At 36.4% G+C, this 115,343-nt stretch carries 134 protein-coding genes, 2 tRNA genes, 1 other RNA gene and 1 other annotated feature (2 of these 138 only partly in view); of the genes, 22 read left to right on the top strand and 115 right to left on the bottom strand.

Features of this window, described 5'->3' with window-relative positions; translation table 11 throughout:
* The 28 genes from rsmI to LKACC16343_RS04670 all read right to left on the bottom strand — a co-directional run.
* Positions 1 to 574 carry the 5' portion of a 16S rRNA (cytidine(1402)-2'-O)-methyltransferase gene (gene rsmI, locus LKACC16343_RS04805; protein WP_056954552.1) on the bottom strand. It extends 299 nt beyond the left edge of the window, so only the first 574 of its 873 coding nucleotides appear in the window; the start codon lies at positions 572 to 574; the stop codon falls past the left edge of the window.
* A gap of 18 nt (positions 575 to 592) precedes the next feature.
* Entirely contained in the window at positions 593 to 955 is a 363-nt protein-coding gene (locus LKACC16343_RS04800; protein ID WP_025085108.1) for a DNA replication initiation control protein YabA, read from the bottom strand.
* An 11-nt stretch (positions 956 to 966) separates the two neighbouring features.
* On the bottom strand, positions 967 to 1,920 hold the full coding sequence (locus tag LKACC16343_RS04795) for a DNA polymerase III subunit delta' (protein WP_056954549.1): 954 nt from the start codon (positions 1,918 to 1,920) through the stop codon (positions 967 to 969).
* Between the two features lie 2 nt (positions 1,921 to 1,922).
* Entirely contained in the window at positions 1,923 to 2,249 is a 327-nt protein-coding gene (locus tag LKACC16343_RS04790; RefSeq protein ID WP_056954547.1) for a cyclic-di-AMP receptor, read from the bottom strand.
* Between the two features lie 2 nt (positions 2,250 to 2,251).
* Positions 2,252 to 2,902 carry a dTMP kinase gene (gene tmk, locus LKACC16343_RS04785; protein WP_056954544.1) on the bottom strand — a complete coding sequence of 217 codons (651 nt, stop codon included), beginning with the start codon at positions 2,900 to 2,902 and terminating at the stop codon, positions 2,252 to 2,254.
* A 474-nt stretch (positions 2,903 to 3,376) separates the two neighbouring features.
* Positions 3,377 to 3,664 (bottom strand): YaaL family protein, encoded by a 288-nt coding sequence (locus LKACC16343_RS04780; protein ID WP_056954543.1) that lies wholly within the window; start codon positions 3,662 to 3,664, stop codon positions 3,377 to 3,379.
* A gap of 1 nt (position 3,665) precedes the next feature.
* On the bottom strand, positions 3,666 to 4,265 hold the full coding sequence (gene recR, locus LKACC16343_RS04775) for a recombination mediator RecR (RefSeq protein ID WP_056954542.1): 600 nt from the start codon (positions 4,263 to 4,265) through the stop codon (positions 3,666 to 3,668).
* A complete protein-coding gene (locus LKACC16343_RS04770; protein WP_025085114.1) occupies positions 4,265 to 4,573 on the bottom strand; it encodes a YbaB/EbfC family nucleoid-associated protein in 309 nt (102 codons plus the stop codon). Before LKACC16343_RS04770 ends, recR begins: the two co-directional genes overlap by 1 nt.
* 33 nt (positions 4,574 to 4,606) lie before the next feature.
* A complete protein-coding gene (gene dnaX / locus LKACC16343_RS04765; RefSeq protein WP_056954539.1) occupies positions 4,607 to 6,331 on the bottom strand; it encodes a DNA polymerase III subunit gamma/tau in 1,725 nt (574 codons plus the stop codon).
* A 126-nt stretch (positions 6,332 to 6,457) separates the two neighbouring features.
* Positions 6,458 to 6,558: signal recognition particle sRNA small type (gene ffs, locus LKACC16343_RS04760), an RNA gene on the bottom strand.
* A gap of 36 nt (positions 6,559 to 6,594) precedes the next feature.
* Positions 6,595 to 7,071: a nucleoside deaminase gene (locus LKACC16343_RS04755; RefSeq protein WP_056954537.1), complete on the bottom strand. Its 477-nt coding sequence runs from the start codon at positions 7,069 to 7,071 to the stop codon at positions 6,595 to 6,597.
* Position 7,072: 1 nt separating this feature from the next.
* The gene (locus LKACC16343_RS04750; protein ID WP_056954535.1) at positions 7,073 to 7,387 is read right to left on the bottom strand and encodes a hypothetical protein; all 315 of its coding nucleotides are present in this window, start codon (positions 7,385 to 7,387) and stop codon (positions 7,073 to 7,075) included.
* A gap of 44 nt (positions 7,388 to 7,431) precedes the next feature.
* On the bottom strand, positions 7,432 to 8,034 hold the full coding sequence (locus tag LKACC16343_RS04745) for a class I SAM-dependent methyltransferase (protein ID WP_056954533.1): 603 nt from the start codon (positions 8,032 to 8,034) through the stop codon (positions 7,432 to 7,434).
* 72 nt (positions 8,035 to 8,106) lie between these two features.
* On the bottom strand, positions 8,107 to 8,475 hold the full coding sequence (gene rplL, locus LKACC16343_RS04740) for a 50S ribosomal protein L7/L12 (RefSeq protein ID WP_054642519.1): 369 nt from the start codon (positions 8,473 to 8,475) through the stop codon (positions 8,107 to 8,109).
* Positions 8,476 to 8,513: 38 nt separating this feature from the next.
* Positions 8,514 to 9,020 carry a 50S ribosomal protein L10 gene (gene rplJ, locus LKACC16343_RS04735; RefSeq protein WP_054642518.1) on the bottom strand — a complete coding sequence of 169 codons (507 nt, stop codon included), beginning with the start codon at positions 9,018 to 9,020 and terminating at the stop codon, positions 8,514 to 8,516.
* Positions 9,021 to 9,068: 48 nt separating this feature from the next.
* Positions 9,069 to 9,188, bottom strand: a sequence feature (ribosomal protein L10 leader region).
* Positions 9,189 to 9,218: 30 nt separating this feature from the next.
* Positions 9,219 to 9,899, bottom strand: coding sequence for a 50S ribosomal protein L1 (gene rplA / locus LKACC16343_RS04730; RefSeq protein ID WP_025085248.1), 681 nt, complete (start codon positions 9,897 to 9,899; stop codon positions 9,219 to 9,221).
* A 103-nt stretch (positions 9,900 to 10,002) separates the two neighbouring features.
* Positions 10,003 to 10,425 carry a 50S ribosomal protein L11 gene (gene rplK, locus LKACC16343_RS04725; RefSeq protein ID WP_010018673.1) on the bottom strand — a complete coding sequence of 141 codons (423 nt, stop codon included), beginning with the start codon at positions 10,423 to 10,425 and terminating at the stop codon, positions 10,003 to 10,005.
* Between the two features lie 119 nt (positions 10,426 to 10,544).
* Positions 10,545 to 11,093 (bottom strand): transcription termination/antitermination protein NusG, encoded by a 549-nt coding sequence (nusG, locus tag LKACC16343_RS04720; protein ID WP_054642516.1) that lies wholly within the window; start codon positions 11,091 to 11,093, stop codon positions 10,545 to 10,547.
* Between the two features lie 94 nt (positions 11,094 to 11,187).
* Positions 11,188 to 11,373, bottom strand: a complete 186-nt coding sequence (gene secE, locus LKACC16343_RS04715) for a preprotein translocase subunit SecE (protein WP_025085250.1) — start codon at positions 11,371 to 11,373, stop codon at positions 11,188 to 11,190.
* Positions 11,374 to 11,387: 14 nt separating this feature from the next.
* Positions 11,388 to 11,537 carry a 50S ribosomal protein L33 gene (gene rpmG / locus LKACC16343_RS04710; protein WP_075887434.1) on the bottom strand — a complete coding sequence of 50 codons (150 nt, stop codon included), beginning with the start codon at positions 11,535 to 11,537 and terminating at the stop codon, positions 11,388 to 11,390.
* An 81-nt stretch (positions 11,538 to 11,618) separates the two neighbouring features.
* Entirely contained in the window at positions 11,619 to 12,182 is a 564-nt protein-coding gene (locus LKACC16343_RS04705) for a sigma-70 family RNA polymerase sigma factor (RefSeq protein WP_056954531.1), read from the bottom strand.
* A gap of 181 nt (positions 12,183 to 12,363) precedes the next feature.
* Positions 12,364 to 13,152, bottom strand: a complete 789-nt coding sequence (rlmB, locus tag LKACC16343_RS04700) for a 23S rRNA (guanosine(2251)-2'-O)-methyltransferase RlmB (protein WP_056954529.1) — start codon at positions 13,150 to 13,152, stop codon at positions 12,364 to 12,366.
* Positions 13,133 to 13,546, bottom strand: a complete 414-nt coding sequence (locus tag LKACC16343_RS04695) for a Mini-ribonuclease 3 (RefSeq protein WP_056954527.1) — start codon at positions 13,544 to 13,546, stop codon at positions 13,133 to 13,135. Before LKACC16343_RS04695 ends, rlmB begins: the two co-directional genes overlap by 20 nt.
* A complete protein-coding gene (gene cysS / locus LKACC16343_RS04690) occupies positions 13,539 to 14,942 on the bottom strand; it encodes a cysteine--tRNA ligase (RefSeq protein WP_056954525.1) in 1,404 nt (467 codons plus the stop codon). Before cysS ends, LKACC16343_RS04695 begins: the two co-directional genes overlap by 8 nt.
* Positions 14,943 to 15,035: 93 nt before the next feature.
* A complete protein-coding gene (gltX, locus tag LKACC16343_RS04685) occupies positions 15,036 to 16,532 on the bottom strand; it encodes a glutamate--tRNA ligase (RefSeq protein ID WP_056954523.1) in 1,497 nt (498 codons plus the stop codon).
* A complete protein-coding gene (locus tag LKACC16343_RS04680) occupies positions 16,513 to 17,796 on the bottom strand; it encodes a PIN/TRAM domain-containing protein (RefSeq protein WP_056954520.1) in 1,284 nt (427 codons plus the stop codon). Before LKACC16343_RS04680 ends, gltX begins: the two co-directional genes overlap by 20 nt.
* Positions 17,797 to 17,809: 13 nt before the next feature.
* Positions 17,810 to 19,183, bottom strand: a complete 1,374-nt coding sequence (radA, locus tag LKACC16343_RS04675; protein WP_056954686.1) for a DNA repair protein RadA — start codon at positions 19,181 to 19,183, stop codon at positions 17,810 to 17,812.
* Positions 19,184 to 19,202: 19 nt separating this feature from the next.
* Entirely contained in the window at positions 19,203 to 19,745 is a 543-nt protein-coding gene (locus LKACC16343_RS04670; protein ID WP_056954513.1) for a dCTP deaminase/dUTPase family protein, read from the bottom strand.
* A gap of 130 nt (positions 19,746 to 19,875) precedes the next feature.
* Between LKACC16343_RS04670 and LKACC16343_RS04665 the strand changes: the two genes are divergently transcribed.
* The 6 genes from LKACC16343_RS04665 (at position 19,876) to LKACC16343_RS04640 (ending at position 27,973) form a co-directional block, all read left to right on the top strand.
* A complete protein-coding gene (locus tag LKACC16343_RS04665) occupies positions 19,876 to 20,178 on the top strand; it encodes a GNAT family N-acetyltransferase (protein WP_056954508.1) in 303 nt (100 codons plus the stop codon).
* Entirely contained in the window at positions 20,178 to 20,867 is a 690-nt protein-coding gene (gene rpiA, locus LKACC16343_RS04660) for a ribose-5-phosphate isomerase RpiA (protein WP_056954504.1), read from the top strand. The genes LKACC16343_RS04665 and rpiA overlap by 1 nt, the downstream gene beginning before the upstream one ends.
* 18 nt (positions 20,868 to 20,885) lie before the next feature.
* Positions 20,886 to 22,229 (top strand): C1 family peptidase, encoded by a 1,344-nt coding sequence (locus LKACC16343_RS04655; RefSeq protein ID WP_056954499.1) that lies wholly within the window; start codon positions 20,886 to 20,888, stop codon positions 22,227 to 22,229.
* Between the two features lie 441 nt (positions 22,230 to 22,670).
* Entirely contained in the window at positions 22,671 to 25,094 is a 2,424-nt protein-coding gene (locus LKACC16343_RS04650) for a Xaa-Pro dipeptidyl-peptidase (RefSeq protein ID WP_056954495.1), read from the top strand.
* A 121-nt stretch (positions 25,095 to 25,215) separates the two neighbouring features.
* Complete coding sequence (locus LKACC16343_RS04645; protein WP_056954493.1) at positions 25,216 to 27,303, top strand: KUP/HAK/KT family potassium transporter; 2,088 nt, start codon at positions 25,216 to 25,218, stop codon at positions 27,301 to 27,303.
* A 382-nt stretch (positions 27,304 to 27,685) separates the two neighbouring features.
* On the top strand, positions 27,686 to 27,973 hold the full coding sequence (locus tag LKACC16343_RS04640; protein ID WP_056954492.1) for a hypothetical protein: 288 nt from the start codon (positions 27,686 to 27,688) through the stop codon (positions 27,971 to 27,973).
* A gap of 118 nt (positions 27,974 to 28,091) precedes the next feature.
* On the opposite strand, the gene LKACC16343_RS04635 is transcribed toward LKACC16343_RS04640, so the two are convergent.
* From LKACC16343_RS04635 to LKACC16343_RS04615, 5 genes are all read right to left on the bottom strand, one after another.
* Positions 28,092 to 28,889, bottom strand: a complete 798-nt coding sequence (locus tag LKACC16343_RS04635) for a Cof-type HAD-IIB family hydrolase (protein WP_056954491.1) — start codon at positions 28,887 to 28,889, stop codon at positions 28,092 to 28,094.
* A 64-nt stretch (positions 28,890 to 28,953) separates the two neighbouring features.
* Positions 28,954 to 29,811 (bottom strand): GRP family sugar transporter, encoded by an 858-nt coding sequence (locus LKACC16343_RS04630; protein WP_056954490.1) that lies wholly within the window; start codon positions 29,809 to 29,811, stop codon positions 28,954 to 28,956.
* A gap of 329 nt (positions 29,812 to 30,140) precedes the next feature.
* Positions 30,141 to 30,815, bottom strand: coding sequence for a 2,3-bisphosphoglycerate-dependent phosphoglycerate mutase (locus LKACC16343_RS04625; RefSeq protein WP_056954489.1), 675 nt, complete (start codon positions 30,813 to 30,815; stop codon positions 30,141 to 30,143).
* Between the two features lie 65 nt (positions 30,816 to 30,880).
* Positions 30,881 to 31,759, bottom strand: a complete 879-nt coding sequence (locus tag LKACC16343_RS04620; protein WP_056954487.1) for a cation diffusion facilitator family transporter — start codon at positions 31,757 to 31,759, stop codon at positions 30,881 to 30,883.
* Between the two features lie 122 nt (positions 31,760 to 31,881).
* Positions 31,882 to 32,094 (bottom strand): hypothetical protein, encoded by a 213-nt coding sequence (locus tag LKACC16343_RS04615; RefSeq protein WP_225868701.1) that lies wholly within the window; start codon positions 32,092 to 32,094, stop codon positions 31,882 to 31,884.
* Positions 32,095 to 32,299: 205 nt separating this feature from the next.
* On the opposite strand from LKACC16343_RS04615, the gene LKACC16343_RS04610 reads away from it, so the two are divergent.
* Positions 32,300 to 33,061 carry a DUF4352 domain-containing protein gene (locus LKACC16343_RS04610; protein ID WP_056954486.1) on the top strand — a complete coding sequence of 254 codons (762 nt, stop codon included), beginning with the start codon at positions 32,300 to 32,302 and terminating at the stop codon, positions 33,059 to 33,061.
* A 103-nt stretch (positions 33,062 to 33,164) separates the two neighbouring features.
* Here the strand turns inward: LKACC16343_RS04610 and LKACC16343_RS04605 are convergent, their stop codons facing one another.
* From LKACC16343_RS04605 to LKACC16343_RS04575, 7 genes are all read right to left on the bottom strand, one after another.
* Complete coding sequence (locus LKACC16343_RS04605; protein ID WP_056954485.1) at positions 33,165 to 33,908, bottom strand: CPBP family intramembrane glutamic endopeptidase; 744 nt, start codon at positions 33,906 to 33,908, stop codon at positions 33,165 to 33,167.
* 185 nt (positions 33,909 to 34,093) lie between these two features.
* Positions 34,094 to 34,630: a hypothetical protein gene (locus tag LKACC16343_RS04600; protein WP_056954484.1), complete on the bottom strand. Its 537-nt coding sequence runs from the start codon at positions 34,628 to 34,630 to the stop codon at positions 34,094 to 34,096.
* A 140-nt stretch (positions 34,631 to 34,770) separates the two neighbouring features.
* Positions 34,771 to 35,142 (bottom strand): DUF956 family protein, encoded by a 372-nt coding sequence (locus tag LKACC16343_RS04595; protein WP_054642494.1) that lies wholly within the window; start codon positions 35,140 to 35,142, stop codon positions 34,771 to 34,773.
* A 157-nt stretch (positions 35,143 to 35,299) separates the two neighbouring features.
* Positions 35,300 to 36,211, bottom strand: coding sequence for a PTS system mannose/fructose/sorbose family transporter subunit IID (locus LKACC16343_RS04590; RefSeq protein ID WP_054642493.1), 912 nt, complete (start codon positions 36,209 to 36,211; stop codon positions 35,300 to 35,302).
* Positions 36,212 to 36,230: 19 nt separating this feature from the next.
* Positions 36,231 to 37,049, bottom strand: coding sequence for a PTS mannose/fructose/sorbose transporter subunit IIC (locus LKACC16343_RS04585; RefSeq protein WP_056954483.1), 819 nt, complete (start codon positions 37,047 to 37,049; stop codon positions 36,231 to 36,233).
* 44 nt (positions 37,050 to 37,093) lie between these two features.
* Positions 37,094 to 38,068 (bottom strand): PTS sugar transporter subunit IIB, encoded by a 975-nt coding sequence (locus LKACC16343_RS04580; protein WP_056954482.1) that lies wholly within the window; start codon positions 38,066 to 38,068, stop codon positions 37,094 to 37,096.
* A gap of 662 nt (positions 38,069 to 38,730) precedes the next feature.
* Positions 38,731 to 39,075, bottom strand: coding sequence for a winged helix-turn-helix transcriptional regulator (locus LKACC16343_RS04575; protein WP_056954480.1), 345 nt, complete (start codon positions 39,073 to 39,075; stop codon positions 38,731 to 38,733).
* A 139-nt stretch (positions 39,076 to 39,214) separates the two neighbouring features.
* Between LKACC16343_RS04575 and LKACC16343_RS04570 the strand changes: the two genes are divergently transcribed.
* From LKACC16343_RS04570 to LKACC16343_RS04560, 3 genes are all read left to right on the top strand, one after another.
* Positions 39,215 to 40,237, top strand: a complete 1,023-nt coding sequence (locus LKACC16343_RS04570; RefSeq protein WP_056954479.1) for a zinc-binding alcohol dehydrogenase family protein — start codon at positions 39,215 to 39,217, stop codon at positions 40,235 to 40,237.
* Between the two features lie 100 nt (positions 40,238 to 40,337).
* Positions 40,338 to 41,276 (top strand): 2-dehydropantoate 2-reductase, encoded by a 939-nt coding sequence (locus tag LKACC16343_RS04565; protein ID WP_056954478.1) that lies wholly within the window; start codon positions 40,338 to 40,340, stop codon positions 41,274 to 41,276.
* A gap of 21 nt (positions 41,277 to 41,297) precedes the next feature.
* A complete protein-coding gene (locus LKACC16343_RS04560) occupies positions 41,298 to 42,335 on the top strand; it encodes a PTS sugar transporter subunit IIC (protein ID WP_056954477.1) in 1,038 nt (345 codons plus the stop codon).
* Positions 42,336 to 42,373: 38 nt separating this feature from the next.
* Here LKACC16343_RS04560 and nagE read toward each other — a convergent pair whose 3' ends face one another.
* Positions 42,374 to 44,362, bottom strand: coding sequence for an N-acetylglucosamine-specific PTS transporter subunit IIBC (gene nagE, locus LKACC16343_RS04555; RefSeq protein ID WP_056954476.1), 1,989 nt, complete (start codon positions 44,360 to 44,362; stop codon positions 42,374 to 42,376).
* A 381-nt stretch (positions 44,363 to 44,743) separates the two neighbouring features.
* Between nagE and LKACC16343_RS04550 the strand changes: the two genes are divergently transcribed.
* Positions 44,744 to 47,398 (top strand): HAD-IC family P-type ATPase, encoded by a 2,655-nt coding sequence (locus LKACC16343_RS04550; RefSeq protein WP_056954475.1) that lies wholly within the window; start codon positions 44,744 to 44,746, stop codon positions 47,396 to 47,398.
* A 48-nt stretch (positions 47,399 to 47,446) separates the two neighbouring features.
* Here the strand turns inward: LKACC16343_RS04550 and LKACC16343_RS04545 are convergent, their stop codons facing one another.
* Complete coding sequence (locus tag LKACC16343_RS04545) at positions 47,447 to 48,187, bottom strand: response regulator transcription factor (protein WP_056954474.1); 741 nt, start codon at positions 48,185 to 48,187, stop codon at positions 47,447 to 47,449.
* Positions 48,188 to 48,567: 380 nt separating this feature from the next.
* On the opposite strand from LKACC16343_RS04545, the gene LKACC16343_RS04540 reads away from it, so the two are divergent.
* From LKACC16343_RS04540 to pstB, 4 genes are all read left to right on the top strand, one after another.
* Entirely contained in the window at positions 48,568 to 49,476 is a 909-nt protein-coding gene (locus LKACC16343_RS04540) for a phosphate ABC transporter substrate-binding protein PstS family protein (protein ID WP_056954473.1), read from the top strand.
* Positions 49,477 to 49,547: 71 nt separating this feature from the next.
* Positions 49,548 to 50,465: a phosphate ABC transporter permease subunit PstC gene (pstC, locus tag LKACC16343_RS04535; protein WP_056954472.1), complete on the top strand. Its 918-nt coding sequence runs from the start codon at positions 49,548 to 49,550 to the stop codon at positions 50,463 to 50,465.
* Positions 50,466 to 51,353, top strand: coding sequence for a phosphate ABC transporter permease PstA (gene pstA, locus LKACC16343_RS04530; RefSeq protein WP_056954470.1), 888 nt, complete (start codon positions 50,466 to 50,468; stop codon positions 51,351 to 51,353). It begins immediately after the preceding gene.
* Between the two features lie 10 nt (positions 51,354 to 51,363).
* Complete coding sequence (gene pstB, locus LKACC16343_RS04525; RefSeq protein WP_056954469.1) at positions 51,364 to 52,158, top strand: phosphate ABC transporter ATP-binding protein PstB; 795 nt, start codon at positions 51,364 to 51,366, stop codon at positions 52,156 to 52,158.
* A 29-nt stretch (positions 52,159 to 52,187) separates the two neighbouring features.
* On the opposite strand, the gene LKACC16343_RS04520 is transcribed toward pstB, so the two are convergent.
* The 4 genes from LKACC16343_RS04520 to LKACC16343_RS04505 form a co-directional block, all read right to left on the bottom strand.
* Entirely contained in the window at positions 52,188 to 52,502 is a 315-nt protein-coding gene (locus LKACC16343_RS04520) for a hypothetical protein (RefSeq protein ID WP_056954468.1), read from the bottom strand.
* Between the two features lie 61 nt (positions 52,503 to 52,563).
* The gene (locus tag LKACC16343_RS04515; protein ID WP_056954467.1) at positions 52,564 to 52,767 is read right to left on the bottom strand and encodes a hypothetical protein; all 204 of its coding nucleotides are present in this window, start codon (positions 52,765 to 52,767) and stop codon (positions 52,564 to 52,566) included.
* Positions 52,767 to 54,527, bottom strand: a complete 1,761-nt coding sequence (spxB, locus tag LKACC16343_RS04510) for a pyruvate oxidase (RefSeq protein WP_056954466.1) — start codon at positions 54,525 to 54,527, stop codon at positions 52,767 to 52,769. Before spxB ends, LKACC16343_RS04515 begins: the two co-directional genes overlap by 1 nt.
* Positions 54,528 to 54,711: 184 nt before the next feature.
* Positions 54,712 to 54,960 carry a hypothetical protein gene (locus tag LKACC16343_RS04505; RefSeq protein ID WP_056954465.1) on the bottom strand — a complete coding sequence of 83 codons (249 nt, stop codon included), beginning with the start codon at positions 54,958 to 54,960 and terminating at the stop codon, positions 54,712 to 54,714.
* A 188-nt stretch (positions 54,961 to 55,148) separates the two neighbouring features.
* On the opposite strand from LKACC16343_RS04505, the gene LKACC16343_RS04500 reads away from it, so the two are divergent.
* The gene (locus LKACC16343_RS04500) at positions 55,149 to 55,805 is read left to right on the top strand and encodes a phosphatase PAP2 family protein (RefSeq protein WP_056954463.1); all 657 of its coding nucleotides are present in this window, start codon (positions 55,149 to 55,151) and stop codon (positions 55,803 to 55,805) included.
* A gap of 40 nt (positions 55,806 to 55,845) precedes the next feature.
* Here LKACC16343_RS04500 and phnW read toward each other — a convergent pair whose 3' ends face one another.
* The 6 genes from phnW to LKACC16343_RS04470 are packed head-to-tail and all read right to left on the bottom strand — an operon-like array spanning position 55,846 to position 61,193.
* Complete coding sequence (phnW, locus tag LKACC16343_RS04495; RefSeq protein ID WP_056954462.1) at positions 55,846 to 56,937, bottom strand: 2-aminoethylphosphonate--pyruvate transaminase; 1,092 nt, start codon at positions 56,935 to 56,937, stop codon at positions 55,846 to 55,848.
* On the bottom strand, positions 56,931 to 57,725 hold the full coding sequence (gene phnX / locus LKACC16343_RS04490) for a phosphonoacetaldehyde hydrolase (protein ID WP_056954461.1): 795 nt from the start codon (positions 57,723 to 57,725) through the stop codon (positions 56,931 to 56,933). Before phnX ends, phnW begins: the two co-directional genes overlap by 7 nt.
* A gap of 18 nt (positions 57,726 to 57,743) precedes the next feature.
* Positions 57,744 to 58,595, bottom strand: coding sequence for a PhnE/PtxC family ABC transporter permease (locus tag LKACC16343_RS04485; protein WP_056954460.1), 852 nt, complete (start codon positions 58,593 to 58,595; stop codon positions 57,744 to 57,746).
* Positions 58,592 to 59,383 (bottom strand): PhnE/PtxC family ABC transporter permease, encoded by a 792-nt coding sequence (locus tag LKACC16343_RS04480; protein ID WP_056954458.1) that lies wholly within the window; start codon positions 59,381 to 59,383, stop codon positions 58,592 to 58,594. Before LKACC16343_RS04480 ends, LKACC16343_RS04485 begins: the two co-directional genes overlap by 4 nt.
* Positions 59,383 to 60,138: a phosphonate ABC transporter ATP-binding protein gene (gene phnC, locus LKACC16343_RS04475; protein ID WP_056954457.1), complete on the bottom strand. Its 756-nt coding sequence runs from the start codon at positions 60,136 to 60,138 to the stop codon at positions 59,383 to 59,385. The genes LKACC16343_RS04480 and phnC overlap by 1 nt, the downstream gene beginning before the upstream one ends.
* Positions 60,139 to 60,149: 11 nt before the next feature.
* Complete coding sequence (locus LKACC16343_RS04470; protein ID WP_056954456.1) at positions 60,150 to 61,193, bottom strand: phosphate/phosphite/phosphonate ABC transporter substrate-binding protein; 1,044 nt, start codon at positions 61,191 to 61,193, stop codon at positions 60,150 to 60,152.
* 194 nt (positions 61,194 to 61,387) lie between these two features.
* Here LKACC16343_RS04470 and LKACC16343_RS04465 point away from each other — a divergent pair, with 194 nt between their 5' ends.
* Positions 61,388 to 62,257: an aldo/keto reductase gene (locus tag LKACC16343_RS04465; RefSeq protein ID WP_056954455.1), complete on the top strand. Its 870-nt coding sequence runs from the start codon at positions 61,388 to 61,390 to the stop codon at positions 62,255 to 62,257.
* A 40-nt stretch (positions 62,258 to 62,297) separates the two neighbouring features.
* On the opposite strand, the gene LKACC16343_RS04460 is transcribed toward LKACC16343_RS04465, so the two are convergent.
* The 9 genes from LKACC16343_RS04460 to rpmG (LKACC16343_RS04425) form a co-directional block, all read right to left on the bottom strand.
* Positions 62,298 to 63,074 carry a hypothetical protein gene (locus tag LKACC16343_RS04460; RefSeq protein ID WP_056954454.1) on the bottom strand — a complete coding sequence of 259 codons (777 nt, stop codon included), beginning with the start codon at positions 63,072 to 63,074 and terminating at the stop codon, positions 62,298 to 62,300.
* Positions 63,071 to 63,781, bottom strand: coding sequence for an ATP-binding cassette domain-containing protein (locus tag LKACC16343_RS04455; RefSeq protein ID WP_056954452.1), 711 nt, complete (start codon positions 63,779 to 63,781; stop codon positions 63,071 to 63,073). The genes LKACC16343_RS04460 and LKACC16343_RS04455 overlap by 4 nt, the downstream gene beginning before the upstream one ends.
* Positions 63,774 to 64,148, bottom strand: a complete 375-nt coding sequence (locus LKACC16343_RS04450) for a GntR family transcriptional regulator (RefSeq protein WP_056954451.1) — start codon at positions 64,146 to 64,148, stop codon at positions 63,774 to 63,776. The genes LKACC16343_RS04455 and LKACC16343_RS04450 overlap by 8 nt, the downstream gene beginning before the upstream one ends.
* 121 nt (positions 64,149 to 64,269) lie before the next feature.
* Positions 64,270 to 65,436, bottom strand: a complete 1,167-nt coding sequence (locus tag LKACC16343_RS04445) for a cation:proton antiporter (RefSeq protein ID WP_056954450.1) — start codon at positions 65,434 to 65,436, stop codon at positions 64,270 to 64,272.
* Between the two features lie 254 nt (positions 65,437 to 65,690).
* A complete protein-coding gene (locus tag LKACC16343_RS04440) occupies positions 65,691 to 67,076 on the bottom strand; it encodes a flavocytochrome c (protein WP_056954449.1) in 1,386 nt (461 codons plus the stop codon).
* A 1-nt stretch (position 67,077) separates the two neighbouring features.
* Positions 67,078 to 68,463 carry a class II fumarate hydratase gene (locus LKACC16343_RS04435; protein WP_056954447.1) on the bottom strand — a complete coding sequence of 462 codons (1,386 nt, stop codon included), beginning with the start codon at positions 68,461 to 68,463 and terminating at the stop codon, positions 67,078 to 67,080.
* Between the two features lie 138 nt (positions 68,464 to 68,601).
* Complete coding sequence (locus LKACC16343_RS14285) at positions 68,602 to 68,706, bottom strand: putative metal homeostasis protein (protein WP_158106809.1); 105 nt, start codon at positions 68,704 to 68,706, stop codon at positions 68,602 to 68,604.
* A gap of 9 nt (positions 68,707 to 68,715) precedes the next feature.
* On the bottom strand, positions 68,716 to 68,985 hold the full coding sequence (gene rpsN, locus LKACC16343_RS04430; protein ID WP_056954446.1) for a 30S ribosomal protein S14: 270 nt from the start codon (positions 68,983 to 68,985) through the stop codon (positions 68,716 to 68,718).
* Positions 68,985 to 69,134, bottom strand: a complete 150-nt coding sequence (gene rpmG, locus LKACC16343_RS04425; protein WP_054642465.1) for a 50S ribosomal protein L33 — start codon at positions 69,132 to 69,134, stop codon at positions 68,985 to 68,987. Before rpmG (LKACC16343_RS04425) ends, rpsN begins: the two co-directional genes overlap by 1 nt.
* 196 nt (positions 69,135 to 69,330) lie before the next feature.
* Here rpmG (LKACC16343_RS04425) and LKACC16343_RS04420 point away from each other — a divergent pair, with 196 nt between their 5' ends.
* Both LKACC16343_RS04420 and LKACC16343_RS04415 read left to right on the top strand, forming a co-directional pair.
* Positions 69,331 to 70,020 carry a MarR family winged helix-turn-helix transcriptional regulator gene (locus LKACC16343_RS04420; RefSeq protein WP_056954444.1) on the top strand — a complete coding sequence of 230 codons (690 nt, stop codon included), beginning with the start codon at positions 69,331 to 69,333 and terminating at the stop codon, positions 70,018 to 70,020.
* Between the two features lie 18 nt (positions 70,021 to 70,038).
* A complete protein-coding gene (locus LKACC16343_RS04415) occupies positions 70,039 to 71,802 on the top strand; it encodes an ABC transporter ATP-binding protein (protein ID WP_087721263.1) in 1,764 nt (587 codons plus the stop codon).
* 24 nt (positions 71,803 to 71,826) lie between these two features.
* On the opposite strand, the gene LKACC16343_RS04410 is transcribed toward LKACC16343_RS04415, so the two are convergent.
* The 5 genes from LKACC16343_RS04410 to LKACC16343_RS04390 all read right to left on the bottom strand — a co-directional run bounded on the left by LKACC16343_RS04410 (position 71,827) and on the right by LKACC16343_RS04390 (position 75,294).
* The gene (locus LKACC16343_RS04410; protein ID WP_056954443.1) at positions 71,827 to 72,177 is read right to left on the bottom strand and encodes a DUF1516 family protein; all 351 of its coding nucleotides are present in this window, start codon (positions 72,175 to 72,177) and stop codon (positions 71,827 to 71,829) included.
* A 38-nt stretch (positions 72,178 to 72,215) separates the two neighbouring features.
* Complete coding sequence (locus LKACC16343_RS04405) at positions 72,216 to 73,010, bottom strand: SDR family NAD(P)-dependent oxidoreductase (RefSeq protein ID WP_056954441.1); 795 nt, start codon at positions 73,008 to 73,010, stop codon at positions 72,216 to 72,218.
* Positions 73,011 to 73,212: 202 nt separating this feature from the next.
* On the bottom strand, positions 73,213 to 73,716 hold the full coding sequence (locus LKACC16343_RS04400) for a macro domain-containing protein (RefSeq protein WP_056954439.1): 504 nt from the start codon (positions 73,714 to 73,716) through the stop codon (positions 73,213 to 73,215).
* A gap of 6 nt (positions 73,717 to 73,722) precedes the next feature.
* A complete protein-coding gene (locus tag LKACC16343_RS04395; protein WP_056954437.1) occupies positions 73,723 to 74,550 on the bottom strand; it encodes a Cof-type HAD-IIB family hydrolase in 828 nt (275 codons plus the stop codon).
* Positions 74,551 to 74,559: 9 nt separating this feature from the next.
* Positions 74,560 to 75,294, bottom strand: a complete 735-nt coding sequence (locus LKACC16343_RS04390; protein WP_056954436.1) for a DeoR/GlpR family DNA-binding transcription regulator — start codon at positions 75,292 to 75,294, stop codon at positions 74,560 to 74,562.
* A 186-nt stretch (positions 75,295 to 75,480) separates the two neighbouring features.
* Here LKACC16343_RS04390 and LKACC16343_RS04385 point away from each other — a divergent pair, with 186 nt between their 5' ends.
* Positions 75,481 to 76,584, top strand: a complete 1,104-nt coding sequence (locus LKACC16343_RS04385) for a YdcF family protein (RefSeq protein WP_056954434.1) — start codon at positions 75,481 to 75,483, stop codon at positions 76,582 to 76,584.
* Positions 76,585 to 76,647: 63 nt separating this feature from the next.
* On the opposite strand, the gene LKACC16343_RS14500 is transcribed toward LKACC16343_RS04385, so the two are convergent.
* The 40 genes from LKACC16343_RS14500 to rpsJ all read right to left on the bottom strand — a co-directional run bounded on the left by LKACC16343_RS14500 (position 76,648) and on the right by rpsJ (position 98,537).
* Positions 76,648 to 76,779: a hypothetical protein gene (locus tag LKACC16343_RS14500; protein WP_256970553.1), complete on the bottom strand. Its 132-nt coding sequence runs from the start codon at positions 76,777 to 76,779 to the stop codon at positions 76,648 to 76,650.
* Positions 76,780 to 76,863: 84 nt separating this feature from the next.
* Entirely contained in the window at positions 76,864 to 77,364 is a 501-nt protein-coding gene (locus LKACC16343_RS04380) for a GNAT family N-acetyltransferase (RefSeq protein WP_056954433.1), read from the bottom strand.
* A gap of 14 nt (positions 77,365 to 77,378) precedes the next feature.
* A complete protein-coding gene (locus LKACC16343_RS04375) occupies positions 77,379 to 78,005 on the bottom strand; it encodes an RpiB/LacA/LacB family sugar-phosphate isomerase (RefSeq protein WP_056954432.1) in 627 nt (208 codons plus the stop codon).
* 18 nt (positions 78,006 to 78,023) lie between these two features.
* On the bottom strand, positions 78,024 to 78,752 hold the full coding sequence (locus LKACC16343_RS04370) for a GntR family transcriptional regulator (RefSeq protein ID WP_056954430.1): 729 nt from the start codon (positions 78,750 to 78,752) through the stop codon (positions 78,024 to 78,026).
* 84 nt (positions 78,753 to 78,836) lie between these two features.
* Positions 78,837 to 80,270, bottom strand: coding sequence for a 6-phospho-beta-glucosidase (locus LKACC16343_RS04365; protein ID WP_056954429.1), 1,434 nt, complete (start codon positions 80,268 to 80,270; stop codon positions 78,837 to 78,839).
* Positions 80,271 to 80,442: 172 nt separating this feature from the next.
* Positions 80,443 to 80,835: a 30S ribosomal protein S9 gene (rpsI, locus tag LKACC16343_RS04360; RefSeq protein WP_025084437.1), complete on the bottom strand. Its 393-nt coding sequence runs from the start codon at positions 80,833 to 80,835 to the stop codon at positions 80,443 to 80,445.
* A 13-nt stretch (positions 80,836 to 80,848) separates the two neighbouring features.
* Positions 80,849 to 81,292 (bottom strand): 50S ribosomal protein L13, encoded by a 444-nt coding sequence (rplM, locus tag LKACC16343_RS04355; RefSeq protein ID WP_025084436.1) that lies wholly within the window; start codon positions 81,290 to 81,292, stop codon positions 80,849 to 80,851.
* Positions 81,293 to 81,422: 130 nt separating this feature from the next.
* Entirely contained in the window at positions 81,423 to 82,169 is a 747-nt protein-coding gene (gene truA / locus LKACC16343_RS04350) for a tRNA pseudouridine(38-40) synthase TruA (protein WP_054642455.1), read from the bottom strand.
* Between the two features lie 3 nt (positions 82,170 to 82,172).
* Positions 82,173 to 82,970 carry an energy-coupling factor transporter transmembrane component T family protein gene (locus tag LKACC16343_RS04345; protein WP_056954427.1) on the bottom strand — a complete coding sequence of 266 codons (798 nt, stop codon included), beginning with the start codon at positions 82,968 to 82,970 and terminating at the stop codon, positions 82,173 to 82,175.
* Positions 82,971 to 83,825 (bottom strand): energy-coupling factor ABC transporter ATP-binding protein, encoded by an 855-nt coding sequence (locus LKACC16343_RS04340; RefSeq protein WP_056954426.1) that lies wholly within the window; start codon positions 83,823 to 83,825, stop codon positions 82,971 to 82,973. It abuts the gene before it with no gap.
* The gene (locus LKACC16343_RS04335) at positions 83,801 to 84,634 is read right to left on the bottom strand and encodes an energy-coupling factor transporter ATPase (RefSeq protein WP_056954425.1); all 834 of its coding nucleotides are present in this window, start codon (positions 84,632 to 84,634) and stop codon (positions 83,801 to 83,803) included. The genes LKACC16343_RS04340 and LKACC16343_RS04335 overlap by 25 nt, the downstream gene beginning before the upstream one ends.
* 206 nt (positions 84,635 to 84,840) lie before the next feature.
* Positions 84,841 to 85,221: a 50S ribosomal protein L17 gene (gene rplQ / locus LKACC16343_RS04330; RefSeq protein ID WP_025084431.1), complete on the bottom strand. Its 381-nt coding sequence runs from the start codon at positions 85,219 to 85,221 to the stop codon at positions 84,841 to 84,843.
* Between the two features lie 30 nt (positions 85,222 to 85,251).
* On the bottom strand, positions 85,252 to 86,190 hold the full coding sequence (locus tag LKACC16343_RS04325; protein ID WP_054642452.1) for a DNA-directed RNA polymerase subunit alpha: 939 nt from the start codon (positions 86,188 to 86,190) through the stop codon (positions 85,252 to 85,254).
* Between the two features lie 63 nt (positions 86,191 to 86,253).
* Positions 86,254 to 86,640 carry a 30S ribosomal protein S11 gene (rpsK, locus tag LKACC16343_RS04320; RefSeq protein WP_025084429.1) on the bottom strand — a complete coding sequence of 129 codons (387 nt, stop codon included), beginning with the start codon at positions 86,638 to 86,640 and terminating at the stop codon, positions 86,254 to 86,256.
* 24 nt (positions 86,641 to 86,664) lie between these two features.
* On the bottom strand, positions 86,665 to 87,030 hold the full coding sequence (rpsM, locus tag LKACC16343_RS04315) for a 30S ribosomal protein S13 (protein ID WP_056954424.1): 366 nt from the start codon (positions 87,028 to 87,030) through the stop codon (positions 86,665 to 86,667).
* A 25-nt stretch (positions 87,031 to 87,055) separates the two neighbouring features.
* Positions 87,056 to 87,172: a 50S ribosomal protein L36 gene (rpmJ, locus tag LKACC16343_RS04310; protein ID WP_010018546.1), complete on the bottom strand. Its 117-nt coding sequence runs from the start codon at positions 87,170 to 87,172 to the stop codon at positions 87,056 to 87,058.
* 32 nt (positions 87,173 to 87,204) lie between these two features.
* Positions 87,205 to 87,423: a translation initiation factor IF-1 gene (gene infA, locus LKACC16343_RS04305; protein WP_025084427.1), complete on the bottom strand. Its 219-nt coding sequence runs from the start codon at positions 87,421 to 87,423 to the stop codon at positions 87,205 to 87,207.
* A 94-nt stretch (positions 87,424 to 87,517) separates the two neighbouring features.
* Complete coding sequence (locus LKACC16343_RS04300; RefSeq protein ID WP_025084426.1) at positions 87,518 to 88,171, bottom strand: adenylate kinase; 654 nt, start codon at positions 88,169 to 88,171, stop codon at positions 87,518 to 87,520.
* Positions 88,172 to 88,189: 18 nt separating this feature from the next.
* Positions 88,190 to 89,482, bottom strand: coding sequence for a preprotein translocase subunit SecY (gene secY / locus LKACC16343_RS04295; protein WP_025084425.1), 1,293 nt, complete (start codon positions 89,480 to 89,482; stop codon positions 88,190 to 88,192).
* Positions 89,482 to 89,922: a 50S ribosomal protein L15 gene (rplO, locus tag LKACC16343_RS04290; RefSeq protein ID WP_025084424.1), complete on the bottom strand. Its 441-nt coding sequence runs from the start codon at positions 89,920 to 89,922 to the stop codon at positions 89,482 to 89,484. Before rplO ends, secY begins: the two co-directional genes overlap by 1 nt.
* A gap of 30 nt (positions 89,923 to 89,952) precedes the next feature.
* Positions 89,953 to 90,138, bottom strand: coding sequence for a 50S ribosomal protein L30 (rpmD, locus tag LKACC16343_RS04285; RefSeq protein ID WP_025084423.1), 186 nt, complete (start codon positions 90,136 to 90,138; stop codon positions 89,953 to 89,955).
* 17 nt (positions 90,139 to 90,155) lie between these two features.
* On the bottom strand, positions 90,156 to 90,656 hold the full coding sequence (gene rpsE, locus LKACC16343_RS04280; RefSeq protein WP_054642450.1) for a 30S ribosomal protein S5: 501 nt from the start codon (positions 90,654 to 90,656) through the stop codon (positions 90,156 to 90,158).
* 18 nt (positions 90,657 to 90,674) lie between these two features.
* Positions 90,675 to 91,040, bottom strand: a complete 366-nt coding sequence (rplR, locus tag LKACC16343_RS04275) for a 50S ribosomal protein L18 (RefSeq protein WP_034543770.1) — start codon at positions 91,038 to 91,040, stop codon at positions 90,675 to 90,677.
* Between the two features lie 16 nt (positions 91,041 to 91,056).
* Positions 91,057 to 91,587 carry a 50S ribosomal protein L6 gene (gene rplF, locus LKACC16343_RS04270; RefSeq protein ID WP_056954422.1) on the bottom strand — a complete coding sequence of 177 codons (531 nt, stop codon included), beginning with the start codon at positions 91,585 to 91,587 and terminating at the stop codon, positions 91,057 to 91,059.
* 30 nt (positions 91,588 to 91,617) lie between these two features.
* Positions 91,618 to 92,016, bottom strand: coding sequence for a 30S ribosomal protein S8 (gene rpsH / locus LKACC16343_RS04265; RefSeq protein WP_054642448.1), 399 nt, complete (start codon positions 92,014 to 92,016; stop codon positions 91,618 to 91,620).
* A 29-nt stretch (positions 92,017 to 92,045) separates the two neighbouring features.
* Positions 92,046 to 92,231 carry a type Z 30S ribosomal protein S14 gene (locus LKACC16343_RS04260; RefSeq protein WP_010018530.1) on the bottom strand — a complete coding sequence of 62 codons (186 nt, stop codon included), beginning with the start codon at positions 92,229 to 92,231 and terminating at the stop codon, positions 92,046 to 92,048.
* A gap of 17 nt (positions 92,232 to 92,248) precedes the next feature.
* Entirely contained in the window at positions 92,249 to 92,791 is a 543-nt protein-coding gene (gene rplE / locus LKACC16343_RS04255; protein ID WP_025084419.1) for a 50S ribosomal protein L5, read from the bottom strand.
* Positions 92,792 to 92,807: 16 nt separating this feature from the next.
* Positions 92,808 to 93,050, bottom strand: coding sequence for a 50S ribosomal protein L24 (gene rplX, locus LKACC16343_RS04250; protein ID WP_056954421.1), 243 nt, complete (start codon positions 93,048 to 93,050; stop codon positions 92,808 to 92,810).
* 32 nt (positions 93,051 to 93,082) lie between these two features.
* Positions 93,083 to 93,451: a 50S ribosomal protein L14 gene (gene rplN, locus LKACC16343_RS04245; RefSeq protein ID WP_025084417.1), complete on the bottom strand. Its 369-nt coding sequence runs from the start codon at positions 93,449 to 93,451 to the stop codon at positions 93,083 to 93,085.
* Positions 93,452 to 93,480: 29 nt separating this feature from the next.
* Entirely contained in the window at positions 93,481 to 93,753 is a 273-nt protein-coding gene (gene rpsQ, locus LKACC16343_RS04240; protein WP_025084416.1) for a 30S ribosomal protein S17, read from the bottom strand.
* 22 nt (positions 93,754 to 93,775) lie between these two features.
* Entirely contained in the window at positions 93,776 to 93,970 is a 195-nt protein-coding gene (gene rpmC / locus LKACC16343_RS04235) for a 50S ribosomal protein L29 (protein WP_010018524.1), read from the bottom strand.
* Positions 93,960 to 94,391: a 50S ribosomal protein L16 gene (gene rplP, locus LKACC16343_RS04230; protein ID WP_025084415.1), complete on the bottom strand. Its 432-nt coding sequence runs from the start codon at positions 94,389 to 94,391 to the stop codon at positions 93,960 to 93,962. Before rplP ends, rpmC begins: the two co-directional genes overlap by 11 nt.
* A 3-nt stretch (positions 94,392 to 94,394) precedes the next feature.
* A complete protein-coding gene (gene rpsC, locus LKACC16343_RS04225; protein ID WP_056954420.1) occupies positions 94,395 to 95,069 on the bottom strand; it encodes a 30S ribosomal protein S3 in 675 nt (224 codons plus the stop codon).
* Positions 95,070 to 95,086: 17 nt separating this feature from the next.
* A complete protein-coding gene (gene rplV, locus LKACC16343_RS04220; protein ID WP_010018520.1) occupies positions 95,087 to 95,440 on the bottom strand; it encodes a 50S ribosomal protein L22 in 354 nt (117 codons plus the stop codon).
* 17 nt (positions 95,441 to 95,457) lie between these two features.
* Positions 95,458 to 95,745 (bottom strand): 30S ribosomal protein S19, encoded by a 288-nt coding sequence (gene rpsS / locus LKACC16343_RS04215; RefSeq protein WP_025084413.1) that lies wholly within the window; start codon positions 95,743 to 95,745, stop codon positions 95,458 to 95,460.
* Positions 95,746 to 95,779: 34 nt separating this feature from the next.
* On the bottom strand, positions 95,780 to 96,613 hold the full coding sequence (gene rplB, locus LKACC16343_RS04210) for a 50S ribosomal protein L2 (protein ID WP_056954419.1): 834 nt from the start codon (positions 96,611 to 96,613) through the stop codon (positions 95,780 to 95,782).
* A 16-nt stretch (positions 96,614 to 96,629) separates the two neighbouring features.
* Positions 96,630 to 96,920: a 50S ribosomal protein L23 gene (rplW, locus tag LKACC16343_RS04205; protein ID WP_025084411.1), complete on the bottom strand. Its 291-nt coding sequence runs from the start codon at positions 96,918 to 96,920 to the stop codon at positions 96,630 to 96,632.
* Positions 96,920 to 97,543 (bottom strand): 50S ribosomal protein L4, encoded by a 624-nt coding sequence (rplD, locus tag LKACC16343_RS04200; RefSeq protein WP_025084410.1) that lies wholly within the window; start codon positions 97,541 to 97,543, stop codon positions 96,920 to 96,922. The genes rplW and rplD overlap by 1 nt, the downstream gene beginning before the upstream one ends.
* Positions 97,544 to 97,561: 18 nt before the next feature.
* Positions 97,562 to 98,197 (bottom strand): 50S ribosomal protein L3, encoded by a 636-nt coding sequence (gene rplC, locus LKACC16343_RS04195; RefSeq protein ID WP_056954418.1) that lies wholly within the window; start codon positions 98,195 to 98,197, stop codon positions 97,562 to 97,564.
* Between the two features lie 31 nt (positions 98,198 to 98,228).
* Entirely contained in the window at positions 98,229 to 98,537 is a 309-nt protein-coding gene (rpsJ, locus tag LKACC16343_RS04190) for a 30S ribosomal protein S10 (RefSeq protein ID WP_025084408.1), read from the bottom strand.
* 284 nt (positions 98,538 to 98,821) lie between these two features.
* On the opposite strand from rpsJ, the gene LKACC16343_RS04185 reads away from it, so the two are divergent.
* A complete protein-coding gene (locus LKACC16343_RS04185; RefSeq protein WP_056954417.1) occupies positions 98,822 to 100,021 on the top strand; it encodes a CPBP family intramembrane glutamic endopeptidase in 1,200 nt (399 codons plus the stop codon).
* 64 nt (positions 100,022 to 100,085) lie between these two features.
* Here LKACC16343_RS04185 and fusA read toward each other — a convergent pair whose 3' ends face one another.
* From fusA to rpsL, 3 genes are read right to left on the bottom strand one after another with little or no spacing between them, the layout of a single operon-like run.
* Positions 100,086 to 102,185, bottom strand: a complete 2,100-nt coding sequence (gene fusA, locus LKACC16343_RS04180; protein ID WP_056954416.1) for an elongation factor G — start codon at positions 102,183 to 102,185, stop codon at positions 100,086 to 100,088.
* Between the two features lie 47 nt (positions 102,186 to 102,232).
* A complete protein-coding gene (gene rpsG, locus LKACC16343_RS04175) occupies positions 102,233 to 102,700 on the bottom strand; it encodes a 30S ribosomal protein S7 (protein WP_010018510.1) in 468 nt (155 codons plus the stop codon).
* A gap of 50 nt (positions 102,701 to 102,750) precedes the next feature.
* Positions 102,751 to 103,164: a 30S ribosomal protein S12 gene (gene rpsL / locus LKACC16343_RS04170; protein ID WP_025084405.1), complete on the bottom strand. Its 414-nt coding sequence runs from the start codon at positions 103,162 to 103,164 to the stop codon at positions 102,751 to 102,753.
* 230 nt (positions 103,165 to 103,394) lie between these two features.
* Here rpsL and LKACC16343_RS04165 point away from each other — a divergent pair, with 230 nt between their 5' ends.
* Positions 103,395 to 104,057 carry a prepilin peptidase gene (locus LKACC16343_RS04165; protein WP_056954414.1) on the top strand — a complete coding sequence of 221 codons (663 nt, stop codon included), beginning with the start codon at positions 103,395 to 103,397 and terminating at the stop codon, positions 104,055 to 104,057.
* Here the strand turns inward: LKACC16343_RS04165 and LKACC16343_RS04160 are convergent.
* The 6 genes from LKACC16343_RS04160 to LKACC16343_RS04135 form a co-directional block, all read right to left on the bottom strand.
* Entirely contained in the window at positions 104,047 to 104,865 is an 819-nt protein-coding gene (locus tag LKACC16343_RS04160) for an alpha/beta hydrolase (RefSeq protein ID WP_056954413.1), read from the bottom strand. The genes LKACC16343_RS04165 and LKACC16343_RS04160 overlap by 11 nt on opposite strands.
* Positions 104,866 to 104,948: 83 nt before the next feature.
* Complete coding sequence (rpoC, locus tag LKACC16343_RS04155) at positions 104,949 to 108,614, bottom strand: DNA-directed RNA polymerase subunit beta' (protein WP_056954412.1); 3,666 nt, start codon at positions 108,612 to 108,614, stop codon at positions 104,949 to 104,951.
* A gap of 24 nt (positions 108,615 to 108,638) precedes the next feature.
* The gene (gene rpoB, locus LKACC16343_RS04150; protein ID WP_056954411.1) at positions 108,639 to 112,244 is read right to left on the bottom strand and encodes a DNA-directed RNA polymerase subunit beta; all 3,606 of its coding nucleotides are present in this window, start codon (positions 112,242 to 112,244) and stop codon (positions 108,639 to 108,641) included.
* A 248-nt stretch (positions 112,245 to 112,492) separates the two neighbouring features.
* The gene (locus LKACC16343_RS04145; protein ID WP_056954410.1) at positions 112,493 to 114,979 is read right to left on the bottom strand and encodes an ATP-dependent Clp protease ATP-binding subunit; all 2,487 of its coding nucleotides are present in this window, start codon (positions 114,977 to 114,979) and stop codon (positions 112,493 to 112,495) included.
* Between the two features lie 243 nt (positions 114,980 to 115,222).
* Positions 115,223 to 115,296: transfer RNA gene (locus LKACC16343_RS04140), tRNA-Pro, on the bottom strand.
* An 11-nt stretch (positions 115,297 to 115,307) separates the two neighbouring features.
* Positions 115,308 to 115,343: transfer RNA gene (locus LKACC16343_RS04135), tRNA-Gly, on the bottom strand (it continues 36 nt past the right edge of the window).

The following is a 115,343-nucleotide window of genomic DNA, read 5'->3' as shown; positions in this document are numbered from 1 at the left end:
GGCGCTCTGGACCAAATTTAGCAATCAAATCTTGGATTGTCTTCTTTACTCGATATGGTGACTCATAAACAATCGTTGTTTCACTACGATTAGCTAAATCTACTAAAGCTTCAGTTCTTTCTCTTCCTTTACGAGGCAAAAAGCCAAAGAAATAAAATGGCTGTGGTTCTATACCAGAAGCTATTAGCGCCGTTATTGAAGCTGTCGCACCTGGTAGTGGGACTACCGGAATTTCTTCCTTAATGGCAGCTTTAACTAGTTCCTTGCCCGGATCACTGATTGATGGAGCTCCAGCATCACTAACTTGAGCAATTTTGAGACCAGAATTCATTTTTTCAATTAATTCAGGAATTCTTTGAGCAGTATTATGCTCATGAAAACTTATTAATTCTGTCGGTATTTCAAAATGATTTAATAAATTTTTAGTATTACGCGTATCCTCAGCTGCTACTAAATCTGCTTCCTTTAAAGTGTTAACAGCTCGAAAAGTCATGTCTTCTAAATTACCAATGGGCGTTGGCACTAAAAAAAGGCAGCCCTTCGAATTATCAACAAAACTCCTTTGTTCCTTCATTCAAATAGCTCCCCTTACTTAAATCTTTTTAACTTTTTTATTCTTTTTCCAGTTAGTTCCGTACAAAACATTCATGCAGAAAAGACATTCCTCGTCATTATCGCGGTGTGAACCGTAATATTGTTGGCAAACATGGAATCCTTTGCGATATAGCTTTTCCAAATTCAATCGCGAACCAGATAACGTGTTACCATTAAAATCCTTTTCCTCGTAGCCAACCTTTTCTAAATGTTTGCGAAGATTTTGGTTTTCCAACTTAATCTCTTCGTTTTTTTCCAAAGTATCGGATAGTTCCTCTTTTAGCAAAGAAACCTTTTTACTTATATCATTTAGTTGATTTGTGATTGTTTCAAATTCATCATATAAATCTTTCTCTGCCATGATTTCACCTACTAATCCACAAATTTTAATGACAAATCTTCTAAAATTGCTTGAAACGATACATTACTTTTCCACATCTGTTCGGCTGTGAATAAGTCATCAGACATCTTTACAATTTTTTTGATCCCTTTATTTGAGAGTAAATCTTGCGTCGTTAATGTTGATTTTTCTAAATTGTACCTAATTGATAATATATCACTAAACATTTGATTCAACATGTCGAAAACCAAATGTTGCTGATTTTTATTCTCTACTAAAGGCATGATATCAGTCTGAATGTCGATAAAACTATTTATTTTTTGTTTATTGATTTCTTTTAACCAATTCGTAATTGCGGTTAATAACGATTGGTACTTATCAGCTGTAATACTTTCCAAATATTTAATATCGGTGACTTTCAAGGCATTTTCAGCTTGTTCTTTTTTGAATCCTTCGTTGATTAAACTTTCGATTTCTTCTTCATTACTCTTATTCGACAAATGAAAAATCTGTACACGTGATTGAATCGTTGGTAAAAGTTGTTTTGCAGAATCAGCCAATAAAATAATCATCAGATTACCTTCTGGTTCTTCAATTGTTTTTAACAAGTTATTACTAGCTGCGTTCGTCATCTTCTCAGCTTCATCGATAATCAAGATTCGTCTTTTTCCTTGTGTCGCCGTCATATTAGCTTCTTTTTTAAAGAATTTAATATCATCGACACCAATACTCTGCTTCTCAGTTTCCACTTCCAAAACATCGGGGTTATCCCCAAGGGCAATTGTACGACATTTTTGACAAGTCTGATCAGGGGCGCCATCTTGAAGATTCTCACAGAATTGACTCTGGGCTAACCAAATAGCCATCTGCTGTCTAACTTTGGAAGAAGCACTATCGATTAAATACGCATGTGACAACATATTAGAAGAAATAATTTTTTGAAATTCTTGAACAACTTTAGGCTGCTCAGTTTGTAAACTCTCCATTTTTAGAATCTCACAAATTTATCAACTGGCAAAATGAAGCAAGTAGCACCGCCAACTTGTACTTCAATAGGCTCGGACAAACTCGAAGCTGCTTCTGGCATTAAAAATGTTGGTGTAACGTATTGAGAACGTGTGTGACAATTCTTCTTGATAATTGCTAAGACATCATCAACCTTCTCTTCTTCAACACCAATAATAAAGGTACAATTACCAGCTTTCAAGAAACCACCAGTAGATGGTAATTGGGTAGCTCTAAAGCCGCCCTTAACAAGCTTTTCTTGTAGTTGTTGACTATCTTTGTCTTGAATGATGGCTAAAATTAATTTCATTGTTATTCTCCTTTAGTAAAAATATTAGGAAATCTTTGCACAATAATTTCAACAGCATCCTGAACCACTTTATCAGGTGCTTGGGCTGCATCAACAGTCTTGATACGTTCAGTATTATCTTTGACAATCTCTTTGTAAGAATCATAGACACGCTCGTGGAAACTCATAGCAGCCTTCTCCAAACGATCCATTTGTCCGGCATGATCTTTCTTGATTCGAGCTAATCCTACATCGGGAGTCACGTCAAAGTAAATTGTTAAATCTGGTAAGTGCCCTTCAATCGCAAAATTGTTAATATCAGCGACTTCTTTAGTACCGATTTGACGGCCTCCGCCTTGATAAGCAATTGAACTGTCAACAAATCTATCACTCAACATAATTTTACCCTCAGATAAGGTTGGTAAAATTACATCGATTAAATGTTGACGTCTAGCTGCTGCATATAATAGTGCTTCTGTTCTGGCATCCATCTCTTCATCATGAATATCCAAAATGATTTTTCTGATTTTTTCAGAAATTTGACTACCACCGGGTTCCCTAGATAAGACAATCTCCTTATCGGTTTTGGCCTGCAATAGTGGCATAATTTTTTTCAGAGCTGTCGTCTTACCAGCCCCATCTGGTCCTTCAAACGAAATAAATATTCCTGACATATAATCTCTCCTAGATGATTACTACTATTTTACTTGAAATTGGAAATAAATGAAACTTCCTAAGATATTATTCTAAGAGATTAAGTATGACGTCCTCCACAACAAGCTCGATTGGTCTGGACCGAATCCTATTCTATTTAATCATCTGTTTTTCTAATATTTAAAGTAAAAAAATAACAGTATCTATTCAGAAACTCCATACGTATATTTTATACGCACTAACGGAATTCTAAATAAATACTGTTTTTTATTTTAAGTTAACTAAAACACTATCTAGTCTGGAGGAAAAATTGGAAATACCTTCAGCCATGAGATCATTGTTAATGGCTTTGCCATTTACAATGAGGCCGATCTTGGAGATCCATTATTTTACACAAAGTGTAAAATAATTAGCTTCAAGTCGCGCCCATGGCGTTCCAAGGTATTCCCAATTTTTATGGAAGACGGAAATTAAGCACAATCCGCCTTAACTAATTACCAGTGTTTTTCAGCACGACTAGGTTGCTTCAAAAATGTATCCTCGTCTCCGAAAATAATATTTGTTGTAGCCTTAGCTTTAGCTTTTCTTCTTCTTGCTTCTAGATACAAGAATTGATACTTCAACTGATCAAGTTTTAACCTGATTCTTGTCGTATCATCGATATCAACCGAATTGTTCATCATTCTTTGTGTATTACCAATTCTTTGTTGAATCTGATGAATATTATCTAAGAGGCGATCATCTTCCATTTTCTGGACAGATATTTTTTTTCTACCAAACATGTTAAATCTCCCTGCGACCTAGAACCGCACTCTTCAAAGTCATTTCATCCGCGTATTCAATATCAGATCCAACAGCTAATCCATGTGCTAATCTAGTTACTTTTATTCCTGCTGGCTTAACTAATTTGGCTAAATATTGAGCAGTTGCTTCTCCTTCTGGCGTCGCATTAGTTGCAATAATTAATTCTTTAACATTCTGATTAGTCTTTAAGCGATTCAGCAACAACTTAATATTCAAATCTTCTGGGCCAACTCCATCGACTGGCGATAAGACCCCTCCTAGAACGTGATACAAGCCATTATAACCATTCATATCATCCAAAGACATAATATCTTTAGCTTGTTCAACGACTAAAATAACTGACTGATCACGACTCTTATCACTACATATATTACAAATATCCTCAGTAGTAATATTTCCACAAATTTTACAACTCTTCAAATCTGTCTTTGCGGAAATTAAATTATCAGCAAACTCTTGCACTTGGTCTTTGTCCATTCCAAGTGTAAAGAATGCCATTCTGGTTGCAGTTTTGCGACCAATTCCTGGTAACATCATATAACTATCAATTAATTTTGATATTGGTTCTGGATATTTCATTACATCAACCCGTTTGTGTATTTACCTAATTTAGCTTCTTTATCATTATCAACGGCTTCGAAGGCATTATTCAAAGCATCGATCAACATATCTTGCAAAGTGTCTGGATCATCTGGATCAATGATCTTTTCACTGATTGTCATATCAGCAATCTTCTTATCACCAGTTACTTTAACTGTGACAAAATCATCAACTGACTTACCTGTATATTCTGTTTTGTTAAGTTCTTCAGTTGTTGCTTGAACTTCTTTTTGCATCTTTTGGGCTTGGCGCATAATGTTGGCCATGTTGCCACCCATTCCACCCATATTTGGCATACCTTTACTCATAAATAATTCCTCCTAGTCATTTTTTATATCAACTATATCGTCACCAAATAATTTTACAGCTTCATCAACGGTGGGATCAGTTTTCTTTTTTGGTTCTTGCTTTGATTCTACATTGCCTTGATTGTTTAAATCAATATTATTATTAATATATTCTTTGCGAATCTTTGGCCAATCAGCTTTAGGAACTAAAACAATTTGAGAATCCTTCTTCATCAAACGACTAACATTGTTTTCTAATTCCTTTAAAAACTCTGAATCATCTTGAGCCTGTTCAAACCACATCTCATAATCAAAAGCTACTACAACACCTTCTGACGATGCAGCCACAGGTTCTGCGACTTTCATCATAGCACGTTGAGTTATGGAAAGCATACTCATTAGGTCAGGCCAAATTTCTTTAGCAGCCATTAGATCTTTTTTAGTTGCACTACCCAAAACTTTATAGATAGCTGTCTTGTTCAAACGAGCATTCGTATTAGCCCGACGACGAGTTTTCTTAGGTTCTGCTTTCTTGACCACAGTCCCTGTCGAAAGGTCTTTTACTTCATTTTGTAAATGTGAAACTTCATCTCTCAACTTATCTAATTCAGCACTGCCAACCTGATTATCATTAGTCTCACTGGTTGCTGCCGGCGCTGCACTCTGTTGAGCAATTTTTGGTTCACTGATTTTAACGGTCAAAATTTCCATATAAATATCAGTTTGATTCGAGTTTTTCAAATTCTTTTGCGTTGCACTGACTTGATCAACAATATAAAACAGACGTGAATTATCAAATTTATCTGAGATAGCCAATAATTCATCGGTCATTACTGACTTATCCATCTTACTAGACAAATCCGAATCAGAATTATACAAAATAAGATTTCGACAAACGCGAATAATCATTTCTGTAAAACGTAACGCTGAACGTCCACTAGCTAAAATCTGATACAAATTAGTTAAAGCTTCGGCTGGATTATTTTCAGCGATAGCTGTCATATAGGAAACAATCTGTTCATTACTCAAAGCACCCGTTACTTCTTGGGCGTTCTTCAAGGTTAATTCATCATCACCATATGACAAAGCCTGATCCAAAATACTCAAAGCATCACGCATTCCACCTTCAGCGGAAGCAGCGATAATGTTCAAAGCTTCTTCATCATATTTGATATTCTTATCATTTAAAATAAATTCCATTCGTTTCAAAATATCCTGACGTGAAATACGACGGAAATTGAAACTCTGTGTTCTAGAAATAATTGTTGCAGGAATCTTTTGTGGTTCAGTTGTAGCCAAAATGAACATGACATTAGCCGGTGGTTCTTCCAAAGTCTTCAATAAAGCATTGAAGGCACCTTGTGAAAGCATATGAACTTCATCGATAATGTAAACTTTAAACTTGGCTTCGGTTGGTGCGTATTTTACTTTGTCTCTAATATCACGGATCTCTTCAACACCATTGTTTGAAGCCGCATCAATTTCAATTACATCATTCAAACGGTTTTCATTTGCAGCTTTGCAAATTTCACATTCATTGCACGGTTCGCCATCATGTGGATTAAGGCAATTCACCGCTTTGGCTAAAATTTTGGCACAAGATGTTTTACCAGTACCACGTGGACCACTGAACAAATAAGCATGACTAGTCATCTGACTAGCAACCGCATTGCGCAGTGTCTGAGTAATAACATCTTGGCCGATTACATCAGAAAAAGTTTGGGGACGCCAAACTCGATAAAGTGCTTGATATGCCATTTTAACTCCTTTAAAAATCTAATATGTAAATTTTACCACAAGATTTTTGACAAATACTGCTTGGAAAAAAATTACATCATATTTCAAAATAGCCACAAAAAAACTCCTAACCAAATTGGTTAGGAGGCTTATATGCATAACAAAAGGCACATGACACACCCTGCTTAGTGCTGCTTCCTTCCGGATCTGACACAGTTCACAAGAGCATCATTGCCCTAAGGCCTTGCGGCAATAACTATCATACTATAAATAATAGTTTTTTTCTACTTTTTGCGGCGAATTTCTCTAAAGAAATTTCTTAAAAGATCCCCAGCTTCTTGTTCCTTAATACCACTGAGAACCTCTGGTTGATGATTATATCTAGTCTCCGCCAGTAAATTATTAATTGAACCAACTGATCCAGCCTTGGGATCACTAGCACCAAAAATAACCTCTTCAATACGGCTATTAATAATAGCACCGGCACACATTGGACATGGTTCCAAAGTCACAAATAAACTCGTGTGCTCCAAACGCCAACTACCTACTTTTGCACAGGCCGCTTCAATCGCAATAATCTCCGCGTGTTTAATAGCATTTTGAGTTTCCTCACGTTCATTTGAGCCTACTGAAATCACTTCACCAGTTTGATTATCAACGATAATACAACCAATCGGAACTTCTTTACGTTCACCGGCTTTTTTAGCTTCATCTAAAGCTAGATCCATGTAATTATTTATTTTTTCTTCTGAAAATATCATATTAATTGAGTAATTGAGTTACTTTCTTTTCCAAATATTCTGGAATTGCTGGTGATTTCAACTTTAACTGATCTCTTTGTTTTTGAATTGAGTCCAAAATTTCAACTAATTCTCTAACTTGACTATCAGATAAAGTCCCAACAAATTCCAGTAGTTTTTCGTTGCCATGTAGATATTTATCAACCAAGGACTCTAATTTCTTACGGTCTTGTTTGACAGCCTTATCTTTCATAAAATGATTCAATTTACGTACTGCAAAAAATGATCCCGCTGAAACGGCGGATAATATCGTCAAAATAATTAATTTCTTCTTCATATGTAAACGCCTCCAACACAAAATATACCATATTGAGCAAAAATTTAAATCAATTTACTTTTTAAAATATAATAACCTTTATCTCGAACAACAATTTCGACATTGCCAAAAGTCTTCTCCATCAACTTCTTAGCTGATGGTGCACCTTGCTTCTTTTGTAAAACGATCCAAAGCTCGCCACTATTTAACAAGTAGTTCTTAGACTCCTCCAAAATTGCGGTAACAACATTCTTACCCGCACGGACTGGTGGATTGGAAACAATCAACGCATATTTTTTATCGACATCTTTATAAACATCTGACTCAAAAATGTCCACGTTTTCGATACTATTGTTAGCGGCATTTTGTTTAGCTAGGTCTAAAGCTCTAAGATTGACGTCAACCATTGTAACTTGACGGGATTTTTGTTCTTTAGCCAGAGCTAAGCCAATAGGTCCATATCCACAACCAACATCCAAAATATTACCTTCAGGAATATTTTGAAAATCAATTGCTTCAATTAAAACTCTTGAACCATAATCAATCGTTTGACGTGAAAAAACTCCACTATCAGAAATAAATTTAAGATTATGGTTTCTAAGCGTAAAATCGAATTTCTTTAATTCGTGTTCTAGATCCGGTGTATTATCAAAATACTGATTAGCCATAATTTTCCCCTTTCTCTATTTGAGGGTAAAAAAAAATCCTCTTACGAGGATTAATTTTATCATTAAAGTGAATTACTTCAATGTAACTGTTGCACCAACAGCTTCTAGCTTTGTCTTCATTTCGTCAGCGTCAGCCTTAGCAACGCCTTCCTTGATAACCTTAGGAGCACCATCAACAAGGTCCTTTGAGTCCTTCAAGCCAAGTCCTGTGATACCACGAACTTCCTTGATAACCTTAACCTTTTCTTGACCTGCTTCTGTAAGTTCAACGTCGAATGAGTCCTTTTCTGCAGCAGCGTCGCCACCAGCAGCACCGGCAGCAGCAACTGGAGCAGCAGCCTTAACATCGAATTCTTCTTCGATAGCCTTAACAAGGTCGTTTAGTTCTAGAATTGAAGCTTCTTTTAAATCATCGATAATCTTTTGTGTATCTAAAGCCATTATTGTATCCTCCAAATATTATGAGTTTTTTTAGTTAATTATGCTTCTTGTCCAGCGTCTTCTTTATCTGCAACGGCCTTAACAACCATAGCAAAGTCACGAACAGGAGCTTGTAATACAGATACCAACATAGATAGCATGCCATCTCTGTCTGGTAATGTTGCAAGTTCTTGAATTTGGTCAAGAGTTGCGGCTTTACCTTCGATGATTCCACCCTTAATTTCAACGGCGTCAACATCTTTAGCAAATTTAGCAGCGATCTTAGCAGGTCCAACAGGATCTTCTTCAGAGTAAGCAATAGCTGTAGGTCCAACGAAGAACTTCTCTAGACCTTCAACACCAGCTTTTTCAGCTGCACGTCTCAAGATTGTATTCTTAACAACTTGCATAGTAGCATTTTGTTCACGTAATTCGGCACGCATTTCTGTTACTTGTTCAACAGTTAGACCTAAGTAGTCAACAACGATGACTGACTTTGCGCCTGTAAGTTGCTTAGCAATTTCATCAACTTGTGCTTGTTTTTGTGCTAATACTTCTTGCTTCATTATTACGTTTCACCTCCACAATTTTTTAGTTAATATCTACAAATTTCGGCTTAAAAAATAAAATCTCTGTGCCCAAGGGACACAGAGATTAAGTGAAATAATCTTCTGGCCTCGGCAGGATATTAAGACTTTCATCACCTGAGTCTTCGGTAGAAATCAACTATACTAATCTATCATTATTTTGGTTATTAGTCAACATTAAGCGTTAATTTTTAGACCAGGTCCAAATGTAGATGTCAAGTTAACACTTGTTACATAATTACCTTTAAGTGATGCAGGACGAGCTTTAACGATTGCACCATAAAATGCATCGAAGTTAGCTGCAATCTTGTCTGTATCAAATGAAAGCTTACCGATTGGTGCATGGATAAGACCATTTGAATCAACACGGTATGTAACTTGTCCGGCTTTAATATCATTAACAGCCTTTGTAACATCCATTGTAACTGTACCTGTCTTAGGGTTTGGCATCAAACCTTTAGGTCCAAGAACACGACCTAAACGACCAACTTTAGCCATCATAGGTGGTGTAGCAACGGCAACATCAAAGTCTAACCAGCCGTCTTGGATCTTTTCAACAAGGTCATCTGAACCAACAACATCAGCACCGGCTGCTTCAGCATCCTTTGCTTGTTGGCCTTCAGCGAAAACGATAACCTTTTGTGTCTTACCAGTACCATTAGGTAGTACTAGAGCGCCACGAATTTGTTGATCAGCTTGCTTAGGATCTACATCCAAATTAATTGCAACTTCAACAGTTGCGTCAAATTTAGCGTAGTTAACCTTCTTAAGTAAGTCAACAGCTTCTGTAGCAGAGTATTTCTTGTCTTTATCGACTTGTTTCATTGCTTCTAAATATTTTTTTCCATGCTTAGCCATGCTAAGTTCCTCCTTGCTTTGTGGTCTTTCGGAGAATCAAATTTTCTCCTCCCACTTGTTAAGAATGCTTTCACATCCCTGTAAACTGCTTAAATCTAGTCTTTTACTTTACTTCAAAGCCCATACTTCTTGCAGTACCAGCAACCATACGCATTGCAGATTCAACACTAGCAGCGTTTAGGTCTTTCATCTTGGTTTCAGCAATTTCGCGAACTTGGTCTTCAGTAACTGTGGCAACCTTATTTGTGTTAGGTTCGCCAGAGCCCTTTTCAACGCCAGCAGCTTTCTTCAATAGAACTGCAGCTGGTGGTGTCTTAGTAACGAAATCGAATGAACGGTCTTCATATACTGAGATAACAACAGGGATAATCATACCCTTTTGATCTTGTGTACGTGCATTGAAGTCCTTTGTAAAGGCAACAATGTTAATACCAGCTTGTCCTAAAGCAGGACCAACTGGAGGAGCTGGAGTAGCCTGTCCAGCAGGGATTTGTAATTTTACTACGTTAGCAACTTTTTTAGCCACGGTGCATACCTCCTTGTTCCGTGATGTGGTCATGATGAGAATCTAAATTTTCTCTCCCACATGTATGTGTCAAAAACATACCGTTTTATAGTAGCACGGTCTACTCGTCTTATCAATAACTATTTTTGTTTTTCAACTGATGTGAAGTCAACTTCTGCTGATGTCATACGACCGAACATATCAACGTCAACCTTAAGTTTTCTGTGTTCATCATCAATTTCAGTGATCTTACCTGTTGTGTCTGAGAAGGCACCATCAGTGATTTTAACTGTTTCACCAACTTCAAAGTCAGATGGTTGGTTTTGTGCGCTCATACCAAATTGACTTAGAATGTTATCAATTTCTTCAGGTAATAATGGTGCAGGTTTACTACCAGAACCGTGACTGCCGACAAATCCGGTAACACCCGGTGTATTACGAACGATGAACCATGATTCATCAGACATAACCATTTCTACTAAAACGTAGCCAGGGAAAGTTTTTTCCATTTCTTTCTTTTCTTTACCGTTTTTCATTTTTGTTTCTTCTTCTTCAGGAACAACTGCACGGAAAATATAATCTTCCATACCCATTGATTGGGCACGTGATTCTAGATTTTCCTTAACTTTATTTTCATATCCTGAATAGGTATGTAGAACATACCATTGTTTTTCGCCAGCTTCAGCCATAATTTCCTCCAAAATTCAAAATAAAAAAACTCCGAACCAAGTCGAAGTTTTTTCCGTTAATTCCATAATAGCAAATTTTTTGCGTACTTACAATCTATTTACCCATTACGAAATGTTGCAATAATGTAATTAGACCCCAATCAACTAATGCAAAGAAGATTGCATACATCAATGAAGTACCAATAACAGTCCATGTATCACGTCTATTTTCTTTGAATGTAGGCCAAACAACTAATTTCATTTCATCTTTGACGCTACCAAAAAATTTAAATAGTTTCATGTAATCCTCCAGAGTTATCTTGTTTCTTTATGTAGTGTATGTTTACCACAGTGCTTACAGAACTTTTTAACTTCTAGACGTTCTGTTCTATTTGGGTTCTCAGTAATTGTATAGTTACGTGAGCCACAAACAGTACAAGCAAGGGCGACTTTTCTTAATCCCATGTTTATCTCCAAAACTAATTTGTTTTAATCTTATTAATTGTAAACTCTGGAAGTTGTTTTGTCCATTGCAATCTCACATGACTATAGTTTCTGATTACGCTTTATCTTCTTTTTACAACGGTTAGCCGCCTGTATTATTTGTTTCATATTGCAGCGAGCTTCGATACAAGCATCGTGCATTGACACTTTTCCCAGCAAGAATTGAAAAGCCACTAACTCTATACGACTCATTTTAGTCATGATCTTTTCTAATTGATTAGATATATCGACACTATCACTGTCTTCAGCGACTTTATCATCAAATTTACCTTTACCAAGCAATTTGTCATATGATTCCGTTCCTTGATTAGCCTTACGTTTAATGGCATTTTCACGCCTAATTATATCTATTATATGATTTTGAAATTTTAATTTAAAAAAACTGCCGAATTTGGAGCCACTGTTGCCATCGAATAATTTACAAGTTTGATAACAGACTAAAAAGGCCTCTTGATACCAATCATTACGATCATAGCCATCAATAAAATATTTAATATACATATTATCAATCATTGGCCGATATCTTCTGACCAACCTATCTAGTGCTGCTGAGTCATCCTTTTCTTTAATCAATTCAATCCATTGGTTTTCTTGTTCGACTTTCATTTTACTTTTTACGAATAATAATTTTGTAATTTAAAAATACCATCCACCATAAGTAAATTTAAGCGAACACTTGTTTACAACAATTTAAATGTATTTACAAATAATAATCTTATAAATTCATTCAAATTTTCTAATACAAAAAAAATTCTAAGTAAGATTTATCCTACTTAGAATTTTTTAATTAAACATTACGTGAGGCAAAAGCTTGATACAACAGAATACCTGTTGCAACAGAAGCGTTCAAACTTTGCACATGTCCGACCATCGGAATATTCAAAGTTTGATCAGCTTGTTTCAATACTAGTGGTGAAATACCCTTACCTTCGTTACCGATAATTAGAGCAACTGCTCCCTTGGCATTCCAGTTACGATAGTTGTCACCTTCCATAGCTGTTCCAAAGACCCAAACGTTACGTTTCTTTAAATCTTTGATGGTATTAACTAAATTAGTTACACGAACAACTGGTACGTGTTCAATGGCACCTGTTGATGTTTTAGCAACGGTTGAAGTTAATCCTGTTGAACGATGCTTGGGAACAATAATTCCGTCTACACCTACGGCATCGGCTGTACGCATGATTGAACCTAAGTTATGAGGATCTTCAATTTTATCCAAAATCAAAATGAATGGATCAGTACCTTTCTTTTCAGCACTCTTGAAGATATCTTCCATTTCAGCGTATTGATAAGGAGCAACGTAAGCGGCCATTCCTTGATGGTTACCACCGTTACTAATATCATCTATCTTATTCTTAGGTACTTCTTGAACGATTAAACGATCACGTTTAGCTAACTTGATAGCTTCAGCGATATGTTCACTAGAAAGTCCCTTTTGAACTAAAACTTTGTTAACACGTTGATCGGCTGTGGCGGACTTCAATAATTCAATTACTGAATGTACACCATAAACTAATTCGTTTTCTTCTAAATTGTTACTACTGTTACTACGTTTATTCGAATTTTCTGTCATCTGCTTCACCCACTTCTACTTCATTTATGCACCATTGTGCCAATTCTACAACCCGGTCTTTGTTGCCGGTAATATCTAAATAACCAAAAAGTGCTTCAAAACCTGTAGACATATGATAAGTGACGACACTTGTATTCTTAGCTTTAGTATATTTTTTAGCATTACGTCCGTTCTTATAAATTCTGATTTCTTCATCAGAAAGAATTCCCTTATCCATCATCAAAGTAATCAATGATGCTTGGGCCTTCGCGGAAACGTAGTGTTTGGCTTGTTTTTGTAATTCATTAACCTTGGTAATATTTTTACTTAAGAGATGTTCACGAATAAAGACTTCGTAGACGGCATCTCCTAAATATGCCAAAGTTACTCCGTTAAATTGTTTAACATCAGTCATTAATATGCCACCGTGTTCCTTGTGGTGTATCTTCGAGGATTACACCCATTTCTTTTAATTGATCACGTAATTTATCACTTGTTGCAAAATCTTTATCTGCACGAGCTTGGTCACGTTGATCGACCATTTCTTGAATTTCTTTAGAAAGATCTTTTTGTTCATCCAATTTAATTCCTAAGATACTTGTCAATTCAGTCAAAGTCTTAAGAATCAATTCGACACTAGTCTTCGCTACTTTATCTTGAGCAGAATAGTTATTAGCTAAACTAACCAAATTAAAGATTTCTGTCAAACCATTTTGTACGTTGAAGTCATCGTTCATCGCTGCTTTAAAATCAGCCACAATTTGTTCAACTTGTGCTTGAATATTATCATTTTCGTCAATAGCACCATCAAGTCGGAACTTCAAATTGTTATAAGCTGTCTTGATTTTCTCAAGATTATCAGCAGCCTTTTGTAAGTTCTTTTCTGAGTACTCAAGTGGACGACGGTAATGTGTTGATGACAAGAAGAAACGCAATACTTGTGGATTAGTCTTCTGGACAAGATCATGCACTGTCACAAAGTTACCGAGTGACTTACTCATCTTCTCGTTATTCTCAACTGTGACAAAACCGTTATGCATCCAATAGTTAACAAATTTTTGACCAGTCTTAGCCTCACTTTGGGCAATCTCATTTTCATGATGGGGGAATTCCAAATCTTGACCACCACCATGAATATCAAAAGTATCGCCTAAGTACTTAGTTGACATAACTGAACATTCAATATGCCAACCAGGACGGCCTTCACCCCAAGGAGAGTCCCATTTGATCTCGTTTGGCTTAGCTTTCTTCCACAAAACAAAATCAATTGGATCTTGTTTCTTGTCGAATTCAGTTTCACCAATATGTTCACTAGCACCTTCAACTAGTTGGTCGATATTTTGATCGGACAACTCACCATAGTGTTTGAACTTTCTAGCACGATAGAAAACATCCCCATCAGATTCATAGGCATAACCCTTGTCGATTAAAGCTTTGACAAAATCAATAATCTCTTGAATATTATCTGTGGCTCTTGGATTGATAGTGGCTTTTTGAACATTAATAGCCGCAATATCCTCATAGAAAGCCTTGATAAAACGGTCCGCTACTTCAGGTACGGTGATACCTTCACGATTGGCCTCTTTGATCATCTTATCGTCGACATCTGTAAAATTAGAAACAAATTTTACTTTGTAACCTAAAAATTCCAAATAACGACGAACTGTATCAAAAGCTACGATTGAGCGAGCATTTCCAATGTGGATATAGTTATACACCGTTGGTCCACAGACATACATTTTTACTTCATTAGGTGTTAATGGTTTAAATTCTTCTTTTTGGCGTGTTAATGTGTTGAATATTTTTAACATAATCTTCACCTATATAAAAAAGGGGTTGAGGCAAAACTAAGTTTTCCTTCAACCTCTTTTTGTTTTATTTATTTTGTATCTTAAAACCTTTGCCTATTTCATTTCAGCCAATGTCTTATCGATATTTGCTAAGGCTTGTTTCTTACCAAACAATTCGATTGTTTCAGCAATTGCTGGACCATGCATTGTTCTTGTAGTTGCAATTCTTGCTGGCATGTATAGCTTTCTACCTTTAACACCAGTATCAGCTTTAACTGATTGAATAGCAGCCATAATTTGAGCAGCTGTGAAACGAGGTAATTTTTCTAACTTACCTTTCAAATCTTCAATAGCTGTCTTTGCATCGTCATCTTCTAGTTCTTTTTGTTCATCATCTGTTAGATGTTCTGGTTGACTGAAGAAGACATCTGCCAAGTCAATGATTTGTTGTGTATAACTCATTTGTGGCATGTATAGTTCTGTTAAATGTCTTACCCATTGAATTTCATCTGTAGTTGGATCTTCTGAAACTCGTTTGGCTTCAACCAAGTTAGCTAGTACTAAGTCAGTGATTTCACTAACATCAGCGTGCTTAACGTATTGGTTGTTGACCCATTCTAGTTTCTTTTGATCAAACTTAGCTGGTGATTTGCTTAGACGATGTTCATCAAAGATCTTGATAAATTGTTTACGTGTAAATAATTCATCTTCACCAACTGGTGACCAACCTAATAGAGCAATAAAGTTAAACATAGCTTCTGGTAAGTAACCTAATTCACGATATTGTTCGATGAATTGGAGAATTGATTCATCACGTTTACTTAATTTCTTACCAGTTTCAGTATTAATGATCAATGTCATATGGCCAAACTTAGGTGCTTCCCAGCCTAATGCTTCATAAATCATCAATTGTTTTGGTGTATTGGCAACATGGTCATCACCACGAAGAACATGACTGATTTCCATCAAATGGTCATCAATAACAACGGCAAAGTTGTATGTAGGCATACCATCACGTTTTTGGATAACCCAATCGCCACCGATAGTATCTGAACCGATTGAAACTTTACCCTTTACGATATCGTCCCATTCGTAGTTCTTACCAACTGGTACGTGGAAACGAACAACTGGTTGTAAACCAGCATCTTCAGCTTCTTTGATCTTGGCTGCCTTTTCTTCTTCAGACATACCTTCGAATTCGTATTCGTAATGAGGCATTTGACCATGAGCTTCTTGGTCTTCACGCATCTTTGTTAGTTGTTCTTCAGTCAGATATGATTTGTAAGCCAAGCCTTTTTCTAGCAATTCATCAATATATTTTTGATAAATTTCTTTTCTTTCTGATTGACGATAAGGACCATAGTCTCCACCAACATCTGGACCTTCATCCCAATCAACGCCAAGCCATTTAAGGTTTTCTAGTTGACTCTTTGTACCACCTTTAACGTTACGTTTTGTATCTGTATCCTCGATACGAATTACAAAAGTACCTTTGTGACTACGTGCGAATAGGTAGTTAAAGATAGCTGTTCTAGCGTTCCCAATATGTAAGTGACCTGTTGGACTTGGTGCATATCTTACACGAATTTTATTATCTGACTTTTTTGCCATTTCCTTGTTCTCCCCTTTTACTTCTTGAGTTATTTCTATTTGAATTCTTATTACCATTATTATTGCGGTTATTACGTTTGTTACCACCGTTGTTATTATGGTTATTGGAATTCTCTTTAGAATCGCTCTTTTCTTGGATACCATGCATTGAATGCTTAGGTTTTGCAAATATCATCTTACCAGCGTCAGTTTGCAATGCACTAGTTACAACGACTTCAACATCTTTGCCAATGAAGTATTTACCTTCTTCAACAACGACCATTGTACCGTCTTCTAGGTATGCGACACCTTGCTCTCTTTCAGTACCCTCTTTTATAACTTTAACAGTCATCGTTTCTCCTGGCAAAACCATAGGTTTCAAAACTTTGGCTAATTCGTTAATGTTAAGTACTTGAACATTCTGAAATTCACTTACCTTACTTAAATTATAATCATTTGTGATGACAGCACCACCGATTTCTTTAGCTAATTTAAGTAATTTCATATCCACTTCTGGAATATTATCATAATCGCGTGTTGTAGTTGTGTAGTTGATACCTTTATCCATTTTCATTTCATTTAAAATATCAAGTCCACGACGACCACGTTCACGTTTTTGATTATCACTAGAATCTGAGATCAATTGCAACTCATGTACAACGAAATCAGGAATCATCAACTTACCTTCCAAAAAACCAGTGTGTGCTAATTGATGAATTCGTCCATCAATAACAACGGATGTATCTAGAATTTTATATGGATAGTAATCTTTTTTAACTGAACGACGTGTAACTTCACCTTCTGAGGCTAATGTTTCACTCTTTTCAGCTGCCGCCGGTGCAACTTTAGTATTACGTTTTGTGATTGAGAAATTGCTCCAATCATTTCGACGACTTGTTCCCATTCTGAAACCGATCCAACCAAAGACGATCATTAAGATGACGGGAATAACATTTGAAAACATGTTACTCATCATATAGAAAGGTATGGAAATGATATTGGCTAATACTAAACCACCAATTAAGAATCCAGCACCATAAATAATCCACCCTGGTGAACGAGAATTCAAATACTTCTCAATTCTTTGATTTAATTCCAAAATTGGTTTAACAAACAAGAATGACAAGAAATAAAATACAATACATCCAATAAGTCCATCAAAATAACCGTTATTAACAAAAGCAATTCCTGCTAAACCTGAAATTTCCCATAAACTTGGTAAAACGGTAATTCCGACGGCGATACCAAGTAATGCAAAAATTATATTTACTACGATCTTTCGCATATATGCCTCCTATTTAAAATATTTTGTTCATCGCATCAGTTACGGTACTGACACCAACAATTTGAATCTTATTATCTTTAGACCAATCTCCCATATTATTCTTGGGAATAAAAATACGCTTGAAACCTAATTTTTCTGCTTCATTTACTCGTTGATCAATTCGATTAACACGACGAATTTCACCGGTCAATCCAACTTCACCTACAAAACAATCAGTTCCTGGGATACCCATATTTTTATAACTGGAGGCAATTGACATTGCTAAAGCAAGATCAATTGCTGGTTCATCTAATTTAACGCCACCAGTTGATTTCAAATAAGCATCCTGATTTTGGAGCATCAAATTACCACGTTTTTCTAGAACGGCCATAATCACTGACACCCGGTTATGATCCAATCCCGTGGCGGTTCTTTTGGCATTACCAAAAATTGTAGGAGTGATCAAAGATTGGATTTCAACCAAAATTGGTCGAGTTCCTTCCATTGAAACTACTACCGCTGAACCATTGGCATCCGCTAAACGTTCCTCTAAGAAAATTTCTGATGGATTAGATACTTCCACCAGACCCTTAGTCCGCATTTCAAAAATACCAATTTCATTCGTTGAACCAAAACGGTTCTTAACAGAACGTAAGATTCGATAACTATGGTGTGTGTCCCCTTCAAAGTATAGAACAGTATCCACCATGTGTTCCAATATTTTTGGACCAGCGATGGCGCCACCTTTAGTTACATGTCCAACGACGAAAACAGTAATGTTGTCCTGCTTAGCAATATTCATCAATTCAGCTGTAACTTCTCTGATTTGAGAAATACTTCCCACGGCAGAAGTAATTTCTGGTTCATCCATTGTTTGCACAGAATCAATGATTAAGTAATCCGGATGCATTTCGTTGATTGTTTGACGGATATAACTCATATCTGTCTGAGGGTACAGATAGAGGTCTTTACCCGAAATACCCAAACGATCAGCTCGCATCTTGATCTGTGAAGCACTCTCTTCACCAGAAACATATAATACTTTACCACCAGTATTCGCTAGTTGTCCTGAAACCTGTGTTAACAAAGTTGACTTACCAATACCTGGATCTCCACCAATTAAAATCAAAGAACCGGGAACGATACCGCCCCCGAGAACTCGATTCAATTCAGATAGATTCGTCTTAACACGAGGTTCCTTTTCAAAGGAAACATTATCGATACTAACTGGTTTAGACTCTAAGTCACTAACTCGACGGCTAGGAGTTGCTTTAGCTTTGACGGATTCAGGATGATCTACTTCCTCAACCATCTGATTCCAAACGCCACAGTTAGGACAACGTCCTAAATATCTAGGTGAGACGTAGCCACAATTTTGACATACGAATTTTGTTTTAGCTTTTGCCAATAAAATAGTTCCTTTCTTATTATATTCCTGAAGAACCAAATCCTCCATTGCGTTTCTTCAATCCGCCTTCATCTTCATCAGTTGTTAAATAATTGATGAAAATACCTTGGGCTAAGCGTTCGCCCTTTTTAACTTTGTAGTCAATAGGAAAAAAGTTGATCAATTGAACAAATAATTCTCCCTCATTGCTTTCATTATTGTAATAATCAGCATCTATTACACCAATACCATTAGGAATGGCTAAGCCACGTTTTAATGGATTACTGGAACGGTTGGCTAGGATCAATACTTCATCTTCTTGCATATAAGCCTTAACCCCAGTTGGTACTAGTACTGGTTTAATTGATTTTTGAACTTCAGCTAATTTGTCATTATCCATTTTACCTTTATTTAAAATGAACTTTAAAACATTAAAGAAACCAAATTTCCAAATTGAAGGAACCACAAAGTCTTCAGCACTTTCAATGTCATAACCGGCAGCATTTTTAGTTTGACGAACTGGTAAATTAATTCCCTTACCTTCGTATTTTTTCACAATCTCGAATCCACGTTTTTTAGTCAAATTGAAAACTCCTTAAGCATTAGATAACTAAAATAATAGCATTTTAGCCCATATAAAACTATTGATTACACTGACTTTCTTCTTATAATAGAGTAATATTAAAATAAATAATTCAGCAGGAGGTAATTTTATGGAATTAAATCATGAGGATGGACGTTTTTATCTTGAAGACAATGGTAAAACAATTGGTGAATTAACTTATTCCAAGGTTGAAGACAATGTTATTTCACTTGATTACACTTACGTTGACGAGGCTTATCGTGGTCAAGGACTAGCTGGTAGACTCTTCAATGCAGTCGTCGACTTTTCCGACCTTAAGGGATTAAAGATTGTTCCCGTTTGTGAATACGCTAAAGCCGCTTTTGAAAACAGACCAGAAATCAGATTTTTATTAACTGAGAATTACCAAAAGCTCTTAAAGGGGGAAAAATAGTGAATCAAGACGAATTAAAGAAAGCAGTCGGTGTTAAATCTGTCGATTACTTCAAAAGTGATATGGTAGTCGGACTTGGTACTGGCTCAACCGTTTATTATATGATCGAAGAACTTGGACGTAGATACCAAGCTGGTGAGATTAAGAATATCGTTGCTGTAACTACTTCTTCACGTTCTGAAAAACAAGCTAAAGAATTAGGCATCCCAACTAAAGACTTAAACGAAGTTGACCATATCGACCTTACTATCGACGGTGCTGACCAAATTGATAAAAATGGTCAAGGTATCAAAGGTGGCGGTGGTGCTCACTTGCTTGAAAAAATGGTCGCTACAAACTCCACTCGTAATATTTGGATTGTTGACCAATCAAAGATGGCTGACACATTAGGCAGTTTCCCATTACCTACTGAAGTAATTCCATTTGGTTGTGAGAAGACCTTTACTGATCTTGAAAAAGAAGGATTGAATCCTCAATTCCGTCTCAATGAAGATGGTAGTCGTTTCCTTACACACAACAAGAATTACATCATTGATCTAAAAATTGGTGAAATCAAACACCCACATTTGTTGGCAGATTGGTTAGATCACCAAGTTGGAATAGTTGCACACGGACTATTTCTTGATATAGTTAATACTATTATCGTCGGTTATGAGGATGGACCTAAAGTAATCGACAATATCAGATAAAAAAAGGAGAATTTTTGTATGACAAAAGAAATCACATCATCAGACTTAGATAAATTTCAAACTGCATTTGACAATACACCAGGTTCTTCAGCTATCAAAAACGCTGTTGCTAATAACGGTTTATTCAAATCAAGTGAAACTATTGCTTCTAAAGTAGCAATGGACCCTACTTTCTCAGTTGAATTGGATACAGGTTCAGTTGCTGATCAAAAGCAATCAGGACTTTGCTGGGTATTTGCCGCATTGAACACAATGAGACATCCACTTCAAAGCAACTTTAAGATCAAGGGCTTCGAATTATCACAAGGATACATGCTTTTCTGGGATAAACTCGAAAAATCAAATTACTTCTTTGAAAATGTTATTAACACTGCTGCCCTTCCAACCGGTGACCGTAAAGTTGACTTCCTTATGACAACACCTCAACAAGATGGTGGTCAATGGGACATGGTTATGGCTCTTGTTCAAAAATATGGTGTCGTTCCAAAGAGTGTTATGCCAGATACATTCAGTCGTACAAACTCCTCTGAATTAAACAACGTTCTCAATAAAAAATTACGTAAAGATGCTATCATCCTTCGTGACTTTGTTAATAGCAACAAGTCTGAAGAAGATATCGAACGTAAGAAGAATGAATTACTAAGTGAAATTTACAAGCTTCTAGTTTACACAGTTGGCGTTCCACCTACTAAGTTTGACTGGGCTTACCGTGATGACGATAAGAATTACCATAAAGAAACTGGTATCACACCTCAAGAATTCTTCAAGAAGTACGTTGGCTGGGATTTAGATAGTTATATCTCAACTATCAACGCACCAACAGCTGACAAACCTTACAACCACGTTTACACAGTTGAAATGTTAGGTAACGTCGTTGGCGGTCGTCAAGTTCGTCACTTAAACCTTGAAATCAATGACTTCAAGAAATTAGCTGTTAAACAATTACAATCTGGTGAATCAGTTTGGTTCGGTAGTGATGTTGGTCAAAGTTCTGATCGTAAGATTGGTATCATGGATACAAACATCTACGACCTTGAAGGCCTACTAAACACTGACCTTAAGATGACTAAGGCAGAACGTCTTGATTACATCGAAAGTATGATGACACATGCCATGGTACTTACAGGTGTTGATTTGGATGAAAATGGTAACCCACTTAAGTGGAAAGTTGAAAACTCATGGGGTGAAAAAGTTGGTAACAAAGGATACTTTGTTATGAGCGACTCATGGTTCGATGAATATGTTTACCAATTAGTTATCAACAAGAAATTCTTGAGCGATGACCTTAAGAATACCTTTGAAACAGAATCAAAAGAACCTAAAGTTCTTGCTCCTTGGGATCCAATGGGTGCTTTAGCTTAATTACGATTCTTATTTAAAATTTGAATTCAAAAGAACGATCTCCATTAAGTATTCAAGATATATCCTTTACTTGAATCTTTTAATAGAGGTCGTTTTTATTTTACAAAATTACGTATTAAACATACTTGCCTCAAAAAAAATAATTGAAATATTATTTAGTCTGGAGTAAGAATTGAAAATGTGTTCAGCTATGACGTTATTGTTAGCAGCCTTGCCGCTTACAATAAGGCTGATCTTGGGGATTCATAATTTTGCCGAAGGTGAAATTGTTAGCTTCAAGTCATGCCCATAGCGTTTCAACACCTTTCCAATTCTTGCGGAGGACGGCTTCCAATCAAGCTTAAAAATTGCCTGTCTTGACACGTCTATGCTATTGAATTATTCGTAACTTTAATATAGAGTGCTCTATAATGAAATTAATATTTGTGAAGGGGTGTCAGTATGAAAAATAATCAATTTGCGATTCGTCCAACTCAGTTTGGCGACCAAATTACAGAACTAAAAGAAATTGGTTTTTTAGATAAAGATAATAGTAGCGAAAATGATCCTATCAAATTATGGAAGAGTTTCTTAAGTAAGGCTTTTATTGAGGCTAAAACTTCTTCTAATTTTGAAGAGAAATTGCGTACTTATATGGCAACTCCAGATCAAAATTTAAGTGAATATCTTGACTCTTCAATTAATGTTTCCGTACAAACATTTTATAATGTTGCGCTACAGTTATTGAAATTTAACCCAGATGTTGATTTTTCATTTGAAGATCCACTAAAAGCAATGGAAAAAATTCAATTGCCAATTGCCGACCATCGAAAAAATAATTTTTCCGCTGAAGAATTAAAATCGGCCTGGTATTGGCTTTTAGTTACTCATAATAAAGACGGTCAAACTTATCTCGATTCATTGGCTGTTAAGGGATATTTCACTCCATTTTACGGTAAAGTGTCTAAACCTATGCTCTTCAACGGTAAAACATTACCCGTCTTTGATCCACATAAGTTAATTCGTGAAGTCGTCTATGTTGAATCACCTCAAGACAGTGATCATGACGGCAAACGTGATCTATTGAAGGCTGAAATTTTACGCCCCTACGAAACTGAAAATGGTCTCAAGGTACCAGTTCTCTACACCGCTAGTCCTTACAACCAAGGTACTAACGATGAGACTGGTGAAAAATTAACTCATAATGTAAATGTTCCTTTAAAACATAAGACTCCAAATGACTTAAGTTATGAAGATATCGAATATCACCAACCATCTGATTCCTTACCTTTAGCTCGTAATATTAATGGTGAAACAAAGAAAGCTGAAGAAACCTTCTCTAGAGAGAGTTCTTACACACTAAATGATTACTTCTTAGCTCGTGGTTTTGCTGTTATTTATATGGCCGGTATTGGTACAAAGGACTCTGACGGATTAAGAACTACTGGTGATCCTGAGGAAACTATTTCCACTATTTCCATTATCAAATGGCTCACTGGTGAATTACCTGCCTTCACTAATAGAACCGATAATATTGAAATAAAAGCTTGGTGGTCAAATAAAAAGGTTGCCATGACCGGACGTTCTTACTTGGGAACTTTAGCCACTGCTGCCGCCACTACTGGTGTTAAAGGCTTGAAGACTGTTATCAGTGAAGCTGCTATTTCAAACTGGTATGACTACTACCGTGATGGTGGCTTAGTTATTGCACCCAGTGGCTTCCCTGGTGAAGATGCCGATGTCTTAGCTGAAGAGACTTTTAGTCGTCGTTTACAACCTGGTGATTTTAATGAAATCAAAGGCAAATGGAATCAAAAGATTGAAGAGATTCAAAAAGGCGAAGATCGTGACACTGGCGACTATAATACCTTCTGGGATGCTAGAAACTATCATAAGAACTTCAAGAATATTACTGCTGATGTCTTCATGGTTCACGGATTGAATGACTGGAACGTTAAGCCACGTAATGTCGAAAGATTGTGGAACGGCATTAAACATAACGGCGTTACGCAAAAGATTATTCTTCATCAAGGGCAACATATCTACATCAATGCTTTCCGTTCTATTGATTACAGTGACATTATCAACTTATGGCTGACACATGAACTTTTAGGTGTCGATAATCAGGCCAAAGAAATCATCCCCGATGTCATTGTTCAAGATAATGTTGAGCCAGAAACTTGGACCGCTCATTCTGACTGGGCAAATCCTGATGATAAAGAAATTAAATATAATTTATCAAGTGATAAATTAGTAACTAGCAACTCTAATTCTGATTTCAAAACATTCATTGATCAATTACCTGAAAAAGATTTCAAATCTTACCGCGATGACAACGTTACATGGGAACAAGATCTCATTCACGGTGACAGTAAATTAGCTGAAAACCAATTGACATTCAAAACAACTCCATTAACAAAGGAAATATTACTAGATGGGAAGATTAATGTTGATTTGAAAGTCGCCTCAAGTGAAAATCTTGGAATGCTAAGTTTCCAAATAGTTGATTATGGTAAGACTAAACGTTTCAACGTCTCACCCACTCTTCTATCTAAAAATAGTTTGGCTGGAACTTATGATTGGCGTGAAGATGATTTGCGTGAATTTACTTTGGGCAAAGAAACTTCGGCTAAGATGATTACAAAGGGTCACATTAATCTACAAAATCGTGAAAATAACTATAAAGTTGATGAATTAAAGCCTAATATCTTCTACAATATAAGCGTTGAACTACAACCAACTTTCTACAAACTGCAAGCCGGCCATCAACTAGGTTTAATCATTTACGCTACTGACTTTGGAATGACGGTTCGTGGGAATCAAAATATTAAATATACGGTTCAATTAGACCAATCTTCATTATCTGTTCCATTACATGAGGATTAATAAGAAGTGTTAGTTTATTTGACTATATGGGGAATATAACTAGACCAAAATAAGTAGTTTCATACCCTAATACTTAATGTTACAATTGCCGTTGAACTGTTTATTTTTGGAGATTATTTATATGGAAAAGACACAACTGAATTCATTGAAAAATAACCCCCATTCAAAGATGAGCATTGCTGGATTCCTAATTGCTTTAGGAATCGTTTATGGGGATATCGGTACTTCTCCCCTATATGTTATGCACTCTTTAATGGTTGGGAATGGTGGACTTGCAAAAATGTCCACCAATTTTATCTTAGGAAGTGTTTCCTTAATTTTTTGGACACTAACTTTGGTAACAACAATTAAATATGTTTTGATTGCTTTACGTGCAGATAATAACGGTGAAGGTGGTATTTTTGCCCTTTATACGTTAGTTAGAAAACGTGCTAAGTGGTTGATCATTCCAGCTATGATTGGTGGGGCAACCTTCTTAGCTGATGGTATGATGACACCAGCTGTTACTGTTACGGCTGCCATTGAAGGTCTTAAAGGTATTAAGATCAACAATGCCGTGCTAATCAGTACACAAAACCAAGTAATTATCGTTACACTGATTATTTTATCGACCCTCTTTTTCATTCAGAGATTCGGTACTCAAATGATTGGTCGGGCTTTTGGTCCGATAATGCTGGTTTGGTTCTCATTTTTAGGTTTGGTCGGAATACTTAATATTTCTTCTGATTGGACTATTATCAGAGCTTTGAATCCTTACTATGCTATTGAATTATTACGGAGTCCTGTTAATATCCGTGGTATTTTCATTTTAGGTAGTATCTTCTTAGCTACAACTGGTGCTGAAGCGCTATATTCAGATATGGGACATGTTGGTCGCCCTAACATCTATACAAGTTGGCCTTTTGTTAAAGTTTGCTTATTACTAAGCTATTTAGGTCAAGCCGCTTGGATCATCAGTGTCAGAGATAATCATACTTTGCAACAAATGGGTTCAGCTATGAATCCGTTCTATCAATCTATCCCAGCTGATTTCAGACTCTTCGGAATTTTCTTATCAGCTATGGCCGCTATCATTGCTTCCCAAGCTTTGATTTCCGGTTCATATACTCTAGTTTCTGAAGCTACTAAGTTAAGAATGTTCCCAAGATTGAAGACTTACTACCCAACCAATTTCAAAGGACAGTTATATATTCCAACTGTTAACTCAATTATTTGGGTCGTTTGTTTGTTCATTGTCTTCTATTTCAAAACTTCAGAAAACATGTCTAACGCCTATGGTCTAGAAATTACGATCACTATGTTAATGACAACTATCTTGCTACATCAATGGCTCTTGATGAAACGAGTTAACAGGTTATTCACAACTGTTATCATCAGTTTCTTCTTCGTTATTGAAAGTATCTTCTTTGTAACAAACAGTAGTAAGTTCATTCATGGTGCCTATATCACAATGTTCATTGCTGCTTTATTGATTGCTGTTATGTTCATTTGGAGATATGGTGAACGTCTCAAGGATGACAACACATATCGTAGTCATTTTGCTTCTCTATTAGCTTTTAAACATCAATTAAATGATTTAAGAAAAGATCCAAGTTATCCACTTTACACAACTAACTTAGTTTATTTAACTAAAGTCCACGATGGATATCGTATTAAAAAGAACATTCTCTACTCAATTCTCGACAAACGTCCTAAACGTGCTCAAGTTTACTGGTTCGTTACTGTTAACGTTACCGATGAGCCTTACACCGCTGCATATAGTGTTGAGACCTTTGATACTGATTACATGATTAGTGTTCAATTGTATCTTGGATTTAGAGTTGATCAAAAGGTTAATGTTTATCTCCGTCAAGTCGTCAATGATATGATGTCAAATGGCGAGATTAAAGCTCAACCACAGAAATATACAACCATTCCTGATCGTGATGTTGGTGACTTCTCATTTGTTATCATCAAAGAGGTTCTATCACCAGATACTAAGATCAGCAATGTTAAAAAGAGTATCATTCACTTACGTTTACTCTTACAAAAATTTATTTCCCCAGCCAATTGGTTCGGTCTTTCATACAGTGATGTTATTGAAGAACGTGTTCCTTTGGTACTTGGAAAAGTTTCACTCAATCGTCTACGTCTAGTCAGAAAAGATCGTTCAGCCTTGAAAGATATCAAGATTGATGAAGAAATTGACGACGATGATGATGATGAATAATTCAATCAATTAAAAATCGTTATGGGATTCCTATTTAGAATCCTGTAACGATTTTTTGTATCCATAAAAAAGAAGGTTGTCTGAAATCAGACAACCTTCCTAGGGTAAATCATTTAACTAGCCTACCGGACTATACCTCGACGAAGATATAAATGTTCTTCTATATCTTTTTTATACCTACATTATAAGCTGCCTAAGGCAAACTACAATTGTAAAGTCTCATTTATACATCTCGTCCAAATCGGCTCTTATCAGTCCCTTTTACTAGAAAATCTCTTTATAATCTCAGGTAATCAAGAATTAAAGAATAACTTCTAAAGAGAATACTCTGATTCTTGTTAAAATAACTAATTAAAAAATAACTAGCAAAGAGATGATCATTATGTTTACATATATTCAAATCATCGACAAAGATGCACATAATTTCATGGGCTACGTCGATTACGAATTCAAGAATAATGTAATTTCAATGACCTTAGTTAGAGGAATGAGAAAACTTCATCGTATCAACATTCCATTATCGGATATCACTGACATTATGGTTGAAGAATTCTATGGTACTAGTCGTATTAGTTTTATCTACAACACTCAAAAATATATCTTTCTAAACTCCGGATACGGTGAAAATGAATACCTAATTAAACACTTAACTAAAGCCGTTAAAGCCTAATACTAAATAAAAATCACTAGAATAATCTAGTGATTTTTTTGCTCTCTCATATAAGTAAATTTAAAGCCATCTAAGTTCCTTTTCTTCTACCAATGGTAGTTTGTAGGAAGTTTATTAATTATTTCTCTAAAAAGCTCTCAATTCCATATGCAACACCATCATCATCATTACTTTTAGTCGTATACTTACCATATTGTTGAATCTCCAAAGGAGCATTAGCCATAACAATTGGTGTACCAACATTTGTTAGCATTGGCAAGTCGTTATGACCATCACCAAAGGCTGCCATTTCTTCTTTAGACAGTTTTTCTAAATCTTGAATATATTTTATTCCTTTTGATTTCTGAGCCAAATTACTAGTTATCTCTAAATAATTATCACCAGAGCGTTTAATGCTAACGTCAGCAACATTAAGATTCAAGAGTGTTTGATTTAATTGTTCCATTAAATTCAGATCAAAAGTTATCATCATAATTTTATATAACTTAGTATCTAACAAATCGTCAAAATCAATCAATGTAGTTTTCTGCCCCGTCAACTTGGATTCATAATTAATACCTTCATCGATTTTTTCAACATACCAATCATTTAATCCATAACAACTACAACTGACATTAGGAAATTCTGTTTGAATTACTTTCATTAATTTCCAGAAACTAATCATATTTAGAGGTTTATCATCTAAAATTTTGAAACCAGTAGCTGTTTTCTTATAAATCAATCCACCATTAAATCCAATCTGAGGATCAGTTAAATCCAATTTATCAATAGCATTGGCCATTTCCATCGGTGCCCGTGCTGAAACTAGAGTGAACGGAATCCCACTATTCTTTATTGCTGAGACATTTACATCACTAACGTTGCCTTCACTATTTAACAAGGTTCCATCCATGTCTGAAAAAATATGTTTGATCATTTTGCTCCTCCTTATAATCCCATTTTAATGTAAAAAAAAACAATCTCTAAGGATTGTTTGTAGTTTATGCAAATGATGTTGCGACACTTCCGATAACGATCAATACAATACCTAGAACCGTGAATTTCATTTCATGGCTACTTTTATGTTCGTGTAGAATAAAGATTCCACCAAAGGTACCAATTACAACGTTCAATTGTGTCCAAATGAAGGCTGAAGTATTACCGTTTGCCTTAGCTGAGAAAATATAAGCAAAGGCGGCGATTCCCCAAGCAATTCCAGCAAAGATGTTTAAATAGTGTTCTTTTTGTTTAAAGGCTTTAACATCTGTAAATAGTGCATAGATGATTGCTCCAACTAAAATTCCTAGCATTTCTGGTAAGAAAATAGCTGTACCACTTTGGTTTTTAACAATTGGCATATTAGGGAATGAAGAATAGATCCAAAAACCTACTGTCGTACATAATAGGAAAATAGCATCCTTTAATTCCATTTTGTTTCCTTCAGAACTATCAGTTACTGAAGTTAATAAGGCACCCACAACTACGATCAATAAAGCAATGATTCCAATTATCTTAGCCTGTGCCCCAGCCCAGTCACCAAAAATCAACATTCCAATAATAGAATTACCTACTAATTGAAATACAGTCGATAGTGGAACTGTACCTGAAACTCCAATACGTTTGAATGAAATGAATTGTCCTATCTGTCCAATAGTCCATAGAGCACCACAGAGAACTGAGAACCAAAAAGCGGTTGTATTAACAGTTGGCTGTGTTATTAAGTAAGCGACAAACCCGACGATTGTCGCACCAGCACCAATTCCAAACATTTGGTTAGCAGGAGAACCACCAATTTTACCGGTGATGATTGGCATGAAACCCCAACCTAACGCTGGTATTAGCGCAATTAAAATATTCATAAAAATTCCCTCTAATTCGCAAAATATTAGTAATAATCTTTTTTTAAAGTGATAATTTTTTTGTATATAAGGAACAATCTTGGTTTCTAATGATACATAAAATAAAACTTGCTTCGAACATTACTACTTTTTCATCTAATTTGTCCACTTGGCATAAAACCAAGTAAATATCTAGACCATTTAAATAGTGTACCTCATAATGAAAAAAAAGAAAGCATTTTCTTAAAAAAATTTTTGGTCCCACTCGTACCAATATTTGCTACATTTATCACATACCATGGCAACACTTTATGGCAACAAAAAAGACCAGTTTTCAGTTAACTAGTCTTTTATTTGCTCTGACGATTTGAGTTTAAAATATTTAATTTTTTATCAAATTCATAAATCAAAGGCGTTCCATTAGCGACTTCAACACCATCGATATCTTGGTCACTAATGGCTTCAATATATTTGATCAAAGCTCGAATAGTACTTCCATGAGCCACAATCAGTTGATCTTTACCATCTAATAACCTAGGAGCAACTTGATCAACATAATATGGAACAATTCTTTGATAAGCATCATAGAGACTTTCTGCTAAAGGCATAATTCGAGCATCATAATACTTATATGGACCCACATTAGGATCTGCATGATCAAGCTTAGGTGGAACAGCATAAAAACTTCTTCTCCACAGATGAACTTGCTCAACACCAAATTCTCTTCTTGTGGCATCTTTATTTTGACCTCGTAAAGCTCCGTAATGACGTTCATTCAAGCGCCAACTTTTTGTAATCGGCACATAATTAAGATTTAAATCATCCTGAATAATATATGCAGTAAGGATTGCCCGTTTCAAAACTGAAGTATGAACATGTTCAAATTCAAAGCCTTGTAGCTTTTTAGCAGCCACATGTGCTTGAACGACCCCTTCTTGAGTCAAGCCCACATTATTCCAACCAGTATATTGATTTAATGCGTTCGCTGTACTTTCGCCGTGTCTTACCATAACAAGTTTTACCATATTATGACATTCCAACTTTCATTTATAGAATTACCTTTTAATCTTAGCACAAATCGCTGTTCTTATTAATCTATCAACGAATTATCTATCCCTCGATTACATTCGGCTTGCAATGTAACATGCGTAATATTGAACTGTTCCTGCAACATTTTATCTACTACATCGTAAAGCTTATCCAAGTCCTTCATATTGCAGTTTTTCTCAACGTTAATATGAGCATCCAACATGATATGATTCTCATCAATCATCCACAAATGGACATGATGAACCTTAACAATTTCAGGAATAGTCAGAATTGCCTGCTGAACTGCATCCAGATCAATTTTGGGACTGGCCTCCATAAGAATATTGACAGTCTCCGAAACGACGCTGTAAGCCTCTTTCAAAAGCCAAATGGCAATAACTATTGTTATAACTGGATCCACCCAATTCCAATTGAAAAGAATAACGAAAATAGATGCAACAAAAACACCTACTGACGAAAGTGTATCTGACAACATATGTAAGAACGTTGCCTTAATATTTAAATTATGCTTAGAGCCAGAAAATAAGACCAGCATTGAAACAAAATTAGCCAATAGCCCGATTATTGAAACAATCATCATCAATTGACCATTGATCTCTTCAGGCCGTGACAATCGTTTGAATGATTCAAAGACCATCATAACGGTGATAACGACTAAAATAATTGAATTAACGAATGCTGCTAAAATCTCAGCTCGTTTATATCCGAAAGTTTTCTGGACATCATTTTTCTTGCGTCCGATAACATTGGCAACAAAGGATATAATAATGGACAAAGAGTCTTCTAAGTTATGAAACGCATCCGAAATAAGTCCTAAACTACCTGAAAAAATTCCACCAATAAATTCTGTGATCGTAATTATGACATTTAGTGCGGTGACATAAAAGAAACGTCTACCTGTTATTTTTCCATGATCCATAACGTTGCCTCCCGCCCTTATCATACCAATGTTTTCTTAAAATATAAAAAATAGTGCCATATACAAAACGAAGCCAACTCTAATTCAGAATTGGCTTCGTTCATTATTATCTTAAATATCCTTTACTTAGCTGTTAACTTAGCAACAACTTTAATGGGATGAGCGACATCGATAATATCAGAGAATCTATTTGTAATATAATCTCTCATACCGTCACGAGCTTCTTTCTTAGAAACATTGTGACAAACGCGCTTCTTTGCAACTTCTTGGCCCTCTTTGCTCAAGAAATTACAAGTTACTTCATAATCGCCATGATTTCTAAATAGCATCATCATTGCGACCCCCTTCTATAAAAATTAACATCTCATTAACATCGACCAGATATTTATACCACTTTTCAATAGTCGGTTCAACACTTTAATTTAAAATTACTTTTTAAAAAAAGTAATAGCATTTTTTAGTAAATTAATTCATAGTAAACAATTATGATATTATGGTCATAACTAGTAATTATCTATTCATCGGTCAGGGAGATATATCATGAACAGGCGCAATAATAACTCAAATAAAAATATGACACGTGAATCATTCCGGCGCAAACGTACGCCCATTTACAAAAGAAAGCCCTTTATCATTTTCTTAATTTTAATTATCATTTTAATAATTGGTCTACTTATTTTTTGGAAATCCAGTTCTTCAAAAGACAACACTCATACGACTCAGCCTTCTCATAAAATAGAAAAGGTTAAGCCTAAAAAAGAAACCAAGAAAAAGCCAACTAAGAAAAAGAGTATTAAAAAAGCTAAAAAACAAAAAAGTGCAGATGAAATTACCGCAAAACAACAAGAAAATGACAATAAGCAAAACAATGATCAACAAAAAAAGACGACTAATCAAATAAAGAATGCTGGAACTTATACTGATTTAACTTACGATACAGATTGGTATACCTTCAAGATTTCAAACGATGTTAAATTGATCAAAGACAGTAATGGTGACGCGGCTTTATTGGTTAAATACAACTACACGAATAAAACTCAGAATAATGAAATTCCACAGAGAGTTCAAAATACCGCTATTATGTTGAAACAAAATAATCAACAATTATCAGCCACCGCTGCTAAAGGTGAATACGCTACTATCGTCAACTCCAGTAACAACGGTTTGGTTCAACCTAACAAGAGTTTTGATGGTGCCCTTCTGGTAAAAGTAAAGGATACTGACTCAGAAGTCACAATGTACTTCAAGAATATTCAAACTAATGATTGGTTAGATACGACTCAACCACTAAAACTGAAATAACTTCAAAGTTTTAAAAAAAGGTATCTATTTAGACATCCGCAATGCTTGCTGATTCTAAATAGGTACCTTTTTAAATTTCTGAATTATTGGAAATAAGTATGACTTAGACTGTCTCTCTTTCTAACTTAAAATCCTTTAATTGAGCATATGCTATGAACAAGGTAATCAAAAATAGAACGCCAATTACATATAATGAAGACATTGAGAACTGCATTTTAGCTGCTTCTGCCATTAATTTATTGGAGAACATTGGGAACATATCGCGTAAGGCGTGTAAAAGAATGACTATTGAAAGATTTTTGGTCTTAACGTAGATTGTACCGAACAATAATCCAATCGCCGCAGCAAAGATCACTTGTCCTGAAACATATCCAATTGGCATCGATTTTAAGTTCATCGTATGAATCAAGCCAAACATAATACTGGATCCTAAAACTGCTCCTAAAACGTTATTATTGAATAATTTTAAAAACAAACTTACTAGAAGTCCTCTAAAAATATATTCCTCTGCTAATCCTACTAAAAGACACAATACAATGATTCTCAATTTAACCGCTAAATCACTAGCTGTCAGCGTTGCTGAATCTAAGACTGCAATCAGAATTATTGCAGGCATCGCGGTATATAACTGTGCCGACCAATTTTTAGAGTTGAACCAATTTATTTTTTGCTGAAAAAAGAACTTATTCAATAAGAAAGCTATGACAAATACTAAGAAATCACTTAACATCTGCCAATAACTGCTGACTGCATGTTTCCTAATGAAAAAGGCCAAAATGAACATGACTGCCGGAAAAATTAGGCTGGCAATGATAATCTTTGCAAGATTACTTTTTATAAATTTCATGAGTTCTCCTTAAAAGTTATTATATTTTAATTATATAGAAAAAGTTCTTGACATGAAACGCGTTCGATAAACTATTATTTAAGCGTTGAGATACGAATTACACAAAACTTCTTTTTTGTTAAAAGCTCACCCTTCACGTATTTCACAACAAGCCAAGATATTTATTTGTTAAAAAAACTCATCCGTCAGCGGGATGAGTTTTTTAGTATTGCTAATATTTGATTAATTTTTTTATCGGAAACGGCTTCCCCCTTGTAGTTCCAAGAAAGATTTAAGGTCACTTGACCTTGCCTAGTTTCAACGATTAACAGATGCTCCGGACGATTGATGGGACGGTTTAAAGTGCCTCCAGCAATGTTATGACTATTCATTAAATTTACACCATCAATAATTGAAAAAGCCTGAATCTCTGATAGTGGTATAAATTTATCTTGTTGCAAAAATGGTAAGTAAATTAGTTTTACCTTTTTATTCCAAGTTCCATCATCAATATAATATATTCCTTTGGCAGTGATTTTCCAGCCACCATAGAAGTGTTTCAGCGACCATGGGTAAATCAACATGCTATCGATTAAAAATGCTACTGTGCCGCATAAAATCGACATCAACGGCTCATTGGGGAAGATTGAAATAATCACCACCCCCACTGCTACACCAAGAAATATACTGCCTAACAGTGGTTTAAAACTGATTTTTCTAGCGAATCTCAATTCGTTTTCCATATCAATCACCTTGACTGTTTATGACTACACTAAAGATAGAACTAATTGCTTAAATAATCCAAAAATAAGTTTCAAAAATGGACACTTTGTAACTTCTGGCACAAAAAAATAGTTTGATCAAATTGACCAAACTATCGTTTCTACTTTTTGGGATTTCGTTTAAAGGCTCTGCGAACAACCTGGAAGAAAGTTAAGGACTTTACAATATCCTCAGGTTTAACATAAACTCTAATTGCTCGTAAAACTCTCTTAGGATCTTTTGAAGAAAAAGTAAACATACCGTTCTTTTTTGTTTGAATGGCATAACGTGGAATCCACTTGCCACCAAACATCACTGAGACAACGACCTGTTTAACTTCTGTCCATGGGATCTGAATATAGTTTGAAACATCACGGTCATCGTAAAATTCAAATCCTTTATCCCCAATCATGATTTTCCCATAATCAGTCAACCCTAAATGAGAAGTTCCTTGAATAACCAAATCCGACTTTGTATTTAATGATTGAACCATCTGACCGCTCCTTTGTTTTGTTAAAAATATTATACGGCGGAACTTATTTATTATCAAAAGTACAATAACTTTTGTTCTAATGAAAATGAGACATCAACTCAAAAACGAATTGATGTCTCATTTTTAATTAGTAAAACTTTTTGAAAGTCTCAAATTATTACATAACATGTAGAACGTGTAGAAGAACACCTACAACGAACAAGCCAAGAATAATAACGATTGGAGATACTTTCTTCTTTAGTAACCACATGCAGAACAATGTTAGAAGCAAAGCAGCTAAACCAGGGATCAATTGATCCAAGTTATCTTGCAATGTTGTTACTTTATGAGCAGTCAATGATAGACCATCTTTTTGTTGAATCAATGCTTGTTTGATACCTTGTGCACCTGATGGAATCTTTGACCAGTCAATGTATGCACCCTTAGCCAACTTAACAGTTGAAACTGTTGGTGTGAACTTAACAACAACCCAACGGTTGATCAATGAACCTAAGATAAACATACCTAGAATTGAAGCACCTTTAGTAATGTCTTGTAGGACACCACCGGAAACGTCATCTGTAATCTTAGAACCAGCTTTGTAACCAAGCTCTTGTGTGTACCACATGAAGGCCATACGAATAGCATTCCATGCAACGAAGTAAATGATTGGTCCAAGAATATTACCAGTCATAGCCAATGAAGCAGCTAAAGCACCAATAATAGGTTTAACAGTGAACCAGAACACAGGATCACCAATACCAGCCAAAGGACCCATCATACCAACTTTAACACCTTGGATTGTAACATCATCGATAGCGGCACCGTTTGCACGTTCCTCTTCCAATGCCATTGTTACACCAAGAATAGGTGATGAAAGGTATGGATGACAATTAAAGAATTCCATGTGACGCTTCAAAGCAGCAGCACGATCTTCTTTTGTCTTATATAATTTTTTCAAAACTGGAATTAGTGAATAAGTCCAGCCACCGTTTTGCATACGTTCGTAGTTCCATGAACCTTGAAGGAACGTTGAGCGCCACCAAACGGAGATTCTATCTTTTTTAGAAATTTTAACTTGATCTGCCATTTTTATGTGTTCTCCCCTCTTAATAGTTATCTATTATGTCGCCGACTGGATCACCGGTGTTAGAGTTACCTCCACCACCATTTGAACCGCCATTGCCACCTGATTTAGATAATTTCAAGTAGATGAGCGCCATAGAAATACCGATAGTACCAAGACCAATAAGTGTTAGATCTGTAACTGTTGCAAGTACGAAACCAATAGCAAAGAATGGCCATACTTCACGACTAGCCATCATATTGATAACCATTGCGTAACCAACAGCAACAACCATACCACCACCGATTGACAAACCATCTGTCAACCAAGTAGGCATAGCATCTAGTAATGATCTAACAGGACCAGCACCGATTGCAAGAATCAATGCGGCAGGAATAGCGATACGTAAACCTTGCATACAAATAGCAACATATTGCCAGAAATCAATTTTAGCAAAACTACCTTCTTCAGCAGCCTTATCCATAATATGAACAATACCAGTTGCCAATGTACGACATAGAATTGTTAGAAGTAGTCCGGCAACAGCCAAAGGAACAGCAATAGCGATAGCTGAACCAACACCCTTTTGTCCTTTACCACCAAGAACAAGAATAATAGCTGAAGCGACAGATGCCAAAGCGGCATCAGGTGCTACGGCAGCACCGATATTAGCCCAACCTAAGGCGATCATTTGTAGTGATCCACCAAGGATAAGACAAGGTAACAATTGACCTGTAACTAAGCCGATTAAAGTACATGCGATAACTGGTTGGTGAAAATGGAATTCATCCAAAATACCTTCCATACCAGCTAGGAATGATACCAAAACGACAAGAATAATCTGAATAGCATTTAATTGCATGATTATTAATCCTCCGTTTTATTTCTTATATAAAAGTTAAATCCCTATTTGTTTTTATCCAATTCTGCTTGGGCTTTCTTCATAATATTATCAAGATTGTCCTCAGAATCTGTTGGAACCTTACGAACATCAAATTTGATGCCTTGTGATTCCATCTTCTTAAATGTATCAATATCGTTTTGATCAAATGCCAAAACTTTATTAGGTTGAACTTTACCAACTGAGTGAGCCATTGAACCAACATTGATAGTCTTCAATGGAACTCCACCCTCGATAGCTTTTTCAACATCTTGTGGTGTTTCGAACAATAGTAATGCACGTTCGCCACCGAAATGTTTGTCATCCTTAGCAATCTTGATCATTTGATTGATTGGGATAACGTGAGCATGAACACCAACTGGTGCAGCTTGCATAATCAATTGTTTACGCAAGTCATCCTTAGCAACGTTATCTGAAACAACGATAATACGTGTTGGTGAAACTGATTTTGACCATGCAGTAGCAACTTGACCATGCAATAGACGTGAATCAATACGTGCCAAAACATATTCCAATGAACCAGCCTTACCACCTGAAACAGTTTGTTTAGGAGCAGCTTTAGGAGCAGCATCCTTAGGTTGTAGTGATTCTGGACGAACCTTTACACCATCTTTTGCTGTTTCAATAATATGAGCGGCAATTTCATGTGCAGAGTTCATTGACATACGTGAAGCGTAGGCTTCAATCAACATAGGTAAGTTAAGACCAGCAACAATAGCCCACTTATCCTTATGTGCCTCGAACAAACCATTTACTTGGTTGAATGGTGTTCCACCCCAAAGGTCAACAAGGAACAAAACTTGTTCTTGGTCTTCCAATTTGGAAACAGCATCTTCCAATTTTGCCTTAAGGTCATCAGGCCCCATGCTTGGTTGCAATGTAACGGATTGAACATCTTTTTGTTCACCGAAAATCATTGAACCAGACATCTTAATGCCGTCGGCAAAGTCACCATGGCTTGCAATAATAATTCCAACCATGTTTCTTCCTCCTTATGTTTTATATAATTAAAACGCTTACTTCGACCACCCATTATGGTCGCCTAAAAAAATAGAATAATATCCTAATAAACCGTTTTAATCTAGCTCACCCTTCATGTGAACCCTTACATAATATCATTTTTTCAGAAAAAAAAACAGTACTTTTAAAAAAAAGTCTAGACCACAATCAAATTAAACTATCTTTGTGATTTTTACGAATTTCTTTGTGTCCATTTGGCATATTAATTGGAACCGTTTTGACAATGTTTTTAATTTTTTGTTCTTCATTAAATGATTTTATTTCTGTTATTTTTGTCCATTTTTATGGTTGTTTGTGATATTTGAAAGCAGTCTACTATTTTCACTAGTTTTCAATTATGTCTTTCCTAAAGCCCTAAACAGTGGTAATTGTCCAATTTATTCCTATATAAATATATCTTTATCACGAGTTTTTTCACTTGTTACTTTTGTGTGACACATCGTAGTATTACTTTTTCTTGAAATCAATCCCTGTAATTTCTTAAATGAAACGAATTGGATTTACTGTAAATGGTCTGTACCAATGGTAGCGCATTAATTTTTTTTAAATATAGAAAAAAGCCTTTTTTAGAATTAAACAAAAGTACTAAAAAAGGCTGATTTTTTTAAAATAATATGATAATTTACTCATTTGAGGCTTCTTTTTGATTATAAAGGTCTCCCCAATTTGCCATAGCTTCAATAACTGGCTCTAAAGTTTTACCAAACTCCGTTAATTGATAATCTGTCTTCAACGGGGTCAATTGATAAACAGTTTTCTTAATTATTCCATCTTGTTCTAATTCATTTAACTGTAAGGCAAGCATTCTCCTAGAACAATCCACTAATTCACGCTGTAACTCTCCAAAATGGCAGATCTCATTTTGAAATAGATGGTAGATGATAACACTTTTCCACTTGCCAGATATTATTTGTAAGGTACTTTCTACCGGACAACCTGAATTACAATCATAAATATGTCTTTGCATATCTTCACTCCCAATCAATCCACATATAAATTACCTTTTTTTAAAACTTGAAGCAACAACTTATGACTAGTAACAAAAATTTCACGATTGTTAACATTCCTCACATGATTAATACTAAGAGCATCGAGGAGGATATATTATGAAAGCTATCGGATTTACAGAACATCTACCTATTCAAGATAAAAACAGTTTAATCGAATTTTCACAGCCCATGCCTGAGGTAAAAGAACATGATCTATTGGTAAAAATATCTGCGACATCAGTTAATCCCGTTGATGTTGGTGTCAGAAAAAGCGGTTATCAAAATTTAGCTAATCCCAAAGTAATTGGATGGGACGCCGTTGGAGTAGTCGTTGATACCGGAAAAGAAGTTACGCTTTTCCATAATGGTGAAAAAGTATTTTATGCGGGTTCCTTTATTAGACCTGGCAGCAATAGTGAATATCAATTAGTTGATGAAAGAATCGTTGGTCATGCTCCAAAAACTCTATCAGATGCTGAAATTGCTGCTATGCCATTAACTTCATTAACCGCATGGGAGGCTCTTTTTGAACAATTAGAAATTTCTCCATATAATAAGGAAAAAAATCATCAAAATACGATCCTAATCATTAATGGTGCTGGCGGTGTAGGTTCAATTGCTACTCAATTGGCTCACTGGGTTGGATTAAAGACAATTGCTACCGCATCTCGTGCTGAAACCATTTCTTGGGTACGACAAAATAATGCCGATTTTACCGTTAATCACCGTAAGAACTTGGTTGATGAGGTCCATAAATTAGGTTTCAAATACGTTGATTACATTCTAGAGTTAAACGATCTTGATGGACATTGGGATGAAATGGCCCAACTCATTAAGCCAAGTGGTCGAATAACTTCAATTACTGAAAACCATCGTCCAATAGATATCAAAAAATTAACCAAAAAACGAGCAACATTTTCTTGGGAATGGATGTATTCCAAATCTTTTTATCAAACACCTGATATGATTACACAACACAAGATTCTTGAGAATATTTCTCAGCTACTTGATAACAAAACTATTCACAGCACCCTGACCAAAACTTTATCCCCTATCAACGTAGATAACTTGAAGAAAGCCCATCAATTAGTAGAGACAAATCATATGATTGGGAAAGTTGTTATCAGCAATCAAAAATAACACCTATTTTTATTAAAACGTTTACCGTAATTATTTGTAGATTTTTTCACAACTATTCAAGTATAATGATAGTTACAGAAATCACAAAGGAGTAAACACGATGAAAATTATTATCGCAGGTGCGGGTGCCATGGGTAGTCGCTTTGGAATTATGCTTCATAGAGGTGGCAACGATGTCACTTTAGTTGATGGCTGGCCAGCTCACGTTGATGCCATCCGTCAAAACGGTTTAAAGGCTAACTTTAATGGTGAGGATATCACTGAACATATCCCTGTAATGCTTCCATCTGAGGTCAAAGGTGACACAAAGGCTGACTTAATTATTTTATTCACCAAATCAATGCAATTGGCTAAAATGTTGCAAGATGTCAAACCACTTATTGCCGAGAATACAAAAATTCTATGCCTCTTAAATGGTATTGGGCATGAAGATACCATCGAAAAATATATCCCAATGGAAAATATTTTTATCGGTAATACAATGTGGACTGCCGGTCTAGTTGGACCTGGTGAAGTTAAATTATTCGGTAATGGTTCTGTTGAATTGCAAAATCTTGGTCAGAATCAAGAAGATGCGGCTAAGAATTTAGCTAAAGTTCTTTCCGAATCCGGTTTAAACGCTAAGTATTCAGATAATATCCACTATTCTATTTATCGTAAAGCTTGTGTTAATGGAACTATGAACTGCCTTTGTTCAATCCTTGATGTCAATATGGCTGAATTCGGTGCTACTAAACCAGCTCATGATATTGTCGTAACAGTTGTAAATGAATTTGCGGCCGTAGCCAAACATGAAGGTGTTGACTTGGATATTGATGAAGTCGTTGCCCATGTTGAATCTTGCTTCGATCCTGAAACAATCGGTAAACATTATCCATCTATGTATCAAGATTTGATCAAGAATAATCGTTTAACAGAGATCGACTACATTAACGGTGCCGTTTCTCGTAAAGGTAAAAAATATCAAATCCCTACTCCATATTGTGATTTATTGACACAACTAATTCACTGCAAAGAAGATATTCTTGGCGCTAAATAGTCAAATCACAGGAGGATTATTATGAAACAAAAACTAACAGCCAAAATTTTTCTAAATAAAGTATTATCAGGAACCGCAACCGGTATTATCATCGGATTGATTCCCAATGCCGTTTTAGCTGCTATCTTAAAACTGTTCGGTAACAATCCTTTTGCACTTGCTATTGGTCAAATGGCAATTATTTTCCAACTTGCAACACCACTACTAATCGGAGCCCTAATTGCACTTCAATTTGAACTCAAGCCAATGCCTATGATGGTCGTTGGTGGAGCTGCTTTCGTCGGTTCCGGTGTTATTAAATTCAATGCCAAAGCTCAGGCTTACATCGGAGCTGGTACTGGTGATATTATCAACACCATGTTAACAGCCGCGATTGCTGTCGGATTAATTTTACTGATAGGTGAAAAATTCGGTTCAGTTGCAATCGTCTTAACCCCAATTGTCGTCGGTGTTGGCGCTGGCTTAATTGGTTTTTATCTCTATCCATATGTCACTGACATTACTAAGGCAATTGGTGATGGAATCAACTCATTCACTAATTTGCAACCAATTATTATGTGTATCCTAATTAGTTGCGCCTTTGCTACCATCATTATTTCACCAATTTCCACTGTTGCTATCGGTATGGCGATTCAACTAAATGGTATATCTGCCGGTGCTGCCGCTATGGGAGTTGCAGCTACTACCATTGTTCTGGTCGTTAATTCTTGGAAGATCAACAAACCTGGTGTAACAATTGCGATTGCCCTAGGAGCTATGAAAATGATGATGCCAAATCTATTTAGAAAGCCTATCATTCTTATTCCTTGCTTGATAACTGCTGCCATATCCGCGATTCCTGTAGCATTATTCTCCATTTCAGGAACACCCGCTTCAGCCGGATTCGGTTTAGTTGGACTAGTTGGTCCACTAGCATCAATGGAAGCAGGATTAAATATCGCCCTATTACTGATTAGCTGGTTAGTAATTCCAATAATCGTATCATTAGCCTTACAGTTTATTTTAGAAAAAGTCCTTCATTTATATGATCGAAAAGACGTTTTCGAATTCTTAGGTTAAAAAAATAGAGCCCACACATTTGTGTGAGCTCTATTTTTTTATTTAGTTGTTACTTTAACAACTTCATTATCTAACTTAACTTCTTGATTCAAAACATCATACTTCATGTAGGCAACACTTGGCATATTAGTGATAATCACCATCATGTCCGTCTTCTTACCAGCATCTGTAATTTGTTTAAGGTCAACTTGAGCAAGTTGATCTCCATGTTTAATTTTTTGACCATCAGAAACTTTAATTTCAAATGGTTCACCTTTTAATTGAACAGTATCGATTCCCATATGGACTAATACTTCTAGTCCATTATCAGTCTTAATACCTAAAGCATGTTTTGTTGGGAAAATAGTAGTAATTGTACCATCCACTGGAGCAACAATCTTTCCATCAGTTGGAACAACTGCATAACCGTCACCTAACATCTTTTGTGCAAAGGTTGGATCAGAAACTTTTTCAATATCTTCCAATTCACCGTTAGCAACACTATAGAAGACATCCGTTTCACCAGATTTAACATCACTTGCTGGTTCTGATTTAGATTCTGATTCTTTTTCAGTAGCTGCTGGAGCGGATACAGCAACATTGTTGTCATATAATTTCTTCAAAGCATCGGCAACAAATTGTACTTCTGTACCGACAACAATTTGAATATTAGTCTTATCCAAAACATTGATTCCTGAAACATTTGCACTCATAATCTGTGACTTATTAGCTTTTCCAGTATCTTCCAATTGAAGACGTAAACGTGTTGTACAATTATCGATCACTTTAATATTATCGTGACCACCGATACCAGCGTAAATCTTTTTAGCGGCAATCATATACTTATCATCGTCATCAGATGTGGCAACAGCAGCACTTTGATCACTAGCACTATCGACATTAATCGGTTCACGACCCGGCGTCATCAAGTTAAACTTCTTGATAGCAAAATCAAATACGAAGTAATAAATGAACGCCATCACAATACCTTGAACTAAAAGCATATATGGCTTGTTAGCGATTGGCATGTGGAAACTTAAAATATAATCAACTAATCCGGCACTGAAAGTGAATCCAGCTGTCCAATGCATCAATGCGGCAAAGAACATTGATAGACCTGTCAAAACAGCATGGATAACATATAGTGGCCAAGCAACAAACATAAATGAGAATTCCAATGGTTCAGTAACACCTGTAAAGAATGAAGCAAACGCACCAGCCATCATTAGACCAGCGGTAGCTTTCTTACGTTCTGGTAAGGCATTTTTATAAATTGCTAAAGCACCTGCTGGAAGTCCAAACATCATAACAGGGAAATAACCTGCTAGATACATTCCGGTAATACCCTTTGTACCCTTGTTGGCCCAGAAATTACCGATATCATTAATACCAGCAATATTAAATTCGAACACTTGATTTAAAGCTTGGTGCAATCCGGTTGGGATCAATAAACGGTTGAAGAAACCGAATAATCCGGCACCAACAGCTCCTAATCCAACAAAGAATTTACCAAAATTAATCAAAGCATCGTATAGAAATGGCCAAACGAATAATAGAACAACTGAAATCAATAACATTACTAAAGTAGATAGAATTGGTACTAATCTCTTACCACTAAAGAATGATAGAGCCATTGGTAACTTCGTCTCGTGGAAACGATCAAACAAAGCTGCGGCAATTAAACCAGCTACAATACCAATGAAGACATTTCCGGTAATCGCATTGAAAGCTGGATTAACATCCTTAACATTAATTCCCTTTAATAGAGCAACATTTTTAGGTGAAAGTACATAAACTGGCACAATATAAGCAACTACCCCAGCCATGGCTGAAGCACCATCTTTGACCTTAGACATCCCGATCGATAGTCCAACGGCAAACAATAATGCCAATTGACTTAAGATAGCTGTACCACCAATTTGTAGAAATTGAGATAGACCCCAATTTTGTGGCAACCAATGACCAATACCTTCTAGTAAGGCTGCAGCTGGTAAAACAGCCACTGGCAATTGAAGGGATCGACCCATTCGTTGAAGATAGGTTTTCATTTTCCTATTTTCCTCCTTATAAACACAAAACATTTTTAACAAAGCTAATAATACTGGTATACATCCAATACTGCAAGGACTTTATACCTAAATATTAAATTGTAAGCTAATTAAACGTTTACATAAAAACAATGGACTAGACATTTCCTGTATTGGTATACTCCATATTATTTATTATTAAAATAATTTAATCGTTTCTCTAATATTGACATGACATATGAGACCTGATATCTTTAGATTACGATATTTGAAGGAGTGAACTTTAACTGAAGACGAATCTTATATATTTCTTGCATCGAATTAGGAGCTGAGTTTTGGCACATTACTTACTAAGCAATGCGCTTTTTTTGACCCCAAATTTAATACTCGAGGAGATGTAAATTGAAACCTAAACCTTATCAAATAGGCTTTGAAAAACTCAAAGAAACATATAACACAAATGAATTTAAACAAGGACTGACTGCCTCAGAAGCTAAAAAACGTTTGGCAGAAAATGGTCCTAACAAACTAGAATCACATCGAACACCTAAATGGAAAATGTTCCTACGCCAATTTAACAATATGGTTATCTATGTTTTGATTGCTTCGGTAATCATTACTTTATTGATGGGACATTACTCCGACTCAATCATCATCGGATTGGTAGTTGTTATCAATGCCATTATTGGTTACTACCAAGAGGTTAATGCTTCCGATGCTCTAGAAAAAATCAAACAGATGCTCTCAATTGAAGCCACTGTTTACCGTGACGGACAAAGAAAAGACATTCCCGCTGAAGATTTAGTCGTTGGTGATACAGTTTTCTTAGAAGCTGGTGATAATGTACCGGCTGACCTTAGAATTATTGATTCTGATAACCTAAGGATTCAGGAATCCGCTTTAACCGGAGAATCCAATTCCGTTGCTAAAACCGCTGAAGCTTTAATGGATGAAAACATTCCTTTGGCCGAACAAACTAATATGGCTTTCGCCTCAACTGCTGTAACTAATGGTAGTGGTAGCGGCCTAGTTGTCGGAACTGCTTCTGATACTGAAATTGGTAAAATTTCTCAAGAAGTTAGCGCCGTTAAGCAAAGAAAGACACCATTAATGCAAATTATTGATGGTTTAGGAACAAAAGTTTCTTATGCTATCGTGGCTGCTTCAGCTCTAATTTTTATCATTGGTTTAATTTTCGATACCTACGCCCTACCAGTTCTAGCTTTAGCCGTTGTAGCTATGATGGTTGGTGCTATTCCTGAAGGTATGCCCGCTACTACTTCAGTTATCTTGGCCAAAGGTGTTAGTGATATGGCTAAGAAACAAAATACCATCGTTAAAACTTTACCAGCAGTCGAAACGCTTGGTTCAGTTGACGTTGTAGCAACTGATAAAACTGGTACTTTGACCAAGAATGAAATGACCGTAACTGATATTTTAATTGATGATCAAGAACTAACTGTTAGTGGAACCGGTTATGAACCTACTGGTGAAATTTCAGATCAAGGTAAACCAGTTGCAATGACACCTAAATTAAAATTACTTTTACAAGCCGGATACTATGCTAACGATACTGACTTGTTACACGAGAATGGTCAGTGGCACATTAATGGAGAACCAACTGATGGAGCTTTCTTGACGCTCTACCATAAAGTATTTGCTTACAATCAACCTCAAGAATTTGAAGAAATCGATATTTTACCGTTTGATTCAGATTATCGTTACATCGGTAAATTAGTTAAGAACAAACAAAATGAGCGTATCCTCTTCGTTAAAGGTGCCCCAGATAAAATTTTGGCTATGGCTAAAAAGCAAGATACCAACTTTGACTATGATGGTTGGGTAGACAAAGTTGAACGTTTCTCTAAAGAAGGTAAGCGTGTTATCGCCGTCGGTTACGAAAAAGAACCTGACACTACAAATGAGATCACCCATAAGATGATTGTCGATGGTCTTAACTTCTTAGGTTTAGTCGCCATCATCGACCCTCCACGTGAAGAAGTGATTGAATCATTGAAAGTCATGCGTAGCGCTGGTGTTGAAGTTAAAATGATTACTGGTGACAACGCAATTACTGCTAAATCCATTGGTCAAAGTTTAGGATTAGCTGATGAGATTCATGCTATTACTGGTACTCAATGGGATGCTTTATCAGACGAGGAAAAGATTACCGCTGCTGATGAAAACCAAGTTTTTGCCAGAACGACTCCTAGTAACAAACTAGAAATTATCGAAGCATTGCAAAAAAACAACAAAGTTACTGCCATGACTGGTGACGGTGTTAATGATGCTCCAGCCTTAAAGAGAGCCGATATCGGTGTTGCCATGGGTATTAAAGGAACCGACGTTGCCAAAGATTCTGCCGATATGATTTTGACTGACGACAATTTTGCTACTATGTCATCAGCCATCAAAGAAGGTCGTCGAATCTTTGATAACATTAAAAAGAGTATTCTCTACCTATTACCTATCTCCTTCTCCGAAGGTTTAATCGTTGCCTATGCCATCCTGACAAAACAAGAAATTCCACTTCAACCGACACAATTACTATGGATCAACATGGTTTCTGCCATCACGATTCAATTTGCCTTAATCTTTGAACCAGCTGAAGAAGGAATTATGAATCGGAAACCACGAAAAACTGGTAGTAAATTAATGAGTCGTCATGATGTTTTCCAGATGACTTACGTTGCTATTCTTATTGCGGCTGTCAGTTTGATTATAGATATTTACCTTAACAATAAAGGCGTGGGAGAAGTGATATCCAGTACGACTATGGTTAACACTTTGATTATCGGTAAGATTTTCTACCTATTCAATATTCGTACACCTAAATTGGCTTTATCAAAAGAACTCTTCTCTAACTCAAAAGTCTTCGTCTTCGTTGGCTTGATGCTCTTGCTACAACTATTTTTAACTTATACACCGTTCATGCAAGAAATATTCTCAACTGGACCTATCACCTCCCTTGAATGGGGATTGGCAGTCGCCGCTGGAGCCATCGTTCTAGTGGTTACTGAAATCGACAAAATGATTAGAATCAAACTTCAAAAATAATAAAAAAGATCAATACATACGTAGAAATTACGTTATATTGATCTTTTTTTATTTCTCTGAAACTAGTGGATATTGATTATCCAATACGTAACCAAAGCCACGCACTGTTTTAATGCAGTCCTTGGTTTCAGATTTTTCTGCTAATTTATCTCTTAAGTGACTGATATGAATGTCAACTGTTCGACTAGAGCCGGCAGAATCATATCCCCAAACTCCCTCTAACAATTGATCCCGACTTAAAACTTTTCCACGGTGCTGAACTAAGTACCAAAATAAACTGAATTCTTTCGGTGTCAGGCCAATATCATAGCCACGATGTGTAACTCGATAGTGCTTGAAATCAATTACTATATCGTTATACTTGACCGTTTCAGTTCGATATTCCTGTTTCTTACTTTTCTTTAAATCATTAGTGATAGAAAAACGATCATAAACCCAAAATAATTGCTTTACCTTGGCTACCAATTCAGGATATTCAAACGGTCTTGTAATAAAACTATCTATATTAATATTGTAAAAGAGTGACCGTCTCTTCTTATCTTTGGCAGGTGCTAAAACTATAATTGGCCCTGAAATCTTGCTGCGTAATGATTTTAGTATCTTTAACGATTGACTCATGCTGGTGATTGATGAATCCCAAAGTAAACCAGCAACATCTTCATTTTCAACTAACTTTTCAACTTCATTTGGATCGGTTACATTCCTGATAAACCATCCCTGATTATTAAAATAACCATTAATCTCGATAAAAAGTGATAGCTTATTACTCAACAATACTAGCGGTTGCATCCTATCTCTACTTCCTTCCGGTCATTTAATATTGCAAGGGCTGAAACTTTACAATATTAAAAAGTTTAGAAAAGGTAAATTTTCTTAACAAAACTAACAACAGCCACTTAACATTTTGATTATAACAATGGAAATTAGGTAGGTCATTTACAAAGACCAATTCATCCATTGTATTTGAATATATACATTTACAATTATTGTTATATTAAGTGAAACCCCTGAATCCCTTGCAAAAGATAGTCTACTGGCTAAATGTATATTTTTTTAACAACTTTACACAAACTTTACATTAAATAAACAATATATATACACAGCCGCCTTATATTTATATTGTTCGATAAAGAAATTTACCAATACGACTTTGAATAGGGGTTTTAAGAATGAAAAAGAAAACTATCATTTCATTAGTATTAGGAGTTGCAGCTTTGATGCTAATCCTAACAGGCTGTGGAAATAGTAGCAGCAAGGATTCCTCAGCTGCATCTAAAGGCAACAGCAGCAATGAGACTTCAGGTAAGGTTACTGCTGTTGGTTCAACTGCTCTACAACCACTTGTTGAAAAAGCAGCAACAAACTTCCAAAAGAAGAATAGTAAGATCAACATTACTGTTCAAGGTGGAGGTTCTGGTACTGGATTAAGCCAAGTCCAAGATAAATCAGTAGAAATTGGTAACTCTGATATCTTTGCTGAAGAAAAACAAGGTATTGATTCTAAGAAACTCACTGATCATAAAGTTGCCGTTGTAGGTATGGCTCCAGTTGTTAACAAAGATGCTAACGTTAAGAACCTTACAATGGATCAAGTTAAGAAAATCTTTACTGGTAAGATCACTAACTGGAAAGAAGTTGGTGGTAAAGACGAAAAAATCACCGTTGTCAACCGTGCTAAAGGTAGTGGTACTCGTGCAACATTCGAAGCAGCTGTATTAAAAGGTACTGAAGCTGTTAAATCTCAAGAACAAGACTCAAATGGTACTGTTCAAAAGATTGTTGAAAGTACACCAGGTGCTGTAAGTTACCTAGCATTCTCATACATCAATGATAAGATCCAAGCTGTTTCAATCGACAATGTTAAACCAACAGATGCTAACGTTGAAACAAACAAATGGAAGATCTGGTCATATGAACACATGTATACAAACGGAGCTGCTAAAGGTGCCGTTGCTAAATTCCTAAACTACATGAATTCAGATGACGTTCAAAAATCATTAGTTAAAGATATGGGATATATCAGTATTCATAACATGAAAGTTCAAAAAGATTCAAAAGGAACAGTTAGTTCTAAATAAATAATCAGAGGGACTTCAACCTTGTAAATCTTGGTCGGGGTTCTTTTTGTATATACAGGAGTGATTCCCTTATGGATAAAATTCAAAAGAAACTACAAACGAAATCCAAAGCCACCTTTCAAGACTACTTTGGCAAGGGAATTTGTTATCTATGCATTGGTTTAATTATTTTACTAGTTACATGTATCCTCTACTTCATTGCTTCTAAGGGTTTGGCCACTTTTACTAAGGATAAAGTTAATGTTTTTGACTTCTTGACAAAGACTAATTGGAATCCTGGTGCCTTAGATAGCAAAGGACGACCTGACATCGGTGCTTTGCCAATGATCGTTACCTCATTTAGTGTGACACTTTTGGCCGCCTTAATTGCTACTCCTTTTGCCATTGGCGTAGCAATCTTTATGTCAGAATTTTCAAGTAAAAACGGTAGTAAAATCTTACAACCTGTCATCGAATTACTAGTCGGTATTCCTTCAGTTGTTTATGGATTTATCGGTCTATCTGTCATCGTTCCCTTTATTAGAGGAATCTTTGGTGGAACTGGATTCGGTATTCTCTCAGGTACATTAGTTTTATTCGTAATGATTCTACCAACTATTATTTCCTTATCTGTAGATAGTCTCAAATCAGTTCCCATGTACTATCGTCAAGCCTCTTTAGCCTTAGGGGCAACTAGATGGCAGACTATTTACAAAGTGGTTTTACGTGCTGCTATTCCAGGATTATTGACAGCCATTATCTTCGGTATGGCTCGTGCCTTTGGTGAAGCCTTAGCCGTTCAAATGGTTATTGGTAATGCGGCCTTAATGCCTAAGAACCTAATTTCACCAGCTTCCACCTTAACAAGTAAGTTGACCACCGATATTGGTAATACTGTTATGGGAACTCTTCCTAATAATGCATTGTGGTCGTTAGCTTTGATTCTTCTATTGATGTCGTTGATTCTTAATTTGATTGTTAAATTCATTGGAAAGAGAGGTCGTTTCTAAATGAATGCTAAAAAAGTCGACCGTATCGCTAGTTTTATTATCTACACCATCGTTGTTGCTGTGGTTTTACTATTGATTGCTATTTTAGGATATATTCTTTTCAATGGAGTTCCTGACATTTCTTGGCATTTCTTAACTTCAGCTGCCCAATCTTTTAGTGCTGGTGGTGGTATTCGCGATCAGTTATTCAATTCACTCTATCTACTAGTATTAACAATTATTGTTTCTTTACCAATTGGTTTAGGTGCCGGCATTTACTTGTCCGAATATGCTGCTGACAATTGGTTCACTGATTTAATCAGAACCAGTGTTGAAGTCTTAAGTTCATTACCATCAGTTGTTGTTGGTTTGTTTGGATACTTGCTATTTGTTATCAAATTGAAACTTGGATTCTCCATCTTGTCTGGTGCAATTGCTCTAACCTTCTTCAATCTTCCTCTGTTAACTAGAAATATTGAAGAATCACTACGTAGTGTTCCCAATTTACAAAGAGAAGCAGGTATGTCATTAGGTTTGTCTAATTGGAAAACTACAACCAAAATTATTTTACCCGCCGCATTACCAGGAATTCTGACGGGTTTAATCTTGAGCGCTGGTAGAATTTTCGGTGAAGCCGCTGCTTTAATTTATACAGCTGGTCAAAGTGCTCCAACTGTTGATTACAGCAATTGGAATATCTTCTCCGCCAATAGTTTCTTGAATCCAATGCGTCCCGCCGAAACTTTAGCTGTCCATATTTGGAAAGTTAACACTGAAAGTGTCACACCGGATGCAAACTTAATTTCCAGTGCTTCATCTGCCGTACTTATCATCGTTATTCTTCTTTTTAACCTAGGGGCTCGTTTCTTGGGTAATAAACTATACAAAAAAATTACTGCCACGAAATGAGGTACCAAAAATGAATGAATATAATTTGAATGAATCTTATATAACAGATATTAAGGAAAAATTGGCTCTATCCACACAAGATGTCCAAGTCTATTATGGTAAGAACCAAGCAATCTTTGATGCAAATTTAAATTTTCCCAGATATAAAATCACTGCTTTGATTGGAGCCTCTGGTTCAGGTAAGTCAACTTTTCTACGTTGTTTGAATCGAATGAACGATAAAGTTGCTACAGTCGATGGCGAAATTTCTTATCGTGGAGTTAACATCAACTCACCAGCAACTAATGTTTACGAAGTACGTAAACACATTGGTATGGTTTTTCAGAGACCCAATCCTTTTGCTAAATCGATTCGTGAAAACATCACTTTTGCCTTGAAGAATGCTGGAATAAAGAAAAAAAGTGAACTGGAAGAACGTCTGGAACAAAGTTTAAAAGGGGCGGCGCTTTGGGATGAAGTCAAAGATGACCTTGATAAAAGTGCCCTCGCCCTTTCAGGTGGTCAACAACAACGTCTTTGCATTGCCAGATCAATTGCTATGCACCCTGACATCTTACTTTTAGATGAACCAGCTAGTGCCCTAGATCCTATTTCAACTTCTAAAATTGAAGAAACTTTAAAAAATTTAAGTAAAGATTATTCTATTATTATCGTTACTCATAACCTTCAACAAGCTTCACGTATTAGTGACTACACAGCTTTTTTACATTTAGGTCATGTGATTGAATACAACTCAACCGTTAATATTTTTACCAATCCTAAAATGCAAGCAACTGAAGATTATGTTTCTGGTAATTTTGGATAAAAAAAAACGATCATTTAATGGTCGTTTTTTTATTTCTTCAAAATTAATCGATATTTCTCAGCTTGCTCAGTCTTTTTAATAACATATTGCGTAGAAATCAAATGTTGTAAATCTTCACGTTCTTTCTTATCCTGACTCATGAACATGCGATGTATCTTATGATTAAATCCCGTAACTAAGGCCATCCAACCATTAGTTGCTGCTATTGACCAATCGGAACCACTTCCAAATACCTGTGCCTGATGTACTTGATCACAGAATTCAAAAGCTAATCCTGTAACTTCAAATCCATCTTCTTTAGATTGAACTAATTTTTTTAAATCCCCTAAATTATCAACTGACATACGATTTCCTCATTTTTATAAAAATAAAAAGACGAGATAATTTTTTATCCCGTCTTTTATTTTACTTGTTTATCAAATAATTATATAGACCGTACATCGTAGAATCTTTCAATGATAATTCTTGATTATCTTCAGTCACACGGACAATTTTGACGTAATCTTCAAAATCAGGTACTTCCAATTGTTGAATGGCTACAAACTGATCGCCATTTTTATATTCTTTTGTTTTTTCTATACCACCGTCTAAATAAGTTATCTTTAACATTAATCATTGTCTCCTTGGGCTCTTAGAATTTCTCCGAGTGAAGGTTGTTCTTTAACATCAATATGATACTTCTTCGCATAAGCATCAACTGCATCTTGACCATACAACTTAGGATCCAAAGGCATAAAGGCCGTTGCCACTGGGTCATCTTGTTTGATTACTGCATTAACGACGATTGGTTTCTTGTTTCCAGAAGCTTGTAGTTCTTTGATCTTATCGAATGTTTCATTAACATCTTTAATTGATTTAACGGTAAAACCGATGCCACCAAGTCCTTCGGCTACTTTAGCCCAGTCAGCACCTGTCAAATCAACTCCATATAAGTGTTGTTTTGATGCAACTTGTTCATAGTAGATAAAACCTAATCTTTCATTTGAAAGAATAACATTAACAACTGGTAATCCATATCTAGCTTCAGTAATCAAATCAGGTGCTACCATTGAAAATCCACCATCACCTGATAGAGTCCAAGCTTGTCCTTCAGGAACACTCAAGGCACCAGCTAATCCAGCTGGTAGTCCAAAGCCCATTGTTGCAAATAAACCTGACAAGGCAAAACGTTGGTTGTGATTCATTGGCAATCCACGGACACCAAATTCGGTTACATTACCAGTATCAACACCATAAGTATCATTAGGACCGGCCATTTCGGCAATTTTACTTGTAACTGTTTCAGGATTCAATCCATCACTATCATCCTTGGCGAGCTTGTCTAACCACTTGTCCCAGTTAGCTTTATTTTCTTGATTAGCTTTCAACCAAACACCAGCTGGCAAAGTTTCTTTGGTATCGATCAAAGCTTGCAAATAACTCTTCGCATCAGCTATAACTGCATAATCAACATCAACTGTTTTACCAATATCGTAGGGGTTATTATTAACATCGATAATCTTGACATTTTCTGGCCAGAATCTAGCAAATGGGAATTCTGAGCCAATAAACAAAATCAAATCAGTATGTTGTAAAGCTTCAAACCCTGACTTGCTTCCTAATCTACCAAAAGTTCCGATAAAGTTAGGATGATCGGTACTGATAACACCAGATGCTGGAACTGTATTCATGACTGGAATATTGAATTGTTCAGAGAACTTAGTCAAAACGTCTCTTGCTCCTAGCAAACCACGTCCAGCATAAACTAATGGATGCTTGGCCTCTTTCAACATTTTCAAAGTATTTTGAACATCTTCTGGGTTGATCGTTTGAGAATAAGTATTCTTTACAATCTTTGGTGTCTTGGCAGGTGTGTAATCAATCTCTTTAGTTGTTAAATCTTCTGGCAAGATAACAACTGCCACACCGTTTTGACGATATGCTTCACGAATAGCCTGGTTAATTACATAAGGAATTTGTTCTGCCGTTGTGACGGTACGGTTATAAACTGCAACATCACTAAACATTGGTCCTTCATCCATTTCTTGGAAGTAATTAGTATTCATATTTTCCTGTGGTACTTGACCTACTAAAGCCAAAACAGGAACGTGATCCATCTTAGCATCATACAATCCATTGAATAGATGTGTAGCACCAGGACCAGCAGAACCAAAAGCAACACCAATCTTACCCGTAAATTTAGCATCAGCTGAGGCAGCAATTGCTCCCACCTCTTCATGACGTACTTGAATATACTTAACTTTATCTTTTTCTAAATAAAGACCCTCAACGGTATGATTGATTGAACCACCAGGTACACCATAAATGTGGTCAACACCCCAATCCTCAAGAACTTTTACTAAAGCTTGTCCAGCTATCATTTTTGTCATATTAACACTTTCCTTTCGAAAACCTCAATTAACATTTATGCATAACTATATAAGTTGCCTGCAATCGTTATCATCGAATACTTTAGTAAAAAAATCAAATAATTAATCTCGATATATTTTCAATTCGTATACAAAACTTCAACCAACAAAAAAAGCAAGGCAAGCGCCCTGCTTTGTAATTTCATTAATTGCTGAAAAACTGTGATATAACTAGGAAAACTATTCCACCAACAATTACCCCAATACCGATAATGAGATAATTCCACAATCCTAATACCCCTAAAAGAATTAGGATAATCCCAATTATTGGATGATGTAACAATGCAATTCCTGTCTTGATAAATAACCAAATAATTACAAGAATTGCTACCCCAATAGCAATTAATATCGGTGCCGAGCTACTAGTTGTGCTGGCTGCCATTAATGTGAGCATTTTAAGCCTCCTTTTGTAGATTAGATTATATCATTAATGACTTTAGCTAGTATATTATTTTGTGTAATTAAATATCTTTTAAAAAAATATGTAATTTACTGTAAATCTCATGAAAATAATATTACAATCAAAGCTTAAAGCAATTACGGATGTGTACATTTATCTTTTTGATCCAAAGGAGTTTTATTTTGATATTTAAACCAAATAATCACAGAAAGTGGCTTTCCTTAATCTATGTAGTTATCTTCTTTTTACTAGAGATTATGATTGTTAGCAATAATTCTTTCATTTTAGGGTTTGACCACTCTATTCAAAATATTTTAGGAAGCATGGTATCACCTACTAACACTAAATTATTTTCTACAATTACATTTTTAGGCAGCCCTATAATGGATGTTATTTATCTATTATTAATCATGTTTATTCTCTTCAAAAGAGGTAAAAAAGATTCTAGTTTATGGATTGGTTTCATTCTAATTAGTGGAAATGTTATTGCCTTTCTTGTAAAGATGACCGTCAGACGTCAACGACCACTAGGAAAAATCATTCCCGCCTCAGGGTATAGTTTCCCCAGTGGACATGTCTTTGGAACTACTCTAGTTATTCTGGCATTAATTTTTCTAGTTTTACCAACTATAAAAAAAGTATCTACTAGAAAAACTATTACAGGATTATTAATAATCTGGCTCATCATCGTTGCCATTTCAAGAGTATACCTCAGGGGACATTTTCCCAGTGACGTTATCGGAAGTGCCTTGCTTGCTGGTACTTGGTGGGAGTGTTGCGAATTATTATACTTAAGATACTACGATTCAATCGCTCATCTAATTGATCATAAAGACTAAAAAATACTCAATCGACTGTTAGGGTCGATTGAGTATTTTTTTATCTATTAACGATTTCCTTTACAGCTGACAATAGTTTTGTAATGTCCTCATCGTAAACTTCTCCAATATTACCAATTCTAAACGTTGGTACTTGAGAAATTTTTCCAGGATAAATAACAAAGCCATCTTCTTTTAATTCTTGATAAAACTCATGAAAATCAAAATCATCACTTGGATAAATAAATGACGTAATAATTGGTGACTGGAATTCTTCATCAATTAAAACTTTAAAACCAAGTTCTTCCATACCAGAAGCCAGATGCTTTTGATTATTTACATAACGTTGATGGCGGGCTATTACTCCACCCTCTTCATTTAGTTCTTTTAGAGCTTCTGCAAAAGCATGAACAACGTGAGTTGGTGAAGTAAATCTCCACTTACCATTATTACGTTCCATTTCAGCATATTGACCATATAGATCAAGCGACAATGTTCTGGCAATTCCCTTGGCGGCTTCTAAAGTGCTTCTTCTAGCAATAACAAATGAAAATCCAGGTACACCTTGAATACACTTGTTAGAACTACTAATCAAGAAATCAATTTTATTAGCTTTCACATCGATTGGAACTCCACCAAAACTACTCATTGCATCAACAATTGTAATTATTCCACGATCACTGACCTTAGAAATAATTTCTTCAATTGGATTTAGAATTCCTGTTGTTGTTTCACAATGAATCATTGCAAAGTGAGTTACATCTGGATTCTCATCCAAAACCTTCATAACTTGTTCTAGAGTAATAGGTTTTCTCTCGTCAACAACCAAATCAACATGCTTGATTCCATAAACATCAGCCATTTCACTGATACGTTTACCATAAGCACCGTTGATAGCGATTAGTAATTTATCATTGTCAGAAATAATCGAACTAATTACTGATTCAACTCCATAAGTTCCACTACCTTGAATCGGTACGGCTGAATATTCTTCTTCACTAACTTGTGCTACTTCTAGTAGCGAATGGCGAAATGATTGTGTAATCTTTTTATAATCGTCATCCCAAGTACAGTAATCAAAATCCATTGCACCTTTTACTTTTTCACTAGTGGTTAATGGTCCGGGTGTTAGAAGCAAATATTTTTTTACCATTTTTTATCCATCGATTCATTTAAATATTCAATAATTTGAACCAAGTCATAAATACTATCAATTATAAAATCAGCATTAACAGATTCAAATTTACGTTTTACTTCATTACGTTTAGCAATTTGTTGCTCGTTATCCAATTCATCAAATTCAACCTGTGATAATCCCATTAAACTACTGCCTTCGACTATCCCAACTGTTTTGACACCAGCATTACGACCTTCTTCAATATCTACTAAAGTATCCCCTACTTTAATTACCTTTTTGGAATTATCAATATTGAATTTTCTCATAATCAATTGGATCATTGCCGGAGAAGGACGTCCTTGATTATTGACATCCTCTGACGTCACAACCAAATCAGGAGTATAGCCATATTCTGCAGCTTTGTATTCAACAATTTTCATCATTTCCGCAGTATAACCAGTAGTAGTTGCAACTTTAATGCCGTAATCCTTCAAATAATTGAAGGTCTTTAATACACCTGATTTCAATTCTGTATATTCTTTTAAATAATGAATCAATGATTGTTGAAAACCGGCATAAATTTTTTTACGGTCATCATTGTTGGGTAATGCTGAATATTTCTCTTGCCACTGCTGCTTAACATCATCGAGCTCAAGAATCTTGCCAATGTGGTCCCACTTAGCCATTCCCATATCTCGACGAATTTCTTCATCACTTAATTCTATTCCGGCATCCTTAAATGCCTTTTTGAATGCGATGACTGGTGCTAAACTCCCATAATCAACGGTTGTTCCCGCCCAGTCGAAAATAACTGCTTCAATCATAAAAATTCTCTCCCTAACTTAACGATCTAAATAGAAATGTCTTATTTTGACCGCAATAAACTCAAGCAAAAATGTTACTAAAATAATTAAGTAAACGATAAATCCTACTTCATGAAAATCAAAACTCATACCACTAGCAACAAACAATTGATATCCAATTCCTCCGGCACCAGCGGCAGCACCAACGGCAATTGCATTAGCAAAGTTAATTTCTAAACGAATAAACGTCCATGAAACGAACGAGGCCATGATGGTTGGCCAAATAGCTTGAAATACAATTACCCAAAATTTACTTCCTGTAACTTCCAGTGATTCGATAGTAGATTTATCAATTCCTTCAATACTTTCTGAATAAGCTTTAGTTAAGTAAGCCACACTGTGGAAGCTTAATCCTAATATAGCCGCAGTTGATCCTAATCCACACACAATGGAAAAGATCAAAGCCCAGATAATTGTTGGAATAGCTCTTACAACAGCCATGATGACTCTAATAATTGTTCCTAGATAAACATTAGTTAGATTTTTAGAAGCTAAGACGGCAAAGAAAAAACCGAATACAGCTCCAATAATGGTTGTCATAATTGAAATGAGTAAACTCATTCCTAAGCCTTGTAATAATTCTCCTAATCCATCACTACCAGTATTAGGTTGTAAAAACATTTGGTGGAGTGTTGATGTTAATTCCTTAACTGCCGCATTTAACTGCACATTAGCAGTATCCAAATGTGTCAGTGTAAAACCTGTGATCAATAATAATGAGACGAATACTAACAAAATCATTACTCGGGACAAACTGGTCTCATGTAGTTTAATGTTGGGTGAACTTGGTAACTGAGGTTTTTTAATAAACCTATCTTCGCTATCTATCATAAGATCACCTTTCTAATTTGATTTGAAATTAATTCCAATCCAATTACCACAATAATAATGGACAAGACAGTCATTCCAGCAGCATCAAATCTAAAGCTCTTGTAATATAAATCGAAAATAAATCCAATCCCTGTACCTGTCAAAATTCCAACTAACGTAGCATCACGAACATTATTTTCTATCATATAAAGAATCCAACTTAGAACACTTGGCAAAATCTGTGGCAAAACCGCTTGAAAAATAACTTGAAAGTAACTTGCTCCAGTAGCTTTCAAAGCTAGCATTGTCTCACTTGCCTCATCTTCAATAATCTCCATAAAAGCACGGATTAAAAATCCAATGGACATTAACAGCAAAGCTAAGAATCCAGTAAAATCACTTTGTTTAAATGAAAATAGTAAAATCATTGACCATGCAACTAATGGAATATTTCTAAAAAAAGAAGCTATTCCACGCACAATCAATTGAACAAAGCCATTTATACCAGTGACTTTAGAACCAATTAGAGCTACAAAGATGGATATAATAGCAGCCACTACTGTTGAAGAAATGGCCAACAACACCGTTTGCATCAATTTTTGCCAAATCTTAGGTAGATACTCTACTGACTTAGCTGTAGGCTGGAAGTTTACACCTAACCACCCAAAGGCTCTGGGAACTGCCACTAGTACGCTTAAATTATCAAAGTTTAGAATCCAACTACCTAATATATAGGTACCGCCAATAATTGCGATTATCGCGGTTTGATACCAACCTTTGCGTGTTAAATATTTTGCAGAAGATTGCATTATTCAAGCTCCTTTGTAATGTCTTGATCATAGAGCGTCCTCAAAATATCTTCTGATAACAAATCAGCGGCCTCGTCAAAGACTAATTGTCCTTTACGAATACCAATAATTTGGTCAGCATATTTTTTTGCCATATTTATTTGATGTAAATTGGCAACACAAATCAAATTGTATTCTTCAGTTAAATCTTTAAGTAATTGCATTACCGTTTGCGCAGATGCTGGATCAAGCGAGGCAATCGGTTCATCACACAAGATAACCTTAGGGTGTTGAATCAAAGAACGAGCAATTCCAACTCGTTGTTTTTGACCACCACTCAACTCAGAACATCTTTGTAATGCAAAATCTTCCAAACCAACTTTCTTTAATAAAGACATAGCCTCTTCTTTTTCGGCTTGAGTATAACGACCGAAAACACCAGCCAAAGTTGATTTATAGCCTAAACGACCATGTAAAACATTTTCAATAACGGTCAATCGTTCAACCAAATTGTAATTTTGAAAAACCATTCCAATCTGACGACGATATTTTCTTAATTGAGCTTTATTAGCTGAGCGAATATCACTACCATCAAGAAGAATCTCTCCATTGTCATCTTTGATCAATTGATTCAAACTTCTCAAAATTGTAGTTTTACCTGCACCAGATGGTCCAATAATAGCTACAAATGTCCCTGGTTTAACACTGAAAGATATGTTTGTTAGAGCTGGATGATCTTTTTGGTAACTTTTGTCTAAATTCTTAACTTCTAACATAGGCCGCCTCTTTATTTACCAACTAGTTCATGAGTAGGTTTGTACCATTCGTCATCAACTTTTAGAAGAACAGTTTTGTCTGTTTTCTTTTGCCATAGAGTTGGTGTTTTACCTTTTCCGTCAGAGAATAGGTCTTTATTATTTGTAATATCTTTTGATGTAAAGTGTTTTTCAATTGCATCCATATCATCTTTACTTAGAGCCTTTGAGTTTACAACAAAAGGTCCATTTTGAACTGGCAATACTGAAAGGTTAACTAATTCCTTACCCTTGAATTCTGCAAATGGTGCATCAGCATCACTTCTAACAGTGAATGTTGAACCAACTTTGTCATAACTACCTGATGTAACTTTCAAGAATGGTGTAAGATCTCCATCATCAAATGCAGCAACGTCAGCGTCACCTTTTAGCAAGTTAATAGCTGAACCTGGGTGAGTACTACCGTAAAGAACTTTATCAAAGAACTTGCCACCTTCTGATAATTGATCCTTATTCTTTAATTTAAAGTGCTTTTGAATTTCATCTGTTGGTACGGCAAAACCTGAAGTTGAACTTGTTGAAACAAATGATGCTTTCTTACCTTTAATGTTATCAATGCTGTACTTGCCGTCTTTCTTGTATTGGTCTGCTTTATCTTTTTGAACCATCAAATATGAACGGTAACTGGCACCCTTTGTTGTACCATCAGGACCTGATTGTAGAAGCAATGGAACAACTTTTTCATTCTTGGCATGTGCTTGGATATAACCATCGGCACCCATGAATGCTAGTTGAGCTTTACCTGAAGCAATGGCTTCAATGGCAATATTGTAATCTGTAGTCGTTTGAATATTGATTTTCTTACCAGTTGCTTTATGTAATTCTTCCTTCAATGCCTTTCTTGAAGCACTGAAGTTTTTGGCTGATTCGTTTGGATAGAAAACCATTGTGATTTCCTTACTACTGTTGCTACCAGCCTTTGGTGAAGCTGAACTCTTTGAAGAACAACCAGCTAAAACACCGGTTAATAATAAAAATACCCCTAGAAAAGCGGTTAATAATCGCCCTTTTTTCATAACTAACTCCCAACTTTCTATTTCATTTTGTCGAACAGTCTTAGATTAACAAAGCTATGTAAATTAACGATTAACTTTCTGTAAAATATATTTTTATAAGCTTTACATATTTTAAACAATTTATATACAAATGAAGAACTTCCGCCATTAGCAAGTCAGCGCTATAATGGATTTGAAAAATGGGAGGTAATTTTATGGCAACAAATATTCCTTATATTGAATTAGCAAACGGTGTTACAATTCCTCAAGTCGGTCTAGGTGTTTTCCAAATGAACGACGATGAAGTCCTTAATAGCGTTAAATGGGCTATTGAAAATGGCTACAGACACATTGATACCGCAAGTTTCTATGACAACGAAGAAGCAGTCGGCAAAGCAATTAAAGCAACCGGAATTGATCGTAAATATCTTTTTGTAACTACTAAGGTTTGGAACGATGTTCGTGGATACGATGAAACTATCGCACAATTCAATAAATCTTTGAAAAAATTAGATATGGATTACCTAGATTTATACTTAATTCACTGGCCAGCACCTGGTTTTGAAGAAAACTGGCGTGCCATGGAAGATCTATACAAGCAAGGTAAAATTAAAGCTATCGGTGTTTCCAATTTTAAGGCACATCACATTGAAGAATTGATGAAAACAGCCACGATTGCTCCAATGGTTGACCAAATTGAAACTCATCCTTATTTCCAAGAAAATGATCTTCACGAATACTTAAAGAAACATCACATTGCCCATGAATCATGGAGTCCACTTGGCGGTGGTGTCAACAAGGTTATCGACGATCCAGTTATTAAACAAATTGCCGAAAATCATCAAAAGTCACCAGCACAAGTAGTCTTACGTTGGCACATTCAACGTGGTGAAATTATCATCCCTAAATCAACTCACGAGAATCGTATTAAGGAAAACATCCAGTTATTCGACTATCATTTCAATTTAAGTCCTGAAGAAATGAAACAGATTGCTCAATTGGATAGTGACAAGCGTGTTGGAGCTGATCCCGACGATACTGAATTCCTAAAAGAATCAACAACTTACACAACTCAAAATCACTAATATGCAAAAAAAGACCATCCTTTCGGATGATCTTTTTTTCTTAACGAACTGTTTCAATCCAACGTTTCATCAAATAAATATTAATAACACTAAAGAGTGCTATCCAAATGCAAGCAATACCTGAACCAATCCACAGAGTTGAGTTCAACTGTCTAACGGTATCAATTTGGAAACCATTTTGATAAAAGGCTGTGAAAATATTAATCATAATATAATTAAAGGCCCATAACGATAAGCCAATAACAACTAAATAAACTAAGAACAAAACAAATTTTTGTCGACCAAATGGTAAAAAACCACTGACCAAATTAACAATAAAATGAATCAAAGTAATACCAGACCAAACCACGATAGTGGCTAAAGCCATAAATAGTAAAAGTTGAATTGCCGACATAATATCTTGAGAACTAATATTGCCATTTAACTGCTTATATTTAGAGTATTTAATTATTATAGCGATTAAATCTACTAAACCATTTATAACAGTTTCCACAATCCATAGATAAACCATTGCCAAAAATGTCGTTAAGATATTGCTTAAATATAATTTAGTATCAGAAATAGGAATCAAACGATAATTACTACTTGTCAGGACACGTTCATTAACACGTGCCAACATGACAACACTAACAAAATTAACGATCATTATGCTTGAAACAAATAGTACTGGAATAAATTCAAAACTACTATATCCCATTTTAAAAAGATTGATGAAAAAAATAACTACAATAGCTATTGCGTCAATTACTAAAATCCAATTCATCAATTTGAATTTATTCCACATTAGGTTTTTACTTACTCCAAAAAAATCACTCATCGGGCTAATCCCCCTTCATAAACCTTTTCGTAATATTCTTCGATTCCTAAATGATATTTCATTTGAATATTTTCTACAGAATCGACTTCGTAAACTGTCTGATCCTTGATGATCACAATATCATCCAACAAACTAGCGATTTCGGTCACATAGTGGTCGCTGATAATAATTGTTGAATCTTCAGTCTTCCAACGAATAATACTACTGATGATTTTCTTACGTGACATACTATCGATACCATTTAAGGGCTCATCCAAAAGATATAATTTAACTTCTCTCGATAAGGCCAAAGCTATTACTAATTTTCCACGGGTACCTGTTGATAATGATGCTAAACGCTTAGTTCCATCTAAATTCAAATATTCAGAGATTTCTTTATATTTTTCATCAGAAAAGTCATTATAAGCATTACGATAGAATCTAACGATATCATCAATCCTTGAACTTTTGGCAAAGCCGTCTAAATAATCACTCAAACTAACTTGAGATTTAATTTTAGATTTCTGTGTCATACCATTAACGGTAATATTCTTTTCACTACTAGCATTAACCCCCGCAATCAAACGCATCAAAGTGGTTTTACCAGATCCATTCTCACCTAACAACCCAATAATTTTTCCACTATCTAAGCTCAAATTAATATGATTTAAAATTGTCTTACTATTTTTTCGATAACTAAGATTATCAATTTCCAGAATTTTACTCATGGTCATCATCCCTCTGTTTAACATAGTTGATAAAACTATCAATTATTTCGTCATTACTCATTTTTAAAGCGTGTAATTTATCATATGTTTCATCTAATGTACTCTTCACAATACGATCCCTCAATTCCCCAATAATTGTCTCGTCGCTCGTTATGAAATTACCTTTACCACGTTGGGCCGCAATAATATGCTCTTCGGTCATTTCCTTTAAAGCTTTTTGAACGGTATTAGAGTTAGCCGTAAATTGAACTGCTAACTGGCGTACCGACGGCAATTGCGAACCCGGTTCATATTCATGTGCAATAATCTTATGATATAAAATTTCCTTGATCTGCAAATATATCGGAATGTTATCAATATATTCCATTACTTTTCCTCCGTACTGTCCTACTACACTAATACAGTACATCCTAAATAAATAAAAATCAACCATTTTATTTATTTGTATAAAAAAATAGGTATCAGTCGCAAATGACTGATACCCACAATTAATCTTGAGCCAATGATTTTTTTAAAGTTTGTTTTAATAATAATGGTGAAATCAAAGTTACTAAAATAATAACCAAGATAATGGCTGAATAATCAGTATTATTCAATAGACCGGCTTGGTGACCAATTTGTGCGGTAATTAAACCCATCTCACCACGAGCTATCATACCTGTTCCAATAACTGAACTACTTAAATTATCAAAGCCACTAAGTTTAGCACCTAACCCACAACCAATCCACTTAGTTAAAGCAGCTAAAATAACTAATACGATGACCAAAATCAAATTTCTCAAAAAATGATTTAAAGTCATATTTAACCCAACACTTACAAAGAAAACAGGTATAAATATTGAATTTCCTAAGGGCTCAACATGATCGGCCAGAACACTCTTATATGGCGTATTAGCCACGGCGATTCCGGCAAAGAAAGCACCAATAGCACCACTCAAACCAACTATATTAGCTAGCCAAGCCATACTCAAACAAATAATCATCGACATGATTGTAACGCTTGATGGCACAATTAGACGTTCACCTAAATGCATCAAATATGGTGCAATCCATTTTACCAGTAAAAAGGTTCCACAGAAAAAGGCCAACTGTTCCAAAAGAATAATCAAAATTCCCGGCTGATGTCCACCAGCGTGAATTCCTTGACTAGCCAACAAACTGATCATCAATGATAATAATAAAACACCGATAATATCATCCGCTACCGCAGCACCTAAAATAGTAGCCCCTTCACGAGTCGACAAAGCTTTATACTGCTTCAGTACTGCCACTGAAATAGAAACAGAAGTAGCCGAAAAGACAACCCCGATGAATAAAGCTTCTAAGAAAGTAAAGCCAAATAAATAAGTTACTCCACCCATAACTAGAACTGGCAAAATAACTCCAGAAATAGCTACGATAACAGCTGGACGTAAGTATTTTCGCAATAGTTTCAAATCACTTTCTAGTCCACCTAAAAACATCAGAATAACAACTCCGATGTCAGAAAAAGCACTAACTAATCCATCCAGTTTGATCCAGTCAAGTATTGCTGGTCCTAATACGATTCCCACCAGTAATTCACCAATAACGGCAGGTATACCAATACGATTGGCAAAATGGCCGGCTATTGTAGTTGTAATTAGAATTAGACATAACGGCCCTATAAAATTCATTTAATCCCCCATTTGTTAAATATTAAAAATAATTTTATTAAATTTGTTAACATCCATTCTACTACATCACCAAATCAAAAAAAATGTAACAAAAAATGTTTACTTAGATTTTGATTCTTCCTGAAATTAGATGAAAGCATATTTAACACATATTATTTCATCCTTAAACAGGAAAAGTGCACACATATTAACCGATATACTCTATACGGCTGATATGTGTGCACTTCTTTAGTTAAAAAAGTTATGACTATTCTCTATTTCAAATATTTAAAAACTTGTTGTCCTGCTTGACGTCCAAAGATTACAGTCTCTGCAATGGAATTGCCACCAATTCGGTTATTTCCATGTAATCCACCGACTACTTCTCCTGCTGCAAACAATCCCTTGATAACATGATTATCAGTATTCAAAACTTGGGTATTGTGATTAATCGCTACACCACCCATTGTGTAATGAACGGCAGGTGCAATATGGATTGCAAAGAATGGTCCTTGAGAAATGGTTCTTTCCATTCCTGTACTACGATTGAATTCACTATCTTTATTAGCTTCAACGGCTTTATTCCATTTTTCTACTGTTGCTTGCAAATTCTCCGGATTTAAATTCGTCTTCTCTGCCAATTCAGTTAAATCTTTTCCACTTTCTACTAAGCCGACATGATCATAAAACTCAATGGCTTTAACTCGTTGGCGAATGCTTGTATCCAAGATCAAATAGGCTCCAGTTCCACCTAAATCATCAATTGCTTGGGTAACATTCTTACGTGTATCCAATTCGTTAACAAAACGTTGTCCTTGATTGTTAACCAAAATTGCTCCCTCACCACGGACAGCTTCACCGATTAAAAAGGCATGTGGTGTATCTTGTTGAACCGTTGGATGTACTTGAACTTGGTCCATATCAACCAATTTTGCTCCAACATTTTGAGCCAATTTGATTCCGTCACCAGTAGCACCAGGTTGATTAGTTGTCTTTAAACTAGTCAAATCTTTACGATACTTAGCTAAAAGATCCTTTCCCGCGCCGAATCCACCAGTAGCTAAAACAACAGCTTTTGCATGAATTTCAACTTCTTGATTTGCCAATGCTTTCACACCAACAATCTGATCATCTTTCATCAGTAGTTGATCAACTTTAATATTATCGAACAAAGGAATTTGATATTTATCCACTAACTTCAACAATTCTGTTACTAAGTAACCACCAATTGGTGCCAATGAACTAGGACGGTGTGTACGCATCGTTTTCATTCCACCAGTAATTGTTAAATCATCCAGTTCAATTCCGTGCTGTGCCAACCAATCAATCGCTAGAGCCCCATGCTCAGTGAAAAATTTTAACAGTTCAGGATTATTTTGTTTTCCTCCACCGACAAAAGTTTCATCGTAGAAATCTTGAAAACTATCCACAATTTTATGATTCAACTGGACAAATGTTTCAGCGGCATTCATCCCTGAAGAAGCACGAGTCGTGTTACCACCAAGCTTATCCATCTTTTCTAAGATAACCGGAGAAAGTCCCAATTCATAAGCTTGGATAGCACTTGTCAGACCAGCACCACCAGAGCCAATAATTATTACATCATAATTGTCCTTTAATTGGTCGATTTTAGTAGGTGTAAAAATAAATTTTTCTGCCATGTTATTTCTCCTCAACGTTAGTCATATCAATCGGTACAACCCATTTATCAAATTGTTCTTCTGTTACTAGGCCTGATTTAATAGCAGCTTCTTTCAAAGTTGTACCATCAGCCTGAGCTTTTTGAGCAATTTCTGCACTTTGATGATAACCAATATGTGGAGATAAAGCTGTAACTGTCATGAGTGAGCGATCAACCAATTCAGTCATACGTTCTTTATTAATAGTCAAACCAGCAACCATTTTATCGGCAAAACCATACATTGTTCCTGTCAGCAATTCAGCGGACTCTAAGAAGGTACTGATCAAAACTGGCTTGTAGACATTCATTTCAAAGTTACCTTGACTAGATGCCATTGTGACAACAACATCATTTCCCATCACACGCACAGCAGCCATAGTGATTGCTTCAGCTTGAGTAGGATTAACTTTTCCCGGCATAATTGATGATCCTGGCTCATTGGCAGGAATATTCAACTCACCATAACCAGATCTAGGGCCACTTGCTAAAAAGCGAACATCATTGGCTATCTTCATTAAGTCACTAGCTAAAGTCTTGATAGCACCATGCACAACATTCAAACCAGAATGTGCAGCTAAACCATAGAATTTATTAGTATCAGCTGTAAATGGATGATCATAAACTTGGCCCATCTGTTCAGCAATTTTATCAGCGAATCCTGGAGCAGCATTTAATCCCGTTCCAACGGCAGTCCCCCCCATTGCTAACTCGCTAAGTGTTTGATTGAGATTCTTCAAGTATGAGAGGTCATGTTCTAACATGCTGACCCAACCACTAACTTCCTGTCCAAAAGTTAACGGAGTAGCATCTTGTAAATGTGTACGACCAATCTTAACTACTTTCCAATACTTTTCTTGTTTCTGTTTTAATTCATCAATTAAATGTTGTGTTGATTCTTCTAGTTTATCCACAGCCAAAGCCGCTGTGATGTTCATTGCAGTAGGAAAAATATCATTGGAGCTTTGACCGTGATTGACATCATCATTTGGTAAAATTTCTAATTTATCATCAATCTTTTGAGCAACATGTGAAACTACTTCATTCACATTCATATTAGTTTGTGTACCAGAACCTGTTTGGTATACCACCAAGGGAAAATCCTTTTGCAGTTCTTCATCCCTTAAACTCAATAATTGATCGATACTCTTTACAATCAAATCAGCTTTTTCTGAACTGATTGCATGAGCTTCATTATTGGCAATTGCGGCAGCTTTCTTAATCTGTAAGAGAGCCTTAATGATTTCTAAAGGCATCTTTGCACCTGTGGAAAAGTTATTACGACTACGCTCTGTTTGTGGTCCCCAGAGAGCCTCTTGAGGTATCTTTACTGCACCCAAAGTGTCTTCTTCAATTCTATAGTCTGCCATCAAATTCCTCCAAATAATTTAATACACCAATTATAACGAAGTTGCCTTTAGATAAAAATAAATCCGATTAGAAAATAACTTGAAAAATCAAAACAGCGACTGTTCAGGATGTTTATCCTAAATAGTCGCTGCTTATTTTTATCTCTTCTTACTATCCTTAATCGCACGCAAAGCACGTTTACGTGTCTTGATGTTAGGACTCTTCAATTGTCTGTATGCTGTGGCAGTTTTTACTTGTTCCATAATTTCTCCTTACCAGCTAGCTTTTTGAACACCAGGGATTTTACCCTCATGTGCTAACTTACGAAAGTTTAAACGTGACATACCAAACTTACGCATGTATGCATGTGGACGTCCGTCTAATGAATCACGATTCTTAATTCTAACAGGACTTGAATCTCTAGGTAACTTAGATAAAGCTATGTAATTACCTTGAGCTTTTAATTGCTTGCGGATCTCAGCGTATCTTGCCACCAATTCTGCTTGTCTCTTATTCTTTTCAATCTTTGATTTTTTAGCCATTATTTTACCTCTTTAAAAATTTCTCTTTGTTTTGATTTTGGTGAATATTTTCTTAGTTCTAAACGTTCTGGGTTATTTTGTTTATTCTTGCTTGTTAGATAGAGTCGTTCGTTAGTCCTACTACACTCCAATATAATATTCTGGCGCATATTTCCCTCACATATATAAATGATAATTTTTACTGTTTGTATTCTAGAGATTTTAATTATTAAAGTCAACTATTTTGTTTCAACATAATTTTTAGAAATAAATCGTTGACATTAATTTGGTACCGAACTATAATTCATTCTCGTAATAAAGTTCGGTACCGAATTAATTTTAAAAATGAAATGAGGAATACAAAATATGAGTAAACTTACAGATGATTTAATGAAACAATTACGTTTTATCGGTGAAGCAGGCAACTACTTCATGGGGCAAAAGAAACAAAAACTAACTGGTCAACAACGCGTCTTAGCCGTTTTGAAATTAGAAGATGGTTTGACCCAAAACTATTTAGCCAATGTCCTAGACCTTAGACCTAGTTCTCTAGCTGAATTGATGAAGAAAATGGAAACTAAAGGTCTCATCAAGCGTCAAGAAGATCCTGAGGATAAACGTAGCAAACATGTCTATCTAACTGATGAGGGACGTCAAAAAGCTGAAGAAAATGCATCTTTAAAAAACGAAAGCTATAGTGAAACTTTCTTAGCCGGTCTAACTGATGACGAAAAACAACAATTTAGTATCTACCTTCAAAAAATTTCTGATGGTTGGGACGATGATTTCAAAAAGAACTCCGAAAAATTCGTTGATCCAACTGATCGCTTCAAGGCTATGTTAAACATGCGTGATCAAATGATGGAAATGCATCAAAACATGGATCCTGAAGAACTTGATCGTATGCGTGATGAGATGAGAAAAGATATGCGTAACATGCCATTCGACAGACGCTGGATGCCTGGATTCGACCCTAGACATGACCAACGTGATCATGATAACCACGGTCATAGACCAGATTTTCATAATAACTTCTGGCGTGGAAATGAATTTTAATTTAGTGAGGATATAAAAATGCGTAATGGAACAATGATGAGACGTGATCTACCTAAAAGAACTGGCACCTTCAAGTTCAAAGACTTTCTACAGCTGATCAACAGCGTCAATCCGAAAAAAGCTCTTTTCCTATTAGGAATGCTTTTAAGTTTAGTTACCAGTGGTGCCAGTTTGATAGTCCCTCAGTTAACAAAAAATTTAGTTGATACCAGTGGCCTATCAAAAATAGACAGTAAAATGTTAGTCGTTTTAATCCTAGCCTTCGTAATCCAATTAGGCTTTGGAACAATCGGTGGCTACATTTTAAGATACGTTGGTGAAAGTTCGGTTAAAACTCTACGTGAGAAACTCTGGGCTCACCTGTTAAAACTACCAGTTGATTATTTTGATGATCATAAATCAGGTGAAAGCAGTTCTCGCCTGGTTAACGATACTAGTGTTATCAAAGATTTAATTACCGCTCAATTCCCTAATTTCATAACCGGAGCAATTCAATTAGTTGGTTCAATGGTCATCCTCTTCTTTATGGATTGGAAAATGGCTTCTCTAATGTTTGGTGTTGTTCCAATTATTGTTCTAATCCTGCTCCCTATTGGAAAGATAATGTCTCGTTTAGGCCGTAAACTTCAAGCCGCAACAGCTGATTTCAATGCCGATGCCAGTGAAAAGCTTTCTGAAGTCCGTTTGATCAAGTCAAGTAATGGTGAAACATTTGAAAAAGTGACCGGCGGAACTTTGATTGACCGTATCTTCAAAGTTGGTATCAAGGATGCTAAAGTTGAGGCTGTCTTGCAGCCAATCATGACAACTGTTATGTTAGGAATCTTCGTCGGTATCCTTGGTTATGGTGCTGTCAGAATTCAACAAGGAACTCTAACAAGTGGTTCACTAGTTGCTTTCCTACTATATTTATTCAATATCATTACTCCCGTAGCTAGTTTTGCTACCTTCTTCTCTCAAGTTCAAAAAGCTATGGGTTCAACTGAAAGAATTCAGGAAATCCTAAGTACTGAACCTGAGACGACTACCGGTCAAGATATCGATGTTGAAGGAAAAACAATTACAGCTGATCACTTGAATTTCAGTTATGACAAAGATCATCCCATTTTGCATGACGTTTCATTCGAGGCAAAACCTAATACGGTTATAGCTTTTGCTGGACCTTCTGGTGGTGGTAAATCAACTATCTTTGCCCTACTAGAAAGATTCTACCAGCCTGATTCTGGTACGATCAGAGTAGATCAACAGACAATCAACGATATCAGTTTAGCTAATTGGCGTTCCCAAATTGGTTATGTATCTCAAGATAGTGCTGTTTTTGCCGGTAGTATTCGTGATAACCTTCAATATGGATTAGACCGTCAATTGACTGACAAGGAACTTTGGCATGGACTGCAATTAGCTTATGCTGACGAGTTCGTAAAGAATTTTCCAGAACAATTAGAAACTCAAATTGGTGAACGTGGTGTCAAACTATCCGGTGGTCAAAAACAACGTATCGCCATCGCCAGAGCCTTCCTACGTGATCCCAAGATTCTAATGCTAGATGAAGCTACTGCCAGTCTGGATTCAGAATCTGAAGAAAAAGTTCAACGTGCCTTAGATCAATTAATGATTGGCCGTACTACTCTAGTAATAGCACATCGACTTTCAACAATCGTTGATGCAGATCAAATTTACTTTATCGAAAAAGGTACTGTAACTGGTCATGGTAATCACCAAGAATTAATGAAAGATCATAAACTCTACGCTCAATATGTTAATGAACAAATGGTTAACTAAAAAACGACCCCTCGGGTCGTTTTTTTATAAGAATGGATACCATCCTGCTAAAGCAAATCCTAAAAGGGCCACCACAATACAGAAAACTAACACTGCCCAAATCAATGGACGATTTAAACTCTTTTGAGCTTTTCTGGCAAAAGCTATTTCTACTAAAGCGATAAAAATCAAAGCTACAATGATTTTAACAATCAGCAGAGTTGGTTCTACTGACCAAGCTCTAATTGCTAACTTTATTCCCGTTGCGATGATAACCAAATAACCAACTCTTGTAATCATTTCATAAACTTTAGTGTGTGTATTAGTGAATAAAGCCAATAGGATCATAACCGCCATAACGATCCATGTTATTAAATGAGTCCATAACCAAATCATATTCTCTCCTCCTAATGACTTCCATCATAGCATTAAGTTTAGAAAATGGTTGGAACTAACCCACCATCAACACGCAATGCTTCTCCTGAAAATGATGAAGCATCTGGACTAGCAACAAATGCTGCAAAACGACCAATTTCTTCCGGTCTAATCAAGCGTTGAATTTGTGAGCGAGAACGATGATTCTTCATGAAATCTTTCTCCCACTTGTCTTTAGGCAAATCGCTGTCCTTATACATTTCATCCAACATCTTCTGAACCCCTTCAGTCAGAGTTGAACCAGGCATAATTGTATTTACCGTTACATGCGTATCAACTGTCAACATTGACAAGCTCTTTGCCAAAGACAGATTCATCGACTTAGTCATACTGTATTGAGGCATTTCACCTGATGGCATAACCGCTTCTTCACTAGCAATGAAGATAATTCTGCCAAAATCTTGTTCCAACATTTTAGGCAAATAGAATTTAGCTAAGGCATTTCCAGCTAAAACATTTACTCTATAAAACTTTTCCCAAGTAGCATCGTCAATATCAAAGTAATCCATTGGTTGAAAGATTCCCATATTATTGACCAAAATATCAACCATAGGTATTTCTTGAAATAGTTTCTCACGATCAGACTCATTAGCTAAATCTGCCGCTATTCCTTGTGGTTCTGTTTTAGGAAAATTACTCTTAACTTCCGCTACAACCTTATCAACTTCAGGCTGTTTTCTACCATTGATGATGACATTAGTCCCCTCTTTAGCCATTTCCATGGCAATTGCTTTACCGATTCCTTTAGTAGAGCCAGTAATCAAGGCTTTTTTATTTGTTAAATGAAGATCCATAATGTTCCTCCGTTAAATTCGTTTAATTTGTATTATTAATATAGAATGAAATGTCCCTTTTGCCTAGTACGCACTTTAATGTCTGATAGGTACTTTTTAGTGCCTGATTCAAAAAAAATAAGCCTTTAAGGCCTAATTAGGATTCTAATTTAAGTTTGAGCGTAATCGAATACCAACTAATATATGCCCATTCACACTCTACCTAGTTTTCTTCCAAAATACTCTTTGCTATTTTTTCAGTTCGATCATCGAAAGCTACCAAAAAAGCTTCCGTGTCGACTTGAGATTCCTGAATTGTTTTGATAGCGATCCAAATTGCTTCATATAAAGGATAGCCATAAACACCCGTACTCAAAAATGGAACGGCAATTGTCCACAAATTAAGTTTCTGAGTCAATAACATCACTGACTTATAAGCACTGGTTAATAGGGCCTCTTCGCCTGAATGCCCATTAACGTATCTAGGACCGACTGCATGAATAACATAATCAGCATTTAGATTGTAGGCTTTCGTATAAACAGCCGTTCCTGTAGGCGTACCTTTAAAAGCCAACATATCTTTTTTCAAATTGGATCCTGCTTTAGCATTTAATGCACCATCAACTCCACCACCGGGAATCAAGGCACTATTAGCCGCATTGACTATGCCGCCAACACGAAATGGTAAATTAGCTATATCTGCTTTGATAACTGTAACCTTAGACAATTTTCACTACTCCTTTAATGCATATTTTTTAACCGCATAGGAGACTCCATTCTCATTATTACTTTTAGTTACGACATTAGCATGAGCTTTGACAGCGACAGGAGCATTTTCCATTGCTACTCCAACTTTGGCTAAATCAAGCATCGGAATATCGTTGAAGTTATCGCCTAAAGTCATGGTATTATCCAAAGTTATTTGATAATAATTAGTTAACTCGCGGAGAGCCCTTTCTTTAGATACGTTACTGTCAGTTATCTCTAAATAATTATCCTTTGATAGATAAAATGAACTATTGGGAAACCCATTATCACGAAGATAATTCATTACTCGGTCTATCTCCTGTGGATCACTGATCAAAAGTAATTTGTGAATTGGAATCTTACGTTTTGCTACCAACTGATCTAGATTATCTACAATTGGCGTTACATTTGTAATATCTGACTCAATTTTAACCCATTTATCAAATTTTTCCACATACCAATCCGACCCTGAATACAAATTGATAGAAACTTTAGGAAATTTCTCATGTAAAATTTGAAACATTCCTTCAACTTCATCGATATTTAGGCCATGACTCAAAATTGTTGAATAATTATCGGCTTGCAAATCTTTTACAACTAAAGCGCCGTTGTAACAGGCAATTGGATTATCCAAAACTTGTAATTCTTCAGCTATAGGGGTCATTCCTCTAGGAGAACGAGCTGAGGCCAAAACAAATTTAATATTCTTTTGATTTAATTTAGCTATTGTCATCTTCAAATCGCCATCCACAATATTTTCGTCATTCAAAATTGTTCCATCAATGTCACTCAAAATTAGTTTTATATCAGTCATTTCTACACCTCAGTATTTTACATTAATTGTTGAAATAATTTGTTTAGCCGGCTTTTTATCAGTAATTAAATAATCAAAATCAGCTAAGGTTCCAATTGAATAGGTCGCTGATTTTTGAAATTTAGTGCTTTCAGCTAAAATAATCTTTTGTTTAGCATGACTTAATAGTAATCTCTTTACTTGAGCATCCTCCTGATTTTCGAAACTAACTTGACCATCTTTTAATCCAGCTGCTCCAATAAAAGCGACATCGAAGCTAATATTTTTTAAAATCATGGCCTCATCAAGTGAATAGAAAAAACGATTTTTGGGGAAGAACTTGCCACCTAAAGTATGTAAATCAACTTTCTCATTCGTACTCAACATAATAGAATTATCCAATGAATGCGTATAAATTGTCATTGCCACATCGGTCATTTGTGCCAGTTGCAAAACAACAGTCGACACGTCGAAAAAATCTGTTTGGTTAGATTTAATAAATGTTCTAGCCAAACCGGCAATATGTTTCTTCGACTCAGTAAATTCTTTAATACGATCATTAAAAGAAAAAGCTTCTTTTTCCGACTCCAAACGCATAATTCCACCATGAACCCGTTTTACTTTGCCTTCATCGGCCAATTTTGTAAAATCACGTCTCACGGTATCTCTAGAGACCTTGAAACGCTCAATCATCATTTCTGTAGTTAAAATTTCTTGATGGTTCAATAAATCTAACATGGCATCTGTTCTCTGTGCTTGATACATCAGCGCTACCTCCTAAAAAGAGTATAACATTTTATAAGTGCTTTTAAGCTTTTTTAAGCATAAATAAGTCATTAATTCATTTATACTTATTAGTACTTTATTTTTAAAACAAATTTATAGCTATGATAAAATTAATCTGATTGTATGGGAATATATATCATTCATAAATCTAAGAGAGGTGATTTTATGAATAGCTTGACTCCGTACGTCAACGTTTTGCAAAAGATTTCAGTTTACTGGGGATTAGCTACTTTAATTATGTTAGGAATCTTTTTACTCCTTTGGTTAAGAGAACCACGACGCTTGATCAACGGAATTACTTTTTCTATCTTTTTCTTTAGCTTCTTAGCCGAATTGGCAGTTTTAATATTCAGTACTGGTAATTTACCATTCGTTGTCGTTATGGGAACGCTCTTCTTACTTATTATCGGTGTAATTTTTGTAACAATGATTTCGATGTGGCTTCTACTATTATGGAATGCTTTTATCGTTTGGAAACGTGAAAGTCATACATTATCCAATATGTTGACTTTGTTGCTAGGAGTTTTTCTAGTTGTACTCTGGTTTGCCAATGCTTTCTTATCGGCCCACGCTAAGTTCTTACCTGACTGGTTAAATATTTTAATTTCAGGCTTACCAGTTGTTGGTGCCTACTTGATCTTGTGTTCATACAATTTCTTGGTCAACGTTTTGCTCTATCAATTCTTCCCTAAACGATATAAAGCTAATTATCTAATTGTTTTGGGGGCTGGATTAATCAATGGTGATACTGTTTCTCGCTTACTCGGTAACCGAATCGATGCCGCCATCAAATTTGCTAATAAACAGATCAAAAAAGGTCGACCAACGCCAAAGATTGTTTTCTCTGGTGGGCAAGGTAACGATGAGAAACTATCCGAGGCCCAGGCAATGGCTAATTACGCTATTGAACACGGCTGGGATAAAGATCAAATCATTTTAGAAGATCAATCGAAGAATACCTTGCAGAATATGCAATTTTCGAAAAAAATCATTCAAGATGATTACGGCAGTAGCAATGCATATATCAAATTTTTCAGTAATAATTATCACATTTTTAGAGCCGGCCTCTACGCAAGAATGGCTGGTCTAGCTGCTAATGGTGTTGGTGCTCCAACAAGATTTTATTTTCTACCCAACGCCTTGATTCGCGAATTTGTTGCTATTCTAATCATGAACAAGAAGCGTCATATTATTATGATTTCCATTATTGGATTCTTCGTTCTATTATCAATGCTAGTAACGCTTTACGTCGATTTCAAAACTAGATAGAAAAAAGGTGTTCATATTCTCCTGCAAAATTGCAGTTGAGTATGAACACCTTTTTATTATTGATCACTTTTTAGTGTAAATATTCAGATTTCGATTAAGATAATCTTCAATCCAATCGTGACGTTTCTTTTCTCTCTCAGCCACAACGTCAATAACTGTTTTTATAGTGGCCTCTTTTACATCATTCTGTGCCATAATAAATTCTCTCTTTTTGTTTTTATTTTAACAATTATATTTTTAAAATAAAAATTTATATACACGTGTAATACACAACGTCTATTACAATAGTCGTCCCATCACGATAGCTGTATATCCAGGTTCCTCAGCTTCATTGCCAGTCTTAAAGAAACCGTTCTTTTCCCAGAAATGTTCACTCTGCTTATTACCTTTAGCGTAAGCTAATTCGATCTGTTTAAAGCCTGATTTCTTTAAAGCTGACATAATATCACTAAAGATCTCTGTTCCAATGCCCTTACCTTGATATTGACTATCAACCATAAACAAGCCTACCCATGCCGTTATTTCATCTGGATACTTTGTAATCAAATCTAGCATAGCAATCAATTTGTCGCCATCAAAGAATCCAATATAATATTTATCATCCCTCGTTTTATGTGGTGGTACGACAGTCATATCGTGACGAATAACTGGACGTGTAATCACAGGTGGACAATATTTATAAAATATAGGATTGCTTAAACTTAATTTGAGAATCTCCTCAGTGTCACTAGTCACTAACCGTCTAACTTTATATTTACTAGAAAGATCCGCTAAATCCATAATTCTTCCTCCACTTAAATCTTTCGAATCAAATAATCCCATAATTTTTGATTATTTCCATTCTCTATTACGTAATTTAATACATCTTGTTTCTGCCAAATCGGCTTCAAAACTTCTTCATCTAACTTTTCCATTATATCAATCATATTTATAGATTCGGACCTTTTGATCTCAAGCAGTAACTTTGCATCCCGTTGTTTTCGAAGTGCTTCCCCCTGTGGATAACCGGTATTCATTGGACCATCAAATAGCTTTGCCAGTGTATAACTCAGATTCAGCTCTCCAGCCCAGCCAAAATTCAATCCTAACGGCAAAGAGGCACAATTGCCATAGTTTATTCGTCCAAACAAATAAGCGTCGCTAGGAGTCGGTAAATAGCCGCTGATGACGTTTGGCATCGTATTGCACGCTATATTCATTCCATTTCCGGAACTACAACCAGTTATTACAAAATCAATCGCACCGGAATTAATTAACAGTCCCACCAATAACGCTACCTGAACATAGGATAAAGTTTCCTCTTGTGGATAAACTCCAAAATTAATTACTTCATCAGTTTTTTCCACAGCTGATCTAGTTGCATCGTACAAAAGCTGATTACGTTTAATTTGACTACTGGCCTGAATCACCGCTACTTTCATACTATTATCTCATCCCTATCAATGAACCTTTTTGATCATAAATAATTTAGCTTGTTGATAATTATAATATTGTTTTGAAAAAGCCAACAACTCGCCATTGGCTAAATACGATTCATCTTGAATCAACAAACTCGGCGAACCCGCTGACATCTCCATGAAATCACTAGCTTCTTCTGGTAAAGGCTCACTCATAATAGTCTGATCAATAAAGCCAATTTGAGTCTTACGACTTTGTTCAAAATACTTAAACAGTGATCCGTACAAAGCTTCTTCTGGAATACTATCAATCACTGACTGCAAATAATAAGACTGTTCCATCAAATAGGGCTTATCATCCAACAAACGAAAGCGACGAACTTCGATCAATTTATCATCATTCTGGAAGTGATGTGTCTTTGGCAAAAAGAGTGCTTCTGATACGGGAATAATTTTTTCACTTGCAGTCTTAGTTGTCAATTTACGACCAATTCGTTCCATCTCGGCCGACAATCCACCTTCATGCTCTAGAGCCACTGAATCCACGGTTTGCTGGTGACGAACAAAAGTCCCTACTCCATGAACTTGATAAGTATAACCCATGACACTCAACTGTTTTAAAGCTTGACGCAAAGTATAACGGGTTACTTCATAGCGTGACATCAAATTAGGTTCTGCTGGCAGTTTCAAATCTTGATCAACTAACTCACCAGATTGTATTTCAGTAATAATCTTTTTAACTAAAATGCTTGTATCCATTTTTTTCGGCATTTCTAAAATTTCCTCCAAAACAAAAACGCATCCCATTATCAAGCGTTAGGAATACGTTTTCTAATCATTTATTATCATACCTCATTACGAAAGGTCTGTACCATTTGTTTCAATTACTTTATGGAACCATTCAAAAGAATCCTTCTTAGAACGATCCAAAGTTCCTTCGCCGGCATCATTCTTATCTACATAGATCATACCGTAACGTTTATCCATTTGACCAGTTCCGGCCGAAACTAAATCAATAAAGCCCCATGGAGTATAACCCATTAAATCAACACCATCGACATCAACTGCCAAACGCATTTGTTCAATATGCTTTCTCAAATAATCGATACGGTAATCATCATGAATCTTACCATCCTCAGTCACTTTATCAAAAGCTCCTAGTCCATTTTCTACAATAAACAATGGTAAATCATAACGGTCACTGAACCAATTCAAGGCATATCTCAAACCAACTGGATCAATTTCCCAACCCCAATCAGAGCGTACTAAGGCAGGATTTTTAACTTCATGATTCTTTGTTGGTGTCATGTAATCATCAGGTTCATTCTTATCAGCTTTAATAACATGAGAAGCGTAATATGAAAAGCCAATATAGTCAACAACGCCTGCCCTGATAACATCTAAATCAGCCAAGGTAATATCCAAATTGAAATCTTTACGTTCAAAGTAACGTTTCAACCAATTAGGATACTTACCTTTACATTGAACATCAGCAAACCAATAGTTAGCTTCCATCGCACGTTGAGCTTTCAAAACATCCTTAGGATCTGGTGAAGCTGGATAAGTTGGTCCCATAGCCAACATACAACCAATTTCAAAATTAGGATTAATTTCATGTCCAATTTGTACAGCCATAGCACTAGCAACTGATTCATAGTGTCCAGCTTGGTACATAACTTTTTCAGCATCTTCGCCTGGTTTTACTAGAATACCTGAATTAGTGAACAAGCCCCATTCATTTAAACCAGTTTGGTTGTTGATTTCATTGAAAGTCATCCAATATTTAACTTTATCTTTATAACGTTTGAAGACCACTTCAGCAAATTTTACAAAGAAATCAATCATCTTACGACTACGCCAACCACCATATTCTTTAACTAAGTGATAAGGCATTTCAAAATGAGACAAAGTAATTACTGGTTCAATATTATATTTAAGCAATTCATCAAAAAGATCATCATAGAACTTCAATCCTGCTTCATTAGGTTCGTCTTCATCGCCATTAGGAAAAATTCTTGTCCAAGCGATACTAGTTCTGAAGCACTTTAAACCTAATTCGGAGAATAACTTAACATCCTCTTTATAGTGACCATAAAAATCAATTGCTTCATGATTAGGATAATTTTTACCGGGAATAATTCCATCAGTAATTTCACGAGCCGTCTCGTTGTCACCAGCTGTCATCACATCAGCAATACTGACACCTTTATTGCCGGCATCCCAGCCACCTTCTAATTGATGAGCAGCCACAGCACCGCCCCACAAAAATCCTTTTGGAAATCCAGTCATAAATGTATCCTCCTACGTTTTAAGTTTTCCACTCATTCGAACGAGTTAATAATATCAAAGAAGTTGATTTTTGTAAACGTTTTCAGATATTTAAATGTAAATAAATTTTCTACAACAAAAAACATCCCTCGAAATGAGAGATGTTTTTGATCCAAAACTGGAAATATAAATATTAACGTTTTGAGAATTGTGAAGCTTTACGAGCTTTCTTAAGACCTGGTTTCTTACGTTCCTTCATACGAGGGTCACGTGTTAAGAAGCCGGCTGACTTAAGTGTAGGTCTAAAATCAGGATCTACGTCAAGTAAGGCTCTAGCAATACCATGTCTAATTGCTCCAGCTTGTCCTGAGAAGCCTCCACCGTTAACGTTAGCAATAACGTCATAGCTTTCTGCTGTTTCAGTTACATCTAGAGGTTGTTTCATATCAGCAATCAAATTGTCAAAAGGAATGTAATCTTTGACATCACGTTTGTTGATAGTAATCTTTCCGTTTCCAGGAACTAAGCGTACACGAGCAACTGAATCCTTGCGACGACCTGTTCCGGCGTATGATACTTGTGCCAAATTCTTTTCCTCCTTAAATTAGTTTGTTGATATCCAATTTTTCTGGATTTTGTGCTTGGTGGTTGTGTTCTGAACCTGCATAAACATGCAATTTCTTGATTTCTAGACGACCAAGAGTGTTCTTAGGTAGCATACCACGAACAGAATCTTCAATGAATCTGTCTGGCTTTTCAGCTTGTTTTTGACCAGCACTAATGCTCTTCAACCCACCTGGGTGATCTGAATGAGAATAGTAAATCTTATTCTTTGCTTTTCTACCTGTTAATCTAACTTTATCTGCATTGATGACAATAACATTATCACCTGTATCAACGTTAGGTGTGTAAGTAGGTTTGTTTTTACCTCTAAGAATAGAAGCAACAACAGATGAAAGTCTACCTAAGACAACATCTTCACCGTCAATTACATACCATTTACGTTCAACTTCACTTGCTTTTGCTAATGGTGTTGTACGCACTTTAAATTCCTCCAGTTTCTACGTCTGTTTGACAACTCAATAAGTTTCCGGGGCTTATCGTGGGGCAAACAATACCAGCTACAATGATACTTTGATTCTCACATTAAGTCAATATTTATCCACAGATTTTTTAATAAAAAACCTCTTTCAAATATAGACCACTAGCTTGTGCTGTCCCTCTAGCTTCCTGGCGATCCTTTACTTCATATAAACGTAAAAAGTCATGAACATCTCTGCGACCGTTACCGATTTCCAACAGAGTTGCCACAAGAATTCTAACCATATTATATAAGAAACCATTACCTGTAAACTCAAAAACTAATTCATTGTTCTCTTTATTATACTCAACTGTAGCTGAATAGATAGTTCTAACTTTATTTTCAATCACGCCACCAGCAGCTGCAAAGCTAGTAAAATCGTGTTCTCCAATTAAATCTTTGATTGCAATTTTTATTTTATCCACATCCAAAGGATAAGGATAGTGCCCTGTATAAAAACGCTTGAATGGATCGGTATAATGCCCTAGATCTACACGATACATATAGGTTTTCTTTTTAACATTAAATCGGGCATGAAAATTTTCATCGACAATCTCTGATTTTTTGACCAATACATCCAAAGGCATCAACGTATTAATAGCACGCATCATACTGTCAGCTGGGATAAATCTTGGATAATCAAAATGTACTACCTGTGCCAAAGCATGAACTCCAGCATCAGTTCTACCTGAAGCGAAGACCTTGATCTCTTCTCCATTAGCAATTCTCGAAATAGCTTTTTCAAGTACACCTTCAACCGTTCTTAATTGCTTTTGTTTTTGAAAGCCATGAAACTTAGTTCCATCATAAGCGATGGTTAATTTGTATCTTATTGTCATAAATTAATAACTCCGAATAAATAATAATATGATGGTTACAGCCAACATAACCAAAACCGTGATATTATCACGCTTACTCCATTTTAATACACGATACTTACTGCGGCCTTCACCGTCTTTGTAACCACGTGATTCCATAGCAATTGCTAAATCATAAGCAATTGAAAAACTGCTGACAAAGAGCGGAATCAGTATTGGTACAAATGATTTGATCCGTTTAATCAAACCACCCTCACCAAAATCTACTCCACGAGCTCTCTGTGCGTCCATGATCTTGGTCGTTTCATCAACCAACAATGGCACGAATCTTAAGGCAATCGACAACATTAAAGCTACTTGAGTAACTGGAAAGTTCACTTTCTTTAATGGTTTCAAAATGCTCTCGATTGAATCGGAAATTTCGATTGGTGTCGTTGTTAAGGTCAATAGTGTTGAGATAAAAATGATCAACACGAATCTTACAAAGATATAACTAGCAATAACCATACCCTCTTTGGATAAGGTCAAAAAGCCCCAGTGCCAAATTGGATGGGAACTAGGCGTAAAGAACAATTGCAGTAAAACTGTGAATAAAATCAGCCAAAATATCGGCCGCAATCCCTTTATAAAGAAGCCAAAATTAATTTTAGATAAATAGACAGCAAATAAAACAAACGCCATGAGAAATACATATGATGCCACATTATTGGCTAAAAAGACAATGCCAACAAAATAGAATGTTAATAAAAATTTACCACGCGGATCTAACTGATAAATCAATGAATCCCCGGGTAAATATCGTCCCATAATTAATTTATTCATCTAATCACCATTTACCTGTTGTTTTATTTCTGCACTCAATTCATCAATTGTAATAGGTAATTTATTAAATTGGAAATATTTTTGCGCCAATGATTGTGCAAACTGGGCACTCTGAGGCAAAGTTAATAAATCATTCTTCAATAAATCTTGATTGTTGAAGACGTCGCTTGGCAATCCACTAGCTACTAATTTTCCTTGACTCATAACAGCCATTTCATCTGCATAATTAGCTACATCATCCATATTATGCGTGATCAAAATGATTGTTCTACCTTTTGACTGTAAATTTTTAAACAGATCCATAATCTCATGGCGACCAACTGGATCTAAACCTGCTGTTGGTTCATCTAAAATAATAGTTTCAGGATTACTAGCTAGGACACCGGCAATAGCCACACGACGCATTTGTCCACCGGATAAGTCAAATGGTGATTTCTGTAAATAATCTTTACTTAAACCAACTAATTCGATCATTTCATGAGCTGCATCTTTAGCATCAGATTCACTGAAGCCAAAATTCATTGGTCCAAACATGATATCTTTTTCCACAGTCTCTTCAAATAACTGACTCTCCGGAAATTGAAAAACCATGCCAACCTTTTTACGCAATGGTTTAAGGTTTTTATTATTAGTTTCAGATGTAATAACACGATCACCAACAGTTAGTTTTCCTGAAGTAGGTTTCAAAAGCGCGTTAATATGACGTACTAGAGTAGATTTACCACTACCAGTTTGACCAACAATAGCGGTAAATTTTTTATCATCTATTTTCAAAGAAACATCGTCTAAACCAAGATTTGCCATGGGACTATTAGCATCATAAGAATGTGTTACATGTTCGAACGTAATTTCCATAATTGCTTCATTAGCTCCTCTTCATTTAGATAACCCTCAGGCAATTCTAATGAATCCCTTAGTGTTGATATCAATTCATCAGAAAATGGTTCCTCAAGGCCAAATTTGCTTAAATTAGTTCCTATATTATAAATGTTCTTAGGTATATCGTCTCGTACAATCTGTCCATCACTCAAGACAACGATTCTCTGTGATAATTCTGTCTCCGATATATCATGTGTAATTGAAATGATTGTTAGATCCTGTTGCTGACGTAAATTTTGAATTAAATTCAAAACCGTTCTACGTCCTTCGGGGTCCAACATACTAGTAGATTCATCCATAATAATAATTCGAGGTTTAGTAGCTAAGACACCAGCAATAGCCACTCGTTGCTTCTGTCCACCAGAAAGTGTCTGTGGATCACGTTTTTTAAAATCATGCATACCAACTAATTCTAAAGCATGATCTACTTCTTTGACCATTTGCTCTCTTGGCATACCTTGATTCTCCAAACCAAAAGCAACATCATCTTCAACCGTTGCTCCAACAAATTGATGATCTGGATTTTGAAAGACGATTCCAATCTTAGTTCTAACTTCCCAAATATTATTCTCATTAATTTCTTGTCCGTCAATTTCGATTGTACCAGAGTCGGCATCAATTAAACCATCGATCAGTTTAGTCAATGTTGACTTACCACTACCGTTTTTACCAACGATTGATAACCACTCGTTTTTATAGATATCCACAGTTAAATTATTAATTGCAGGTTTCTTAGAATCGGGATAAGTATAATTTAAGTTTTTAATTGAAATGATTTTTTCCAAAGTTATCTCCTTGAACCGTATTACATATATAATAACTAACTTCAATAATCAAGAAAACAAAAAAGGGCAAAAAAAAATCATTCGACAAGTTAGTGTCCCCGATTAAAGGGATCTCAGAGATAGACTTGGTTGCTAACAACCATCATCTTAACACTCACTAGCTTATCAGAATGACTGATTTTTTAATGATTAATAAACAATTATTATTAAACTAATTCAATAATAACCATTGGAGCTGCGTCTCCACGACGTGGAGTTGTCTTCAAAATACGTGTGTATCCACCATTACGTTCTTTGTAACGAGGTGCAATATCACTGAATAATTTTTGAAGAGCTGATTGAACAACAACTGCATCATCTTCTTCTGAAATGTTAGCAACTTCGTTTCTAACATAAGCAGCAGCTTGACGACGAGCATGTAAATCGCCGCGTTTACCTAAGGTTATCATTTTTTCTGTTGTACGACTGATTTCTTTAGCGCGAGTTTCAGTTGTAACAATATGTTCATTAATGATTAAATCAGTAGTTAAATCGCGTAACATTGCTTTTCTTTGAGAACTGTTACGTCCTAATTTACGGTAGCCCATGTCTATACCTCCTGTTTGAATTTGATATGATTAGTCTTCTTGCTTTAATGATAATCCAAGATCAGCAAGCTTTTCTTTAACCTCAACAAGTGATTTACGTCCAAGATTACGGACACGCATCATATCTGCTTCGGATTTTTCAGTAAGCTCTTGCACAGTATTAATACCGGCACGCTTCAAACAATTATATGAACGAACTGACAAGTCAAGTTCTTCAATAGTCATTTCAAGTTTCTTCTCTTTTTGAGTTTCCTCTTTTTCGATCATCATGTCAGCACTCTTAGCTTCTTCAGTAAGATTTACAAAACTTGTTAAATGTTCTGTAAGAATCTTAGCTGACAAACTAATAGCTTCGCGTGGTCCAATTGAACCATTTGTCCAGATATCGATTGTTAATTTGTCGAAGTCGTTTCTCTTACCCACACGAGTGTTTTCAACTTGATAGTTGACTTTTTCTACGGGTGTAAAAATTGAGTCAACTGGAAGAACACCGATAGGTGTTTCGTCCGTCTTATTTTGTTCTGCAGGAGTATATCCACGACCATTAATAACTGTCATTTGCATGTGGAAGTGTCCACCCTCAGCAACAGTACAAATAAATTGTTCTGGATCGAGGATTTCCAAGTCATCATCAGCCTTGATATCATTTGCTGTAACAGTAGCTGGACCAACAACGTCGATTTCAGCCTTTAAACTGTCATCAGCATATGACTTAAGCTTTAATTTCTTCACGTTTAACACAATTTGTGTAACGTCTTCAATTACGCCATCAACAGCTGAAAATTCATGCAAAACACCATCTATTTGAATATCAGACACCGCTGTACCAGGTAATGATGCTAATAAAACTCTACGTAATGAATTACCTAAAGTTGTACCATAACCTCTTTCAAGCGGTTCGATAATATATTTGCCATAGTCTTTACTTTCTTCAACAGAAGTAATGGTTGGCTTTTCAAATTCGATCATTCGGTTAGTTCCCCTTTCAAAACGAAATGTGTGTAGCTTAGTTCATATGGGTATACAACCATTCTATACACGACGACGCTTTGGAGGACGAGAACCATTGTGAGGAACTGGTGTAACATCACGAATAGCAGTAATTTCCAAACCAGTAGCTTGTAATGAACGGATTGCAGCTTCACGACCAGAGCCTGGACCCTTAACAGCTACTTCAACTGTTTTCATACCATGTTCCATTGATTCCTTAGCAGCAGCCTCACCAGCCATTTGTGCAGCAAATGGTGTTGATTTACGACTACCTTTGAATCCTAATGCACCAGCTGATGACCATGAAACGGCATTACCGTTAACATCAGTGATCATAACTAGTGTATTGTTGAATGTGGAGTGGATATGTGCAACACCAGATTCAATATGCTTCTTAGTACGGCGCTTACGACCTTTAGTTTGTGCCATGATTAACCTCCTATCTTTATCTTATTACTTCTTCTTACCTGCAATGGCAGTCTTCTTGCCCTTACGAGTTCTTGCATTGTTCTTTGTGTTTTGACCACGAACTGGCAAACCACGACGATGTCTCATGCCACGGTATGAACCAATTTCTTGTAGTCTCTTGATGTTCATACTTACTTCACGACGTAAGTCACCTTCGACACGAATCTTGTCAACTTCTGCACGAATTTTTTCTTCTTGATCAGGAGTTAAGTCTCTTGTACGAATATCCTCTGATACGCCAGCATCTTTCAATACTTTTTGAGCTGTTGTTTCGCCAACACCAAAAATGTATGTTAGAGCAATAACGATTCTCTTATCACGAGGTAAATCTACACCTGCTATACGAGCCATTAATCAATACACCTCCTATTAAATATTATCCTTGTCTTTGTTTGTGCTTTGGATCTGCAGAGCAAATAACCATGACGCGACCGCGTCTCTTAATTACCTTACAGTGTTCGCACATAGGTTTAACGGATGGTCTTACTTTCATGTTGTGGAACCTCCATTCCATTAAAAAACTTATTATCTATATCTATATGTAATTCTTCCCTTGGTTAAATCATAAGGGGATAATTCCACGGTAACCTTGTCACCGGGTAAAATTCTGATATAGTGCATACGGATTTTACCTGACACATGAGCTAAAATTGTAGCTCCGTTTTCAAGCTTTACCTTAAACATTGCATTAGGCAATGTTTCTGAAATTGTACCTTCTACTTCAATGACATCTTCTTTTGCCAAAGATATTAACCTCCATCGGGATGAAATTATTCTGCATATACTGGCGAATTATACAATAATTTTCCGTACATGTAAACATTCAAAGCAAAAAGTTTTACAAACTTTGTAAAACTTTCTTTACTTCGTTATAAACTTCATCTATTTCTTGTTCACCATTGATCTTATGTAACAAGTTCAACTTGTCATAAAAATCAATTAATGGTGTATTCATTTCAATATTAACTTTCAATCTATTCTTTACAGTTTCTGGTTTATCGTCCTCACGTTGATAGAAGTCATGGCCGCCACAGACGTCACATGTTCCTTCAACCTTTGTAGGATTGTAAATTTTATGATAAGTTGCTCCACAATTAGAACAAATATATCTTCCGGATAAGCGATCAACTAATGTTTCAGGCTTAACATCAATATAGATGACAGCATCTATTGGTTTGTTTACATTCTTTGCAATTGTCTGTAAAGCGTTAGCCTGTTCAAGAGTTCTCGGAAATCCATCTAACATATATCCGTCTTTTTGAACATCATCTTCAGATAAACGTTCTTGAACGATACCTTCGGTAACATCATCTGGAACAAGTTCACCTTTATCGATGAACCCTTTAGCTTTTAGACCAATTTCTGTCTTATTGGCCATAGCTGCTCTAAACATGTCACCAGTTGAAATATGAACAACTTTAAAATCTTCAACAATCTTTTCAGCTTGAGTACCTTTACCAGCACCAGGTAATCCCATCAATACAATATTCATTGTCTGTAACATCTCCAATTATCTAATAAATCCAACGTATTCACGTTTCATCAAAAGACCACGTAATTGACGATCCATTTCCAAAGCAACACCAACGATAATCAATAAACTTGTACCACCTAATCCGATGGATTGAGGTAAATTGAATAAGTTAGCGGCTAGCAATGGAAGTAATGAAACCAAACCTAGGAACATAGCTCCGACGGTTGATAATTTCATTAATACACCTGACATGAACTTGATTGTTTCATTACCAGGCCAAATACCAGGGATATAAGCCCCTTGTTTTTGTAGGTTTTCTGCAAGCTTTTCAGGATTTACTTGAACAAATGCATAGAAGAATGTAAACAATACAATCAACAATGTATAGAGAAGAGAACCTGTTGTAGTCTGCATACTGAATATTTCTGTTAATACTTGATACCATTGATCTCCACTATGACTTTGGAACGCCATCAAAATTGTTTGAGGCGTAACAATGAATGAACTAGCGAAGATAACAGGAATAACACCAGCAACGTTAACCTTCAATGGTAGGAAACTTTCGCTACCACTACCAGCAGCACGTCTTGTATATTGAATAGGAATTCTTCTACTTGCTTGTTGAACATATGTAACAAATTGCACAACAATCAAGATGATGATCACAAGACCAACGAGGAATGCAATATTCTTTGCAAGATCTGCTGAACTGGAATTAGTAATATAATCACGATAAATTTCTTTAATTCCACTAGGGAATCTAGCAATAATACCAGCGAAGATAATTACTGAAACTCCATTACCTAGACCTTTATCAGTGATTTGCTCACCGATCCATGTAAGAAGCATCGTACCACCAGTTAAGATGATACCAATTGTAACGAAAGCTCTTATATTAGGAGATTTAACTAATCCTAAACCACTTAAAGTGTTAAAACCGGCTGTTATACCGATTGACTGAACAAAACCTAAAACAATCGTCAAATATCTCGTTACTTGATTTAACTTTCTACGGCCAACTTCACCTTGTTTACTCCACTCAACAAATTTAGGAACAATGTCCATTTGTAAAAGTTGAACAACAATTTGAGCCGTAATGAATGGTGAAACACCCATCGAGAAAATAGAGTAGTTTGAAAGACCACCACCGGTTACAGTATCCAATAGGGGAACTAACCCTGTAGAACCGACTTTATCCATTGCGGCGGCATTAACACCGGGCACTGTAATTTGTGATCCCAAACGATATATAACAAGTAACATCAAGGTAAATAGGATCTTTTTACGTATCTCCTTTACCTTTAGAGCATCTCTGATAGTTCCAAGCATTAGATCACCTCTACAGTGCCACCAGCGGCTTCGATTGCTTTAGTAGCTGCGGCAGAAGCCTTAGCAACTTTAACAGTTAACTTAGCGCTAACCTCACCGTTAGCAAGCAACTTAACACCATTAAATTCTTTTTTAACGATTCCGGCTGCCTTCAATGTTTCAACATTTACTTCAGCACCATCGTTAAACTTACTTAGATCACTTAGGTTAACAATAGCATATTCTTTACGGTTGATGTTATTGAAACCACGTTTTGGCATACGACGGAATAAAGGCATTTGTCCACCTTCAAAACCGATACGTGTCTTACCACCTGATCTAGCCAATTGACCTTTTTGACCACGACCAGCAGTTTTACCTGTACCACTTGAAGTACCACGACCTAGACGCTTTCTAGCATGTCTTGAGCCTGCACTTGGCTTAAGTTCGTTTAGTTCCATTATTGCACCTCCTAATCTTTGAATATTTTATTAATCTTTAACTTCTTCAACGCTAACTAAATGAGCGATTTTTAATACAGCACCACGAATAGCAGGATCATCCGGCTTAACAACAGAACTTGAAACTCTTGCGAGTCCTAGTTCCTTAACAATCTTACGTTGAGCAGGAAGGCGGTGAGCTGCACTTCTAATTAGAGTAATTTTAAGTTTAGCCATTATTACGCACCTTTCTTCTAGTTAAGCAATTCTTGGGCTGAGATGCCGCGCATGTCAGCAACGCTTTCAGCAGTTTTAAGTTGTTTTAATCCTTCGATTGTTGCACGAATTACGTTAATTGGTGTATTTCTACCAAGTGATTTACTTGTAACATCACCAACACCGGCTAATTCGATAACGGCACGAACAGCACCACCAGCAGCAATACCTGAACCTTCTTCAGCAGGCTTCAACATGATCTTACCAGCACCGAAAGTACCGATTACTTCATGAGGAATTGTTGAACCAACCATAGGAACGTTGATAAGGTTCTTTTTAGCATCTTCAACAGCTTTACGAATAGCTTCTGGAACTTCTTGAGCTTTACCAGTACCGAAACCTACGTGACCATTTTTGTCACCAACGATTACGATAGCAGCGAAACGTAGACGGCGTCCACCTTTAACAACCTTAGTAACACGGTTGATTGAGACAACGCGATCTTCTAATTCTAATTGAGATGGATCGATATATGTCATAAATTTGGTTTCCTCCTTCTAGAATTTTAGTCCATTTTCACGAGCTGCTTCAGCAAGACTTTGAACACGTCCGTGATATAAGTAACCACCACGATCAAAGATTACGTTGCTAATTTTAGCTTCTTGAGCTCTTTGTGCTACTAAAGCACCAACAGCTTCAGCTTGTTCAACTTTTGAACCGTCTTTAATGTCTTTATCAAGAGTTGAGGCACTTGCTAGCGTTACACCCTTTACGTCATCAATAATTTGAGCGTAAATGTTTTTATTCGAACGGAATACGTTTAAGCGTGGGCGCTCAGCAGTACCAGAGATTTTTGCACGGATACGTTTTTGACGCTTTTGACGTGCTTTGTTTTTGTCTGGTTTTGTAATCACAATTTTCACCTCATAGATTTATTTACTATTTACCAGTTTTACCTTCTTTACGACGTACATATTCGCCAACATAACGAATACCTTTACCTTTATAAGGTTCTGGAGAACGTACATCGCGGATTTCAGCAGCAAATTGACCAACCTTTTGCTTTGAAATACCTAAAACGTTGATTTCTGTGTTAGAAGGTGATTCCAACTTGATACCTTTTGGTGCATCCATAACAACTGGATGTGAATATCCAACTGTAAGTGTTAGTGTGTCACCTTTAACTTGTGCACGGTAACCAACACCTCTTAGTTCAAGTTTCTTTTCATAGCCTTCTGTAACACCAATAATCATGTTGTTAAGGTTTGAACGCATTGTTCCATGAAGAGCTTTGTCATTTTCGCTTTCACGTGTGAACTTAGCTTCGTTACCTTCAATAGTCAACTTGATTTTTGAATTGAATGCTCTTGTTAATTCACCCTTAGGGCCTTTAACTGTGATGTTTTCATCTTTTTGAGTAACTGTTACTCCTGCGGGAATTTCAATTACTTTATAACCGATACGACTCAAATTAGTGCACCTCCTTACTTTTTAAGATTATTACCAGATATAAGCGATTACTTCTCCACCCACGTGTTGTGCGCGAGCTTCTTTGTCAGTAATAACACCTTTTGAAGTTGAAAGAATAGCGATACCTAGACCGTTAAGAACCTTAGGTACGTTATCTGAATCAACATAACTACGTAGACCTGGTCTTGAAATACGTTTCAAGCCTGAAATTACGCGTTGTTGATCTTTACCATACTTTAAGAAAATACGAAGTACATTTTGCTTGTTGTCTTCAACAACTTCGTAATCCTTGATAAATCCTTCTTTTTTAAGAATCTCTGTCATGCTCTTCTTGATGTTTGAAGCAGGAATTTCTAGAGATTCATGTTTAACCATATTAGCGTTACGAATACGTGTTAGGTAATCCGCAATAGGATCTGTCATGACCATTTAATTTACCTCCTTTATTAATTAAAATCTTACCAGCTAGCTTTTTTCATACCAGGGATTTGACCTTCATGAGCCAATTGACGAAGGCAAAGTCGGCAAAGCTTGAACTTACGATATACAGAATGTGGACGACCACAGCGTTCGCAACGTGTATAAGCTTGAGAAGAGAACTTTGCGGGTCTATGATTACGTACGATTTGAGATTTCTTAGCCAATGAATTTACCTCCTAAATTATTTTGTGAATGGCATACCGATTTGTGTTAATAGTTCACGTGATTCTTCATCAGTATTTGCTGTTGTAACAATAACGATGTCCAATCCACGAATTTTATTAACCTTATCGTAGTCAATTTCTGGGAAAACCAATTGTTCTTTAATACCTAGTGTGTAATTACCACGACCATCAAATGAACGAGTACTTACACCACGGAAATCACGAACACGTGGCAAAGCAATGTTGATTAGTTTGTCAAGGAAGTCATACATACGGTCACCACGAAGTGTAACCTTAGCACCGATTGACATACCTTCACGAAGTCTGAAACCAGCGATTGATTTCTTAGCCTTTGTGATTAATGGCTTTTGACCAGCAATTAGGCCAAGTTCTTCAACGGCTTCGTCTAGGTTCTTTGAGTTAGCAATAGCATCACCAACACCCATGTTTAGAACGATCTTGTCTAATTTTGGTGCTTCCATGATTGATGAGTAGTTGAACTTCTTCATCATTGATGGTGTGATGTCATTAACATACTTTTCTTTTAAAGCGTTAACCATTTAGTTTTCTCCTTTCTTATTTATCTTCTTTATCAGTTGTTTTACTTACAACTTTAACGTTAGTTGCGCTAATAGGTCTTTCAACGTCAACAATTCCACCTTGGGGTTGAGCGTTGCTTGGCTTAGAGTGTTTCTTGACAACGTTAACGCCTTCGATGATTACTTTGTTAGCAGAAGGGATAGCCTTTTTAACTACACCTGTCTTGCCTTTAGCATCACCAGCAATAACTTTGACATTGTCTCCAGTTTTTACAAACACTATTCAGCACCTCCTGAATTTAATTGTTCTTTTTATAGCACTTCTGGTGCTAGAGATACGATCTTCATAAAATCGTTATCACGTAGTTCACGAGCAACGGGTCCGAAGATACGTGTTCCTCTAGGTGTTTTATCAGCATTAATAATAACTGCGGCATTTTCATCAAATCTGATGTAAGAACCATCTGTACGGTGAGCACCTGATACAGTTCTTACGATAACAGCTTTAACAACGTCACCCTTTTTAACAACGCCACCTGGTGTTGCTTGTTTGACAGTAGCAACAATAATATCACCAATATTAGCTGTCTTACGGTTTGAACCACCAAGAACTTTAATAGTTAGAATTTCACGGGCTCCAGAATTATCTGCAACTTTTAAACGACTCTCTTGTTGAATCACGTTTTGGCCCTCCTCTCATCAGTTATGGTCTAGATTTTGACTGCTTTTTCGACGATTTCTAATAAACGGAAGCGCTTTGTCTTTGACAAAGGTCGAGTTTCCATGATACGTACAATATCGTTAACTTTAGCTTCGTTGTTATCGTCTTGAACGTAATATTTCTTAGAATATCTAACACGCTTGCCGTAGACAGGGTGTGTTTTGTAAGTTTCAACAACAACAACGATTGTCTTATCCATTTTATCTGAAACGACGCGTCCTTGATATACTTTACGATGGTTACGAGTTTGTGTTTCGCTCAACTTGATATCCCCTTCCTGTTTATTATTTTTCGTTATTCTTTTGATTTTGAGCTGTTCTTAATCTTGCGATGTTCTTTCTTACGGCCTTAAGACGGGCTGTGTTTTCCAATTGACCAGTAGCTTGTTGGAAACGCAAGTTGAATAGTTCTTCTTTGTATTCTTTAACTTTATCTTGTAATTGAGCAGCAGTAAGCTCTTTGATTTCACTAGCCTTCATCAGCGCCACCTACTTCCTCACGTTTTACAAACTTAGTTCTAACGGGTAGTTTGTTTGATGCAAGTCTAAGAGCTTCACGAGCAACTTCTTCAGATACTCCACCGATTTCGAAGAGAACCTTTTCACGTTTAACTGGAGCTACCCAACCTGCAGGTGCACCTTTACCAGAACCCATACGAACTCCGACACCTTTAGCTGTGTATGATTTGTGAGGGAAGATTTTAATCCAAACCTTACCACCACGCTTCATGTAACGAGTCATAGCAACACGAGCTGCTTCGATCTGTCTATTAGTGATCCAGCTTGATTGTAATGCTTTCAAACCATATTCACCAAATGTAACTTCTTTACCACCTTTAGCTTCTCCGCGCATCTTTCCACGGAATTCACGACGGTGTTTTACACGTTTTGGTACTAGCATAGATTATTCTCCTTTCCCTTCAGTTTTTTGATCATTATGTTGTGGCTTAGCTGGAAGAATTTCACCACGATAAATCCAAGTTTTAACACCTAAATTACCATAAGTTGTCTTAGCTTCAACCCAAGCATAATCGATATCAGCACGCAATGTGTGCAAAGGAACAGTTCCTTCTGTATGCCATTCACGACGAGCCATATCGGCACCGTTTAAACGACCAGAAATTTGTACCTTGATACCTTTAGCACCGGCACGTCTTGAACGTTGAACTGCTTGACGTTGTGCACGTCTGAAAGCAATACGAGCTTCAAGTTGACGAGCGATACTTTCACCAACAAGTTTTGCATCCAAATCAGGTTTCTTGATTTCGATGATGTTGATGTGAATGTTTCTCTTAGTTAAATTATTTAGTTCATTACGTAATTTTTCAACTTCAGAACCACCCTTACCGATAACCATACCAGGTTTAGCGGTATGAATTGAAACTGTAACGTTCTTTGCAGTACGTTCGATTTCGATTCTTGAAACGGAAGCATTTGAAAGTTTGTCTTCAATATACTTACGAATTCTAAGGTCTTCATGTAAAAATGTTGAAAAGTCTTTATTGTTTGCATACCATTTGGCATCCCAGTCACGGATAACACCGACACGGAATCCGACTGGATTAATCTTTTGACCCACTCAAGTTACCTCCAATACTATTCTTTTTCACTTACTACAACTGTAATGTGACTTGTTCTCTTGTTAATTGGTGATGCTGAACCTTTAGCTCTAGGACGGAAACGTTTTAGAGTTGGTCCTTCGTCAACGAAAGCTTCACTGACGAATAGGTTTTGTGCATCTAAATCAAAGTTATGTTCTGCGTTTGCAATTGCTGACTTAAGAGCTTTAGCAATAATTGGAGAGCCTGCTCTTGGTGTGAATTGCAAAATTGCAAGTGCCTCAGCAGCATTTTTGCCTCTGATTAGATCAATAACAAGGCGAGCCTTACGAGGTGCAATACGCACGTTAGTAACTCTAGCTGTTGCAGATGTAATTTCTTGTTCTGCCATCATTTAAGTCTCCCTTCTTATTTCTTAGCTGGTGCTGTCTTTTTGTCATCAGTACCATGACCATGGAAAGTACGTGTAGGTACGAATTCGCCTAACTTATGTCCAACCATATCTTCTTGAATATAAACTGGAACATGCTTACGTCCATCATGAACTGCGATTGTGTATCCTACGAAACTAGGAAAAATTGTTGAACGTCTTGACCATGTCTTGATAACTGACTTCTTGTCAGAATCTGCTTGTGCATCGATCTTCTTTAGAAGGTGTGCATCAGCGAATGGTCCTTTTTTTAAACTACGACTCATCTTATGTCCTCCTTATATTATTCTAATGAATAGTTTACTTACCTTTTCTATGACGAATGATAAGTCTTTCAGATTTGGCATGTGATGAACGAGTCTTCTTACCCAAGGTCTTCTTACCCCATGGTGACATTGGTGATGGATGACCGATAGGAGCTTTACCTTCACCACCACCATGTGGGTGATCGTTAGGGTTCATAACTGAACCACGAACTGTAGGTCTCATACCTAACCAGCGCTTACGTCCAGCTTTACCAATCTTAATAAGTTCATGTTGTTCATTACCAATTGAACCAACAGTAGCACGGCAAGTTGAAAGAATCATACGAACTTCACCAGAAGGTAAACGTAATAGTGAATATTTACCATCTCTACCTAATAATTGAACTGAAGTACCAGCAGAACGGCCTAGTTGACCACCCTTACCAGGCTTTAATTCAACGTTGTGAATAACTGTACCAACAGGAATATCTGCAAGTGCAAGTGCATTACCTGGTTTGATATCAGCATCTTTACCAGATTCAACAATTTGCCCTACTTCAAGGCCCTTAGGAGCTAAAATATATGACTTAACACCATCTGAATAGTGAATTAGTGCAATATTAGCTGTACGATTTGGATCGTATTCAATAGATTTAACTGTAGCTTTAACACCGTCTTTGATACGTTTGAAATCAATAACACGGTATTTTTGTTTGTGTCCACCACCACGGTGACGAACTGTAATATGACCGTATGAGTTACGACCAGCAGTATGGCTTTGTGATTCTAGAAGTGTCTTTTCAGGAGTAGTTTTAGTAATCTCAGAAAAGTCAGAACCTGTCATATTACGACGACCGTTTGTGGTTGGTTTATACTTGATAATCGCCATTATTTGACCTCCTTATTTATTTCTCGTCTTCAAAAATCTTAATTTCATCAGAATCAGCAGTAAGTGTAACAATTGCCTTACGACGTTTGTTAGTAAAACCAACATAACGACCTTGGCGCTTCTTCTTACCAGAAACATTCATGATGTTTACTTGTTTAACCTTTACACCGAAAATTTCTTCAACGGCTTGTCTAACAAGAACCTTGTTAGCATCCAAAGCAACTTCGAAAGTATATTTCTTGTCGCTCATTGCATCCATTGAGCTTTCAGTGATAATAGGGCGAATAATTACGTCTCTTGCGCTCATTATCCAAGCACCTCCTCAATTTTAGAAAGTGCTGCTTGTGTAACAACTAACTTATTAGCGTTAATAACGTCAAGAACGTTAACACCTTCTGGTGCAACAACTTTAACTTTATCAATGTTTCTAGCTGATAAAGCAACGTTGTCGTTACCATCTTCAACAACTACAAGAGCTTTATTGTCAGCACCTACTTTGTTTAGTAATTGTGCGAAAGCTTTTGTACTTGGTTTGTCGTATGAAATTGAGTCAATAACGATTAGGTTACTGTCAGCAGCCTTTTGTGAAAGAACAGACTTCAATGCCAAACGGCTAACCTTCTTAGGAAGGTGATATGCATAAGATCTTGGTGTTGGGCCGAATACGACACCACCACCTACCCATTGAGGTGATCTAATTGAACCTTGACGAGCACGTCCAGTACCTTTTTGACGCCATGGTTTTCTACCACCACCACGAACCTCAGAACGGTTCTTAACATCATGAGTACCTTGTCTCATTGATGCACGTTGCATGATAACTGCATCTGTAACGACGTTGTTGTTTGGTTCAACACCAAAAACTTCATCCTTTACATCAACACTACCGTTTTCAGCACCGTTATCTTTGTAAGCTGTGATTTTTGTCATAACTCATTTTCCTCCTTCCTATTTTTGATTAGCTTTAACAGCTGTTTGGATTTTAACTAATGACTTGTTTGCACCGGGTACATTACCCTTGATCATAATTGCATTATGTTCAGTATCAACTTTGACGATTTCTAGGTTTTGTGTAGTAACACGGTTGTTACCCATACGTCCTGGAAGCATCTTACCCTTGAATACACGGTTAATGATAGCACCCATTGAACCAGGAATACGGTGATATCTAGAACCGTGAGTTTCAGGTCCTCTAGCTTGACCGAATCTCTTGATATTACCTTGCATTCCATGTCCCTTTGTTGTTCCTGTAACGTCGACAACATCACCAGAATTAAATGCTTCTACTGTAACTTCTGCACCTAATTCGTAGTCTCCCATTTCAACATCGCGGAATTCGCGAATGTAACGTTTAGGAGTTGTATTTGCCTTTTCTGCATGACCCTTGGCAGGTTTGTTTGATAATACTTCACGCATATCTCCCAAGCCTAGTTGAACGGCCTCATAACCATCATTTTCAACTGTTTTAAGTTGCATAACAACGTTAGGTGTTGCTTCAACAACTGTAACGGGAACTAATTCACCGTTGTCAGTAAAAATTTGAGTCATTCCGACTTTTTTACCAAGAATTCCTTTTCTGGCCATGTTTGCACCTCCAATAATTTATTTTTAATAATTATAATTTGATTTCAATGTCAACACCAGATGGTAGATCCAACTTCATAAGTGAATCAACCGTCTTCTTTGTTGGGTTAACAACGTCGATAAGTCTTTTATGTGTACGCATTTCGAATTGCTCTCTAGAATCCTTATGCTTATGTGGTGAAGCTAACACTGTATATAGTGAACGCTCTGTTGGCAAAGGAATTGGTCCTGAAATTGTTGCACCAGTTCTTTTTGCAGTTTCCACAATCTTGTCAGCTGATTGATCTAGAATACGATGTTCGTAAGCCTTTAAGCGAATGCGAATTTTTTGACTTGCCATGGGGTTACCTCCTTTTTGTCTCTTTCAAGATGACCGGCTCCGTGAAAATATCCGCCAGCCCTGCCGTGGCAAAGCGGCCGGGTGTGTCGCAACCTCTCACTTCTAAACCGTCGATATTATTTATAATATCTATTTAAGTACATACTTCTCCGCGAAATAAGCACTCTTATAATACTACACGATGAACTCCACATTTTCAAGTTAAATCAAGGATTTTTTCAAATTAAAGTAGCTTTCTAAAAAAGTCAATTTAATCTATACTCTAATAAAAGTGGAGGTGTATATTGGACGATTACGAATTTAGATATAATAACAGGTTTCAACAAAATAATAAAGACAAACTTTATCTATATTTATTCCGTGGTCAGGTTATTCTGAATACGATTATCATATTCACCTACAGTGCCTTGACTCAGAATCTTTATCTATTCATTCCGATTTTTTTAAATCTTTTAGCGTTAAAGGTTAAATTGCTCCCGACTAATTTTTCAGAACGATTTAATTTTGTCTTTCAGCTCTTTTTTCAAGCATTCATAATTGCAGAATCATACTTCTACTTAATAAGTTTCAGTACTCGCTATTATGATTGGAACTTACCTAGCTCGATTGGTTTATTGCTGGTTTCCATACTGGCAATGTACATTCCTTATACGGTTATTTTCTTCACTCCATTTAGGAACAAGATATTACAGTTATTACTAGCGACTTTTGCTTTCGCTGTAATTGCCATGGGAACTGTTAGCATTGTCACTTATGGAACTATTCTTGGTTTCAATCCTTTTATTAGTATCGTAACTGACTCCAGATTTCTTGGAACACTTGTTTTTCTAATAATGGTTTTGATAATGATGCGGAAGTGGGGTTATTCTTACCCCCACATGCGATTAGACCGTCGTACCAATTGGAAAGTGTTAATCTTTCTACTATTATTATGTGTCTGGTTTACGATGTGGAATGCATTTGGTGGTGGTAAAAGTTTGGTCAGTTCACTTTATACGTTTAACTTCAAAGGTGCTAATTTTAACATCCGTTATCTTTTAAGTGGATTAGAGGCAGGAATTGCTGAAGAGCTTTTATTCCGTTACGTTTTTCTAAGCGTACTATTGGCTGCTTTTAAAAATTTCCGTTTTAAAATATTTTATGCAGCTATCCTAAGCAGTCTATGTTTTGGGATCATTCATTTAAGTAATGTCTCTGCTGGTCAAAGTTTAGCCAATACGATTGATCAAGTCATCTTTGCCTCTGGTATGGGATTACTAATGTGTGGTATTTACCTATACACTAACCTCTTCTATCTTCCGGTTATCTTTCATACATTATTAGACACTCTTGCTTTTACTACATCAGGTGAAATGATGTCTGGTAAAGTTACTAGCGTTGATGCTCTATTCACTATTGTAGAAACAATTATTTTTGCATTCATCGCCGTAAGTTTACTAATTTCAGTTTATCGTCGAGATCGAACTCAAAGTTTCAGATTTTAATTAATGCACAAAAAAAAGCACAATAACAAATGTTATTGTGCTTTTTAGTTTTATTCACTAATTATTAGTCAGCGTCAGGGTTTCCGCCATTCTTCTTGATAATATCAGCTTGAATAGACTTAGGAACCTTTTCGTAGTGATCCATTGTCATTGTAAATGTACCACGACCTTGTGTTGCTGAACGAAGTGTTGTAGCGTAACCAAACATTTCTGCAAGTGGAACAAAGGCATTGATAAGTTGTGCATTACCACGTGCTTCCATTCCTTCAACACGTCCACGACGAGCAGTAACTTGTCCCATAACATCACCTAAGTATGATTCTGGTGTAACAATTTCAACCTTCATAATAGGTTCAAGAATTACGGCACCAGCAGTCTTAGATGCGTTACGTAGAGACATTGAAGCGGCAATCTTGAAGGCAGCTTCAGATGAATCGACTTCGTGGTATGAACCATCATACAACTTAGCCTTAACATCGATCAATGGATAACCGGCAAGAACACCGTTTTCCATAGCTTCTTTCAATCCTTGTTCTACTGAAGGGATGTATTCACGAGGAACAACACCACCGACGATAGCATCTTCGAATTCGAAGCCTTTACCTTCTTCATTAGGTGTGAATTCAACCCAAACATCACCATATTGACCTTTACCACCAGATTGACGAACGAACTTACCTTGAGCACTTGTTTGTTGTGTAAATGTTTCACGGTAAGCAACTTGAGGTTCACCAACCTTACATGCAACGTTAAATTCACGTTTCATACGGTCAACCATGATATCCAAGTGCAATTCACCCATTCCGGCGATAAGAGTTTCACCAGTTTCAGGATTTGTTTCAGCTTGGAATGTAGGATCTTCTTCAGATAGTTTTTGGATGGCAATATCCATCTTATCTCTATCTTCCTTTGAGTTAGGTTCGATAGAAACTTGGATAACTGGATCTGGAATATCCAATGATTCAAGAATCAATGGATCTGAAGGATCAGTTAGAGAATCACCAGTTGTAGTATTCTTCAAACCGATAACAGCAGCGATATCACCTGAGAATACTTCTGGGATTTCCTTACGGTGGTTAGAATGCATTTGTAGCAAACGACCAACACGTTCACGTTTGTCTTTTGTTGAGTTCAAGACATAAGAACCAGATTCTAGAGAACCTCTGTATACACGAATGTATGTCAAACGACCAACGAATGGGTCAGTAGCGATCTTAAATGCTAAACCAGCAAATGGCTTGCTGTCATCAGCCATAAGTTCAACTTCTGAATCATCCTTAGGATTTGTAGCCTTGTAAGGACGTACATCAAGTGGTGATGGTAGATAGTCAACAACGGCATCCATCAACATTTGAACACCCTTATTCTTGAAGGCAGAACCTGCAAGAACTGGGAAGTACTTCAAGTTGATTGTTGCTTTACGGATAGCTGAGCGAAGTTCATCATTACTGATTTCTTCACCTTCAAGATACTTCTCCATGATGTCATCATCAACATCAGCAACTGATTCAACTAATTCAGCACGTCTCTTTTCAGCTTCAGCACGATATTCTTCAGGAACATCAACTGTATCCCATTTTGTACCTAATTCATCTTCGTCATAAAGGTCGGCTTTCATTTCGATCAAGTCGATAACACCTTCGAATTTGTCTTCGGCACCAATAGGCATTTGAATAGCATGTGCGTTAGCATCTAGTCTTTCATGCAATGTTTCTACAGAGTAATCAAAGTTAGCACCGATTTTATCCATCTTGTTAACAAAGACGATTCTTGGAACACCGTATGTTGAGGCTTGACGCCAAACATTTTCTGTTTGTGGTTCAACACCTGATTGAGCATCAAGAACTGTAATAGCACCATCTAGAACACGGAGTGAACGTTCAACTTCGATTGTGAAGTCAACGTGTCCTGGAGTATCAATAATATTGATACGGTTGTTCTTCCATTCAGCAGTTGTAGCAGCTGATGTGATAGTAATACCACGTTCTTGTTCTTGAGCCATCCAGTCCATTTGTGAAGCACCATCATGTGTTTCACCAATTTTATGGATCTTACCAGTATAGTACAAGATACGTTCAGTAGTTGTAGTTTTACCGGCATCGATGTGGGCCATGATACCAATGTTACGGGTATCTTCTAGTGGAAATTCACGTTTATTAGCCATGAATAATTGTTTCTCCTCTCAAATTAACTAGTTTATGTAACTAGATCCTACCAGCGATAGTGAGCGAATGCACGGTTAGCATCGGCCATCTTATGTGTATCTTCACGTTTCTTAACAGCTGCACCAGTATTGTTTGCTGCATCCATAATTTCATTAGCTAGACGTTCGTCCATTGTGTGTTCACCACGTAGACGTGCATAGCTTGTGATCCAACGAAGTCCAAGAGTTGTACGACGATCTGGACGAACTTCGATAGGAATTTGATAGTTAGAACCACCGATACGGCGAGCCTTAACTTCAAGTACAGGCATAACATTGTTCATTGCTTCTTCAAACACGTCCAATGGTTCGTTACCTGTCTTATCCTTAATAATATCGAATGCACGATATAAAATTGTTGAAGCAGTACCTCTTTTACCATCATACATCAAGTGGTTAATCAAACGAGTTACTAGCTTTGAGTTGTACATTGGATCTGGCAAAACATCACGTTTTGGAGCTCTACCTTTACGCATAAAAAATTCCTCCGTTATTACATTATTTCATTAAGAATGATTATTTATTGTTATTTCTTAGGCTTCTTAGCACCATATTTTGAACGACTTTGCATACGTCCATCAACACCGGCTGTATCTAAGGCACCACGAACAACGTGATAACGAACACCAGGTAGATCCTTTACACGTCCACCACGGACAAGGACAACACTATGCTCTTGTAGGTTGTGGCCAATACCAGGGATATATGCTGTTACTTCAATAAGGTTTGATAATCTAACACGGGCATACTTACGTAAAGCTGAGTTAGGTTTCTTAGGTGTCATTGTTCCGACACGAGTTGCAACACCACGTTTTTGTGGGGCTGGGTTCTTTGTAGCAACTTTCTTCATACTATTGTAGCCAAAGTTCAATGCAGGAGCATCTGATTTAGATACTGTTGACTTACGGCCTTTGCGAACTAATTGATTAATTGTAGGCATTCAAAGTTCCTCCTAAAAATTTAAGTACACACATCCAGGTGGTTCATAATTTTGTAAAATAATAAACCACGTTAGTGGCGTACGTTATGAGCTTATATTTAAATAAACAAACTATTATTGCTGCCAATAAAAGCACGTCTATTAGAATACCATCTATAAAAAGCCATGTCAACGTAATCCCGCAAAAGTTATCCACAATTTTCCCGTAATTTAAAACGAGGTGATTAAAAATGGAACTTTTTTTACAAGTAACTGTCTTTATTCTAGGAGCTTGCATTATCTCCTTTCTAAAAGTAATCGCACAAGATTATCCAAATATCAGCTGCACCAGACGTTCAAGATGTGATTACTGTCACAGAATTCTACAGTGGTATGAAATCATCCCTATAGCGGGTTATTTCATAGTTCATGGTAAATGCTCTAACTGTAAAAATCAAATTGATTTATTTAACCCACTCCAAGAATTCATTGGAGGTATCTTTCTTCTATTAACAGTACAATTTGGCACACTAAATTATCTACCATTATTTTTAATGCTAATTATTCTAAGCTTTAGTGATGCCTTTTATGGCTACATCTACCCCATCTTCTACTTACTGGCTTTGCCAACAGTTATTTGGCACTTTTCCACAATCCATCTTCTAACGGCGGTTATTATCTACCTATCCTTACTACTTTTAAACAATCATTCTTTGATTGGTTTAGGCGATATTGAAATTCTGGCATTATTGGCGCTTATCTTTGATCTAAGTGATGTGCTGAGAATAACTATACTTGCCTGCCTATTATGTATTATTCAATTTCTTTTCAATAAAAAAAGATCATATAGATTTATCCCCTATCTCACTGTTTCAACAGGCATATTCTATCTGATCTTTGTAATTAGAACTTAGGCAAAATTTCTTGGAGCTTCATCCAGTTCACACATAATTCCCACCATTTAGCATCATAAACATTGTAGTCTCCACCATCTGGATGTTTTGTCACATATGTTGAAAGTGATAATCCGTGACCACCTGAACCAAAAAGATGCATTTCATAAGGAATTTCTAGAAGATCCATTTTTTGTGCATAAATAATTGAATTCATAACTGGGACTGTATCATCAGTCACCGTTTGCCAAATGAATGTTGGTTTACCATGCTTAGTTAGATGTTCTTGTGCTTGCCAGTAATAGATATCCGGACTAATCTTCATTGACCATTCTTCATCTTTAGGCCAACCAAGTGTCATATCAATAACTGAATATCCTAATATATTAGCAGATGGTTCTACTTCTAAATCATCTGTAAAAATCTTCTTACGTTCATCCGGATTTAACATAATTGAATTAAAGCTAGCTACTACATGTCCACCAGCGGAAAAGCCAACTAATACAACTTTGTTCAAATCAATATGATGACTCTCACTTTGTGTCTTCAACCAGTTTAATGTTGTTGCCATCTCTTGCAAGGCCAAAGGATAAACAGCTTTGCCATCCTCAATCAATTGATAATGTAAAACTAAAGCGTGCATTCCCGCTGCATTGAATTTCATGGCAATTGGTTGTGCTTCGCGGTCCGACTGAAATTTAAATGCACCACCTGGACAAATAATCGCCAATGGTTGATCAACCGGTTCATCAAAATCGGAAATGGGGTCCAACCAATAGGTATCTAAAGTAAACTTGCTATCTTCATAAGATAATTCTTGTTTTTGCAAAATACATACCCTCCCAAATTTTCTATCAATAACATCATTATACAAAAAAAGACGACCTCATCGGCCGTCTTTTTCATTTATTACTATTTTTCTGATTTAGCTGCATCTTCAGCTTTCATTTGAGCTTCGATGTCAGAAATTGTGTAGGCACCATTCAAAGAGTTATCTGCCATAGGGCCAGTCTTCTTTGGTTCCATATGGTTGTACTTAGCCATACCAGTACCGGCAGGAATAAGTTTACCAATAATAACATTTTCCTTAAGTCCAAGAAGTGGATCATTCTTACCACGAATTGAAGCATCAGTAAGAACTCTTGTTGTTTCCTGGAAGGAAGCGGCTGACAAGAAACTGTTTGTTTCAAGAGAAGCCTTAGTAATACCAAGAAGTACTGGACGTCCAGTAGCAGGAATACCACCATTGAACAATGTTTCACGGTTATGGTCAGTAAATTGTGAAATATCCATCAATTGACCAGGCAATACATCTGTATCACCAGGATCAAGAATACGGATCTTTCTAAGCATTTGTCTAACCATAACCTCAAAGTGCTTATCAGAGATATCAACACCCTGCATACGGTAAACCTTTTGAACTTCAGCAAGCAAGTAGTTTTCTGTATGTAGAACGTTTGTAACTTTGATCAATTCCTTAGGATCAATTGAACCTTGTGTTAACTTACCACCACGTTTAACGTGATCACCTTCGGCAACCGCAACACTTGATGTATAAGGAACACTATATGTTCTAGTATCAATATCACCTTGAACAGTAATTTCCTTGGTGTGTTCTGCTGGATTTTCATCGATGGCTGTAATTGTACCATCAACCTCTGAAATAACGGCAAGACCTTTAGGATTTCTAGCTTCAACAATTTCTTGAACACGAGGAAGTCCTTGAGTAATATCGTCACCACCAGCAACACCACCGGTATGGAAGTTACGCATAGTTAATTGTGTACCTGGTTCACCGATTGATTGAGCAGCAACAGTACCAACTGCTTCACCAATTTCAACTTCTTCACCAGTAGCAAGGTTACGACCGTAACATTTCTTACATACACCATGCTTTGTATCACATGTGAATGCTGAACGAATTGTAACGTGTGTAACACCAGCATCAACGACCTTTTGAGCCATTGTTTCATCCATCATGACACCACGAGGTACGATAACTTCGCCTGTCTTAGGATCTTTAACTGTCTTTTGTGTATAACGACCAACAAGTCTGTCATACAATGGTTCGATCATATCTGTACCTTCCATGATTGAACTTACAACAAGTCCACGGTCAGTACCACAATCTTCTTCACGAACAATAACATCTTGAGCAACATCAACTAAACGACGTGTTAAGTAACCTGAGTTAGCAGTCTTCAAGGCTGTATCAGTCATACCTTTACGAGCACCGTGGGTTGACATGAACATTTCCATGACAGATAGTCCTTCACGGAAGTTAGAAATAACAGGGATTTCCATCATACCACCATTAGGAGCAGCCATAAGTCCACGCATACCAGCTAGTTGTGTAAAGTTTGAGATGTTACCACGAGCACCGGAATCAGACATCATTGAGATAGGGTTTGTAGGATCAAATGAATCGATCAACAATTGTTGAATTTCATCCTTTGTATCGTTCCAAACACTAATAACACGATCATGTCGTTCGTTGTCAGTGATAAGACCACGACGGAATTGCTTAGAGATTGAAGCAACTTGTTTGTGAGCCTTTTCAACAATTTCAGGTTTTTGAGTTAAGTTAGGAACATCTGTAACACCAACTGTTAAACCAGATAGTGTACAAATTGTGTAACCTAATTCTTTCATATCATCAAGAAGTGATGATGTTCTTTGAACACGATATACTTTAAAGATTTGGGCAATGATATCTGATAGATAACCACTCTTAAGTGGATCTACTAGATCCATTTCATCAAGACGTTGATGAATATCTTCACCTTTACCTAGGAAGTATTTGTCAGGAACACCATTCTTTAAATTGTCATCAGTTGGTTCATTCAAGTATGGGAAATCTTCTGGAAGAATTTCGTTAAAGATTACTTTACCAACACTAGTAATCATAACTTTATCTCTTTGATCATCCTTGAATGGCTTATTAGGCATTGAATCAACAGCAATACCAATTCTTGTATGGTAATGAACATCACCATTTAGCAAAGCTGTTTGAACTTCGTTGGAATCTTTGAAGATCTTACCTTCACCAGTCATATGTCTTGTTTCAATTGTTAGATAGTAGTTACCTAAAACAACATCCTGTGAAGGTGTAACGATAGGTTTACCATCTTTAGGAGCAAGGATATGGTGAGCAGCAAGCATTAACATACGTGCTTCAGCTTGAGCTTCATCTGATAGTGGCACATGGATAGCCATCTGATCACCATCAAAATCGGCATTGTAAGCTTCACAAGCAAGTGGATGCAAACGAATTGACTTACCATCAACCAATACAGGTTCAAAGGCTTGAATACCTAGTCTATGAAGCGTAGGAGCACGGTTAAGTAATACTGGACGTTCTTTGATAACGTCTTCTAGTACATCCCAAATGTCATCATCTTGGCGATCAATCTTTCTTCTAGCATTCTTGACGTTAGAAGCAATTTCACGCTTAACAAGTTCATGCATAACGAATGGTTTGAACAATTCCAAAGCCATTTCACGAGGCAATCCACATTGATAGAACTTCAATGTAGGTCCAACATCGATAACTGAACGTCCTGAGTAATCAACACGTTTACCAAGTAAGTTTTGACGGAAACGTCCTTGCTTACCTTTAAGCATATGTGATAGTGACTTCAATGGACGGTTACCAGGTCCTGTAACAGGACGGCCACGACGACCATTATCGATCAAGGCATCAACAGCTTCTTGCAACATACGTTTTTCGTTTTGAACAATGATGTTAGGAGCATGTAGATCTAACAATCTCTTCAAACGGTTGTTACGGTTAATAACACGACGATACAAATCGTTCAAGTCAGAAGTAGCAAAACGGCCACCTTCTAGTTGAACCATAGGACGAAGATCAGGTGGAATAACAGGAATTGCTTCCATTACCATCCATTCAGGTTTATTACCTGATTTTTGGAAGGCACTTAAAATATCCAAACGTCTGATAGCACGTGTACGTTTTTGACCTTGAGCGGACTTCAATGTTTCACGTAACTCTTTAACTTCAGAATCCATATCAACTTGTCTTAGAAGATCACGAATACCTTCGGCACCCATTTCAGCGACGAATTTGTTACCAAATTCTTCACGCTTCTTACGATATTCTGTTTCAGTCAATAATTGTTTCTTTTCTAGATCTGTTTCACCAGGATCAATAACTACATATGATGCAAAGTAGATTACTTCTTCCAAGTTTCTTGGACTCATGTCCAATACGAGTCCCATACGTGATGGGATTCCCTTAAAGTACCAAATATGTGATACAGGAGCTGCTAGTTCAATATGAGCCATACGTTCACGACGAACTTTTGAACGAGTAACTTCAACACCACAGCGGTCACAAACAATACCCTTATAACGGATACGTTTGTACTTACCACAGGCACATTCCCAGTCTTTAGTTGGTCCAAAGATTCTTTCATCGAATAGACCATCTTTTTCTGGTTTTAAAGTACGGTAGTTAATAGTTTCTGGTTTCTTAACTTCTCCATAAGACCAACTACGAATCTTATCAGGAGATGCTAAACCAATTTGCATACTATCGAATTTATTAACGTCTATCAAAAGGTAACCTCCCTACAGTTTTAACTAGTTTTCTGACTTTGTACTAGTTTCAGTTGAATCCTTTGATGCTTCAAGCTTTTTAGCTTCTTCTTCAGCACGTTTTTGTTCTTGTTGTTTAGCGAATTTAGATAAGGCATCGACACTAACTGTATCTTCGTCATCATCCATATCTCTAAGTTCAATTTCCTTCTTATGTGCATCTAGAACTTTCATGTCCAATCCAAGAGCTTGTAGTTCTTTGACAAGAACACGGAATGATTCAGGAACACCAGGTTTAGGAATACTTTCACCCTTAACGATAGCTTCATAAGTCTTTACACGACCAACAATATCATCTGACTTGTATGTCAAGATTTCTTGAAGTGTATATGCGGCACCGTAAGCTTCAAGGGCCCAAACTTCCATTTCACCAAATCTCTGACCACCAAATTGTGCTTTACCACCAAGTGGTTGTTGAGTAACTAGTGAGTATGGTCCGATTGAACGAGCATGAAGTTTATCATCAACCATGTGAGCTAGTTTCAAGTAGTACATGACACCAACTGATACACGGTTCTTGAATGGTTCACCAGTGCGTCCATCATAAAGAATTGACTTACCATCTGTATCCATATCAGCTTCTTTAACAATGTCCCAAAGTTCATCATTACTTACACCATCGAAAACAGGTGTTGAAACGTGGATACCAAGTTTTCTAGCAGCCATACCTAAATGAAGATCAAGAACTTGTCCGATATTCATACGTGATGGAACACCCATTGGGTTCAATAGGATATCTACTGGAGTACCATCTGGCATGTAAGGCATATCTTCTTCTGGTACAACGATTGAAACAGTACCCTTGTTACCATGACGACCAGACATCTTATCACCAACTTGAATCTTACGCTTTTGAGCAATGTAAACACGAACTAACATGTTAACACCAGGATCAAGTTCGTCTCCGGCTTCACGAGTGAAGACCTTAACATCTTGGATAATTCCGCCACCACCATGTGGTACACGAAGTGAAGTATCACGAACTTCACGAGCTTTTTCACCAAAGATAGCATGTAACAATCTCTCTTCAGCTGATAGTTCTGTAACACCCTTAGGTGTAACTTTACCAACTAAGATATCACCATCACGAACTTCAGCACCAACACGGATAATACCGAATTCATCAAGATCCTTAAGTGAATCTTCACCAACGTTAGGAATTTCACGTGTGATTTCTTCAGGTCCAAGCTTTGTATCACGTGCTTCTGATTCATACTCTTCAATATGAATTGAAGTATATGCATCTTCACGTACTAGTTTTTCTGAAAGTACGATAGCATCTTCGTAGTTATACATATTCCATGTCATAAAGGCAATAAGTGGGTTTTGACCAAGGGCTAACTCACCATTTTCCATAGCAGGACCATCGGCAATGATATCACCCTTCTTGATCTTTTCATCCTTGTGGACAATAGGTCTTTGGTTGTAACTCTTACCATTATTTGAACGACGGAATTTAGTTACCTTATAAGTATCTGTTGTGCCGTCTTCGTCACGTTTGATAGTAACTTTCTTAGCATCAACATATTCAACAACACCATCATGATCGGCTAATAGAGCAGCACCAGAATCATGAGCAGCGATATATTCCATACCAGTACCAACAAGTGGTGCATGTGGATTGATCAAAGGAACAGCTTGACGTTGCATATTAGCACCCATCAAGGCACGGTTCGAATCATCATTTTCCAAGAAAGGAATACATGCAGTAGCTACAGAAACTACTTGCTTAGGAGAAACGTCCATGTAATCGACTTTTTCTGGAGTAGTTTCAATGTTGTCATCTTTGTGACGAGCCAAGATTGTGTTGTCTGTAAATGAACCATCATCTTCCAATGGTGTATTAGCTTGAGCAACAACATAGTTATCTTCTTCGTCAGCAGTTAAGTAATCGATCTTATCAGTTACTTTGTGAGTATCCCATGAAACACGACGATATGGTGTTTCGATGAAACCATATTTATTAATAATAGCGTATGAAGCCAAGTTATTAATAAGTCCGATATTAGGACCTTCTGGTGTTTCAATAGGACACATACGACCATAGTGAGTATAGTGAACATCACGAACTTCATATCCGGCACGATCACGAGTCAAACCACCAGGTCCAAGAGCTGATAGACGACGCTTATGTTCTAGTTCTCCAAGTGGATTAGTTTGATCCATGAATTGTGACAATTGTGATGAACCAAAGAATTCCTTAATTGAAGCAACAACTGGTCTGATATTAATCAATTGTTGAGGTGTTACAGTAGCTGAATCTTGAATTGACATTCTTTCACGTACAACACGTTCCATACGTGATAGACCAATACGGAATTGGTTTTGTAGCAATTCACCAACTGAACGAATACGACGGTTACCCAAGTGATCAATATCATCTGTTGTACCGATGTTTTCCTTCAAGTTTAAGAAGTAGTTAATACCGGCTAAAATATCGGCTGGTGTAATTGTACGGTTTTCTTCTGGAATATGACCGTTACCAATAATATTAACAACTTTTTCATTGTCAGCTTCTGAATAAACTTTGATGATTTGAACAGTAATTGGGTCTGTTAGAACACCTTCATCAGAAGGAGTCAATGTAACTGTCTTGAAATCATCTCTTTCAAGATATGGACTCAATTTGTTCATAGCATCGCGGTCAATTAGAGTATCCTTAGCTAAAACAACTTCACCTGTATCAGGGTCAGCTAATGTTTCAGCCAAAGTCTTGTTCAAAAGTCTTGTCTTAAGGTTTAACTTCTTATTGATCTTGTAACGACCAACAGGAGCTAAGTCATAACGACGTGGATCAAAGAATCTAGCATATAGCAATGAACGAGAACTATCTGCAGTCTTTGGTTCACCAGGACGGAGTCTTTCATAGATATCCTTCAAGGCTTCTTCAACACGCGAATCATTTGTATCTTTATGAACATCTTTTTCAAGTGTTAGGTTTAAAGTATCGTTTTCACCAAAAATATCAAGAACTTCTGAATCACTACCAAAGCCAAGAGCTCTAACTAATTCAGAAATAGGTAATTTTCTAGTTCTATCGATTCTTACATAGCCAAGACCTTTGGCATCTGTTTCAAATTCCAACCATGCACCACGGTTAGGAATAACAGTTGTACCATAGTTCTCACGACCATTTTTATCTGTGTCTTGATTGTAGTAAATACCAGGTGAACGTACTAATTGAGAAACAATAACACGTTCAGCACCGTTGATGATGAAAGTTCCTTCATCAGTCATGATAGGGAAATCACCAAAGAAAACATCTTGTGTCTTGATTTCACCAGTTTCATGATTAGTCAATTTCAATGTTACATGTAATGGTGCTGAGAAGTTAGCGTCATGTGCTCTAGCTTCTTCAACAGTATATTTTGGTTCTAGTAACTTGTAACCGACGTATTCCAAAGAAAGGTTTCCAGCAAAATCATCAATTGGCATAATATCGTCAAACATATCTTTTAGTCCTTCGTCTAAGAACCATTTATAAGAGTTTGTTTGGATGTCAATCAAATTTGGCAGTGGAAGTACTTCCTTGATCTTTGCATAACTACGACGAACACGGTGTGCACCATAATTAACGTTATGATAAGTCAAATTTTTCACCTCAACATATATTTTGTTCAAATCCAGACCTCAAATATTACAATTTGATTACAAATTACCTGTAAACGGTTTTAAAACCTGTTTTAAGGCAAAAAAAAACCAAAAATAGAAACGAAAATCTATTTTTGTGTTTTTTATTTAGCATAACCACGGACAATAGATCGCGGTCTGCAATTTGAACTATGAATCCCAAAAGAAATAATACACTTAAGCACTCTTCTTGTCAATAGTCAAGTCTATTATTTTTGATTAGATACTGCTTCTTTACTATTAGGACTGTCAACTGTAACAGTTAACTTCCCTTTCTTAGAGCCAACCTTAATTGAATCACCGGCTTTAACGTTCCCCATAAGTAATTGTTCACTGACTGGATCTTCAATTTCTCTTTGGATGGTTCTTCTCATTGGACGAGCACCATATTCAGGATTATAGCCATCTTTTACCAAATCACTATAAGCTGTTGGCGTGATAACTAACTTAATTTCTCTTTCAGCAAGACGTTTTCTCAAGTTATTGCTCATAATCTTAGCAATATCCTTAAGTTGTTCTTTATCTAGAGCCTTAAAGATGATTGTTTCATCAATACGGTTCAAAAATTCAGGACGGAAGAAGCGTTTCAATTCTGTATTGATACGTTCCTGCATTTCCTTAAAGTCATCGTGAACATCTTTAGCACCAAAACCAACTGATTTGTCATCTTCTAGCGATCTAGCACCAAGGTTAGAAGTCATGATAATAATAGTGTTTCGGAAATCAACTTTACGACCTTTAGCATCCGTTAAGATACCATCGTCAAGAACTTGCAATAGAATATTGAAAACATCTGGATGGGCCTTTTCAACTTCATCAAGTAGAACAACTGAGTAAGGTTCATTTCTAACCTTCTCTGTCAATTGACCACCGTCATCAAAGCCAACATATCCAGGAGCTGAACCAATCAGCTTAGAAGTACTGTATTGTTCCATGTATTCTGACATATCAACACGAATCAGATTGTCTTCAGAACCAAACATTACTTCAGCAATTGATTTAGCTAATTCAGTCTTACCAACACCAGTAGGTCCTAAGAACATAAATGAACCGATTGGACGATTAGGATCTTTCATTCCACTTCTAGCACGACGAATTGCTCGTGAAACGGCATTAATAGCATTATCCTGACCAATAACACGTTTATGAAGTTCTTTTTCAAGGTTAAGTAACTTCTCACTCTCTTTACGAGTGATTTGCTTAACTGGAACCCCAGTCCATTCGGCAATAATCTCTGCAATATCATCTGCTGTTACAACAGGCTTCTTTTGTGTTGATTTCTTGTCGTTTAACTTAGCAATTTCAGCTTGAACAGTTTGTTCTTGTTCACGAATCTTAGCGGCTTTTTCAAAGTCTTGATCCAAAATTGCGTTATTCTTGTCATCCATCAATTTCAAAGCTTGATTAGATAATTCTTCAAGTTTGTTATTCTTAGATACATTGTGGATTCTAACCTTAGCCGAAGCTTCATCCATTAAGTCAATAGCCTTATCTGGTAAGAAACGATTGGTTAAGTAACGTGTAGAAAGACGAACTGCTGCTTCAACAGCTTCATCAGAAATTGTCAAGCCATGATGCTGTTCATATCTTGGACGAAGTCCTGTCAAAATCTTAACAGAATCTTCCGCACTAGGCTCTTCAACGTAGACTTTAGCAAAACGACGCTCTAAAGCTGTATCCTTTTCAATGTACTTTTGATACTCATTAGATGTTGTTGCACCGATCAATTGCAACTCACCACGAGCTAAGGCAGGTTTTAAAATATTAGATGCGTCAATTGCACCTTCAGCACCACCAGCACCAATCAACGTATGTAATTCATCAATAAAGAGAATAACGTGCTTGTCTTCGTAAATTTCTTTAATAATTTTCTTTAAACGATCTTCAAACTCACCACGATATTTAGTACCGGCTACTAATGATCCCATATCTAACATCATGATACGTTTGTTTTGCATATCTAATGGAACTTCTTTTTTAATGATAGCAATAGCTAATCCCTCAGCAATTGCTGTCTTACCAACACCAGGTTCACCGACTAGAACAGGATTATTCTTTGTACGACGGCTCAAGATCTGGATAGTTCGATCAACTTCTTTTTTACGACCAATAACAGGATCGATTTGATTATCACGAGCTAGTTTAGTCAAATCACGAGCTAGAGAATCCAATGTTGGAGTTCCACCTTGTGATTGTTGATTCTTTTGTTTATTTAAGTTAGAAGCAAAGCCACGACGCGCAGCCTTGTTTGACATACCCATTTTACTTAATAGTAAAGATTTAGTCTTAGATAGGCTCAATCCTAAATTAACCAAAATACGGTTAGCCAAATTATCAGCATCATCAAGAATTGCTAATAAAATATGTTCTGTACCAATACGGTTAGCCTTATATAGGTTAGAATCTTCTTCCGCATTGCTCAAAATCATTTGTCCCTTAGGGGAATATGGTAAATAAATTCCTTTAGCGGTATTAGATGAGACATCCCCATAACCTGTCAGATGTTCAATCTCCTCTTCAACATCTCGATCACTTACAGCTAGATCTCTCAAAGTAATACCGGCAATACCATCATTTTCCATTACTAACCCAAGTAGAATATGTTCTGTACCAACGGCATTATGATGAAATGTATTGGCTTGTTCTTGAGCTAAAACTAGTGCATTCTTGGCGCTTTCGGTAAATACTTTGTCCATTAATGTTACCTCTACTTTTTAAGTGTCTGTTTAGAAAGTATAATTATGTTTCAAAAAAAAGCAATTATTTCATCTTGCAAAATATAAAAAAGTTAATAATTCTTCAGATTTTGCCTCCAATAGAATCCTAACACATTCACGAGATTTATAATTGATTCCTGACTTCAAAAAAATCTTTAGAGAACGAAAAAAGGTAATCAATTCATTTTCAGAATTAATTACCCTTTTAAACTTATCATGGAATCGGGAAAACAAGATTCGAACTTGCGGCCTTCACGCCCCGAACGTGACGCTCTACCAAGCTGAGCTATTTCCCGAAACCTCTCTAAGCGGAAGACGGGATTCGAACCCGCGACCCCCACCA

This window comes from Companilactobacillus bobalius, from assembly GCF_002179915.1.
GTDB lineage: Bacteria > Bacillota > Bacilli > Lactobacillales > Lactobacillaceae > Companilactobacillus > Companilactobacillus bobalius.
The sequence above is the reverse complement of the archived record's forward strand: the minus strand, read 5'-3'. Positions and strand labels throughout refer to the sequence as shown.

Coding starts and splice junctions, on each gene's coding strand:
- LKACC16343_RS04800 (WP_025085108.1), bottom strand. CDS start 955: ATGGCAGAGAAAGATTTATATGATGAATTTGAAACAATCACAAATCAA.
- LKACC16343_RS04795 (WP_056954549.1), bottom strand. CDS start 1,920: ATGGAGAGTTTACAAACTGAGCAGCCTAAAGTTGTTCAAGAATTTCAA.
- LKACC16343_RS04790 (WP_056954547.1), bottom strand. CDS start 2,249: ATGAAATTAATTTTAGCCATCATTCAAGACAAAGATAGTCAACAACTA.
- tmk (WP_056954544.1), bottom strand. CDS start 2,902: ATGTCAGGAATATTTATTTCGTTTGAAGGACCAGATGGGGCTGGTAAG.
- LKACC16343_RS04780 (WP_056954543.1), bottom strand. CDS start 3,664: ATGTTTGGTAGAAAAAAAATATCTGTCCAGAAAATGGAAGATGATCGC.
- recR (WP_056954542.1), bottom strand. CDS start 4,265: ATGAAATATCCAGAACCAATATCAAAATTAATTGATAGTTATATGATG.
- LKACC16343_RS04770 (WP_025085114.1), bottom strand. CDS start 4,573: ATGGGTGGAATGGGTGGCAACATGGCCAACATTATGCGCCAAGCCCAA.
- dnaX (WP_056954539.1), bottom strand. CDS start 6,331: ATGGCATATCAAGCACTTTATCGAGTTTGGCGTCCCCAAACTTTTTCT.
- LKACC16343_RS04755 (WP_056954537.1), bottom strand. CDS start 7,071: ATGATATTTTCAGAAGAAAAAATAAATAATTACATGGATCTAGCTTTA.
- LKACC16343_RS04750 (WP_056954535.1), bottom strand. CDS start 7,387: ATGAAGAAGAAATTAATTATTTTGACGATATTATCCGCCGTTTCAGCG.
- LKACC16343_RS04745 (WP_056954533.1), bottom strand. CDS start 8,034: ATGGCTAATCAGTATTTTGATAATACACCGGATCTAGAACACGAATTA.
- rplL (WP_054642519.1), bottom strand. CDS start 8,475: ATGGCTTTAGATACACAAAAGATTATCGATGATTTAAAAGAAGCTTCA.
- rplJ (WP_054642518.1), bottom strand. CDS start 9,020: ATGAAGCAAGAAGTATTAGCACAAAAACAAGCACAAGTTGATGAAATT.
- rplA (WP_025085248.1), bottom strand. CDS start 9,899: ATGGCTAAGCATGGAAAAAAATATTTAGAAGCAATGAAACAAGTCGAT.
- nusG (WP_054642516.1), bottom strand. CDS start 11,093: ATGGCTGAAGCTGGCGAAAAACAATGGTATGTTCTACATACCTATTCA.
- secE (WP_025085250.1), bottom strand. CDS start 11,373: ATGAAACTATTTAAATTTTTTGGTAGCGTCAAAGATGAAATGAAATTA.
- rpmG (WP_075887434.1), bottom strand. CDS start 11,537: ATGGGATTAAGAAAAGTCGCCCTTGCTTGTACTGTTTGTGGCTCACGT.
- LKACC16343_RS04705 (WP_056954531.1), bottom strand. CDS start 12,182: ATGAAAGTCGAACAAGAAAACCAATGGATTGAATTGATTAAAGAAAAG.
- rlmB (WP_056954529.1), bottom strand. CDS start 13,152: ATGACAGAAAATTCGAATAAACGTAGTAACAGTAGTAACAATTTAGAA.
- LKACC16343_RS04695 (WP_056954527.1), bottom strand. CDS start 13,546: ATGACTGATGTTAAACAATTTAACGGAGTAACTTTGGCATATTTAGGA.
- cysS (WP_056954525.1), bottom strand. CDS start 14,942: ATGTTAAAAATATTCAACACATTAACACGCCAAAAAGAAGAATTTAAA.
- gltX (WP_056954523.1), bottom strand. CDS start 16,532: ATGGCAAAAAAGTCAGATAATAAAATTCGTGTAAGATATGCACCAAGT.
- LKACC16343_RS04680 (WP_056954520.1), bottom strand. CDS start 17,796: ATGCGAAAGATCGTAGTAAATATAATTTTTGCATTACTTGGTATCGCC.
- LKACC16343_RS04665 (WP_056954508.1), top strand. CDS start 19,876: ATGGAATTAAATCATGAGGATGGACGTTTTTATCTTGAAGACAATGGT.
- LKACC16343_RS04655 (WP_056954499.1), top strand. CDS start 20,886: ATGACAAAAGAAATCACATCATCAGACTTAGATAAATTTCAAACTGCA.
- LKACC16343_RS04650 (WP_056954495.1), top strand. CDS start 22,671: ATGAAAAATAATCAATTTGCGATTCGTCCAACTCAGTTTGGCGACCAA.
- LKACC16343_RS04645 (WP_056954493.1), top strand. CDS start 25,216: ATGGAAAAGACACAACTGAATTCATTGAAAAATAACCCCCATTCAAAG.
- LKACC16343_RS04640 (WP_056954492.1), top strand. CDS start 27,686: ATGTTTACATATATTCAAATCATCGACAAAGATGCACATAATTTCATG.
- LKACC16343_RS04635 (WP_056954491.1), bottom strand. CDS start 28,889: ATGATCAAACATATTTTTTCAGACATGGATGGAACCTTGTTAAATAGT.
- LKACC16343_RS04630 (WP_056954490.1), bottom strand. CDS start 29,811: ATGAATATTTTAATTGCGCTAATACCAGCGTTAGGTTGGGGTTTCATG.
- LKACC16343_RS04625 (WP_056954489.1), bottom strand. CDS start 30,815: ATGGTAAAACTTGTTATGGTAAGACACGGCGAAAGTACAGCGAACGCA.
- LKACC16343_RS04620 (WP_056954487.1), bottom strand. CDS start 31,759: ATGGATCATGGAAAAATAACAGGTAGACGTTTCTTTTATGTCACCGCA.
- LKACC16343_RS04615 (WP_225868701.1), bottom strand. CDS start 32,094: ATGATGATGCTATTTAGAAATCATGGCGATTATGAAGTAACTTGTAAT.
- LKACC16343_RS04610 (WP_056954486.1), top strand. CDS start 32,300: ATGAACAGGCGCAATAATAACTCAAATAAAAATATGACACGTGAATCA.
- LKACC16343_RS04605 (WP_056954485.1), bottom strand. CDS start 33,908: ATGAAATTTATAAAAAGTAATCTTGCAAAGATTATCATTGCCAGCCTA.
- LKACC16343_RS04600 (WP_056954484.1), bottom strand. CDS start 34,630: ATGGAAAACGAATTGAGATTCGCTAGAAAAATCAGTTTTAAACCACTG.
- LKACC16343_RS04595 (WP_054642494.1), bottom strand. CDS start 35,142: ATGGTTCAATCATTAAATACAAAGTCGGATTTGGTTATTCAAGGAACT.
- LKACC16343_RS04590 (WP_054642493.1), bottom strand. CDS start 36,211: ATGGCAGATCAAGTTAAAATTTCTAAAAAAGATAGAATCTCCGTTTGG.
- LKACC16343_RS04585 (WP_056954483.1), bottom strand. CDS start 37,049: ATGCAATTAAATGCTATTCAGATTATTCTTGTCGTTTTGGTATCATTC.
- LKACC16343_RS04580 (WP_056954482.1), bottom strand. CDS start 38,068: ATGGTTGGAATTATTATTGCAAGCCATGGTGACTTTGCCGACGGCATT.
- LKACC16343_RS04575 (WP_056954480.1), bottom strand. CDS start 39,075: ATGCAAAGACATATTTATGATTGTAATTCAGGTTGTCCGGTAGAAAGT.
- LKACC16343_RS04570 (WP_056954479.1), top strand. CDS start 39,215: ATGAAAGCTATCGGATTTACAGAACATCTACCTATTCAAGATAAAAAC.
- LKACC16343_RS04565 (WP_056954478.1), top strand. CDS start 40,338: ATGAAAATTATTATCGCAGGTGCGGGTGCCATGGGTAGTCGCTTTGGA.
- LKACC16343_RS04560 (WP_056954477.1), top strand. CDS start 41,298: ATGAAACAAAAACTAACAGCCAAAATTTTTCTAAATAAAGTATTATCA.
- nagE (WP_056954476.1), bottom strand. CDS start 44,362: ATGAAAACCTATCTTCAACGAATGGGTCGATCCCTTCAATTGCCAGTG.
- LKACC16343_RS04545 (WP_056954474.1), bottom strand. CDS start 48,187: ATGCAACCGCTAGTATTGTTGAGTAATAAGCTATCACTTTTTATCGAG.
- LKACC16343_RS04540 (WP_056954473.1), top strand. CDS start 48,568: ATGAAAAAGAAAACTATCATTTCATTAGTATTAGGAGTTGCAGCTTTG.
- pstC (WP_056954472.1), top strand. CDS start 49,548: ATGGATAAAATTCAAAAGAAACTACAAACGAAATCCAAAGCCACCTTT.
- pstA (WP_056954470.1), top strand. CDS start 50,466: ATGAATGCTAAAAAAGTCGACCGTATCGCTAGTTTTATTATCTACACC.
- pstB (WP_056954469.1), top strand. CDS start 51,364: ATGAATGAATATAATTTGAATGAATCTTATATAACAGATATTAAGGAA.
- LKACC16343_RS04520 (WP_056954468.1), bottom strand. CDS start 52,502: ATGTCAGTTGATAATTTAGGGGATTTAAAAAAATTAGTTCAATCTAAA.
- LKACC16343_RS04515 (WP_056954467.1), bottom strand. CDS start 52,767: ATGTTAAAGATAACTTATTTAGACGGTGGTATAGAAAAAACAAAAGAA.
- spxB (WP_056954466.1), bottom strand. CDS start 54,527: ATGACAAAAATGATAGCTGGACAAGCTTTAGTAAAAGTTCTTGAGGAT.
- LKACC16343_RS04505 (WP_056954465.1), bottom strand. CDS start 54,960: ATGCTCACATTAATGGCAGCCAGCACAACTAGTAGCTCGGCACCGATA.
- phnW (WP_056954462.1), bottom strand. CDS start 56,937: ATGGTAAAAAAATATTTGCTTCTAACACCCGGACCATTAACCACTAGT.
- phnX (WP_056954461.1), bottom strand. CDS start 57,725: ATGATTGAAGCAGTTATTTTCGACTGGGCGGGAACAACCGTTGATTAT.
- LKACC16343_RS04485 (WP_056954460.1), bottom strand. CDS start 58,595: ATGATAGATAGCGAAGATAGGTTTATTAAAAAACCTCAGTTACCAAGT.
- LKACC16343_RS04480 (WP_056954458.1), bottom strand. CDS start 59,383: ATGCAATCTTCTGCAAAATATTTAACACGCAAAGGTTGGTATCAAACC.
- phnC (WP_056954457.1), bottom strand. CDS start 60,138: ATGTTAGAAGTTAAGAATTTAGACAAAAGTTACCAAAAAGATCATCCA.
- LKACC16343_RS04470 (WP_056954456.1), bottom strand. CDS start 61,193: ATGAAAAAAGGGCGATTATTAACCGCTTTTCTAGGGGTATTTTTATTA.
- LKACC16343_RS04465 (WP_056954455.1), top strand. CDS start 61,388: ATGGCAACAAATATTCCTTATATTGAATTAGCAAACGGTGTTACAATT.
- LKACC16343_RS04460 (WP_056954454.1), bottom strand. CDS start 63,074: ATGAGTGATTTTTTTGGAGTAAGTAAAAACCTAATGTGGAATAAATTC.
- LKACC16343_RS04455 (WP_056954452.1), bottom strand. CDS start 63,781: ATGAGTAAAATTCTGGAAATTGATAATCTTAGTTATCGAAAAAATAGT.
- LKACC16343_RS04450 (WP_056954451.1), bottom strand. CDS start 64,148: ATGGAATATATTGATAACATTCCGATATATTTGCAGATCAAGGAAATT.
- LKACC16343_RS04445 (WP_056954450.1), bottom strand. CDS start 65,436: ATGAATTTTATAGGGCCGTTATGTCTAATTCTAATTACAACTACAATA.
- LKACC16343_RS04440 (WP_056954449.1), bottom strand. CDS start 67,076: ATGGCAGAAAAATTTATTTTTACACCTACTAAAATCGACCAATTAAAG.
- LKACC16343_RS04435 (WP_056954447.1), bottom strand. CDS start 68,463: ATGGCAGACTATAGAATTGAAGAAGACACTTTGGGTGCAGTAAAGATA.
- LKACC16343_RS14285 (WP_158106809.1), bottom strand. CDS start 68,706: ATGGAACAAGTAAAAACTGCCACAGCATACAGACAATTGAAGAGTCCT.
- rpsN (WP_056954446.1), bottom strand. CDS start 68,985: ATGGCTAAAAAATCAAAGATTGAAAAGAATAAGAGACAAGCAGAATTG.
- rpmG (WP_054642465.1), bottom strand. CDS start 69,134: ATGCGCCAGAATATTATATTGGAGTGTAGTAGGACTAACGAACGACTC.
- LKACC16343_RS04420 (WP_056954444.1), top strand. CDS start 69,331: ATGAGTAAACTTACAGATGATTTAATGAAACAATTACGTTTTATCGGT.
- LKACC16343_RS04415 (WP_087721263.1), top strand. CDS start 70,039: ATGCGTAATGGAACAATGATGAGACGTGATCTACCTAAAAGAACTGGC.
- LKACC16343_RS04410 (WP_056954443.1), bottom strand. CDS start 72,177: ATGATTTGGTTATGGACTCATTTAATAACATGGATCGTTATGGCGGTT.
- LKACC16343_RS04405 (WP_056954441.1), bottom strand. CDS start 73,010: ATGGATCTTCATTTAACAAATAAAAAAGCCTTGATTACTGGCTCTACT.
- LKACC16343_RS04395 (WP_056954437.1), bottom strand. CDS start 74,550: ATGACTGATATAAAACTAATTTTGAGTGACATTGATGGAACAATTTTG.
- LKACC16343_RS04390 (WP_056954436.1), bottom strand. CDS start 75,294: ATGTATCAAGCACAGAGAACAGATGCCATGTTAGATTTATTGAACCAT.
- LKACC16343_RS04385 (WP_056954434.1), top strand. CDS start 75,481: ATGAATAGCTTGACTCCGTACGTCAACGTTTTGCAAAAGATTTCAGTT.
- LKACC16343_RS14500 (WP_256970553.1), bottom strand. CDS start 76,779: ATGGCACAGAATGATGTAAAAGAGGCCACTATAAAAACAGTTATTGAC.
- LKACC16343_RS04380 (WP_056954433.1), bottom strand. CDS start 77,364: ATGGATTTAGCGGATCTTTCTAGTAAATATAAAGTTAGACGGTTAGTG.
- LKACC16343_RS04375 (WP_056954432.1), bottom strand. CDS start 78,005: ATGAAAGTAGCGGTGATTCAGGCCAGTAGTCAAATTAAACGTAATCAG.
- LKACC16343_RS04370 (WP_056954430.1), bottom strand. CDS start 78,752: ATGCCGAAAAAAATGGATACAAGCATTTTAGTTAAAAAGATTATTACT.
- LKACC16343_RS04365 (WP_056954429.1), bottom strand. CDS start 80,270: ATGACTGGATTTCCAAAAGGATTTTTGTGGGGCGGTGCTGTGGCTGCT.
- truA (WP_054642455.1), bottom strand. CDS start 82,169: ATGACAATAAGATACAAATTAACCATCGCTTATGATGGAACTAAGTTT.
- LKACC16343_RS04345 (WP_056954427.1), bottom strand. CDS start 82,970: ATGAATAAATTAATTATGGGACGATATTTACCCGGGGATTCATTGATT.
- LKACC16343_RS04340 (WP_056954426.1), bottom strand. CDS start 83,825: ATGGAAATTACGTTCGAACATGTAACACATTCTTATGATGCTAATAGT.
- rplQ (WP_025084431.1), bottom strand. CDS start 85,221: ATGGGCTACCGTAAATTAGGACGTAACAGTTCTCAAAGAAAAGCAATG.
- LKACC16343_RS04325 (WP_054642452.1), bottom strand. CDS start 86,190: ATGATCGAATTTGAAAAGCCAACCATTACTTCTGTTGAAGAAAGTAAA.
- rpsK (WP_025084429.1), bottom strand. CDS start 86,640: ATGGCACAAACTAAAGGTCGTAAGCGCCGTACTAAGAAGCATATTGAA.
- rpsM (WP_056954424.1), bottom strand. CDS start 87,030: ATGGCTCGTATAGCAGGTGTAGATTTACCTCGTGATAAGAGAATCGTT.
- rpmJ (WP_010018546.1), bottom strand. CDS start 87,172: ATGAAAGTAAGACCATCCGTTAAACCTATGTGCGAACACTGTAAGGTA.
- LKACC16343_RS04300 (WP_025084426.1), bottom strand. CDS start 88,171: ATGAATATTGTATTGATGGGATTACCTGGTGCTGGTAAAGGTACTCAA.
- secY (WP_025084425.1), bottom strand. CDS start 89,482: ATGCTTGGAACTATCAGAGATGCTCTAAAGGTAAAGGAGATACGTAAA.
- rplO (WP_025084424.1), bottom strand. CDS start 89,922: ATGGAACTAAACGAACTTAAGCCAAGTGCAGGCTCAAGACATGCTAGA.
- rpmD (WP_025084423.1), bottom strand. CDS start 90,138: ATGGCTAAACTTAAAATTACTCTAATTAGAAGTGCAGCTCACCGCCTT.
- rpsE (WP_054642450.1), bottom strand. CDS start 90,656: ATGACATATATCGATCCATCTCAATTAGAATTAGAAGATCGCGTTGTC.
- rpsH (WP_054642448.1), bottom strand. CDS start 92,016: ATGGTCATGACAGATCCTATTGCGGATTACCTAACACGTATTCGTAAC.
- rplE (WP_025084419.1), bottom strand. CDS start 92,791: ATGGTTAACGCTTTAAAAGAAAAGTATGTTAATGACATCACACCATCA.
- rpmC (WP_010018524.1), bottom strand. CDS start 93,970: ATGAAGGCTAGTGAAATCAAAGAGCTTACTGCTGCTCAATTACAAGAT.
- rplP (WP_025084415.1), bottom strand. CDS start 94,391: ATGCTAGTACCAAAACGTGTAAAACACCGTCGTGAATTCCGTGGAAAG.
- rplV (WP_010018520.1), bottom strand. CDS start 95,440: ATGGCAGAACAAGAAATTACATCTGCAACAGCTAGAGTTACTAACGTG.
- rpsS (WP_025084413.1), bottom strand. CDS start 95,745: ATGAGTCGTAGTTTAAAAAAAGGACCATTCGCTGATGCACACCTTCTA.
- rplB (WP_056954419.1), bottom strand. CDS start 96,613: ATGGCGATTATCAAGTATAAACCAACCACAAACGGTCGTCGTAATATG.
- rplW (WP_025084411.1), bottom strand. CDS start 96,920: ATGAGCGCAAGAGACGTAATTATTCGCCCTATTATCACTGAAAGCTCA.
- rplD (WP_025084410.1), bottom strand. CDS start 97,543: ATGACAAAAATCACAGCTTACAAAGATAACGGTGCTGAAAACGGTAGT.
- rplC (WP_056954418.1), bottom strand. CDS start 98,197: ATGGCCAGAAAAGGAATTCTTGGTAAAAAAGTCGGAATGACTCAAATT.
- rpsJ (WP_025084408.1), bottom strand. CDS start 98,537: ATGGCAAGTCAAAAAATTCGCATTCGCTTAAAGGCTTACGAACATCGT.
- fusA (WP_056954416.1), bottom strand. CDS start 102,185: ATGGCTAATAAACGTGAATTTCCACTAGAAGATACCCGTAACATTGGT.
- rpsG (WP_010018510.1), bottom strand. CDS start 102,700: ATGCGTAAAGGTAGAGCTCCAAAACGTGATGTTTTGCCAGATCCAATG.
- rpsL (WP_025084405.1), bottom strand. CDS start 103,164: ATGCCTACAATTAATCAATTAGTTCGCAAAGGCCGTAAGTCAACAGTA.
- LKACC16343_RS04165 (WP_056954414.1), top strand. CDS start 103,395: ATGGAACTTTTTTTACAAGTAACTGTCTTTATTCTAGGAGCTTGCATT.
- LKACC16343_RS04145 (WP_056954410.1), bottom strand. CDS start 114,979: ATGGACAAAGTATTTACCGAAAGCGCCAAGAATGCACTAGTTTTAGCT.